The organism is Rouxiella aceris, assembly GCF_012933545.1.
Taxonomy (GTDB): domain Bacteria; phylum Pseudomonadota; class Gammaproteobacteria; order Enterobacterales; family Enterobacteriaceae; genus Rouxiella; species Rouxiella aceris.
The window spans coordinates 173,015-288,357 of record NZ_JAADJU010000001.1; the positions used below are offsets into that span (position 1 = coordinate 173,015).

General features: G+C 51.5%; 103 protein-coding genes, 1 tRNA gene, 1 other RNA gene and 6 pseudogenes (1 of these 111 cut by a window edge). 44 read left to right on the top strand and 67 right to left on the bottom strand.

The features are described from left to right. From GW590_RS00750 to GW590_RS00765, 4 genes are all read left to right on the top strand, one after another. Window positions 1-1,081 carry the 3' portion of a dihydroxyacetone kinase family protein gene (locus GW590_RS00750; protein WP_169401125.1) on the top strand. It extends 680 nt beyond the left edge of the window, so 1,081 of the gene's 1,761 nt are visible here — the last part of the coding sequence; the start codon falls outside the window, past its left edge; its stop codon occupies window positions 1,079-1,081. Further along, window positions 1,072-1,857 (top strand): triose-phosphate isomerase family protein, encoded by a 786-nt coding sequence (locus GW590_RS00755; RefSeq protein ID WP_169401126.1) that lies wholly within the window; start codon window positions 1,072-1,074, stop codon window positions 1,855-1,857. The genes GW590_RS00750 and GW590_RS00755 overlap by 10 nt, the downstream gene beginning before the upstream one ends. A gap of 124 nt (window positions 1,858-1,981) precedes the next feature. Next, a complete protein-coding gene (locus GW590_RS00760) occupies window positions 1,982-2,944 on the top strand; it encodes a sugar-binding transcriptional regulator (protein ID WP_169401127.1) in 963 nt (320 codons plus the stop codon). 244 nt (window positions 2,945-3,188) lie between these two features. Next, window positions 3,189-4,739 carry a methyl-accepting chemotaxis protein gene (locus GW590_RS00765; RefSeq protein ID WP_169401128.1) on the top strand — a complete coding sequence of 517 codons (1,551 nt, stop codon included), beginning with the start codon at window positions 3,189-3,191 and terminating at the stop codon, window positions 4,737-4,739. Between the two features lie 130 nt (window positions 4,740-4,869). Here GW590_RS00765 and GW590_RS00770 read toward each other — a convergent pair whose 3' ends face one another. Beyond that, window positions 4,870-5,463 carry a class I SAM-dependent methyltransferase gene (locus GW590_RS00770; RefSeq protein WP_169401129.1) on the bottom strand — a complete coding sequence of 198 codons (594 nt, stop codon included), beginning with the start codon at window positions 5,461-5,463 and terminating at the stop codon, window positions 4,870-4,872. An 84-nt stretch (window positions 5,464-5,547) separates the two neighbouring features. Between GW590_RS00770 and GW590_RS00775 the strand changes: the two genes are divergently transcribed. From GW590_RS00775 to GW590_RS00785, 3 genes are all read left to right on the top strand, one after another. Further along, entirely contained in the window at window positions 5,548-6,003 is a 456-nt protein-coding gene (locus GW590_RS00775) for a MarR family winged helix-turn-helix transcriptional regulator (protein WP_169401130.1), read from the top strand. Window positions 6,004-6,182: 179 nt separating this feature from the next. Then, window positions 6,183-6,659: a DUF2946 domain-containing protein gene (locus tag GW590_RS00780; protein WP_169401131.1), complete on the top strand. Its 477-nt coding sequence runs from the start codon at window positions 6,183-6,185 to the stop codon at window positions 6,657-6,659. 113 nt (window positions 6,660-6,772) lie between these two features. Further along, window positions 6,773-8,197: a PepSY-associated TM helix domain-containing protein gene (locus GW590_RS00785; protein ID WP_169401628.1), complete on the top strand. Its 1,425-nt coding sequence runs from the start codon at window positions 6,773-6,775 to the stop codon at window positions 8,195-8,197. Window positions 8,198-8,380: 183 nt separating this feature from the next. Here the strand turns inward: GW590_RS00785 and GW590_RS00790 are convergent, their stop codons facing one another. Next, window positions 8,381-9,046: an SDR family oxidoreductase gene (locus GW590_RS00790; RefSeq protein WP_169401132.1), complete on the bottom strand. Its 666-nt coding sequence runs from the start codon at window positions 9,044-9,046 to the stop codon at window positions 8,381-8,383. Between the two features lie 155 nt (window positions 9,047-9,201). On the opposite strand from GW590_RS00790, the gene GW590_RS00795 reads away from it, so the two are divergent. From GW590_RS00795 to GW590_RS00825, 7 genes are all read left to right on the top strand, one after another. Continuing rightward, complete coding sequence (locus GW590_RS00795) at window positions 9,202-10,128, top strand: LysR family transcriptional regulator (RefSeq protein WP_169401133.1); 927 nt, start codon at window positions 9,202-9,204, stop codon at window positions 10,126-10,128. Window positions 10,129-10,382: 254 nt separating this feature from the next. Beyond that, window positions 10,383-11,096 carry a hypothetical protein gene (locus GW590_RS00800; protein WP_169401134.1) on the top strand — a complete coding sequence of 238 codons (714 nt, stop codon included), beginning with the start codon at window positions 10,383-10,385 and terminating at the stop codon, window positions 11,094-11,096. Between the two features lie 189 nt (window positions 11,097-11,285). Then, window positions 11,286-11,765 carry an Hcp family type VI secretion system effector gene (locus GW590_RS00805; protein ID WP_169401135.1) on the top strand — a complete coding sequence of 160 codons (480 nt, stop codon included), beginning with the start codon at window positions 11,286-11,288 and terminating at the stop codon, window positions 11,763-11,765. A 634-nt stretch (window positions 11,766-12,399) separates the two neighbouring features. Then, window positions 12,400-13,023 (top strand): hypothetical protein, encoded by a 624-nt coding sequence (locus GW590_RS00810; RefSeq protein ID WP_169401136.1) that lies wholly within the window; start codon window positions 12,400-12,402, stop codon window positions 13,021-13,023. Next, the gene (locus GW590_RS00815; RefSeq protein WP_235955825.1) at window positions 13,020-13,514 is read left to right on the top strand and encodes a surface-adhesin E family protein; all 495 of its coding nucleotides are present in this window, start codon (window positions 13,020-13,022) and stop codon (window positions 13,512-13,514) included. Before GW590_RS00810 ends, GW590_RS00815 begins: the two co-directional genes overlap by 4 nt. 127 nt (window positions 13,515-13,641) lie before the next feature. Next, window positions 13,642-14,352 (top strand): YnfC family lipoprotein, encoded by a 711-nt coding sequence (locus GW590_RS00820; RefSeq protein ID WP_169401137.1) that lies wholly within the window; start codon window positions 13,642-13,644, stop codon window positions 14,350-14,352. 532 nt (window positions 14,353-14,884) lie between these two features. After that, complete coding sequence (locus GW590_RS00825; RefSeq protein ID WP_169401138.1) at window positions 14,885-15,766, top strand: hypothetical protein; 882 nt, start codon at window positions 14,885-14,887, stop codon at window positions 15,764-15,766. Window positions 15,767-15,985: 219 nt separating this feature from the next. Here the strand turns inward: GW590_RS00825 and GW590_RS00830 are convergent, their stop codons facing one another. Continuing rightward, complete coding sequence (locus GW590_RS00830; RefSeq protein WP_328803034.1) at window positions 15,986-16,387, bottom strand: nuclear transport factor 2 family protein; 402 nt, start codon at window positions 16,385-16,387, stop codon at window positions 15,986-15,988. 242 nt (window positions 16,388-16,629) lie between these two features. On the opposite strand from GW590_RS00830, the gene GW590_RS00835 reads away from it, so the two are divergent. Continuing rightward, window positions 16,630-17,274: a DNA-binding protein gene (locus GW590_RS00835; protein WP_169401140.1), complete on the top strand. Its 645-nt coding sequence runs from the start codon at window positions 16,630-16,632 to the stop codon at window positions 17,272-17,274. Window positions 17,275-17,713: 439 nt separating this feature from the next. Here the strand turns inward: GW590_RS00835 and GW590_RS00840 are convergent. The 12 genes from GW590_RS00840 to GW590_RS00895 form a co-directional block, all read right to left on the bottom strand. Next, window positions 17,714-17,787 (bottom strand) — tRNA-Gly (locus tag GW590_RS00840). 386 nt (window positions 17,788-18,173) lie between these two features. Continuing rightward, window positions 18,174-19,706 carry a lysine--tRNA ligase gene (lysS, locus tag GW590_RS00845; RefSeq protein ID WP_169401141.1) on the bottom strand — a complete coding sequence of 511 codons (1,533 nt, stop codon included), beginning with the start codon at window positions 19,704-19,706 and terminating at the stop codon, window positions 18,174-18,176. Window positions 19,707-19,715: 9 nt separating this feature from the next. Next, a protein-coding gene (gene prfB, locus GW590_RS00850) for a peptide chain release factor 2 (RefSeq protein WP_169401142.1) occupies window positions 19,716-20,814 on the bottom strand; the annotation gives its coding sequence in 2 pieces (ribosomal slippage) (window positions 19,716-20,738 and window positions 20,740-20,814; 1,098 coding nt in all). A gap of 204 nt (window positions 20,815-21,018) precedes the next feature. Beyond that, complete coding sequence (gene recJ / locus GW590_RS00855; RefSeq protein ID WP_169401143.1) at window positions 21,019-22,752, bottom strand: single-stranded-DNA-specific exonuclease RecJ; 1,734 nt, start codon at window positions 22,750-22,752, stop codon at window positions 21,019-21,021. A 127-nt stretch (window positions 22,753-22,879) separates the two neighbouring features. After that, window positions 22,880-23,611, bottom strand: coding sequence for a bifunctional protein-disulfide isomerase/oxidoreductase DsbC (dsbC, locus tag GW590_RS00860; protein ID WP_169401630.1), 732 nt, complete (start codon window positions 23,609-23,611; stop codon window positions 22,880-22,882). 25 nt (window positions 23,612-23,636) lie between these two features. Next, window positions 23,637-24,518, bottom strand: a complete 882-nt coding sequence (gene xerD, locus GW590_RS00865) for a site-specific tyrosine recombinase XerD (protein WP_169401631.1) — start codon at window positions 24,516-24,518, stop codon at window positions 23,637-23,639. 675 nt (window positions 24,519-25,193) lie between these two features. Next, window positions 25,194-25,388 (bottom strand): VOC family protein, encoded by a 195-nt coding sequence (locus GW590_RS24150; RefSeq protein ID WP_211186576.1) that lies wholly within the window; start codon window positions 25,386-25,388, stop codon window positions 25,194-25,196. Between the two features lie 53 nt (window positions 25,389-25,441). Then, window positions 25,442-26,770: a cytochrome c gene (locus GW590_RS00875; RefSeq protein WP_169401144.1), complete on the bottom strand. Its 1,329-nt coding sequence runs from the start codon at window positions 26,768-26,770 to the stop codon at window positions 25,442-25,444. A 3-nt stretch (window positions 26,771-26,773) separates the two neighbouring features. Further along, the gene (locus tag GW590_RS00880) at window positions 26,774-28,543 is read right to left on the bottom strand and encodes a GMC family oxidoreductase (RefSeq protein WP_169401145.1); all 1,770 of its coding nucleotides are present in this window, start codon (window positions 28,541-28,543) and stop codon (window positions 26,774-26,776) included. 15 nt (window positions 28,544-28,558) lie between these two features. Further along, on the bottom strand, window positions 28,559-29,287 hold the full coding sequence (locus GW590_RS00885; RefSeq protein ID WP_169401146.1) for a gluconate 2-dehydrogenase subunit 3 family protein: 729 nt from the start codon (window positions 29,285-29,287) through the stop codon (window positions 28,559-28,561). Window positions 29,288-29,575: 288 nt separating this feature from the next. Beyond that, window positions 29,576-30,598 carry a LacI family DNA-binding transcriptional regulator gene (locus GW590_RS00890; RefSeq protein ID WP_169401147.1) on the bottom strand — a complete coding sequence of 341 codons (1,023 nt, stop codon included), beginning with the start codon at window positions 30,596-30,598 and terminating at the stop codon, window positions 29,576-29,578. 346 nt (window positions 30,599-30,944) lie between these two features. Beyond that, window positions 30,945-31,121 (bottom strand): helix-turn-helix domain-containing protein, encoded by a 177-nt coding sequence (locus GW590_RS00895; protein WP_408014896.1) that lies wholly within the window; start codon window positions 31,119-31,121, stop codon window positions 30,945-30,947. 15 nt (window positions 31,122-31,136) lie between these two features. Here GW590_RS00895 and GW590_RS00900 point away from each other — a divergent pair. The 4 genes and pseudogenes from GW590_RS00900 to GW590_RS00920 form a co-directional block, all read left to right on the top strand. Next, a pseudogene (locus GW590_RS00900) lies at window positions 31,137-31,864 on the top strand (MFS transporter); the annotation flags it as partial. A gap of 224 nt (window positions 31,865-32,088) precedes the next feature. Beyond that, window positions 32,089-32,289 (top strand): hypothetical protein, encoded by a 201-nt coding sequence (locus GW590_RS00905; protein ID WP_169401148.1) that lies wholly within the window; start codon window positions 32,089-32,091, stop codon window positions 32,287-32,289. A 2,131-nt stretch (window positions 32,290-34,420) separates the two neighbouring features. After that, window positions 34,421-35,859 (top strand): annotated as a pseudogene (locus GW590_RS00915) (IS1182 family transposase). A 238-nt stretch (window positions 35,860-36,097) separates the two neighbouring features. After that, window positions 36,098-36,705, top strand: a pseudogene (locus GW590_RS00920) (tyrosine-type recombinase/integrase). Window positions 36,706-36,799: 94 nt separating this feature from the next. On the opposite strand, the gene GW590_RS00925 reads toward GW590_RS00920, so the two are convergent. Then, complete coding sequence (locus GW590_RS00925; RefSeq protein ID WP_211186577.1) at window positions 36,800-37,273, bottom strand: GNAT family N-acetyltransferase; 474 nt, start codon at window positions 37,271-37,273, stop codon at window positions 36,800-36,802. Between the two features lie 251 nt (window positions 37,274-37,524). Here GW590_RS00925 and GW590_RS00930 point away from each other — a divergent pair, with 251 nt between their 5' ends. The 3 genes from GW590_RS00930 to GW590_RS00940 all read left to right on the top strand — a co-directional run bounded on the left by GW590_RS00930 (window position 37,525) and on the right by GW590_RS00940 (window position 39,599). Further along, the gene (locus GW590_RS00930) at window positions 37,525-38,190 is read left to right on the top strand and encodes an SDR family NAD(P)-dependent oxidoreductase (RefSeq protein ID WP_328803035.1); all 666 of its coding nucleotides are present in this window, start codon (window positions 37,525-37,527) and stop codon (window positions 38,188-38,190) included. A 201-nt stretch (window positions 38,191-38,391) separates the two neighbouring features. After that, the gene (locus tag GW590_RS00935) at window positions 38,392-39,030 is read left to right on the top strand and encodes a dTMP kinase (protein ID WP_169401632.1); all 639 of its coding nucleotides are present in this window, start codon (window positions 38,392-38,394) and stop codon (window positions 39,028-39,030) included. An 86-nt stretch (window positions 39,031-39,116) separates the two neighbouring features. Further along, on the top strand, window positions 39,117-39,599 hold the full coding sequence (locus tag GW590_RS00940) for a glutathione peroxidase (protein WP_169401151.1): 483 nt from the start codon (window positions 39,117-39,119) through the stop codon (window positions 39,597-39,599). A 206-nt stretch (window positions 39,600-39,805) separates the two neighbouring features. Here the strand turns inward: GW590_RS00940 and GW590_RS00945 are convergent, their stop codons facing one another. Beyond that, on the bottom strand, window positions 39,806-40,009 hold the full coding sequence (locus GW590_RS00945; RefSeq protein ID WP_211186578.1) for a hypothetical protein: 204 nt from the start codon (window positions 40,007-40,009) through the stop codon (window positions 39,806-39,808). A 62-nt stretch (window positions 40,010-40,071) separates the two neighbouring features. Next, complete coding sequence (locus GW590_RS00950; RefSeq protein WP_408014903.1) at window positions 40,072-40,329, bottom strand: glutathione binding-like protein; 258 nt, start codon at window positions 40,327-40,329, stop codon at window positions 40,072-40,074. Window positions 40,330-40,343: 14 nt separating this feature from the next. On the opposite strand from GW590_RS00950, the pseudogene GW590_RS24495 reads away from it, so the two are divergent. From GW590_RS24495 to GW590_RS00965, 4 genes and pseudogenes are all read left to right on the top strand, one after another. Continuing rightward, window positions 40,344-40,448 (top strand): annotated as a pseudogene (locus GW590_RS24495) (LysR family transcriptional regulator); the annotation flags it as partial. A 39-nt stretch (window positions 40,449-40,487) separates the two neighbouring features. Next, window positions 40,488-41,153, top strand: a complete 666-nt coding sequence (locus GW590_RS00955; protein WP_328803036.1) for a substrate binding domain-containing protein — start codon at window positions 40,488-40,490, stop codon at window positions 41,151-41,153. Between the two features lie 123 nt (window positions 41,154-41,276). Further along, window positions 41,277-42,044: an enoyl-CoA hydratase/isomerase family protein gene (locus tag GW590_RS00960; RefSeq protein WP_169401153.1), complete on the top strand. Its 768-nt coding sequence runs from the start codon at window positions 41,277-41,279 to the stop codon at window positions 42,042-42,044. Between the two features lie 97 nt (window positions 42,045-42,141). After that, window positions 42,142-43,263, top strand: a complete 1,122-nt coding sequence (locus tag GW590_RS00965; protein WP_169401154.1) for an alkene reductase — start codon at window positions 42,142-42,144, stop codon at window positions 43,261-43,263. 232 nt (window positions 43,264-43,495) lie between these two features. Here the strand turns inward: GW590_RS00965 and GW590_RS00970 are convergent, their stop codons facing one another. The 3 genes from GW590_RS00970 to GW590_RS00980 form a co-directional block, all read right to left on the bottom strand. Further along, window positions 43,496-43,744 carry a hypothetical protein gene (locus GW590_RS00970; protein ID WP_169401155.1) on the bottom strand — a complete coding sequence of 83 codons (249 nt, stop codon included), beginning with the start codon at window positions 43,742-43,744 and terminating at the stop codon, window positions 43,496-43,498. 271 nt (window positions 43,745-44,015) lie between these two features. Further along, window positions 44,016-44,732: a YnfC family lipoprotein gene (locus GW590_RS00975; RefSeq protein WP_169401156.1), complete on the bottom strand. Its 717-nt coding sequence runs from the start codon at window positions 44,730-44,732 to the stop codon at window positions 44,016-44,018. Window positions 44,733-45,021: 289 nt separating this feature from the next. Beyond that, the gene (locus tag GW590_RS00980) at window positions 45,022-45,594 is read right to left on the bottom strand and encodes a GNAT family N-acetyltransferase (protein WP_235955826.1); all 573 of its coding nucleotides are present in this window, start codon (window positions 45,592-45,594) and stop codon (window positions 45,022-45,024) included. 354 nt (window positions 45,595-45,948) lie between these two features. Here GW590_RS00980 and GW590_RS00985 point away from each other — a divergent pair, with 354 nt between their 5' ends. Together GW590_RS00985 and fldB are read left to right on the top strand one after the other, a co-directional pair. After that, window positions 45,949-46,392: a hypothetical protein gene (locus GW590_RS00985; protein ID WP_169401157.1), complete on the top strand. Its 444-nt coding sequence runs from the start codon at window positions 45,949-45,951 to the stop codon at window positions 46,390-46,392. 531 nt (window positions 46,393-46,923) lie between these two features. Next, window positions 46,924-47,442, top strand: a complete 519-nt coding sequence (fldB, locus tag GW590_RS00990) for a flavodoxin FldB (RefSeq protein ID WP_169401158.1) — start codon at window positions 46,924-46,926, stop codon at window positions 47,440-47,442. 40 nt (window positions 47,443-47,482) lie between these two features. Here fldB and GW590_RS00995 read toward each other — a convergent pair whose 3' ends face one another. Both GW590_RS00995 and sdhE read right to left on the bottom strand, forming a co-directional pair. Beyond that, window positions 47,483-47,944 (bottom strand): protein YgfX, encoded by a 462-nt coding sequence (locus GW590_RS00995; RefSeq protein WP_169401159.1) that lies wholly within the window; start codon window positions 47,942-47,944, stop codon window positions 47,483-47,485. Next, window positions 47,925-48,191 carry an FAD assembly factor SdhE gene (sdhE, locus tag GW590_RS01000; protein WP_169401635.1) on the bottom strand — a complete coding sequence of 89 codons (267 nt, stop codon included), beginning with the start codon at window positions 48,189-48,191 and terminating at the stop codon, window positions 47,925-47,927. Before sdhE ends, GW590_RS00995 begins: the two co-directional genes overlap by 20 nt. A 364-nt stretch (window positions 48,192-48,555) precedes the next feature. Here sdhE and ygfZ point away from each other — a divergent pair, with 364 nt between their 5' ends. Next, the gene (ygfZ, locus tag GW590_RS01005) at window positions 48,556-49,548 is read left to right on the top strand and encodes a tRNA-modifying protein YgfZ (RefSeq protein WP_169401160.1); all 993 of its coding nucleotides are present in this window, start codon (window positions 48,556-48,558) and stop codon (window positions 49,546-49,548) included. Between the two features lie 60 nt (window positions 49,549-49,608). On the opposite strand, the gene trhA is transcribed toward ygfZ, so the two are convergent. Next, on the bottom strand, window positions 49,609-50,253 hold the full coding sequence (trhA, locus tag GW590_RS01010; RefSeq protein WP_169401161.1) for a PAQR family membrane homeostasis protein TrhA: 645 nt from the start codon (window positions 50,251-50,253) through the stop codon (window positions 49,609-49,611). A gap of 360 nt (window positions 50,254-50,613) precedes the next feature. On the opposite strand from trhA, the gene GW590_RS01015 reads away from it, so the two are divergent. After that, a complete protein-coding gene (locus GW590_RS01015) occupies window positions 50,614-51,222 on the top strand; it encodes an HD domain-containing protein (protein ID WP_169401162.1) in 609 nt (202 codons plus the stop codon). A 61-nt stretch (window positions 51,223-51,283) separates the two neighbouring features. On the opposite strand, the gene GW590_RS01020 is transcribed toward GW590_RS01015, so the two are convergent. From GW590_RS01020 to GW590_RS01100, 17 genes are all read right to left on the bottom strand, one after another. Beyond that, window positions 51,284-52,591, bottom strand: a complete 1,308-nt coding sequence (locus GW590_RS01020; RefSeq protein WP_169401163.1) for an ABC transporter substrate-binding protein — start codon at window positions 52,589-52,591, stop codon at window positions 51,284-51,286. Continuing rightward, the gene (locus tag GW590_RS01025) at window positions 52,584-53,678 is read right to left on the bottom strand and encodes an ABC transporter ATP-binding protein (RefSeq protein ID WP_169401164.1); all 1,095 of its coding nucleotides are present in this window, start codon (window positions 53,676-53,678) and stop codon (window positions 52,584-52,586) included. Before GW590_RS01025 ends, GW590_RS01020 begins: the two co-directional genes overlap by 8 nt. Beyond that, complete coding sequence (locus GW590_RS01030) at window positions 53,678-54,505, bottom strand: phosphodiesterase (protein WP_169401165.1); 828 nt, start codon at window positions 54,503-54,505, stop codon at window positions 53,678-53,680. The genes GW590_RS01025 and GW590_RS01030 overlap by 1 nt, the downstream gene beginning before the upstream one ends. A gap of 9 nt (window positions 54,506-54,514) precedes the next feature. Next, the gene (locus GW590_RS01035) at window positions 54,515-55,408 is read right to left on the bottom strand and encodes a carbohydrate ABC transporter permease (RefSeq protein WP_169401166.1); all 894 of its coding nucleotides are present in this window, start codon (window positions 55,406-55,408) and stop codon (window positions 54,515-54,517) included. Continuing rightward, window positions 55,398-56,270, bottom strand: coding sequence for a carbohydrate ABC transporter permease (locus tag GW590_RS01040; RefSeq protein ID WP_169401167.1), 873 nt, complete (start codon window positions 56,268-56,270; stop codon window positions 55,398-55,400). Before GW590_RS01040 ends, GW590_RS01035 begins: the two co-directional genes overlap by 11 nt. Window positions 56,271-56,381: 111 nt before the next feature. Next, window positions 56,382-57,347 (bottom strand): ribokinase, encoded by a 966-nt coding sequence (locus GW590_RS01045; protein ID WP_169401168.1) that lies wholly within the window; start codon window positions 57,345-57,347, stop codon window positions 56,382-56,384. Next, window positions 57,344-58,291: an allose kinase gene (gene alsK / locus GW590_RS01050; protein ID WP_169401169.1), complete on the bottom strand. Its 948-nt coding sequence runs from the start codon at window positions 58,289-58,291 to the stop codon at window positions 57,344-57,346. Before alsK ends, GW590_RS01045 begins: the two co-directional genes overlap by 4 nt. Window positions 58,292-58,306: 15 nt before the next feature. Continuing rightward, window positions 58,307-58,987 carry a D-allulose 6-phosphate 3-epimerase gene (gene alsE / locus GW590_RS01055; RefSeq protein ID WP_169401170.1) on the bottom strand — a complete coding sequence of 227 codons (681 nt, stop codon included), beginning with the start codon at window positions 58,985-58,987 and terminating at the stop codon, window positions 58,307-58,309. An 88-nt stretch (window positions 58,988-59,075) separates the two neighbouring features. Then, window positions 59,076-60,158 carry an ABC transporter permease gene (locus tag GW590_RS01060; protein ID WP_408014897.1) on the bottom strand — a complete coding sequence of 361 codons (1,083 nt, stop codon included), beginning with the start codon at window positions 60,156-60,158 and terminating at the stop codon, window positions 59,076-59,078. 18 nt (window positions 60,159-60,176) lie between these two features. After that, complete coding sequence (locus tag GW590_RS01065) at window positions 60,177-61,166, bottom strand: ABC transporter permease (RefSeq protein WP_169401171.1); 990 nt, start codon at window positions 61,164-61,166, stop codon at window positions 60,177-60,179. Beyond that, window positions 61,159-62,703, bottom strand: a complete 1,545-nt coding sequence (locus GW590_RS01070) for a sugar ABC transporter ATP-binding protein (RefSeq protein ID WP_169401172.1) — start codon at window positions 62,701-62,703, stop codon at window positions 61,159-61,161. Before GW590_RS01070 ends, GW590_RS01065 begins: the two co-directional genes overlap by 8 nt. Before the next feature lie 2 nt (window positions 62,704-62,705). Further along, the gene (locus tag GW590_RS01075) at window positions 62,706-63,689 is read right to left on the bottom strand and encodes a substrate-binding domain-containing protein (RefSeq protein ID WP_169401173.1); all 984 of its coding nucleotides are present in this window, start codon (window positions 63,687-63,689) and stop codon (window positions 62,706-62,708) included. Window positions 63,690-63,779: 90 nt separating this feature from the next. After that, window positions 63,780-64,631: a DeoR/GlpR family DNA-binding transcription regulator gene (locus GW590_RS01080; RefSeq protein WP_169401174.1), complete on the bottom strand. Its 852-nt coding sequence runs from the start codon at window positions 64,629-64,631 to the stop codon at window positions 63,780-63,782. A 352-nt stretch (window positions 64,632-64,983) separates the two neighbouring features. After that, entirely contained in the window at window positions 64,984-66,303 is a 1,320-nt protein-coding gene (locus tag GW590_RS01085) for an MFS transporter (RefSeq protein ID WP_169401175.1), read from the bottom strand. After that, the gene (locus tag GW590_RS01090; protein ID WP_169401176.1) at window positions 66,300-66,956 is read right to left on the bottom strand and encodes a DUF4286 family protein; all 657 of its coding nucleotides are present in this window, start codon (window positions 66,954-66,956) and stop codon (window positions 66,300-66,302) included. The genes GW590_RS01085 and GW590_RS01090 overlap by 4 nt, the downstream gene beginning before the upstream one ends. A gap of 46 nt (window positions 66,957-67,002) precedes the next feature. After that, the gene (locus GW590_RS01095; protein WP_169401177.1) at window positions 67,003-68,376 is read right to left on the bottom strand and encodes an amidase; all 1,374 of its coding nucleotides are present in this window, start codon (window positions 68,374-68,376) and stop codon (window positions 67,003-67,005) included. 25 nt (window positions 68,377-68,401) lie between these two features. Next, on the bottom strand, window positions 68,402-69,100 hold the full coding sequence (locus GW590_RS01100) for a DUF2848 domain-containing protein (protein WP_169401178.1): 699 nt from the start codon (window positions 69,098-69,100) through the stop codon (window positions 68,402-68,404). 135 nt (window positions 69,101-69,235) lie between these two features. Here GW590_RS01100 and GW590_RS01105 point away from each other — a divergent pair, with 135 nt between their 5' ends. Further along, window positions 69,236-69,913 carry a GntR family transcriptional regulator gene (locus tag GW590_RS01105; RefSeq protein ID WP_169401179.1) on the top strand — a complete coding sequence of 226 codons (678 nt, stop codon included), beginning with the start codon at window positions 69,236-69,238 and terminating at the stop codon, window positions 69,911-69,913. 7 nt (window positions 69,914-69,920) lie between these two features. Here GW590_RS01105 and GW590_RS24240 read toward each other — a convergent pair. Next, window positions 69,921-69,992 (bottom strand): annotated as a pseudogene (locus tag GW590_RS24240) (hypothetical protein); the annotation flags it as partial. Window positions 69,993-70,172: 180 nt separating this feature from the next. Here GW590_RS24240 and GW590_RS01110 point away from each other — a divergent pair. Beyond that, entirely contained in the window at window positions 70,173-70,778 is a 606-nt protein-coding gene (locus GW590_RS01110) for a chorismate mutase (RefSeq protein WP_235955827.1), read from the top strand. A 72-nt stretch (window positions 70,779-70,850) separates the two neighbouring features. Here the strand turns inward: GW590_RS01110 and gcvP are convergent, their stop codons facing one another. The 7 genes from gcvP to GW590_RS01145 all read right to left on the bottom strand — a co-directional run bounded on the left by gcvP (window position 70,851) and on the right by GW590_RS01145 (window position 80,316). Beyond that, on the bottom strand, window positions 70,851-73,724 hold the full coding sequence (gene gcvP, locus GW590_RS01115) for an aminomethyl-transferring glycine dehydrogenase (protein WP_169401180.1): 2,874 nt from the start codon (window positions 73,722-73,724) through the stop codon (window positions 70,851-70,853). 210 nt (window positions 73,725-73,934) lie between these two features. After that, window positions 73,935-74,321: a glycine cleavage system protein GcvH gene (gcvH, locus tag GW590_RS01120; RefSeq protein WP_169401181.1), complete on the bottom strand. Its 387-nt coding sequence runs from the start codon at window positions 74,319-74,321 to the stop codon at window positions 73,935-73,937. A 97-nt stretch (window positions 74,322-74,418) separates the two neighbouring features. Beyond that, window positions 74,419-75,513, bottom strand: a complete 1,095-nt coding sequence (gene gcvT, locus GW590_RS01125; protein ID WP_169401182.1) for a glycine cleavage system aminomethyltransferase GcvT — start codon at window positions 75,511-75,513, stop codon at window positions 74,419-74,421. A gap of 343 nt (window positions 75,514-75,856) precedes the next feature. Continuing rightward, complete coding sequence (gene ubiI, locus GW590_RS01130) at window positions 75,857-77,080, bottom strand: FAD-dependent 2-octaprenylphenol hydroxylase (RefSeq protein WP_169401183.1); 1,224 nt, start codon at window positions 77,078-77,080, stop codon at window positions 75,857-75,859. A gap of 54 nt (window positions 77,081-77,134) precedes the next feature. Then, the gene (gene ubiH, locus GW590_RS01135; protein ID WP_169401184.1) at window positions 77,135-78,313 is read right to left on the bottom strand and encodes a 2-octaprenyl-6-methoxyphenyl hydroxylase; all 1,179 of its coding nucleotides are present in this window, start codon (window positions 78,311-78,313) and stop codon (window positions 77,135-77,137) included. A 4-nt stretch (window positions 78,314-78,317) separates the two neighbouring features. Next, window positions 78,318-79,631: a Xaa-Pro aminopeptidase gene (gene pepP, locus GW590_RS01140; protein ID WP_169401638.1), complete on the bottom strand. Its 1,314-nt coding sequence runs from the start codon at window positions 79,629-79,631 to the stop codon at window positions 78,318-78,320. 112 nt (window positions 79,632-79,743) lie between these two features. Beyond that, window positions 79,744-80,316 carry a YecA/YgfB family protein gene (locus tag GW590_RS01145; RefSeq protein ID WP_169401185.1) on the bottom strand — a complete coding sequence of 191 codons (573 nt, stop codon included), beginning with the start codon at window positions 80,314-80,316 and terminating at the stop codon, window positions 79,744-79,746. Between the two features lie 407 nt (window positions 80,317-80,723). Between GW590_RS01145 and zapA the strand changes: the two genes are divergently transcribed. From zapA to GW590_RS01160, 3 genes are all read left to right on the top strand, one after another. Continuing rightward, window positions 80,724-81,053 carry a cell division protein ZapA gene (gene zapA, locus GW590_RS01150; RefSeq protein ID WP_169401186.1) on the top strand — a complete coding sequence of 110 codons (330 nt, stop codon included), beginning with the start codon at window positions 80,724-80,726 and terminating at the stop codon, window positions 81,051-81,053. Window positions 81,054-81,112: 59 nt separating this feature from the next. Then, window positions 81,113-81,295, top strand: a non-coding RNA gene (ssrS, locus tag GW590_RS01155) — 6S RNA. A gap of 72 nt (window positions 81,296-81,367) precedes the next feature. After that, a complete protein-coding gene (locus GW590_RS01160) occupies window positions 81,368-81,964 on the top strand; it encodes a 5-formyltetrahydrofolate cyclo-ligase (protein ID WP_169401187.1) in 597 nt (198 codons plus the stop codon). Between the two features lie 26 nt (window positions 81,965-81,990). Here GW590_RS01160 and GW590_RS01165 read toward each other — a convergent pair whose 3' ends face one another. From GW590_RS01165 to rpiA, 3 genes are all read right to left on the bottom strand, one after another. After that, window positions 81,991-83,457: a hypothetical protein gene (locus GW590_RS01165; RefSeq protein WP_169401188.1), complete on the bottom strand. Its 1,467-nt coding sequence runs from the start codon at window positions 83,455-83,457 to the stop codon at window positions 81,991-81,993. Window positions 83,458-83,617: 160 nt separating this feature from the next. Next, window positions 83,618-84,856: a phosphoglycerate dehydrogenase gene (gene serA / locus GW590_RS01170; RefSeq protein ID WP_169401189.1), complete on the bottom strand. Its 1,239-nt coding sequence runs from the start codon at window positions 84,854-84,856 to the stop codon at window positions 83,618-83,620. 467 nt (window positions 84,857-85,323) lie between these two features. Then, a complete protein-coding gene (rpiA, locus tag GW590_RS01175) occupies window positions 85,324-85,983 on the bottom strand; it encodes a ribose-5-phosphate isomerase RpiA (protein ID WP_169401190.1) in 660 nt (219 codons plus the stop codon). Window positions 85,984-86,152: 169 nt separating this feature from the next. Between rpiA and GW590_RS01180 the strand changes: the two genes are divergently transcribed. After that, window positions 86,153-87,055 (top strand): LysR family transcriptional regulator ArgP, encoded by a 903-nt coding sequence (locus GW590_RS01180; protein ID WP_169401191.1) that lies wholly within the window; start codon window positions 86,153-86,155, stop codon window positions 87,053-87,055. Between the two features lie 30 nt (window positions 87,056-87,085). On the opposite strand, the gene GW590_RS01185 is transcribed toward GW590_RS01180, so the two are convergent. From GW590_RS01185 to speA, 12 genes are all read right to left on the bottom strand, one after another. After that, window positions 87,086-87,808 carry an oxidative stress defense protein gene (locus GW590_RS01185; RefSeq protein WP_169401192.1) on the bottom strand — a complete coding sequence of 241 codons (723 nt, stop codon included), beginning with the start codon at window positions 87,806-87,808 and terminating at the stop codon, window positions 87,086-87,088. Between the two features lie 271 nt (window positions 87,809-88,079). Further along, window positions 88,080-88,697 carry an arginine exporter ArgO gene (gene argO, locus GW590_RS01190; protein ID WP_169401193.1) on the bottom strand — a complete coding sequence of 206 codons (618 nt, stop codon included), beginning with the start codon at window positions 88,695-88,697 and terminating at the stop codon, window positions 88,080-88,082. Window positions 88,698-89,015: 318 nt separating this feature from the next. After that, window positions 89,016-89,900, bottom strand: coding sequence for a small-conductance mechanosensitive channel MscS (gene mscS, locus GW590_RS01195; protein WP_169401194.1), 885 nt, complete (start codon window positions 89,898-89,900; stop codon window positions 89,016-89,018). 126 nt (window positions 89,901-90,026) lie between these two features. Beyond that, window positions 90,027-93,146, bottom strand: a complete 3,120-nt coding sequence (locus GW590_RS01200; protein WP_169401195.1) for a beta-galactosidase — start codon at window positions 93,144-93,146, stop codon at window positions 90,027-90,029. 131 nt (window positions 93,147-93,277) lie between these two features. Continuing rightward, entirely contained in the window at window positions 93,278-94,363 is a 1,086-nt protein-coding gene (locus GW590_RS01205; RefSeq protein WP_169401196.1) for a LacI family DNA-binding transcriptional regulator, read from the bottom strand. Between the two features lie 184 nt (window positions 94,364-94,547). Beyond that, window positions 94,548-95,627, bottom strand: coding sequence for a class II fructose-bisphosphate aldolase (gene fbaA / locus GW590_RS01210; RefSeq protein ID WP_169401197.1), 1,080 nt, complete (start codon window positions 95,625-95,627; stop codon window positions 94,548-94,550). Between the two features lie 144 nt (window positions 95,628-95,771). Beyond that, the gene (gene pgk, locus GW590_RS01215; RefSeq protein WP_169401198.1) at window positions 95,772-96,935 is read right to left on the bottom strand and encodes a phosphoglycerate kinase; all 1,164 of its coding nucleotides are present in this window, start codon (window positions 96,933-96,935) and stop codon (window positions 95,772-95,774) included. A gap of 69 nt (window positions 96,936-97,004) precedes the next feature. Then, window positions 97,005-98,021 (bottom strand): erythrose-4-phosphate dehydrogenase, encoded by a 1,017-nt coding sequence (gene epd / locus GW590_RS01220; RefSeq protein WP_169401199.1) that lies wholly within the window; start codon window positions 98,019-98,021, stop codon window positions 97,005-97,007. A 536-nt stretch (window positions 98,022-98,557) separates the two neighbouring features. Further along, window positions 98,558-98,755, bottom strand: a complete 198-nt coding sequence (locus GW590_RS01225; RefSeq protein WP_169401200.1) for a hypothetical protein — start codon at window positions 98,753-98,755, stop codon at window positions 98,558-98,560. Window positions 98,756-100,296: 1,541 nt separating this feature from the next. Next, on the bottom strand, window positions 100,297-102,288 hold the full coding sequence (gene tkt, locus GW590_RS01230) for a transketolase (protein WP_169401201.1): 1,992 nt from the start codon (window positions 102,286-102,288) through the stop codon (window positions 100,297-100,299). 453 nt (window positions 102,289-102,741) lie between these two features. Next, entirely contained in the window at window positions 102,742-103,668 is a 927-nt protein-coding gene (speB, locus tag GW590_RS01235; RefSeq protein ID WP_169401202.1) for an agmatinase, read from the bottom strand. A gap of 216 nt (window positions 103,669-103,884) precedes the next feature. Continuing rightward, a complete protein-coding gene (gene speA, locus GW590_RS01240) occupies window positions 103,885-105,864 on the bottom strand; it encodes a biosynthetic arginine decarboxylase (RefSeq protein WP_169401203.1) in 1,980 nt (659 codons plus the stop codon). 982 nt (window positions 105,865-106,846) lie between these two features. Here speA and metK point away from each other — a divergent pair. The 8 genes from metK (at window position 106,847) to ruvX (ending at window position 114,419) form a co-directional block, all read left to right on the top strand. Further along, window positions 106,847-108,001, top strand: a complete 1,155-nt coding sequence (metK, locus tag GW590_RS01245; RefSeq protein WP_169401204.1) for a methionine adenosyltransferase — start codon at window positions 106,847-106,849, stop codon at window positions 107,999-108,001. Between the two features lie 361 nt (window positions 108,002-108,362). Next, entirely contained in the window at window positions 108,363-109,760 is a 1,398-nt protein-coding gene (locus GW590_RS01250) for a sugar porter family MFS transporter (RefSeq protein ID WP_169401205.1), read from the top strand. 428 nt (window positions 109,761-110,188) lie between these two features. Next, complete coding sequence (locus tag GW590_RS01255; protein ID WP_169401206.1) at window positions 110,189-110,701, top strand: SprT family zinc-dependent metalloprotease; 513 nt, start codon at window positions 110,189-110,191, stop codon at window positions 110,699-110,701. 91 nt (window positions 110,702-110,792) lie between these two features. Further along, window positions 110,793-111,509, top strand: coding sequence for a deoxyribonuclease I (gene endA, locus GW590_RS01260; RefSeq protein WP_169401207.1), 717 nt, complete (start codon window positions 110,793-110,795; stop codon window positions 111,507-111,509). 74 nt (window positions 111,510-111,583) lie between these two features. Further along, window positions 111,584-112,315 (top strand): 16S rRNA (uracil(1498)-N(3))-methyltransferase, encoded by a 732-nt coding sequence (rsmE, locus tag GW590_RS01265; RefSeq protein WP_169401208.1) that lies wholly within the window; start codon window positions 111,584-111,586, stop codon window positions 112,313-112,315. 23 nt (window positions 112,316-112,338) lie between these two features. Further along, window positions 112,339-113,292 carry a glutathione synthase gene (gshB, locus tag GW590_RS01270; RefSeq protein WP_169401209.1) on the top strand — a complete coding sequence of 318 codons (954 nt, stop codon included), beginning with the start codon at window positions 112,339-112,341 and terminating at the stop codon, window positions 113,290-113,292. A 132-nt stretch (window positions 113,293-113,424) separates the two neighbouring features. Continuing rightward, a complete protein-coding gene (locus GW590_RS01275) occupies window positions 113,425-113,988 on the top strand; it encodes a YqgE/AlgH family protein (RefSeq protein WP_169401210.1) in 564 nt (187 codons plus the stop codon). Further along, entirely contained in the window at window positions 113,988-114,419 is a 432-nt protein-coding gene (gene ruvX, locus GW590_RS01280; RefSeq protein WP_169401211.1) for a Holliday junction resolvase RuvX, read from the top strand. The genes GW590_RS01275 and ruvX overlap by 1 nt, the downstream gene beginning before the upstream one ends. A 26-nt stretch (window positions 114,420-114,445) precedes the next feature. Here the strand turns inward: ruvX and GW590_RS01285 are convergent. The 3 genes and pseudogenes from GW590_RS01285 to GW590_RS01295 form a co-directional block, all read right to left on the bottom strand. Then, window positions 114,446-114,622, bottom strand: a pseudogene (locus GW590_RS01285) (type IV pili twitching motility protein PilT); the annotation flags it as partial. Window positions 114,623-114,642: 20 nt separating this feature from the next. Beyond that, window positions 114,643-115,002: a helix-turn-helix domain-containing protein gene (locus GW590_RS01290; protein WP_169401212.1), complete on the bottom strand. Its 360-nt coding sequence runs from the start codon at window positions 115,000-115,002 to the stop codon at window positions 114,643-114,645. A 21-nt stretch (window positions 115,003-115,023) separates the two neighbouring features. Continuing rightward, entirely contained in the window at window positions 115,024-115,308 is a 285-nt protein-coding gene (locus GW590_RS01295) for a type II toxin-antitoxin system HigB family toxin (protein ID WP_169401213.1), read from the bottom strand. Between the last annotated feature and the right edge of the window lie 35 nt (window positions 115,309-115,343).

Genomic DNA, 115,343 nt, shown 5'->3' on the forward strand with positions numbered 1-115,343 from the left:
CCTCTCCTCCAACGCACTGGCGCAAATGCTAACCCGCAGTCTGCTGGCTGAATGTCCCGATGGCGTAACCCGCCCGGAAGGCGCACGGCTGGGGGTGATTATCAACGGGCTTGGTGCGGTGAAATATGAAGAACTGTTTGTTTTCTGGCATGACGTTGAGCAGCAACTAAGCGCGGCTGGCGTGGTGATTGCCGATATTAACATCGGTGAGTTTGTCACCAGCTTTAATATGGCCGGCATGTCGATGACGCTGGTGTGGTTTGACGATGAACTTGAGGCGTTATGGCAAGCTCCTGCCAGTACGCCTGCCTTTAGTCGCGGCTCGCTGTTACCGCAAGAGCCGCTGGATGCCGTCCAGCTTGAACAAAGCAGTGTCATACCTATTGCCCAGGGCAGCGCCGAATCGCAAAAGGCGGCAGTAAAAGTGATGGCAATGGTTGACGCGCTGGCGCAGACGGTGATCGCCCATGCCGAAGAACTGGGCCAGATAGATGCTATCGCCGGTGATGGCGACCACGGTATCGGTATGGAGCGCGGAGTGATTGCGGCACAGCTGGCGGCAAAACATGCGCTACAACAGGGCGGCGGTGTGGGTACCTTGCTGCAATGTGCCGCCGATGCCTGGGCTGATGAAGGCGGCGGCACTTCGGGAGCCATCTGGGGGGTGATCCTCAATACGCTGGGAACGGCGTTAGGCAATAACGAAAAACCCAATGCAGCAAGCGTGGCACAGGCGGTGACTCAAGCCAATGCTGGCGTAATGCATTTTGGTAAAGCCAAACCGGGAGATAAAACGCTGGTCGATGTTCTGCTGCCCTTTAGCCAGGCACTGTGCGCCGCCGCCGATAAGGGTTTATCTCTGTCGCAGGCGTGGCACAAAGCCAGCGACGTCGCCCAAAAGAGTGCGCAAGAGACTGCGCAACTGTTACCGAAAATTGGCCGTGCTCGTCCGCTGGCAGAACGCAGCCTGGGTACGCCTGATGCCGGAGCAGTTTCAATGGCGATGATTATCTCGGCGGTGGCTGACTGCATGCCCGTCGGCATTGATCAGGGATCCCCGCGGGAGAAAGTATGTCCATAAATGTGGTGATTGGCGTCAGCCATAAAACCTATTTGGGATATGGCCAGACCCGAGCCTGGTGCCAGCAGGTGGCGGAAATAGTGCAGCCGTTGCCGCAGACGCTGACGGCCAATCTGCAGCTGTTTACCTTTCCCGCCATGCCTGCGTTGTCGGTTGCCTTGCAATGTTTTGCCAAAACTCCGATGGCGACGGGGGCGCAGAATGTTTGCGCCGCCGACAGCGGCCCCTGGACCGGCGAGAGCAGTGCCAGCATGTTGTATGAGATGGGGTGTCAATACGTCGAAATCGGCCATGCCGAACGCCGCCGCTACTTTGGCGAAAACGTTGAGACCATTAATCAAAAGCTGGACCGGGCATTGGCCTCGGGTTTGACGCCGGTCATCTGTATTGGCGAAGATCGCCAAATGTCCGCGGAGCAAGCCACCACCTTTGCCATTGCCCAGGTTGATGAACTGCTGGCCCATCGGGATAAACAATCCCTGCCTGCGGCGATATTTGCCTGGGAACCGCAGTGGGCGATTGGTGCCCCGCAACCGGCCAGTGACGATTACATACGACATATTTGCCGTAAATTACGCGCCTATTTGCACGGTGATTATGGCAAACAGTTGCAGGTTATTTACGGCGGTAGCGCCGGTCCAGGCCTGCTCAGTCGCCTGTGGCCGGATGTCGATGGGCTGTTTTTGGGACGCTTTGCACATCAACCCCAGGCGATGGCCGCTATTATTGCCGAAGCACAGCAGATAGTAAGCGCTCACCAGGGTAACTCGTTCTAAACAGACCCACGAGGCGGTCTATCCGCCCCGTGGGCTTACCCGCCTGTGGCAGAAATATTTCTGATATACTTTATGCAAATGTTCACCTCCTAAACATTATCTACCCTGGAGATATGGCAGCTGAATGGATAAATCTAATGCGTCCCGAGAATATGAGCTACTGACCGAGATTGCCGTCGCCTATTATTGTGATGAGATAACTCAGGAAGAGATCGCCAACAAGTTTGGCTTTTCCCGTATCAAAATTGGACGTCTGCTGAAACGGGCGAAAGAGGAAGGTATCGTCGAGATTAATGTGCGCTACCATCCGGTATTCAGCACCAAACTCGAAGAACAGTTAAAGGAGCGTTTCCCTATTAGCCGTGCGCTGATTGCCCTCGATCACACTGATGAGGACGAACAACGCCGACAGGTTGCCACGCTGGTTTCGGGATATCTCAATAATATTCTTAAAGATAATGTGGTGGTCGCCGTCGGTCAGGGACGCAATGTGGCAGCGGTTGCTGAAACATCGGGGACCATCCAGGTCAGAGATTGCCGCTTTATTTGCGGTATCGGCGGCACCCACCGCCCCGGCGATGTGATCAATGCCGACCATATCAGTCGTCTGCTGGCGAGAAAATTCGGCGGCAGCAGCGAATCCTTATATGCCCCGGCGTATGTGGAAAATATGCAGCTTAAAGAGCTGTTGCTGAAAAATGGCACTATTAAAGAAACCCTCGATCGCGCCCGCAAGGCCGATGTCGCCCTGGTCGGTATTGGCGATATGAACGAAGATAGCTATATGGTGAAACTGGGCTGGTTTACCCCCCAGGAAATCAGCGATGCCAGCCTGAATCAGGGCGTAATTGGCGATATTGCGGGTTATGATTTTTTTAATGCCCGCGGTGAACACGTCAATACGGTAATGGATAATCGCGTTATTGGACTGAGCGTAGAAGAGCTGCGGCAAATCCCCTGTGTTATTGCTATTGCCACAGAAAATACCAAAGCGATGGCCATTATGGGCGCACTGCGTACCGGCGCTATCGACATTATCGCCACCAGTGCCAGAAATATCCGCACCATTCTCAGTATGAGCCAGTAATCAACGCCGTTGCCAGCCCGCCTGGCGGTCAGCCCCCAGATTAAGGGGGTTGACCGACGGCATGGTTTGGCCGACTGCACCTCCGACAGTTTATTTCCCACCTTATTTTCCAACCTCAATCAAAACAGTAAATCTGTGCTTTACCGCACAATTGAAACATTTAGATGCATTTTATTGGTCAACATTTCGCTTGCTCGCGCCGTTAGTAAAGCCACTACTAAATGAAAGGACTTAAGGGACTGGCATGAGAAACATAGGTTTTATGGGTAGATTACGTATTGCGTTAGCAATGGCATTGGCGGGATTGCTGGTATTGGGAACCTGGTCAGTATTTGAAAGCCGAAGCGTAATGCTTAAGGAAAGGGAAGACGGCGTCAAAAATATAGTACAGGCAGCGCAGTCTATCGTTGATGACTATGCCAGCAAAGCCAATAAAGGACTGATGCCGCAGGCACAGGCGCAGGAAGAAGCGCTGGCCAAACTGAAAGCGATGAAATACGGCAAAGATGGCTATATGTTTATTTTTAATAGCGATCTGACACTACTGATGATCGGTAATCCCTCGCTGACCAAGCTGGAAAACCATAGCGTTAAAGATCGTGCCGACGCTAATGGGCTGCTCTACTATCAGGAATTTTTAAAGGCTGGCAACGCGGGCGGCGGCCTGGTGCATTATGTCGGCACCCTGCCGGACACCGGCCAGAATGCCGATAAAGTCAGCTACGTCAGCCACTATCAAGCCTGGAACTGGTATATCTGTTCCGGCGTATTTCTTAATGACGTGCAGAGTGCATTCTACCAAAACCTGCTGAGTTACTTCTCGGTGATCCTGCTGATTAGCCTGGCGGTGTCTGCAGTGATGTTAATCACCATGCGGGCAACACAGCGCAGTCTGGGCGGCGATCCGGAATATGCCAAAACCGTGATTGAACAGATTGCCGAAGGTAATTTAAATACCGATATTACTCTGCGTAACGGTGATAGCCACAGCCTGTTGTCAACCATGGCCAAAATGCAGCAGCGTCTGGCAGAAATTGTTGGCGAGGTGCGCCAGGGTGCGGACCAGATGCAGATGGCTTCGCAGGAGATCTCCCAGGGTAACGATGATCTGGCGCGTCGTACCGAAGAGCAGGCGTCATCGCTGCAAGAAACGGCAGCCAGCATGGAACAGTTGACCTCGACGGTCAAACTCAATGCCGAAAACGCCAAACAGGCGCGCGACCTGGCAACAGGGTCACGGGCACTGTCGCTGAAGAACAAAGAGACTGTCGATAACACCGTCGCCAGCATGCAGGGGATCAATGAGCAGGTGGATAAAATGGGTGACATTATCTCCACCATCGAAAAAATTGCTTTCCAGACCAATATCCTGGCACTGAACGCCGCCGTTGAAGCCGCCAGAGCCGGCGAGCAGGGTCGCGGTTTTGCCGTCGTCGCCGCAGAAGTCGGTCAACTGGCAAAAAGCAGCGCCAGCGCGGCAAAAGAGATCAAACTGCTAATCACTGAGTCCACCGAACGGATCACCAATGGCAGCAATATGGTAACTCAGGTTGGTGAATCGATGCAGGGGATGCTGACCTCTATCGCCAATGTCACCGAGCTGATCTCGGAAATCTCCAACGCCTCACACGAACAGAGCGAAGGGATAAATCAGGTAAATATCGCCGTCACGCAAATGGATCAGGTCACTCAGCAAAATGCCTCGCTGGTTGAGCAAGGGGCAGTGGCGGCATCGTCACTAAACGATCAGGCACGAGAACTGCAGCAAGTGGTATCGATATTTAAACTGGCATAATGCTCTAAGACTGCCCTGCGCGCCGCAACTGCAAAACAGGTGGCGGCGTCGGGGTAACTTAGCCAGTATTACAAATCCAGGGAGGTCGCAAGCTCTGGCCATCAGGCTCGCATACCGTGATATTTTCCCGTCAAGTTACTTTGCCGCTTCGCTCTATTTTTATCAGTCTGTACCAATGTGAAGAGGCAAAACGCCGACGTTTTTTCACTGAGCTAACAAGTGTGAAATAGGGGCTAAAAACCGCATTTATCGCATCCGGGGTCATTGGCAAGTCGCTGGGCGGCGTATCCATCGCCCACAGCAGGTGAATGCCACCAGGGCGCAATAGTCGAGCGACCTCCCGGGCATAGTTTCTTTGCCCCGGCAGATCAAGACAGTGAAAACAACCGATATCAAATGACGCATCAAACGGCCCCTGAAGATGATCAAGACAGGTCACATCCCCAACCTGAAATTGAGGCGCGGTATAACCGTGACGCATTCGGCGCTGGGCTTTCTCTATTGCCACGGATGAAAAATCCACGGCAGTAATCTTTACCCCTTGTTTAGCTGCGTAGTCGGCAAAGCGGCCAACGCCGCATCCCAGTTCCAGCATGGATTGCGAGCCCGTCTCGGCAATAAAGTTTTTTAGCTGTTGCGGAATACGGACATCCGACCATACCCAGTGTTTGATCGACGAACGGTAAACCAGATTGAAGTCTGAACTTTTATTTGGCGCTGTCATCTGTCCTCCTTTAATTATCCAGATTGATAAAATTTATAGGCCGCTACTTGTACATAGCATGCTATATATTGTATATAGCATGCTATGAAAAATAAAGCGACGACGCAATGGGCACCAGATACCCTGTCAACCTTCTGGATAAACCAGGCATCTCGCCTGTTGATGAAACATTTTGAGCAGCGCTTGCGACCTCTCGACTTTGGTATGGCCTACCTGCCAGTGGTTATCGCATTGGACGAGCAAGGCGAGTTACTGCAAAAACAGCTCGCCGAATACGCCAATGTCGAGCAACCCACCATGGCTTCTTTATTGGTACGTATGGAGCGTGACGGGTTAGTCGTGCGGCGACCTCACCCTGAGGACCGGCGGGCAAGTTATATCTCCCTGACCAGCAAAGCAAAAAATCATCTGCCGCGGGTAAAAGAACAACTTTCTGAGGTGGTTGAGCAAGCCAGCCAGGGGATAAGCGCGCAGGAACACGACCAGCTAATTTCTTTGTTGGGCCGAATTATCAATAATCTTGATATAAAGAATGGTTGAGGGCTCGTTCGCCACGGCTGACATTAAGACCCCTTCAAGAATCCCCTGATTCGTCTGGTCACGACCAGCATCAGAACCAGATCATCTTAGATACAAGTTTAACTTCCCGTTCACTTACATCGGCATAGCAGGGTAAACTGGTGGCTTGTTCGTCATCCACCAGAGTGATATCCAACACGATGAGAAAGTCACGCCACCAACAGCAACGGCTTACCGCCTGTACCGCGATCCTTGCGGTGCTATTGCTGTTCCTGGCGCCAGTGGTGTCAAAATCGCTGATGACCCATCAAGGGATGATAAGCACAAGCTCTGCCGCTGTGGTTAGTGTTTCGACGCCCGAGATTAATGACCCGGCGATGGAACAGATGGCCAATATGGCCGATATGCACCATATGCCCCCTGCGGCAACGCCTGCCTTCCCCGGCGAGCAAGACCATCATTCGATGACCATGGGCGACGATAGCGCCTGTGGTTATTGCGAACTGCTTATCCACGTCCCGCTGATGCTGTGGCTATTTGTGCCGCTGCTTTGGCTGATAATGCTTGTCGCTCGGATCCTTCGCTCGCCGCCAGTCCTTTCTCCCTTGATACCGCGTTGGTCTTTTCGTCGACGCCCCAGAGGCCCACCCCGCCCACCGTTTTTCTTCGTTTCCTGAACATGGGTAAATCTGCCCGCATTGCTGCGAGCGGCTTGCCTGCGCATATATTTTGAAAAACGAGAAAAGCCATGGCTTCTTTAACAACACCAATATCGTCGCCACGCGGCGCGATGCTTAATCTAGTCAGACGACTGCATTTTTATATCGGTCTGTTCATCGCTCCTTTTATCTTCGTTGCCGCACTAACCGGGACTCTGTACGTATTAACCCCGCAGATAGAAAATATCCTTTATCAAGATGCTCTGTTTACCCAGCCACAAGGGCAGGCAAAACCGTTGGCCGAACAAATTGCCGTCGCCCGTCATCATACAGGGCCAGAAACAAAAATTTACGCCGTGCGGCCAGCTCCCGGAGCAACGGATACCACGCGGGTGCAATTTGTCAGTGCAGATCTCGCGGCTTCTGAATCGCGCTCTGTATTTGTTGATCCTTACACTTTGGCCATCAAGGGAGATATGGTGGTATATGGCACCTCTGGGGTGCTGCCGCTGCGTACCTGGTTGGATAAATTGCACAGTAGCCTGCTGCTGGGTGATATGGGACGTAACTACAGCGAGCTCGCGGCATCCTGGCTATGGGTGGCCGCGCTGGGTGGGGTAGCGCTGTGGCTAAGTTCGCGTCCCCGTCGCAAAGCGAAAAGAATTACCGGACGCTTCGCCGTCAGCCGGCATTGGCATATCACGCTCGGCATACTTTTGTTGGCTGGGTTACTGTTCTTCTCGGCAACCGGCTTGACCTGGTCACAATGGGCCGGAGGCAATATCGATGCCATGCGTGCCAACCTCGGCTGGATGACGCCACAGGTCCATACCAACCTGCATAAGACGCCAGCAACACCAAGCGATCCTCACGCCGGGCATCACAACACCGCGATGGTCGGCATGGCGATGCCAGATATGGATATGGCAACCAACGCAACGCAGTCGCCCCCGTCGGTAAATGCAGCCAATGGTGACTGGGACAAAGTTCTGAGCGCCGCACGGACTGCCGGGATCGGTGCCGCCAGGGTAGAATTGCGCCAACCAAAAGGAGAAGGCAGAGCCTGGACAGTAACCGAAGTCGATCGCAGCTGGCCCACTCATGTTGACGCCGTGGCGGTGGATCCGCAGAATTTTGCCGTTACCGATCATATCTGGTTCGATAAATTCCCGTTGATCGCCAAACTCACCCGCTGGGGCATTGATGCCCATATGGGCATCTTATTCGGCCTGGCCAACCAGCTGATCCTTGCCGCATTTGGCATCGGCCTATGTCTGATGATTGCGCTGGGATATCGGATGTGGTGGCTACGTCGTCCGACAGCGGGACAGGCTAACCCGGTGCAAACCTTATTGACTACCTGGCTGGCGCTTTCACTTTCGGCACGCCTCGCAACCCTGCTGGTGGCAATGGCGCTGGGTTACTGCCTGCCGGTGATGGGCGCAAGCTTGCTGGCATTTGTATTGGTTGATCTCTTACGCTGGAGAGGCCAAGGCCGCAGCAACCAAGGTGCACGAAACCAACTGGCATCCATCTCTCCCGGTACTAAAAAATAGCACCAAAGAGCTTGTTAACGTGAGAGAAAAAGGTGGGAGAATTGACCCGTAATCTCCCACCTTTTGACATGATGAACTTCAAAAAATCTGAAAACACCTATACGGCAGTGAACAGACAAATTCTCAGGTCAGTGTATATCGGCGAATAAACGCATCGGTTTCTGGTACTGAGAACATATCGCCTTAGACCGCGATAGTGCCGCCTCCATCAACCGTAACGGTAGAGCCGGTAGCAAACGGATTGGTTGCCACAAACAAGATAGCAGCCGCAATATCTTCCGGCTGACCAACGCGCCGCGCAGGAAGCCGGGCCGCCACTTTGTCAAACATGGCCTGACGGTCGTCGGTGTTCATCGCCGAATAGAGCGGGGTATCCACCAGGCCCGGAGAGACGGTGTTAACGCGTACCGGCGCTTTTTCAAGTGCCAATCCGCGAGCCAGCGCCTCAAGCGCCGCGTTTATCGCCCCTTGTAACACAGAGGAGGGACTTGGACGCTGCGACAAAAAGCCGGACACCAGGGTCAGAGAGCCGCCCGCATTAATCTGTACGGCTTTCGCTATGCGATAAGCACCGAAAAATTTGCTGTTCATGGCTGCCTGGGCGTCGTGAATCGTCAGTCCTGCCACAGTTCCGGTGCGCGTCTGTGCTGCGGCTATAACTACGTGATCAAAGGATCCTGCATCGGCAAACCATGCGGCAACGGAGGCATCGTCGGTAAAATCCAGCGCCTGCCGAGATGGACGAACCACGTCAGCCCCCAAGGCGGCAAAGGCCTCAGCCGCCGCCCCGCCGATACCACCAGATGCACCAATCACCAGTACACGCGCATGACTCAAGTCAGTTTTCATAGGGTTACTCCTCAGTTTTATTTGCCAGATCACGCCGAGACTCCACTTTTTAAGCGGTTGAAACTCGCCCATATCCTAATAAAATGCAGCGTAGCATTTTCCAAATTGAAGATAATGCAGCATGATGAAGAATGACTATCAACTGAGAATTGATAATGCTGGATGACCTGAATGAGCTAAAAGTGTTCGAGCGCATTGCGGCACGGGGATCAATGACCACCGCTGCACGAGAGCTGGGGCTGAGCCTGGCGGTGGTCAGCAAGAGGCTGGCAACGCTTGAAAAAAGGGTTGGTCTGCGGCTGGTGAACCGAACTACGCGTAGCCTGCATCTGACAGAGGAAGGAAACAGGCTGCTTGCGGATATTAATGTGGCACTCGAAGCACTAAAACACGGCGAGGAAAAGCTTCTCTCGCGGCGCAATGAGCCGACAGGTCATCTGCGGGTTACCTCCCCGGTCTCCTTTGGTCAGCGTTACGTTGTGCCGGTTCTTGCCCAACTTGCTGCCGACTATGCGCAATTGTCGGTGGCGCTTTCACTCAGCGACAGGCTGGTTGACGTTACGGGCGGCGAGGTAGATGTTGCTATTCGCATCGGCACTGGCCTGGCGAATCAGGATGCGGTTGTACGTAAGCTTGCTGACAATACGCGTATTGTTGTGGCCTCCCCTGACTACCTGCGTCGACGAGGAGTGCCAGAAATACCGCAAGACCTGACTCACCACGAACTGCTGCGTTATGGCGATGATATCGCGCCATGGCGACTTTACGGAACGCGCAACAGACAAGAGTCCGTGACTGCTTCGGCCCGTTTGCGGGCTGACAGCGGCGATGCCGTTCACACATGGTGCCTGTCAGGCTGTGGCATTATGCTAAGGTCGGAAGTTGATGTATCCGTCGATTTGGCTACCGGCAGGCTAAGGCATATTTTACCAGAGTGGAACGGAGGACATCTTCCTGTAGTGGCATTGTTACCGTCACGCCTAAGCCATCTGCCGCTAAAAACGCGCGTATTTACCGATATGCTGGCGGCAAAACTTAATCAACTGCGCACTATGCCCTCTGCGTCTAACAGGCAGGAATAATATTGGGGGATTATGGTGTTAAGGGAGATTTGGCGCGGATGAAGGGAACGATGATGTCTAAATAAGACAATGATAATATTTATATTATGTTTAACTGGTGGCTCTTTATAATATTTTTTAAGTAAGTAAAGAACCACACCAGGTATTACATGACATTTCACTATATTAATGTGATATAGATCATTATCAATATTAGACTTTAGCATTGAAAAACATTATTATTTTTATTTTGAAAAGCGACAGGAGTGTCCACCATGCAGGCATCGGATTATTTAAGGATGAAACTACAGAGTGATCGGCAACTTTCCATCTATACCCAACATGGCTTTAGCTCATTTGCACAAGCAACAAAAAACATCGTGTCTGATATTTATTCTGGAATTGAAAGGGCCAGTTGGTATACATCTTGCTTAATACCTCGATATGGTGATATTTGTAGTGAGTTAGTAACGGAAGAAAAAAGAATGTCACTTTCTATAGCATCTGTATTCAAGCATCATGATGTGATTCTGCATATGTTTGTGTTGTATTTTGAAATGCTTGAAAAAGATAGCAAGGATGGAAATAAAAATGGTAGTGTTCAAGGATTAGTTAAAGGCATCGCCGGTCATGCAGCTAAAACTGCTGTAGGTAGATCGACACGCAATGCAATTGCTTATGCATTATCTAAAGCTCTATCTGGATCAGAGATTGTTTCTAAAGTTGTTGCTGAAAGAATTGCTGGCAAATCACCTTATGTGGTATTTGCCCTACAAGTTTTTGGTATAGATCAAAAAGCAGCATTAGCTGCTAGAAAATTGAAGGTTTTAGAACCCCGATATTTTTCGATATTGTATACGGCACAACTAGAAATGTTGTATTACTTTATTGAACCAATACTAGAAGAAATTTTCAAAAAAGTAAAAATGAAAGCCTATAGTAGATTGGATGAGCTGTATGAGGAAGTAAGGGAGAAATTTAATGTTTAAGAGTTTAATATCACTATTTTTCTCTGACTTTCTCTTTCCTGTTGTTATCATTGGAAGTTGGTGCATTTGTGTGCTTTTTATTCCTTCTTATGGCGTTCTGTGTGGTTTTATATCTACCATTTTATGGATTATAGTTTTTATTAAATTTACATCAAGATTTGATAAATACAAATAATACAAGGAGTTTCAATGTCTAATCCTGCTTATTTATGGCTCACTGATGAAAATAACTCCCCTATCGTTGGAAGTTCTCTTGTTAGTGGTCGAGTTGGTGCTATCGAATTAAAATCTTTTACACACAATATAAGTATCCCAGCCGATAATCAGACTGGAAGGCTCACAGGAACGCGTGTGCACAGCCCTATATTATTTCAAAAAGAATTTGATAGAGTAACCCCGTTCCTTTATAAAGCTCTTAGTCAAGGAGCCACACTGAAATCAGCAACAATCAAGATGTATCAGATTATTGAAGCTGGCATAGAACAAGAATATTTCAATATCATTTTAGGTAATGTAAAAATTACATCTATTACTCCAGATCTTTACGCAGGTTCAATGACTGGAACACATCTGGAATCGATTATGCTGCGTTATGAGTCAATCACATGGAAACATGTGGATGGGAATATTCAATATACTGATGAATGGAACCATAGAGCTACCTACTAACATAGTTGGTCCAGTAGATACTGTATTTTAATCCCATATACGGTAGAGCAGCAGGAAAGCAAGCTTCCTACTACTCTACCGAGTAATCGAGGATTCAATCGTCTGATAACTTGCTGATTTATTTTAGTAAGTCAGAAGCTTTGGGAGGGTGAAGGGAACAGCTGTAAACAGCTAACATATTGATAATTATAAAATAAACAATTTTACCTTAATTTTATACACACATTCCTATACATAATTTCTCGATCTACATTTCGTAGATAACTTTGCTCTAAAGCAGTAACGTCTCTTGCTAACATTAAAGATGGGCGGCTAACCTACAATAAAATTGCCTATTTTAGTCGTGACTTGATCTGATTGCCTACCTTAGTACGGCACGATCAAGTGTAGGGCTGACGTTACCTGTCTGTTGAAGCATCGAGGTCAGTTATGAGCGGGGTGCGGACATAGTCGCCCAACGATTAAAGCTGGCGTGTCATAGCCATCATTCTACAAACTGAATGGTGTCAGTGATAACGGGGAGCAAGTCACCGGCTGTCAGGCTGTTTTTTAACGTGCCTGATAATATAAAGCGTAAAGTTTCATCGCAGCGCGCCGATAAGAATAGCGCTTTTTTTTATTATAAGGATATTACATGCGTAACATTATCTGTACCATTGGTCTCATATTGGGAATGACAGGGGTAACATTACCTGTTTACGCCAATACGTTGACGCAAAGCCTGACACATTGCGACACAACATTTTTCAGTGAGATTTATCATCAGCGAACCACACTCAGCCACGTAGCACCTTTAACGGTTGACCAGCGATTTCACGCCTGGTTCACAGCGCCGGTTGACGGTAATGGCACCGTCTGGTTTGCCCAACCTCTCCATGAATTAAATCTGACGCTATCGGGATATTTTCTGCAAACTAGCAACCTTAATGAAATCAATTATGGTAAGTACTATTACTGGGGGCTGATTTTCAAAGAATCACCTGAAGAGGTCATGTCCAAGCTTGATCATTTAACCTGGAACAAGGCCGGAGATGATTACATCTCGCAGGCGATGATTAAAGCAGATCCAAACAGTGCCTGGGAAAAAAATGCGCAAGCGGTGTCGGGGATTGCTCCGGCAAAAGATAGCACCGAAAAGCTGTTAATGCTCAGCAAAGGCAAAGAAGGGACATTATTGCTCTGTTCAGTTCAGGGAAATGTAAAACCTGACATGCTCGCGACCTTACGGCCTGATTTAACCGACGGGGTAGCGAAATGAAAAAACTGACATGGCTGGCATTATTTATGCTAGCAGGCTGTACAGGGACCAGTAAATCAGTGCCGCATACGCCTGCCAAAGCACAGGCTGGTTTAATAAAAATTCTCGAAAATAAAGAAGTGACTTCATATGTCGATTTAAGGGTGATTTCAACTTACCAGGGTAACAGCCACCTGCGCCGGTTTTATTTCATCAATAACTATGCTGAGCAGACACTAATTATAAAAAATCCACCAGTCTACATTGCCAGTTCCCGGGCAATCTATGTGATTAACTGCGAAAAAAACCAGCGTGCCGTTATGGGGCGTACACGGTTTTCCAAACCGTTCGCGGAAGGAGATCTCATACAAACTCAGCTGGATGTGGGACAATGGGAAACCTTCCCGAAAGATTCTCTTATTGGGATAATGGCTGAAAGAATGTGCAGTATCCCAGTTGAAAAACTCAAACCAGAGCCGGCGAAAGAGAACCGCAAGCCGCTACTGGATTAATTAGTATTAACTCGAACCTGACAGTTCACTGTGAAGCAGATGGCCTGTTTTGATGTCCACAACGAATTTGATAAATTGAGTTCCTCATCATCTTAGATGAGCATTCAGATTAATAAAGGAATGACTAATGAAAGCAAGTTTGCTCTTAAGTCTGTTATTTTTTGTAATGTCATCTAATGCCGCTGCATTTACTCAATTCAAACCGGCGGTCTTAAATGCTGCTCTTTTATTCGATCATGATGCAACTACCGGGAACGTAAAACATAGCCTCCAGTGGATCCGAGATGTTTACGGTACACTTAAGGTCATGACAGAAGTTAGGTATGATCGCAACGGATGCTTTACTGATATTAACATGGTTGATAAGGCCCTCGACCGAGAGTTCCATTTGGTAAATAAAGATGGTGTACTGACTTCTTTCAAAGGTCAGCATATTAATGGGAAAATAAATGAACGCTGCGAAATAACCGAGCTTGAGAATGAAAAGGGTAAATATATGCTCAGTTATAATGTTCGTGGTTTACTTGAAACAATCGTGGACAGAGACTCGGGCGAAGTTGTAGAGCGATATGAATATGACAATCGTCAATTCCCTGTACGCATAATAAACTACAAAAACAAAGAAGATGAGCGCATTTTTTACCCATCTGGAAGCGCGCAATTTCTTGACTTAGAGATAGTATCAAAAAGAGAGGAGTTAACTAGTCGGGTGAAGGAGAGCTGTGCTTACACAGCTGATGGTAATGCAGATAAATGCTCGCTGATAACCTCCACTAATGACAACTATCACGGCTCACTCCCCATCTGGATTTCTAATCACGAAACGGAATATTTCTGAATTTATTAAAAATGGCTGAGCCAACACAATATTATCAATGTCGGCCGCTGGCACACAGAAGAAATTCATGCTCGACAAGATCCGTAGTGAGCGAGGAGCGTACCTTCTTGTACAAAGCATGTCGGCAGATTACAGTGAAGCCATTGATTGAGAAGTGAGTCAAACCAGACAAGCAGCCAATGAAGCAAAAACTTCGCCAACGTAACCAAGCCTGGCTCTCCAGACAATTGCAACGTGCACAAAAAGAAGGAATACCGTTAAGTTTTTTATTAACTTTTCTTCAATAGGCGCAGCTGCATGTAATAGTGAGAGCCTTAAACGAGGTGGTTGTCTCAAGCAGGACTGTAATCGCGCATTGTTTCATCCGGGTTAGGGATAAGTGCTGATTGTTGGGCCCAAAGGCACAGTTAACTGTGTCACTACATGCAGATGAAGCGATCCCTGAGTTCAACCGAGCCATAGAAAAAGCCCTTTTCCTGGCAAGCTAAATGGCTCGTTCAGATAATTGATCTGTTCCTGAGGACAACAAATAGTGCCATTCAATAATAAAAACCTGTTCATTACTCTCTTATCCCTCTGCACATTCCAGACTTATGCAGCACAATGCTCTGAGGAAACCTACGATAAAAACAAACTAAACAACTTCATCCTCCTGAGCCAGCAGACAAGAACAGAAATCCCCAAATCGGTTGAAATCACTATTGATAGCCCTGATGGGTATCTCCGCGCATCGGTTCAAAGCAACTTCAGTCAATGCGGTGAGCTAATTGGCCGCAGTATAAAAGAGGTCAAAACCTCAACAGGTCCGAAAAATGGTTTTACGGCTACCAATGAAATTAAACTGAACAGAACGGAATTTGGCTGGCGCATCCAGTTGGATGCAAACGGGATCATAGCCGATAACAACAGTCAGAAGACCACACAGCTATATCGGCAGACTCTAGAGGGAATGTACTGGCTTAACAATAAAGGAGTTATCAGCCACGCGGTTAATCGTTCGATTATCGCGGCCACAAAAGCAGGAGATAAAGACAAAACCACAGTTGGCACAATAGACTACATTTTCAATTCGTCAGGGTTGCTGGCAAGAGCGGTAAACAAAGGAAGTTTGGCGATAGATAACAATACGATTGTATACAGCTATGATGGCAATGATCGCCTGATCAAAACCCAGTCCCCCTCAACCATAGAAGAGTATGCCTATGATAATGAGGGCCGTGAGCTGTCCCTGAGCAAGACCCAGATGTTTTTCACCATCGAAAAAAACCTGACCACGTGCGAGGAGTGGAACTCGCATGGAGAATGCACACGCGCCAATATGGATATATTGATCGTCCCAGCCGATCGGACAGATAAACAATATGTGGACAAACATAATGCCGTGATGACGGCGAAATACGAATACTGGAACTGACCATTTCACCTGTCATATGGGCAGCCAAAATGGTATTGGAACTGAAACTGGATCCCTTATCTCATCCCGATTCTGAGCTGCCCCCCGGTACAGCTTGGCACGGAGCGGACAAGCTAACAGAACTGATGGTCTGCTGAGAGCGTGAAGCTGACATTGGCTTTTCATGCCAATAGGAGATACCCACGGGCTGGTGCTTTTTTTAGCGTGTCATTGCCAAACTTATACCGCACCCGCCTCTGGTGTTCCCTGATGGAAAGCCAGCTCCCATTGCCCCCTGTCAGAATACACCCAGCAAGAAGAACGTAGGGATGCTCGGCTGCCGTCCGAATTAAACGTCTTGTAGTGCAGAATAGCGCAGTACTCTCCCATGCTGAGCAGCCGGAAATCACTGCTAAGAATGATCGTTGGACTTAATTCGCCAGCCAGAGAGGCTATCGTCTCCGCGCGGTCAACTATTACACCTGACCGTGTAATTTCCCGAAATTCGGGATGCAATATCTGTTCAAGCCATTTCCGATCATTCCGCCGGGCACCGTGAAGACTGCATTCAAGTGCTTTCAATTTTTCCAAGAGCATTTTTCTCACCCTAATTGAACCCTGACAGTTGAATGAATTTATCATAACAGCCAAGGCTAATCTTTAATGCCCCCGAGAGGTAACCTCCGCTTTTGGCACAGGAATACCAAAGGGCCGCGAAGAGCGAACATCCATAATTGTGTGCATGCTGACATCACGGTGTATGAATCGACCGGGAGCAGGTCAAAGCCTTACGCCTTGCTCGGCCATCTATTGTTTGAAAAACACCCTGAATTTGACCATTCCTAGAAAATGGAATTTTTATAATCGTCAAATGGAGGTGCATAATGACTAAACACACCACAGCAGAAAGAGAAATCAATACATCAGCTAAGCTGAATGAGTCCCAGTTGATCCTTCTGAAGAGGATTAACAACCTCGCTATTTCCCTGATGCCTGAATTTGAAGACAAAAACCAGGCTATGAATGCTATCACGCTGGATGACGGTTCGCTGATGCAATTGCTCTACACCGTTCAACTCGAACAGAAGACTCGCGTCAATGACTATGAACTGCGTAAAGTGCGCCGTCGTCGCGAAAGTCTGGAAAGATTTTATCGTGAGCTTCAGGAGTTGGGCGGTACGCTAAAGGTGAACGACGTGGCCGATATCCTTGGCATCACCCGCCAGGCGATCAACATTCGCGTTAAGAAGAATAAGCTTTTAGCATTCAAGCAGAACGGTGATTTTATTTTCCCGAAATTTCAACTCACTGATAATGGGCTAATTCCCGGCTTTGAAGACGTGATGGCGGCATTCGAAGAGGATACCCATCCAATGTTGTGGTTGAGTGTGCTGAAATCACCGATAGAGGTTAATAGCGAAGGCCTGCAAAAGACGCCGATTCAAATCATGCAGGACGGTGCTAAAAAGAGTGAACTTAGTCTGGCCATCCGTGCTGCTAAACAGTTTGGAAATCATGTAGCCAGTTAACTGGTTTAAAAAGAGGGGCCAGCCCGCCCCTCTTGGGTTTACATTGGTTCTGGCGTAATTTCGAATCCAAGCAACTCTTTGAACATCTCTTCACCTGAGATCGTTCCTTTGTGCCACCCCATAGGGAACATCAGTATTGATAGGTTTGAAAATCTGAAACAACGCCGAGGGTTTTACCGAAAGGAGGACCATACAGATCCTTATCAGGAGAATTAGAAATGATAACTTCACTGGATATTGTATTTTTAGTGAAGAGAGTTTGAGTTCGGGCTCAATGTAGCCGAGCTGGCCCTGTATGCCGTCGGTGTTAATTCTTTGCGCCATAAATTTCAGCTATATTGCCCGCAGCAATGTTGGACATATGAGGGCAAAAAGTCAGTATTACTTATTGAATTTATTGTTTTTTGTGGATGACTACGGAAGGTCTGGGAAGTACTTTTGGAGCGGGTGAAGGGAATCGAACCCTCGTATAGAGCTTGGGAAGCTCTCGTTCTACCATTGAACTACACCCGCTGAGGTGTGAGTTGCATTATAGCGAGTTATCACCGTTGAGCAAGGACTGCATAACAACAAGCGTTTAATTTTTAGGCAGTTAGCTATTGCCGCTGCGTGCAGTAACAGTCGGGTGCTATTTTATTTACCGCCGTTACCCGCCGGTGACATCAAATGGCTATTTATGTCACCTTGGCGCTCTTTCCTGATAACTATCACTTTGTAGTGATGCGTTTTTTAACACCCACTTTATTTTGCGCTTAAACGACAAAATGCAGGCAGAAAAACTGGAGAGGCGTTGCCCGTAATAAACACATAGCGGTAGCGGAACACAGGAAGAGAGGATAAGGGAGCGAATCGGGGTAAAAAAACTCCCTCCCCGGATTGCGAGGAGGGAGTGTCGTCGGTTATTTCTGTGGGCGCATGGCCGGGAACAGAATAACGTCGCGGATGGTGTGGCTGTTGGTAAACAGCATCACCATACGGTCGATACCAATGCCGAGACCGGCGGTTGGTGGCAGACCGTGTTCCAGCGCGGTAACGTAGTCTTCGTCGTAGAACATGGCTTCGTCATCACCGGCATCTTTGGCGGCAACCTGATCGGCAAAACGCTGCGCCTGATCTTCTGCGTCGTTCAACTCGGAGAAGCCGTTACCAATTTCACGTCCGCCGATAAAGAATTCGAAGCGATCGGTTACTTCCGGATTTTCGTCATTGCGGCGCGCCAGCGGAGAAACTTCTGCCGGGTATTCGGTAATAAAGGTTGGCTGGATCAGCTGGCTTTCTGCGGTTTCTTCAAAGATTTCGCAGACTACGCGGCCCAGGCCCCAGCTCTTCTCAATCTTGATACCCAGAGATTCGGCAATAGCGGTCGCTTTTGCCATATCGGCCAGATCGGCGACATTGGTTTCCGGACGGTATTTGCAGATCGCTTCGATCATCGTCAACTTGGCAAACGGTTTGCCAAAGTCAAAGGTCTGGTCGCCGTACTGCACAACGCTGCTGCCGAGAACAGTTTCGGTCAGGGTGCGGAACAGGGATTCGGTCAGCACGATCAGATCGCGGTAATCCGCATACGCCATATAGAGTTCCATCATGGTGAACTCTGGGTTATGACGCGGGGAAACACCTTCGTTACGGAAGTTGCGGTTGATCTCGAACACGCGTTCAAAGCCGCCAACCACCAGGCGTTTCAAATACAGTTCCGGTGCGATACGCAGATACATATCGATATCCAGCGCATTATGGTGAGTGATAAACGGACGGGCAGAAGCGCCGCCAGGGATCACTTGCATCATCGGGGTTTCAACTTCCATAAAACCCTGATCGACCATAAAGCTGCGGATACCCGCCATGATCTGTGAACGAATTTTAAAGGTATGACGAGATTCGTCATTGGCGATCAGGTCCAGGTAACGCTGGCGATAACGGGTTTCCTGATCGGCCAGGCCGTGGAACTTGTCGGGCAACGGACGCAGTGCTTTGGTCAGCAGGCGCAGTTCAGTACAGTGGACAGAGAGTTCGCCGGTCTTGGTTTTAAACAGTTTACCGCGAGCGCCGAGAATATCCCCCAGATCCCACTTTTTAAACTCTTCGTTGTACTGGCCTTCTGGCAGGTCGTCACGGGAAACGTACAGCTGAATGCGGCCACCCACATCCTGCAAAGTCACAAAGGATGCTTTACCCATAATACGGCGGGTCATCATACGACCAGCAACGGTCACTTCGATGTTTAACGCTTCCAGCTCTTCGTTTTCTTTGTCGCCATATTCCGCGTGCAGCGCATCTGAAATGCTATCACGACGAAAATCGTTCGGGAAAGCGATGCCTTTTTCACGCAAAAGGGCCAGCTTTTCACGGCGCGATTTCAGCTCGTTGTTTAGTTCTTGTGCGTTTTCTGCGCCCTGTGGCTGCTGCCCAGTTGGTTGTTGCTCAGACATTTCGGTTCCTTATAACCCGGCTTTCAAACTTGCTTCGATGAATTTATCCAGGTCGCCATCTAATACGGCCTGAGTATTTCTGGTTTCAACACCTGTGCGTAAATCTTTGATACGCGAGTCGTCCAGCACGTAAGAACGGATCTGGCTACCCCAACCGATATCGGATTTACTGTCTTCCAACTGTTGTTTATCAGCATTTTTCTTTTGCATCTCATACTCATAAAGCTTGGCTCGTAGCTGCTTCATGGCCTGATCTTTGTTCTTATGCTGTGAACGGTCGTTCTGACACTGCACCACAATGTTGGTTGGCAGGTGGGTAATACGTACCGCAGATTCGGTTTTGTTTACGTGCTGACCACCGGCACCGGAGGCGCGGTAAACGTCGATACGCAGGTCCGCAGGGTTGATCTCGATATCAATATCGTCATCCACTTCCGGATAAACAAAGACGGAACTGAACGAGGTGTGACGACGGCCGCCGGAGTCAAACGGGCTTTTACGCACCAGGCGATGCACGCCGGTTTCGGTACGCAGCCAGCCAAAAGCGTAGTCGCCGCTGATTTTGATGGTTGCGGATTTGGTCCCCGCCACATCGCCATCGGACTCTTCGATTATTTCGGTGGCAAAGCCTTTGGATTCTGCCCAGCGCAGATACATACGCAGCAACATGCTGGCCCAGTCCTGCGCCTCGGTGCCGCCGGAGCCTGCCTGAATATCCAGATAGCAGTTGGCGCTGTCATATTCGCCGGAGAACATGCGACGGAATTCAAGCTGATCCAGCTTACCCATCAGCGTATCCAGCTCGGCCACGGCTTCGTTGAAGGTTTCTTCGTCGTCGGCTTCGATCGCCAGTTCCAGCAGACCGGTAACATCTTCACGGCCCTGGGCCAACTGGTCGATGGTATCGACGATGGCTTCCAGCGCGGAGCGCTCTTTACCCAGCGCCTGAGCGCGTTCAGGTTCATTCCATACGTCGGGCTGTTCCAGCTCGGCGTTGACTTCTTCTAGACGTTCTTTCTTGGCATCATAGTCAAAGATACCCCCTAAGAACCGCAGCCCTTTCGGTCAGGTCCAGAATTCGGTTTTTTACCGGATTAATTTCAAACATGGTTTTTTCGCGTCTTACGTTGAGTCGGATCTGGCACAGCGCCATTCGAACCGCTGATTCTAACGGAATTAGCGGTCGGTTTATACCCTTCTTGCCGCAAAATAGCGTGGGGTGGCGCTGCCTGAGTGACGCCGCGCGGCAGGGTTATGCCACGCAGCGCGTAAATCTACTGACCCCGGCCGGGTTGCTGGTCCCCGTGGTGAGTTAGCGCGGCCATAAATGCTGGATCATCAGTTGCACATTGCGGTTACCGCGATACTCGTTAATATCAAGTTTATAGGCCAACTGCACCTCGCGCACACTGCTGTCCGGCCACAGCGTGGGATCGATATTAAAGGCAATACCATCGAGCAGGGGACCACCGCCCATCGGCTCGATCATCACTTTTAAATGACGATCTTTTAATAGCTTCTGTTGCAGAATGCGGAAAGTGCCATCAAAAACCGGCTCGGGAAATGCCTGTCCCCAGGGGCCGCCGTCGCGCAGCAGCTCGGCGGTTTCCAGCGTCATTTGTTGAGCAGAAAGCTCGCCGTCCGACCAGACAATGCCCTCCAGATAGGCCGGATCCAGCCATTCGCCCACCAGCTCGGCAAAGCAGTCGCGGAATTGGTCAAACTTGTCGGCTTCCAGCGTCAGTCCGGCAGCCATGGCGTGTCCGCCAAACTTGAGCATCAGCCCCGGATTGAGCGTATCGAGACGCTCAAGGGCGTCACGCAGATGCAAACCATTAATGGAGCGGCCAGATCCTTTCAGGATCCCCTCGCCCGCTGGAGCAAAGGCGATCACCGGGCGGTTAAAACGCTCTTTTAGCCGTGAGGCCAGGATGCCTACTACGCCCTGATGCCATTCGGGATGATACATCGCCAACCCAAACGGCAGCGCTTCGCTGCTGGTCTCCAGTTTTTCGCACAGCGCCAGCGCTTCTACCTGCATACCCTGCTCTATTTCGCGGCGAGTGAGGTTTAGCGCATCGAGATCGCTGGCCAGCGCGCGCGCCTGCGCCATATCCTCAGTCAGCAATAGCGCTACACCAATGGACATATCATCAAGACGCCCGGCGGCGTTAAGCCGTGGCCCCAGGGCAAAACCGAGATCGCTGGCGGTCAGTTGGCGGGCATCGCGCGCCGCCACTTCCAGCAAGGCGCGCACGCCAGGGCGGCATTTACCGGCGCGAATGCGGTTAAGTCCCTGATAGACCAGAATGCGGTTATTGGCATCCAAGGGTACCACATCGGCAACGGTGCCCAGCGCCACCAGATCCAGCCATTCGGCCAGGTTGGGGATCGCCAGTCCGCGCTGCTCAAACCAGCCGCTGTCACGCAGTTGCCCGCGCAGCGCCAGCATCAGATAAAAGGCTACACCGACGCCCGCCAAAGATTTAGAGGCAAAGGTACAACCGCGCAGATTGGGATTGATAATGGCATCGGCGGCGGGCAGGGTTTCACCGGGCAGATGGTGATCGGTAACCAGCACCTGGATCCCCAACTGATGAGCCAGATCGACACCGGCATGGGACGAAATGCCGTTATCAACGGTGAGGATCAGCTGTGCGCCGCGCGCCGCAGCTTGCTGAACCACTTCCGGACTTAGGCCATAGCCGTCTTCAAAGCGGTTGGGCACCAGATATTTGACGCTGTCACAACCCATACTGCGCAGCGACAAAATGGCCAACGCGGTACTGGTGGCGCCATCGGCATCAAAGTCCCCCACTACCATAATTTGCAGGCGTTCGGCCAGCGCGGTTTGTAGCAGCGCCACCGCCTGCTCCATACCATCAAGCTGTTTGTAGTCGAGCAGACCACGCACGCTGCGCTCAAGTTCCTCACTCTGTTTCACGCCACGCATGGCGTAAAGACGGCGAAGCAAAGGGGAGAGTTCCGCAGGTAACGCGGCGCCTTCGTCCACTTCGCGGCGACGAAGCTGGGTCTTAAATGTCACGAATTTCAACCACCCGTTAGTTTTTACCCGCTGGTGTGCAGAATGCCGAAGCCGGTCGCCCTGGCGTATCCTGAAAACTAGCGGGTTGCGAGACGGCCCGTTTTTTGGCGGACCGTCGAAGTCTATTTTAAGGTTTGGCCGCACCGCTGGCAGGCAGTTGGGCATCAAGCATGGCGGCCATATCCTTCGGCGGCTGATAGCCGGAAACCAGCGTCCCGTCTTCGAGCACCACCGCCGGTGTGCCGGTTACGCCAAACTGTTGTCCCAGCATAAAATGCGCGGCAATATCGGTTTTACACATGGCCGGGGATTTTACCGCAGCAATATCATCACCGCGCATTGCCGCATCCAGCGCTTTTTTACGATCGGCGCTGCACCAGATAGACTGCATGTCTTTTTCTGGCTGCGAGTCCAGCCCGGCGCGCGGGAAAGCCAGATAACGCACGGTAATACCGAGGTCGTTATACTCTTTGATCTGCTGATGCAGTTTATGGCAGTAGCCGCAGGTGATATCGGTAAACACCGTCACCACATGCTTCTCTTTCGCCGCTTTGTAAATAATCATCTCATTTTGCAGGGCATTGAGTTTCGCCAGCAAGGGCTGATTGCTGAGGTTGACCGGCTTGTCGCCGCTGACATCGAACATTGGGCCCTGCAACACATATTTGCCATCGTCACTGACATACAGCACACCGTGCGGCGTAAGCACCGACTTTAAACCGGCGATTGGCGCAGCCTGTATTTCCGGGTTACTCAGGCCGATTTTTTTGAGCGTGCTACGCAGCGCGGCATCATCGGCATGGGCCAGGTTAGACAGGCCGAACGTCATCAGGGCAATGGCGACTATGTTTTTCTTCATCATGACTTCCTTTGTTACCCTCGGTTCAGGCACGAGGGTGATGTTGTTGATGTAGCTGCTTTAATCGCTCCGTTGCTACATGCGTATAAATTTGGGTAGTGGACAGATCGCTGTGACCTAAAAGCATCTGTACGACACGTAGATCTGCGCCATGGTTCAGCAGATGGGTGGCAAAAGCGTGGCGTAAAACGTGTGGCGACAGCCTGTTGGCATCAATGCCGGCAAGGATCGCATAATGTTTAATGCGATGCCAGAACGTCTGGCGCGTCATCTGCTGACTGCGATTGCTGGGAAAAACAATATCCAGCGACTGACCGTTAAGCAGCCAGGGCCGACCGTGCTCGAGATAGTTCTCCAGCCAGTAAACCGCTTCTTCGCCCAGCGGTACCAGGCGCTCTTTATCACCTTTACCAATTACCCGCACCACTCCCTGCCGCAGGCTTATATCGCTTAACGTCAGCCCCACCAGCTCGGAAACACGCAGGCCGGTGGCATACAACAGCTCAAGCATCGCTTTATCGCGTAACTCGAGAGGAATGTCGGTGCTGGGTGCCGCCAACAGCGACTCCACCTGCGCCTCGCTAAGGTCTTTCGGCAGACGCTGGGGTAATTTGGGTGATGAAAGTAAAGCGGTAGGATCGTCTTCACGCAGCGATTCACGGTTCATATACTGAAACAACCGGCGCATGGCGCTAAGCAGGCGGGCAGAACTGGTGGCCTTGTAACCCCCTTCTACCCGTTCCGCCAGAAAGGATTGCAGGTCAATGGCCTGTACCCGCATAAGATCTGTCTGGTGATGGTCAAGCCACGCCAGCAAAGATTTCAGGTCCATACGATAAGAAGCCAGCGTATTTTCGGCGAGGTTTCTTTCCAGCCACATGGCATCAAGAAACTGTTCCACCAACATCTGTCCATCGTCTGGTTTAGGCACATTGACTCCTTTAGCCTGTCTACAGGCTTTGACTATCGGTAACGGCAACCCCCTGGCATTATGCCTTAAGCGGGTACAATCCTGGTACATTCATTGGCTTCTGGCCGGGTCATTGTAGCGGCAGCTTTATGTACGGCGGGTATATCAGGTTACGGCAATAAGCGTGAAGATTGGTCTATTTCATGGGGGTTTAAAAAAGTATTTATAAAGTCGAAGAGTAGCCCGCACAAAGAAATTGAAGGGGAAGTTCTTACATGCCACGCAATGTCTACCCAGTTACAAACAGTTATTTTGTACAAGTGCGAACGCGCAAGTAATTTCAACATACACAAATTTCAGTTTTAAAAAATGCCAGCCCATCACCCGCAGACCGCGCCACGCCTGGCTTAACCTTATTTTTTAGGCAAGACAGCTTGATCGTCCGAATTCACAGCCAAAATCCGGCTCAGAGTTTGATGATATCGTTACATGCTATAAATTATAGCGCTGACTATTTAGAGCCTTATACCTCGAAGAGAATTTATGACAAGGCGCTGATATTACCGATAGTGCGACTGGAAGGATTTGTACTTCACTTTAGCAGCCCTAAAGTTTGGCGTTAATGTCCGCTCTGTGCCAGGAGCGGATATGGCCAACACCACGGTTTGTTAATCAACTGGGAGTAGGTAAGTCTGATATGGTCCAGGAAAACAGACCCGGCAGCGACTTGGGGATTAATCGAATCTGCTTTGCCGGGGGCACGATGCGGTACAACACGGTGGCATCCAGCGTATCAATGAAAAATTGTTCTGCTTCCGTCAGGCTTGAGACGGTCACACCAATATGTTCAATTCCTCTGATAATCATGATGTTCTCCTGATTAATCAGGAGCAAGCATCACGCCGCCCCTGATATGTTCATTACTTCGACGTTGTACTGAGTTTATCCGCCGCGCCGGTCAGTTTTCGCATATGGCTGACCTGATCTGCCGTCACCTCACTTCCCTGATTTCCCCAGCTATTACGCACATAAGTGAGGATTTCAGCTATCTGCCGGTCATTCATTTTCCACGCAAATGACGGCATTCCGGCCGCAGTCTGGCGTTCTTCGGTATGCGGCGCGCGGGCACCATTCAGCATGGCGTTGATCATGTTGGTCGGATCGTTTTGCATGGCGTTGTTACCCGCAAAAGCAGGCACCATGCCGGTGATGCCTTCGCCTTTCACGCCGTGACAGGCCGAGCAGTTCACTTCATACGTCAGCGCGCCATGTTCTTTGCTGGCGGCGTCCATGGTAAATGCCTGCGGTGCCGGTTTGCTGGAGGACGGCAGCATTTTGAGATACGCCGCGACGGCCTGTGCATCTCTGTCGCTGAAGTACTGCGTGGAATGCTCGACCGCTTCAGCCATCGGACCTGCCGCAACACTTTTTCCGTCGGAGCCGGTTTTCAGGTATTGCGCAATGTCGTCGCTGCTCCAGTCACCTATGCCGGTATGTGGATCCTGCGAGATATCCGGCGCATACCACGCACCGAGGCTACCGCCCTGTAAATAACCGCCGCTGACTTCACCACCCAGCACGTTACGTGCGGTATGGCAGACGCTGCAGTGCGCCGGGCCATCGACGATGTATTTGCCTCGGTTAATCATGTCCATATTGGCGTTTGCGGCGTTTTTGGCCGTGTCTGGTGTGAAACCGCTGTTATCGAAGAACAGGAAATTCCAGCCGAGCATGGCAAAACGGATGTTATAAGGGAACGACATGCCGCCGTTTTCATCCACCTTATGTTTCACCGGTTTCATCGTGGACATGTACGCCCAGAGATCGTGCATATCGGCATCGCTCATCTTCGCATAGGCAGTGTAAGGCATTGCCGGATAGAGGAAGCCGTGGTCGCCGCGCCCCTGACGAACAGCGTTGAAGAAGTCGCGCTCAGTCATGTTACCGATACCGGTTTCGCGATCTGGCGTAATGTTCGACGTCTGCAACTCGCCGAAAGGCGTACTGATTTTGTACCCGCCCGCAAAGCTCGATTCATGGCAGGCCGCGCAGTCACCGAGACGCATGGCGTATTCGCCGCGTTTAATCGCTGCGCTGTCGGTGCTGTGGAAATCCGCCAGCCGGGTCGTGTCATCCGCGACCTGAGATCGTGAGCTGTCCATGACTTCCCACAGATGACCAAAGGCGACGATCCCAGCGACAACGGCCAGCGCCGCCACGCTGTAAGCAATTTTCTTTTTTGTACTCATGATTTATGCCTTCACCAGAGGAGCCGGATTTTTGATGTAAGTCTGGTGGATCGCCTGAGCGGCACGAATTGCCAATGCGCCAACGGTGATCGTCGGGTTGTAACCGCCATTGTTAGGGAAGGCGGAAGCGCCGACCACAAAGACGTTATGCACATCCCAGCTTTGCAGATAGGTATTCAACGCTGACGTGGTCGGATCCGCGCCCATCACTGCGCCACCGATAGTGTGCGAGCTGTCCTGCTGATACGGGTTCCAGCTTTTATCGGTCTGGTTTTCGGAAGTGACATATTTACCCCCGGTTTCCAGCATGATTTTTTTAGCATGATCAATGATATATCTCGACATGTTGACGTCGTTTTTATTCCAGTCGAAGGTGAGGCGTAACAACGGTTGTCCGTGACGGTCTTTATAAACCGGATCCAGATCGAGATAGGCTTCACGTACCGGCATTGAGGTGCCCTGACAGAAAATGGTGGCTGCGGTCTGGTAATCGCGCGCGTATCCGGCTTTCCACTCACTGCCCCAGCGTTTCGTGCCCGGACGCAACGCATCCATATGCTGGATAGGACGGCCATCGGTGGAGAATCCCATGATCCCGGCACCGCCGATGAAATCGAGATTGCTGTGATCAAAGTTATCGCCGTTGAAGTCGTCAATCTGCACCGCCAGCGCGCCGCCGCCGATAAACGGGTTCATCCGTTCGCCGTCAAAGAAGCCCGTGACGGTCGCGCAGGTCTGATAGCTATAGTTGCGTCCGACCGTGCCGTGGCCTGTTTTCGGGTCGTATGGTTCACCGATTTTCGAGAGCAGCATCATGCGCACGTTATCCATCTGGTAAGCGGTGATGCACACCACGTCCGCAGGCTGGAAACCTTCAACGCCTTCTTTGGTGATGAAACGTACGCCTTTAGCGGTCTTGCCATCGTCGTGTTTGACCACCTGTAAAACTTCGGTATCGGTCAGAACGGAAAAGTTCGGGCGCCGCATCAGTGCGGGCAAAATACAGGCCTGCGGCGAAGATTTGGAGAAGTTGCCACAACCGTGGAAATCACAGAAACCACAATAGGTGCAAGGCCCCATGGTGACGCCAAGCGGATTGACGTACGCCTGCGAGATATTACCGGCCGGGATAGTGAACGGGTGATAGCCCATTTTTTCCGTGGTCTCGCGGTATTTACGCATCCAGTGCGTGTCTTTTAACGGCGGCGTCGGGTAATCGCGCGAACGCGGTCCTTCGAAAATATTGCCGCCTTTCTGCGGCTGACCGTTTAGGTTTCCGGCGATACCGGAAGTACCCGCGATGCGCTCAAAACGATCGTAATACGGCTGCATTTCGTCGTAAGTAATGCCCCAGTCTTGCACCTGTAAGCCTTTGAGCTTCTCTGCGCCGTAGCGTTCACGCGTCTGGCTCGCTGCCTGGAAATCCCATGGCAGGAAGCGCCATGACATTCCGGCCCAGTGCGTACCGGCCCCGCCGACATTCCAGCCATACTGAAAGGCAGACCAGTTACGCACCGGTGCGGCGTCCTGACTACTGTTGTTACGGAAAGTGGTGGTTTCCACACTCATCGGCTGCAGGATCTGACGACGGGTGTGCCAGCGCAATTCATCCGGATCGACTGCCACCGGGAAATCCGTGGACGTATCGCGCCATGCACCGCGTTCAATGGCAACAACGTTCAGTCCGGCGCGGGTCAGTTCTTCTGCCATGACGGAACCCGCCCAGCCTAATCCGACGATCACCACGTCGGTTTTATTTCTTATTTCTGACATCTTGTTGCTCCGCAATTAATCGTTCGGGATCAGGCTGACGGGAATTAATTTTAAATCTTCACCGCGACGGTCAATATATTGACGGTAGTCATAACGGGCGCCAGGGAAGCCAATCATTTTCCAGCCGGCCATGGTTTTATTTCCGCCATAGAGCGGGTCGGATAAATAACCTTCACGAACGTTTTGCAGCATTAATTCAAAAAATGCCTGACTATTGACATCCGCACCGAGATTAATTTTCCCGGCTTCCATATCAGTCAGAAATGCGTCGATCTGATCAGCATTTAGGCTAAAAAAGGAGGCGTGGTGGTGAGTCTGCGACCAGGCTTCGAGGGCTTTCAGTCCGGTCATATAGCGCTCACGCGGAGAGGAAAGAAATTGCGGGCTGCCCATCAGTTTCTCTTCATTCTCCGGACGCAGCGGGCCGACCAGATACAGCGCGGATCCTGCACCGTAGTCGCCTGCGAGCTGGCTGTCGATGAATTCTATGCAGCCTTCTTCACTGGCGGAAGGACCGTGATCGTCGGCGGGGATCAGCCGGTCAAAAATAGCCGCCAGATTTTTGCGGTCGGTCTCGTTGGTTAATACCTGATAGCCGCCTTGCAGGGCAGGGACGGGCAACACATCTTTTGTCAGCTGTGTTTCCAGCGGGACATTGTGCATTTCTTTCGCACTCAGTTTGGGTACCACGGTTAGGGTGGCGACCAGTGAACTCAGTGAAAAGAGCGCTTCTCTTCGGTTCATGAATATATCCTTCAATAGCACGACATTTTATTAACTGTTTTATAACCGCTTATTTCAGGCAAGCGGATCCCTGCGGAGCGGCAACAGAAAACCGATCCTGTTAAAAAACATGATTAAGCTAATGATTTATCACCAGAGGATAAATATTAAGGAAGGAAACCCTGAGAGGTGTTTCCCCGGTATTTTATTTTAAGAATGAATAAATAGTTCAAATGCACAATTATGTTTTATTGTTATCACTGTTCCGGTCAGATTTTAGTATCCTGATCCGAAACAGCGTTCGTTCTGTTACTTCTTCAGGTGTGACTGCCTGATAATCAGTTCCCCATGACGCCAGTCGCCATCGGGATCCGGATTATCATCAATCAGCCGGTTCAGCGCTTCGGCGATCAGTTTTTCCCTTGGCTGACGGTACGATGTCAGCTGCCAGACCGGTGAACTGGCCTCGTCAATATCGTCAAAGCCGATGACGCCCATACTGTGCCGCTGATCCCGCGCAATCAGCGCTTCGAGCACGCCAATGGCCAGAATATCGTTCTCACAAAACATCGCGTCAATACGCTCTCCGCGGGGCGTTGCCTGCCAGTACCCGGTGATCTGTTGATACGCTGCGTTGCGATCATAATGCCCGGCGACCATCATGACATTCATCGTCGCGCCTTTTGCCTCCAGCCCGTCACGAAACCCTTCCATACGCAGCAGGTGGTTAGAGCCGACATCCGGTCCTTTCATGTAGCCAAACCGCTGATAACCCTGCGCGAGAAACAGCTCTGCGATCTCGCGACCGGCTTGATAACCATCAATATTCACAATATCGACACCGCGCTGCTCCTCACTGTTACGACAAACCTGCACTAACGGGATGTGATGCATGGCGTGAGCGACATCGTAAAGCTGGGTGGTCAGCACGTTACCTAAAAACAAAATGCCATCAACCTGAAGCTGATCGGCCATCGTAATCACGGCCTGATAATTTTCGCCCTCGGTGATGTTGAGCAGCAACGTCATATAACCGCGAGTTTGTAATGCTTTTGTTACCGTATCGAGAACCATCATCGAATGCGGGTTTTTCAGCTCATCAATGGCAACGCCAATGATGTGTGTGCTTTTCTTGGTCAGACTGCGTGCCAGCAGGTTAGGGCGATAACCGAGCATTTCCGCGGCCGCCAGCACTTTTTTTTGCGCTTTGTCGGAGACTGATGCGCCGGGAGTAAACGCCCGCGACACCGTCCATTTCGACACGCCCGCCAGTTCGGCGACATCGCTGGCCGTGGCTTTCGAAGGTTTTGGCGCTTTGGTTTCTTTCGTCATTAGCCTGATTTTAGTGTCAGAGATACAGATCTGATATTGAACGTTAAACACCGACGAAAAGAAACTCCTCTCATTGCATATTCCCGCAGTTAAGTACGATAAAAAAAGTCCATACAAAAGCAATGTTGTGATTATGTTAATTTTTGCACCCGAGTGCAAACGGTTTTTGCACTCGGGTGCAAAAATTATAATAACGACTAAGAAATAGAGCAGTTGATGAGAAGCCGGTCAGAAGCGGAAATTAAGGAAATTGCGATTCGTTGAGTGGTGACAAGCCGTTTCCGCTCCGTTTTTAATGTTGAGTGCGGCCTCCTACAGCGACTCCCGCAAATGATAAAGATAACATTCACTCATTGACTGTATTAACGCCTATCGCGGGTCGCTGACGCATAGCGCCTAGCGGATATCCATTGATGCGCTTAAAAGCTCTGCTAAACGCTGCCTGTGAGGCATAGCCGAGGCGAAGAGCAACGGTGTCAATTGAGATTTTATCGTGGATAATCCAGTGACTTGCGATGCGCATTCGCACCTCCCTTGCATAGCGCTGGGAGGATTCTGGAGTATGGTTGCTGCCGTCGCTATGCGGCTGGTCCCTGCTAAAAGTGTCCCGCGTGCTCTTTCCATTATTTTTAGCGGTATTGCTGTCAGTACCGTAGTTTCGATCCCTCTGGGGAGCTATTTAGGTGGGCTTTATGGCTGGTGTAGTGCGTTTCTCGCTGCAAGTTTAGTCGGCATGCTGACACTGCTCTTCCAGCTATTTACCCTTCCTGGTATGGCTCTGCGTAAAATGATGATAACGGCATCTGTCATGGATTTACTCCGCCGCCCCGGTATTGCGATGGGAATGACGGGATGTGTGATTGCCCATACTGGCCAGTATGCACTGTTTACCTATATTCGTCCGGCTCTTGAAAATATTGCCCAACTTGATGTGGATCGTTTGTCTTTAATACTACTCGGATTTGGCATCGCTAATTTTATCGGTAAGCTGATTGCTGGATGGCTAATGGAGAGAAGCCTACGTCTTATCCTGATACTAATGCCAACGCTTGTCGGTTTAGCGGCATTAAGCATGATTTTGCTGCCACTAGAGGAAAAAGGATTGATGTTGTTCATCGCGTTGTAGAGGATGGCATTTGGGGGCGTACCCGTTGCTGGTCAAACTGGGTAGCGCGTTCCGTTCCCGATCAGGCTAAAACCGCTGGTTGCATAATGCTTTTTGCCACGCTCATTATTGGACTAAAGGTGAGGGTCGCGCTGACCTGAAAAAAAGTCGCGATATTTCCTACGTTTTTCCGCTCAATTTGTTACAGACCCTCAGCGCCACGCCCCCCCTTCCGCTCAGTGCCAGATATAGTCATTCGAACCTTGAGGGTTACACTTTTAAGTGATTCAGGGTATGCGCTTACTGGTTACGAATATTGTTTTATAAGGCTGAACTTCTTAGGCATGTACATGCCAGAGCATAGTTAGATAATTTGAGGTGAGTAATGGACGCCGTATCAGTTGACGAAAAAAAGACTGAATTATCTATAGATAACAATGAGTTGTTAATTCTCTATTCAGCGTTGAATGAAGTTTGCAATGGTATTTCTGTACCTGAATTTGAAACTAGAATCGGGGCGTCAAAAGAAGCCGCCTTTACGTTGTTAAATGATTTAGGGCGAATTTTAGATAAAGTCAGACTCTAGACAACTACTTCGTCAGCATGGGAATGAATGCCATCATTCCGCTCTTCGCTCATAGCGGACCTGACAGCCAACTGGACAGGCCGCTCTGTGCCAGATTTGGACCTTGCGCGGCAGGCAAGGGTTTGACGCACAAACGGTTTATCAGGACGACCACCTTTAAACCCGACTTCTACCAGCGTGTCAGGTGGGGGAAACTGGAACATCCCGGATTAGCGCCTGCGTCAAGCAGTTGTAAATCAACGGCACAATACGGCCAGAACAAATAGGTAATGAAACTGTTCCACCAGCATCTGTCCATCGTCTGGTTTAGGCACCTTGACGCCTTTATCCTGTCTACAGGTTTTGACTCTTGGTGTCGGTAACAGCCTGCCATTTTGCCTTAATTAGGCTCAATTCTGGTACACTCAACGGCATTCATTGGCTTCTACCCGGGTCATTGTAGCGGCAGCTTCATGTACGGCGGGTAGATCAGGTTACGGCAATAAGCATGAAAATTGGTCTATTTCATGGGGGTTTAAAAAAGTACCTATAAATCAATTAATTACCCACTAATGATTAGGCGATAAAGTGGCGACAGATATATCCTTAACCAGTCTGATGAAGGGTCACTATAATTAGGTCAACCACCTACATTCTATCAGCACTTAGCCTTGCGATGGTATCTCTGCCTGCGACTGCGACAAACATTGGAAAATGACTAATGATGAAATTTTCAACAGTTTTATAAAGTCGAAGAGTAGCCCACACAAAGAAAATTGAAGGGGAAGTTCTTACATGCCACGCAATGTCTACCAAGTTACAAATAGTTACTTTGTACAAGTGCGAACCGCGCAAGTAATTTCAACATACACAAATTTCAGTTTTAAAAAATGCCAGCCCATCACCCGCAGACCCCGCCACGCCTGGCCTAACCTTATTTTTTAGGCAAGACAGCTTGATCGTCCGAATTCACAGCCAAAATCCGGCTCAGAGTTTGATGATATCGTTACATGCTATAAATTATAGCGCTGACTATTTAGAGCCTTATACCTCGAAGAGAATTTATGACAAGGCGCTGATATTACCGATAGTGCGACTGGAAGGATTTGTACTTCACTTTAGCAGCCCTAAAGTTTGGCGTTAATGTCCGCTCTGTGCCAAAAGCGGAAGTCACGAACAGTAAAGTGCGTTAATCAAAGGGGCGCAGGTCAGTGAGATGGGTTGGCAAACCGGTCAGCGAATTCACCCACGAAGCATCTGAGCTGCTAGTCTAAGATATTTCATGTAAAAGCCCAGCGCTCGCCCACTGTAAAACCCAACACTCAGACCGGATGCAATCGCCAAGATTGTTAGTTGCATAAGAGATAGACTATGAGGATTAGCCATCGCCTCGGAGTATCCTAGATAATAACGCACCGCAAAATATAACAAAAAAACAATCAATACAGAAATTGTACTAGGTATGTTAATTGTATTAACTTTAGTTCCCAGACTTACAGCCGCTTTTTGAGTAAATTTGAATATTATGAGTGCGCTTATTATAAAGGACGACAACCAATATACTGACATAGTTAATGGTAGCGGATGGTGCCATATCGACCATAAAGAAAGGCTCAGGAAGATACAAGGTAACAAAATAAAGCTATGAATATCAACGTCCCTACGGCGGCGGGCTTTAAAACAGTAATATAGCGTGACAAAGAAAACGACAAATACCCAAGTAGGGGTATTCTCCAACGTTATCAACATAATAGGTCCATTTTAAGATTAAATACAGGGCTAAGGGAAATAGTATTCTCCAAAATTAAATAAATACAAGGTCATTTGAATGAATTTGGCTATAAAATGAATTTGGCTATAAGTAGATAAAACGGTCATCAAGGCTTGAAACCGTCATTCGTGCCTTCCCTGGTATTCTGCAACAATTCGATCCCCAGTCATTCATTATGACCTGCTCCCCATTGCTCAAGACGCCTCGATGTAAGTATACATTCCGAACTTCCGCTGTTCGCTCAGGCTGTGTGAAAACACCTGATCACTTTTTGGTCTAAGCGATGGCTGCATATGATCAACCATTCTTTATAAACCCATGCAACATACTTACTTTTCTATTAAAATTATAAACATACAAGTAAATACTGTGGGTACCGACATGGCCAATCACATTCAAGGACATGGCAGGCATCAGGTGACATTGCTCCCTGATGCACTGGATGATTTTGTCACTGAAGATAACCCCGTCAGAGTGGTTGATATATTTGTAGATGGGTTACAGCTTGATTTGATTCTCTTGGTTTCAGAAGAATTGATGCAAAACGAACCGGACGGCACGGATATCACCCTGCCACCCTACTGAAGCTGTACATTTACGGATATCAAAACCGAATTCAGTCCTCCCACAGACTGGAAAAAGAGGCCCATCGGAACGTTGAACTGATGTGGTTACTTGAACGATTAACGCCTGACTTTAAAACCATTGCAGATTTCAGAAAAGATAACGGTGAAGGTATCAGGAATGCCTGTCGGGCCTTTATTGGCCTGTGCCGGCAAATGCAAATGTTCACTGATGTCGTTGTTGCCATTGACGGCAGCAAATTCAAAGCAGTAAACAGCAAACCCAACAACTTCACATCCCAGAAAGCCAAAGACCATATTGAGCGCGTTGAGCAAAGTATTACTTTTTATTTAAACAAGCTGGATGAAGCCGACAAGAATACTGAGCCCGATGCAAACACAAAGTTAACAGCCACTAAACTGGCCTGGCTAAAAAAGCGTTTACGTGAGCTTCAGGAGATCCAACAAGCAATCGCACAACAGCCAGATAAACAACTCTCTTTAACCGACCCTGACTCCCGGTTGATGAAAACAAATAATATGAACCGGCAAGTTTGCTACAACGTTCAGACAGCTGTGGATACGAAGAACCATTTGATTGTTGCGCATGAAGTCACCAACACAACAGATAATGGGCAACTTGGTTCAGTAGCAACACTGGCTCAGAAAGCTGTTGGCCGGAAGGACATAACAGTACTTGCCGACAAAGGGTATTACAGTCGCAGCGATATTAAAACAGTTCTGGATAGCGGAGCCGTGGCGTTGGTGCCAAAGGGAGATACCTCTGGTGCTGAACGTAAGGGGCTCTATAACCGCTCAATGTTCAGATATAACAGGGAAAAAGATGTTTATGTATGCCCAATGGGCAATGAGCTTCAGAATCGATTTACCTCAATAGAGGACGGACTGGAGCAACAGTTGTACTTTAACAATATTGCCTGTCGCGATTGCAGCCAGCGTTCCAGGTGCACGACATCAAAACGCGATCCAAGACGTATACGGCGCTGGGTTCATGAAGCTGAAATGGAAGAAATGCATGCCCGGCTTGAGGCATTTCCTCAAGCGGTAGTCATGCGAAAGCAAACGGTAGAACATCCGTTTGGGACAATTAAAATGTTGATGGGTGCAACACACTTCCTGATGCGGAAATTTAAAAATGTCAGTACAGAAATCAGCCTTCATATATTGGCTTATAACCTGAAAAGGATGCTATCAATATGGGGTACTGAAGGATTGATAATTCAACTGCAGGAATAATACGGCTAACGGTTCCAGCCATTTTACCCTCCAGTAACAACAAATATCAGGTTCTTCCCCGCTTTAAAAACTCCTGAGTCACCCGAAAAAAACACAGATTACTTCGTCAACTTAAACGACTTTATTAAAACACAGATGAGAAATATTGTTTGGTTACTTGAAGCTATGAGTTTTCACACAGCCTGCGCTCTTGAAGGACAACCATACTCAAATCTCCCACATTGCAGGAGATTTGAGCATGAACACGTTACCGTGGAACAAAGACCGTATCATCGGCCAAAAAAGACCGCTTCAGATATCTCATATCTGGGGGATCCGAATCAGGCTTGAACTGGAAGGTAAAACGCGCGATCTGGCCCTGTTCAACATGGCTTTGGACAGTAAGCTACGGGGCTGTGATCTGGTTAAACTAAAAGTATCAGATGTTGCATATGGCAGTTCAGTTTCAAGCAGAGCAACGGTGTTGCAACAGAAGACCGGCAACCCCGTCCAGTTTGAGTTAACTAAAGGGACAAGGGAAGCCGTTGCGGCACTGATAAAGCTGGGTAATTTGCACAATAAAGACTATCTGTTCCAATCCCGGGTCGGTTCTTGCTAACACATTTCAACCCGGCAATACAACCGTATTTTTCATGGATGGGTAGCTAAGCTTGGCCTCGAAGATTCGCTGTACACCACAGCACACATTCCATGAGAAGAACAAAACCTTACCTGATATACAAGAAGACCAAGAATCTCAGGGTGATCCAACTTCTGTTGGGTCATAAGAAACTGGAAAGCACAGTCCGTTATCTGGGCATTGAAGTCGATGATGCCTTAGAAATCTCTGAATCGATCGAAGTCTAAGGTTCTCAGGGCTGCAACAGCAGCCCTGTGCAAGAAGCAGCCCTTGCAAAAACAGGCGTAAATAAGTCAACCGGGAGCGGAAGGTGAGTGTTTGTCAGCCCGGTTTATTCCCATGGATATAAATATCAGGCCGGGTAATGGTCCATGCATAGTTTTCGCGATTTACGGGCTCATACCCAAGCTTTTCATAAAGCCAGGGAGCTGTTGTTGTGAACAACATTATTCTGCGAAGCTTTTCAAACACAGGGTGAAGGTGTATGCATTCCATCACCCATCTTCCAAGCCCTTCTCCCTGATATTCTTCAAGCACATAGACATCGCAAAGGTAGGCGAATGTCGCATAGTCCGTTATCAGACGAGCGAAACCTATCTGGATTTCATTATGATAAACGCCAAAGTTAAGGCTGTTTTCTATTGATGCAGAGACAATATCCAGTTCAATACCTTTAGCCCAGGTAGACCTGGTCAGATACCGGTGTATAGCCTGCACATCCAATTTTTCTGTGTCTGTGCTTACCAGGTACATATCCTTTTGCCATTCATGTTTCTCTGAAATGTTCACTTTCATTCCTGCCCGGAAAATTTAGGGAAATCTCACCTTATCATCCGATGGAAAAATTGTACTGCCAGAATCGATCGGGGCAGGGCATCCATTAATGTCACTTCCACATGATTAAACAGATGACGACTACGGTTATCTTTCGTAAGGTAAATGCCGATTCAAAGGTTCAAAGGGGCGTAATGATGGGAAGATTTCACGGTAAACGTGTACTTATCACGGGTGGCACCAGCGGCATTGGGCTGGCAGGTGCGCTGTGAATTGTGAAAGAGGGAGGACAGGTTGCCATCACGGGACTGAGTGATGAACGTCTGGCCCAAACCTGCACGCTGCTGCCGGACACCACGCTGATCCTGAAAAGTGATGCGGCAAGTGAAGCTGATATTGATGCGCTCGCCACCGCAGTCAGCGGCTGGGGGCAGCTCGACGGATTGTGGCTGAATGCGGGTTACGCAGAAATTGGTGCACCGGAATCCGTTACGGCCGACGCCTTTAACCGCATGATGAATGCCAATGTACGCGGGCCGATGTTGCAGCTTGCGTCACTTTCCAACATGTTGAACCCAGGTGCATCCGTGTTGGTCACCGCATCGTCTTCGGTCTATGAAGGTGCGCCCATGAAGAGCTTATATGGTGCAACCAAAGGTGCCGTGGTTGCCATGGTAAAAAGCTGGGCTGCCGCACTTGCCGCGCGCGACATTCGCGCCAATACGCTGGTGCCAGGACCTGTCGAGACGAATTTCAGGCACTTCATGTCCGAAGAGTCACGGCAAAAGTTTGAAGATTTTGTGGTAAGTCAGGTGCCTCTCGGGCGAGCTGGTACCGCTGATGAAGCTGCCGCCGTCGCACTTTTTCTGCTCTCAGATGATGCGTCCTATGTAACCGGAAGCCAGTATGCGGTGGACGGCGGGCTGGTTCACTATTGATGTGAAAAACCAATTTAAATCATTAACTTACTAAATCATCTGATCATCAATTCATTTACCCGTTTTGGGTAGGTGGATCATGCTGACGCGACAGACAGCGGCTGCGAACGACAGGGTGGTCGGCTGTTACTAAGAAGGTTATAAGATGCTTTTGCCACAGTTGAGTGTTAAGCAAACCCTATGTCAAACGTCATTTCAACAATGAGTCGTCCGCTGTTTATATCTCTGGACGGGCCCAAGGGAGTCGGCAAAACCACACTGCTGGAGGCCATGACGAAAGTGCTCAGGGCAGATAACAAGAAGGTGATCCGACTTAGCGAGAAAAAAAGCGATCCTTACAGGGGGGAAACAATGGCCCTCGTGAACAGGCTCGCCAGACATCCCACCCTGGAATTGGAACGGGAAGTTTGTGAGCGCTTTGCTGATAGCCGTGCCTGGATTTCCGAGCATGTGCTGCCAAAACAGCCACCGGACAGCATTATCTTAATGGATCGCTGGTACCCGTCGGAAGCCGCGTTTCGCCGGAAGGTTCCATTTGCAGAGATCTTACAGCTTAATATTGAACGAAACGTGCGAACGCCAGACCTGCATATCGGGGTGGTTACTGCGCCTGACATTTCATGGGCCAGGGCCGCGGCCAGAGCGCGTGGGCTAAGCAGTACTGTCATTCATAAGCTGGAAGTGCATGTCGCTTGTAGCAGGGCGTTCGAGCGAGAAGTTGCAGCTCAGGGCTGGGTGTTATGCCGTAATGAAGGAATCATCGAAGACGCAACGGCGCAGGTTATTTCTGAGATCTACAAAGTGCTTAAATGCCCGGCAGGCATCGGTTTTGCGGGCTGAGCTTCTGTCGCATGTTGCCTGTTATTACAGCAACTTATTCCGTCACTCTCTGTTCGACTTTGCACATCTTCTCTGAGGAGCCCGACATGACCACCTTTCATCAACTCACCGCCACCAGTCTGAGTGGGCAGTTCATTTCTATGGCCGACTATGCGGGTAAGCTGGTTCTGGTGGTGAATACCGCCAGCCATTGTGGCTTCACGCCGCAATACGCAGGCCTTGAATCGCTCTACAAGAAGTTCGCTCCCCAGGGGCTGGTGGTGCTTGGTTTCCCCTGTAACCAGTTCGGTAATCAGGAACCCGGCGGTGCCGACGACATCGCGCAGACTTGCCACATCAATTATGGTGTGAGCTTCCCGATATTCGAAAAAGTGGAGGTCAACGGCCCGGCTACGCACCCGGTGTTTCGTTTCCTAAAAGACGAATTGCCCGGTGTGCTGGGTGGGCGGATCAAGTGGAACTTCACTAAGTTCCTGATCGGGCGCGACGGCAAACCCCTCAGACGTTTTTCACCGATCACTACGCCGGAGAAAATGGAAGCCGTCATTCTTGCTGCACTTGAAACCTAAACGTTCGTGTAATTCGAATCTCCACATTCAGACAGCTTCTGACAAACTGATTATATCCGGATGCGGTAACGACCGCTTTTAGCCCTAAGCTGCCCATTCATATAAGCATGGCTGCGTTGTGCCAGATATAGTCATTCGAACCCTGAGAGTTATACTTTTAAGTGATTCAGGGTATGCGCTTATTGGTTACGAATATTGTGCCAGAATCATGTGGGATGTCCCTGAGAGTCATTAAGCGTGAACAGCGGGGCCTTGTCTCCCGCTTTCAAGGCGCGAGCAGCGGCACCTGACTCAATCAGTTCGTTAGTGGCACGGTGCACTATTTCAATCACCGCCGGAGGAACGTTATAGGGCGGTTTTCCTGCTTCAAAGTCGATCTTAAAGGCGTCAAGCCTGGCTTGGAGTGTCATTTTGGTGTCCTGAATATAAAAACGGTTAACCCTATTTTGCTCACGTTGCGAAACTCAAAGGCTTAACGTGGGGCGAGTGCGTCGACACGTTCAATGGCGTGTTGTACGGCTGGGCGAGCCGCCATTTCATCAAACCAGCGTGCGACATTGGGCGCCTTTTCCAGGCTTACCCCGGCAAACTCCCGGCGCCACAGCCAGCCGAAGTGGGCGATATCGGCAATGGAAAATGCCTCTCCGGCGACAAACTCATGATTGGCAAGAATCTTATCCAGCATTTTTACCGTACGGGCGGCTTCTGACGAAAAACGCTGGATAGCCAGAGGCTGCGGCCAGACAGCTCAACATCGGTCAACCTGCCGTGTCGAAAATCGTGGCTCAGCTCGAAGCCCGCCTGCAAACCAGTTTGTTGACCCGTTCAACTCACGGCCTGACGCCGACCGAGGCAGGCCAACGATTTTACGAAAGGGCACGGGCCGCCCTGCAGGAAGCCGAAGAGACTGATCTTGCGGCCAGAGGCGCAGGAAAAGGGCTTTCCGGAAAATTGCGTATTTCAGCCGCAACAACCTTTGCCCGGTTGCATGTCATACCTCGGCTTCCACGCTTTCTTGAGCAACATCCCGAACTGGATGTGGATGTCATTCTTGACGATCGGGTGATTGACCTGATTGCCGAAGGTATTGACGTTTCGCTGAGGATGGGAAATTTGTCTGACTCTACTGCCGTGGCCCGCAAGTTGGCGACCAGCCCCCGCTCCGTTATCGCCACGCCGGGCTATCTCGCCAAAAAAGGGGAGCCCCGAACCCCGGCCGAGCTGGCAGAACATGAAGCTATCCTTTATAACCCCCAGCCCAGCCTCTGGTCATTCACCCGTGAGGGAGCGGTTATTTCCATAGCAGTAAGCGGCCGCATTCGTGTCAGTGCCGCCGAAGGGCAACGTGCAGCCGTGCTCAGTTATATGGGATTGTGCATTGCTTCCGACTGGATGTTTGCCGAGGAGTTGGAAAGTGGAGCGGTCAGAAAAGTGCTGACGGCGTGGCAACTGCCACCTATCGATCTATGGGCCGTGTTTCCTAATGGTCGCCTGGCTAGCGCCAAGGCACGGCAGTTCGCAGGGTTTGTTGAAACCGTCATGGCGGAAAAGTAGCTTGAGACATTCCATTCTGGAATAGCTGTTATCTAATCACGAGGCGATCCCATATTATTGGGAATGGAATATTGTTGTTTCACGGCCAGCCACTCCGGACTGGTAACAACAAGGATCGCCACCATGTCAACGTTTGAAACTTATCGTAATGCCTTTTCCAATGCCCGCCTGACTCGCAAAGCCAATGGCGTACTCGAAGTCAGATTCCACACCGACGGTGACAAACTGGTTTTTGATGGCCATACCCATGAACAGTTCGTTGCCTTGTTTCACGCAATCGGCGAAGACCGTGAAAACCGCGCGGTGATCCTGACCGGTTCGGGCGATGCCTTTATGGACGCCATCAGCCCAGAAGGATTCGATTTCTTTAGCCCACTTGGTTTCGACAAAATCTTGCGTGAGGGCAGAAAGGTGCTCAGCAACATTCTGGATATCGAAGTTCCGATGATCACCGCACTAAATGGCCCGGTGCTGCTTCACAGCGAATACGCCTTGCTGACCGATATTGTACTAGCTACGCCAGAAACGGTTTTCCAGGATAAACCACATTTCGAATTCGGGATTGTTCCCGGTGATGGTGTACACATTTTGTGGCCAGAGGTCATCGGCTCGATCCGTGGTCGCTACTTCCTGCTTACCCGCCAGGTGCTTGATGCTCAGACTGCGAAAGACTGGGGCGTGGTGAACGAAATTGTCCCCGCAGACAGCCTGCTTTCCCGCGCCCATGAAATTGCCGACGGCATTGCCGCCCTTCCGCCGCTGACCTCGCGTTATACCCGCATTGCGCTGACTCAACGTCTGAAACGCCTGTTGGAAGAGGGCATTGGTTATGGTCTGGCCCTTGAGGGAATAAGCGCAGCACAGGTTGCGCATACCCTGGCTCAACAATAAACCTGTCTAAAAACAATTTAAAAAATTGAACTCACTGATGACGATAAGGAGGAGCTCCCTGTAGAAAAGGGCTCCTGCTCATTGCGAGGGGAATATTATGAAAGCGTTACTGTCACCCGTTATAGCAGGAAAATTACAGCTGGATCATCGCGTCGTGATGGCGCCCACTACGCGTATGCGAACCGCGCAGGGCGGCGTCCCAGGCGAATTGATGATTGAATACTATCGCCAGCGGGCAAGTCAGGGCGGACTGCTTATTGCCGAAGCAACGGCAGTGTCCCCCTTTGCCAATGCTTATGAAGATGCACCGGGTATCTTTACTGACGATCAACAGGCGGGCTGGCAGCGGTTGGTGGAGGCCGTGCATGCTCTCGGCAGTCAAATCGTACTTCAGCTTTGGCATCCGGGTCGCCAGTCGCTGCCTGAATTGTCAGCAGGTCGCCAGCCCATAGCCCCTTCGGCACTGATCGCCAGAGACACCTATGGCGTGGTTAAAAATCATCAGGGCGCTTATGAAGGCAAGCTTTTTCCCGAGCCACGCGCATTGGAAAAGAGTGAGATAAAGGGTCTTATGGAGGAGTTACGTCAGGCTGCCCTTCGTGCCAGGGCCGCTGGATTTGATGGTGTAGAGTTGCATGCAGCCAATGGCTATTTACCTGAACAGTTTCTATTGGATGGCAGCAACCAGCGCACCGATAATTATGGTGGCAGTCTTGAAAACCGGGCGCGTTTTTTGCTGGAATCTGTAGAAATCTTGAATGAAGTTTGGGGCAAGGGGCGCGTTGCAGTACGTATTTCGCCAAGTGGTATCTATGGTGATATGCATGATAGTCATCCTACGGCGACTTTCCGCTATCTGGTCGAGCAGTTAAACCCGTTAGGGCTTGCCTATCTGCATATTATCGAACCCCGCATCGTCGGTCCGGAAGACAGAGAGACCGGCCATTATTCCGAGCCGGTCGCAAGCCGTGATTTGCGTGCTTTTTATCAGGGGACCCTTATTGCGGCAGGAGGTTTTAAGCCAGATGACGCAGAAAGTATGCTGCAAAAAGGTGATGCTGATTTGATTGCCTTTGGCCGCCTTTTCACCTCAAACCCTGACCTGCCGGAGCGTATTCGTCACGCGTTTCCGCTGGCCACGTACAACCGCGACACGTTCTTTGGCGGAGACGCGCGAGGTTACAGTGATTATCCGGCCTATGTATCTGACGGCGTTTAAATGGTCGGTTGAATTACATTTGTTGCGCAAGCATTAATATCTGGGACGTTGACAGATTTTTTATGATCCGGTGCCTCACAAGGAGGCCGGATCATTTACCGCTGCTGGAAGACCAAAACCTGTTACGACGAAGCGAAATATTTGCTGGCACTAGAAGCGCGAAAATCTCCCTTGTTGATGCCGTAAAAAGCTTGTCGAATGTCTCAGGGCGTGAAGCGGACATTAGGAGCATTTATTCTCTTACCTTCGCCAAGATTGCTCTGAACAGTTCGATGGTCTTCCAGATGTCATCTTGTGTATCTCCATCCCAATCAGGAACTGTGGCCAACTCAGCTTTGAGCTGCTTTATGAGGATATGTGCATCTGCAACTTCATCATTTCGACATTTTGATGCAATACGAGGTATCGCTGTCGAAGGGAGATTGGATTGAGGCGAAGGGTTGGTATATTCGGCGGCAATGAGTTTTTGTAGTTTACGCATATTATCAATATACCCGGAGGAGTGATTAGAATAACCGATGTTATGCTACAGGGTAATTCTTCCTGCAAAAGGAAGCCAAGGAAATAGCCGCCCTCCTTAATATTCTGCTACTCGCTCAATGCAGACCAGCCTATAGCCTGGTGATGATTACGCTATATCAAGAATTTATTCCTTGATTAATTACTGGAGGGCAATTATATCATTTTCACTTCTGGTCTGTTGTCTTCCATCGGAAAAAGGCTGGCTTCCGACGGAAGAGTGAACGTTGCGCTTAATAAAATTCTACTTTTGTGCTCACCGTCATTTCTGTTGGTTTCGAAGGCGGTGAATCGGTCTTCTGCACCGTCAGTTGGCATAGCTTCGGTACAAGCTGTTCTGAGTATTCACAGGAATTTGTGGCGATGAATCCACCTGAGTTACCCGAGGAATTTGTTATCTTATAGTCCAGAGGCCGCTCATGACTATCTGCATAGGTAACTTCGTTTTTTGAAAGTACTTTATCTTCAAATAGAAATACTGAACGAACAAAATTTGATTCTTTATCATAAAAATGTTCAGATACTTTACTTCCTAAAAAGAATGTATCCTTTATCATCCCATTAGAATTTAGTGTATATTCCATCTTGTCACCATTATCGTTTACTGTATGAAGGTTGCAGTCCTTAGACAATTCTATGGAAAACGGCTTCCCATTTTTTTGCCCCTCAAGAACACTACCCTTTAATTTCAGCTCAAGGGAGTAGCCCTCAGTCGGCCTATTAATAGTTAAATTCTCAACGCAAAAACCATTATCAAAATTAAGCTTGATCTCTTGAATTTCCTTTCCATTAGCTACAACATGTTCATCTAGTGATTTTATTGGGCCTTTTACGGGATTGAAATCAAGTATGGTTGACAAGTTATATAGTATAGGAATGTAATTATTATTTGCATTTGCTATTCCAGAGAAGCACAAAGCACCAACCAGGATTGCAAGCACTTTACTCATTTTGCCCTCTTATTTATTTTATGCTTTAATCATCAAAGCATTACAGCATGGTAATAAGCAATATTCAACTCGGATTCAGAGGCCGCTATGGAAGATAAATTACTGGAAATGAATTTTTTGAGATTATCTCGCTCAGTGGCTCATATTGAGTTAAATCGCTACAGAGTTGATAGCCAACTTCCGCTGCTCGCTCATAGCTGCCCTTGATCCTTCAGCGGACAGGTCAGGGTCAGCAGCGCACATTAAAATGATCAAGGAATCTTTGTTCCGGGGTCAGTTTTAGTAACCACTACAGTTTTTTGCTCATAAAGACGGTCGTTCCACCTTTGAACGGTTCACGTCTATCGATTTCATATCCGAGCGCCGCATATAATGCGATGTTCGCCTCGAACGCCTCGTTCGTCTGCAGGCGAATTTCCCCAAGCTCCGCTTGAGCTGCCTTACTTTCAACATGCGCCAGCAATGTACGGCCGATTCCGATTCCTTGCCGGTGGGGATGTACCGCAACATTTTCGATCCAAAGATGATCGGCCTGGAGCCATATTTCGATCAGGCCGACCACTTCCCCTGCGACAATGGCGAGGTCAATGTCATGCTCACGGATGGCCTTATTAAAATCGGCCGTCATCGGAGTCGGTTCACGACCAATGACCGGAATCCATTTGGAATAGGCCGCGCGCACTATCTCACGCAACAATTCCGCTTCATTTTCTTCCGCTCGGCGGACCGAAAGGGCGACGTCATGCGATTTGCTAATATAAACTCCTTGAAGCTCGGCTACCACTAACATGTGCAACATAGCAGGCTTTGCAGTTTTTCGACGAATTAACACCAGATTGGCACCACCAGTTTGACGTTGCAACTGCCAGATTACTGACACTGGATAAAATAACCAAAGTGTACAGTTGGGGGAGAAATGAGGTAAGAAGGCGTGCTAGCGGCCTAGCTTTTAGGATTGACTCGATAGTTGGGATCTCCCCGTTGAACTCACAGCTCATAGCGGACCTTCAGTTCAGTTAACTCGTCTGCTGCGTGCCAACAGCGGAAGTTGTTACAGCAGTTTGTCTTGGTCATTTGGGGCGGTTCAAGGTTTTACTATCCCCTCGCTCTGTTTAACATGGGCACCTGTAAACATGTTGTAATGTCCTGAAACGTTACTCTTAATATGTAGTTATATTCATGAATTCAGATAGGGCAACGCGCTTAGAGAGGAAAAATGGATAAATATGCGGAACGACTTACAGGATTTATGCGGGCTGTAGGCTGTATGAATGATGCGGCAAACCGCATATCAGACTATTTTGTGATTAAACTTGAGGAAAGTGACAGCATGCTGACGTCTTTGGCGATGTATCACTCATCCATCACAGATAAGTTTCCGTCCGCATACTGGCACCCACAACTTAAAGCATGCTCTCAAAAAATATTTATGGAGACATTAGCTTTATGGTTCTTTGAGCATGAGGAAATGCAATTTCTGCCTTCCTCACTCAAGCAGAACCTCCTCGCCAATTTTACAGATGCTCTCAATGAAATGACCGGTATTGCAGAGTTCTTTACTCTTATCACCAGCCCACCAGTGTGGTATGGCTCCCTGCACGAAGAGTTTGTCATTGAAGCACAATATGGCAGATACCTCGTTCATTTCAGTATCCACTGACTCCTTTGTCACAAACCAAAGTCAGCAAAGTGAATTGCGACTGTTTCAGTAGCCACTCTTGTGGGAACAAAAGTGCCAACTTCCGCTCCTCGCTCATAGCGGACCTGACAGCCAACTGGACAAGCCGCTCGGTGCCATATTTGGACCTTGCGCGGCAGGCAAGGGTTTGACGCACAAACGGTTTATCAGGACGGCCACCGTTAAACCCGACTTCTACCAGCGTGTCAGGTGGGGGAAACGGGAACATCCCGGATTAGCGCCTGCGTCAAGCAGTTGTAAATCAACGGCACAATACGGCCAGAACAAATAGGTAATGAAACTGTTCCACCAGCATCTGTCCATCGTCTGGTTTAGGCACCATGACGCCTTTATCCTGTCTACAGGTTTTGACTCTTGGTGTCGGTAACAGCCTGCCATTTTGCCTTAATTAGGCACAATTCTGGTACACTCAACGGCATTCATTGGCTTCTACCCGGGTCATTGTAGCGGCAGCTTCATGTACGGCGGGTAGATCAGGTTACGGCAATAAGCATGAAGATTGGTCTTTTCTACGGTTCAAGCACCTGTTACACCGAGATGGCGGCTGAAAAAATCCGCGATATCCTGGGCGAAGACTTGGTGGACTTGCACAATTTAAAGGATGTTGACCCTTCCAAAATGGAAGATTACGACATTTTGATCCTCGGTATTCCTACCTGGGATTTTGGTGAAATTCAGGAAGACTGGGAAGCCGTTTGGCAACAGCTTGGCACACTGGATTTACGCGGAAAAATTGTTGCCATGTACGGCATGGGCGACCAGTTGGGCTACGGCGAATGGTTTCTCGATGCCCTGGGTATGCTCTACGATCGACTATTGCCCCTTGGCGTGCAGTTTATTGGCTTTTGGCCCACCGAGGGCTTTGAGTTTACCAGTCCCAAGCCGCTCAGCCCTGACGGCAAGCATTTTGTCGGACTGGCGCTGGATGAAGTCAATCAATACGAACTCAGTGAAGAACGTCTGCAACAGTGGTGCGAGCAAATCCTGCTGGAAATGGACACCCTGCTTTAAGGTCAGTGCCGCATTGCCGGCATAACGCCCACCCGCACATCTACAGCGGGTGGTGACGATCTTTTAAACTGTTACTTTTGCTGATCAGCAAAATCTGCCGCAGATGCCGCCACTCTTCCTTGCTCATACTGTCTGATGCCAGCCACAGCTTCAGTCTTTTGCTGCCAAGAAAACGACGCCAGCCGCGGTTGTCGCGCTCACGTTTTAGCGATAACAAAATACCGCAGTCGATCATCCATACCGGCTGTTTGATTTGCCATTCGCGCTTGCGCCACAGCAAACGATCCTGCTCCAGCAAACTGATTTCACCGTGACGCGCACTGATCCGCCGCTGACTTCTGATCGCCTGAAACACCACCAGCGTCAGCAGCAGTAACCAGATACCCCAGGCTGCGGACGACCAGGGCGTCAGCAGGATCAATAAAATCAGAATGCCATGCACTGCCAGCGAGAAGAGCTGGCTGCGCCATGACACTCTTAGATCACATTGCCACAGGGCCACGGTTTTTATTTCGCGTCTGGATAAGATGGATGATGTGCTGCAACGCCTGATCATCCGGCTTGCCGTGGTTCATCAACCAGTTAAACAGATCGGGATCGTCGCACTCGAGCAAGCGGGCGAAATGCTGCTTTTCGTCGTGGCTCAGGGTGTCGTATTCATATTCAAAAAACGGCATGATGGAAATGTCGAGTTCTCTCATGCCGCGACGGCAGGCCCAGTGGATGCGTGCTTTGTTGTTTATATCCATAGTGCTGATATCCATATTGAGGCTCTCTCTCAGACCGACCTGGGGGACAGGCCCGTCAACCGTAAAAATACCGATGGGTTTATTTTAAACACTCATGGCGGATTCTAGCAGCCCAACGACCTCAGGCGTAACTATTCAGCACGCCGATGACACATGATGTTCAATTTTGGGCAATATGCCGCAAAATGATCAGAAGTTATCGCCATGATTCAGCCATCCTTGCGCGACAAACCGAAAAGCGCAGCAATAAGTGTTTGCAAAGTGGTGTAGCTCTTTTACCATGCATCTATCAGCTCATGTACACCCAAAACGTCTGGCGAGCCAGCTTCACCTGCGTGGGTATATCTTTTGATCAGGACATATCATGGCTTACAAATATCCGTTTCCGCCGCAAAAACCTTCAGCTTCCAGCCACCTGCCACTGACTGTAATGTCACTGGAAGACTGGGCCATGGTCACTCTCACCGGTGCCGACACCCTGAAATATTTGCAGGGTCAGGTGACCGCAGACGTTGAAAAACTCGCCCCCGAGCAGCACGTGCTCTGCGCCCACTGTGATGCCAAAGGCAAAATGTGGAGCAATATGCGTCTGTTTAAACGCGGTGATGGCATGGCGTTTATCGAGCGCCGCAACCTGCGTGACAACCAGCTTGCCGAAATGAAAAAATACGCCGTATTTTCCAAAGTGACCTTTACGGCAGACGATGATGTCGTGCTGCTTGGCGTCGCCGGTTTTCAAGCCAGCGCCGCACTCAAGGGGCTGTTTACCAGCCTGCCCGATGCCACCAGCCCGGTGGTGCAGCAAGACGAAAGCACGCTGCTGTATCTGTCGCTGCCCGCAGAGCGCTACCTGATTGTCACCAGCCCGGAAAAAGCCAAACAACTGGTCGAAGAACTGGGCGAACAGGCGCAATTGAACGACAGCCAGCAGTGGCTGGCGTTGGATATTGAAGCCGGTTTACCGGTGATCGACAGCGTCAACAGCGTACAGTTTATTCCTCAGGCCACCAATATTCAGGCGCTAGACGGCATCAGCTTTAGCAAAGGCTGCTATGCGGGACAGGAAATGGTGGCGCGAGCCAAATATCGCGGGGCCAATAAGCGCGCACTGTTCTGGCTGGCGGGTAATGCGGCCAAAGTCCCGGCAGCGGGCGATGACCTTGAACTCCAGCTGGGAGAGAACTGGCGTCGTACCGGCAACGTGCTGGCGGCAATTCAGCTGGCAGATGGCACAGTGTGGGTGCAGGCGGTGTTAAATAACGATCTCGCCGCTGACAGTCTGCTGCGCGTGCGCGACGATGCCGGCAGCGCATTGCAGATCCAGCCTTTGCCTTATTCGCTGGTCGAAGAGAAATAATTGGCAGTTCCCCGGGATGCGGCATCTGCCCTATCCCGGGGTTAACTTCAAAACGGGGGATCAAACGTAGTAATAGATAGCCATAAAGTGGCAGAAACAGCCACCGAGCACAAAACCGTGCCAAATGGCGTGGCCAAAGCGGATACGTTCAGAAGCATAAAAAATCACCCCCAGCGTATAGATTACGCCCCCCGTCGCCAGCAGGACAATGCCGCCAGTAGAAAGCTTCATCGCCAGTTGATAAATCACAATCAGCGATAACCAGCCCATGGTCAGATAAGTGATTAGCGACAGCACCTCAAAACGGTGGGCAAAAGCCAGTTTAAAAATTACGCCAAACAGCGCCAGTCCCCAAATCACCGCCATCAGCCCTTGCGCCAGCGGCGAATTTAGCCCCACCAGCAGGAAAGGCGTGTAGGTACCGGCAATCAATAAATAGATGGCGCAGTGATCAAGCTTTTTCAGCCAGTATTTCGCCTTCTCATGGGGAATGGCATGGTAAAGGGTGGAGGCGAGAAACAGCAAAATCATGCTGCCGCCATACAGGCTATAACTGGTGATCGCCAAGGTGCCAGCATTGGCTTCTACCGCCTGAACAAGCAGTAAAACCAGCCCGACTATGCCCATAATCAGGCCAAAACCATGGCTCAGGCTATTGGCGATTTCTTCCGCCCAGGGATAGGCCGGTGGTGATACGTTATCCATATATTGCGTCCCTCAATAGTAGATAAAAATGGGTAAAAGTTTGCAAGATGCGTTACTCGGCGTTGCGGCGCGCCATATCGGCTTCGCTCAATAAACAAGCAGTCATACTGTATGTGAGAATAGTTCCAGTGTACAGCTGTAAGCCTAAACTTAATATCTCATCCGTCGATTTTGAGATTGCACCTGTTTTTATCTTGCAGGCCGCAACCTCAAGCGGCACGCTTTAGATCCTTGTGCTTCATTTTTTGTTAAAACATGCATTTTTATCGCCGAAGCTTTATCGTATTCACTGCAATGCATCCAAGATGCAGGGTTAAAGGATTTTTCTGAAACAGCCGTCTATATGACTAAGGTTTAATTATGTCCCTAGCCTCCCCGGCACTTAATTTCGGCCCGATGACCGAAGTTTTTCAATTTCTGATGGAAATCGACAAATTGAAAAGCGTGCAACGCCGTACCAAAGTATTAGGTACTCAGCGCCAGGAAAACTCGGCGGAGCACAGCTGGCATTTTGCCGTTGCGGCCATGAGCCTGGCGCCTTTCGCTGGTCAGGACGTCGATATGCAGAAGGTGATCCGTTTGGCACTGCTGCACGATATCGTCGAAATCGATACCGGTGACGTTCTGGTCTATGACCTCGCCGCCCGCGAAGCCGTTCAATCCAAAGAGATGGCGGCAGCCAAACGCCTGTTTGGCATTCTGCCGGCCCCGCTGGATAGTCAGTTTCTCGATCTGTGGAATGAATACGAAGCAGGCGAAACGCCAGAAGCGCGCTTTGCATTAGTGATTGACCGCATTTTGCCGGTTGTGATGAATCTCAATAATCACGGACAGAGCTGGGTAGAAAACAATATTCGCCTGGAGCAGGTGATTTCTCGTAACGCCTTTATCAGCGAAGTGAATCCGCTACTGTGGGAACATTTGCTGGTGCATCTTAATCACGCCCACGAGCAGGGCTGGCTGAAATAATCTGTCGGCATAAACAGCAAGACTCCCCGACTGTCACCAGCCAGGGAGCCTTGTGGCGTTATCAGTGCGGGGTACTGAGTGCAGTTTGTTCGTTATAAGGCTTCATCAGCAGGTCGGCCTGTTTCTGCGCTTCTGCCGCTGCCGCCTCTGGCGTCAGTTTGCCATCGTTCATCAACGCACCCAGCTGGTTTTCCATCGCCTGACGTACCGCCACAGTTTCATAAGTGGCGTACCAGGGCATGGCAAACTTCAGTTGGTCCAGCGCAATGGCAGCTCGTGGATCCCTGGCGATATACTCCTTCATCTCCGGCGTGTCATACGCGGCAATACGCGGTGAGAAGTAACCGGTGAAACGGCTCCAGCTACCGTTAACTTTTGGACTGACCAGATATTGCAGGAAGGTGTAAGCCGCTTTTTTCTGATCGTCAGAAATCCCTTTAAAGCTCACCAGACTGGCACCACCAATGGTTACCGCATTGCGTATTTCTTTTGGCATCATCGCCACACCCAACTCAAAGTCTTTGGTGTTTTCACGCATAAAGCCCAGCGCGCCGGTGCTGAGCATCGCCATCCCCAGCTTGCCGGAGAAAAATGCCGCGCTGATCTGTTTGGAGTTAAGCACGCCCGCAGGCATGACTTTGTCACGATAAACCAGATTTTGCCAAAAACGCAGGGCGCCGACGGTGGAGGGCTGGTTGTAATAGACTTCGCCCGGATAATCGGCGTTGTAATAGTTGCCGCCGTTGGCGCGGGTCAAAGCCGAGAGGATCCAGCCGCCGTAGTCATCATTGCTCGACGGCAGCATCACGCCCCACTGCCCTTTGGCGCTATCGGTCAGCTTTTTGGCGTCGGCCAGTAATTCGCTCCAGTCAACCGGCGGGTGGTCGATCCCGGCCTGTTTAAACATATCCTTGTTGTAGTAAAGGATCGGCGTGGAGTTATGGAAAGGAATGGCGTAGGTCACGCCGTTAAGCTGGGCATTCTGCCGCATGGCTGGCCAGAAATTCTCGCTAAGAAAAGGGGTAGCTTTTTGGTTGCCATACTGGAACAGCTCATCCATTGGCAGAATTTCATTTTTAATCGCCAGATCGGCGGTAAAGTTGGCCGACATAATTACCAGCGCCGGAGGCTCGCCGGACTTGGCCGCCGCTTCGGCCTTTACTTTGGTGGTGTCATAGTTGCCGGTAAAAATCCCGCGAACTTCCACCTCACTCTGCGACTGATTAAACTCTTTGATCACCCGGGTCATTTCCGTGGTCAGCTTGCCGTCGACCGGAGCCGGGAACATAAAATCGATATTTTGTTTTGCCGCTACGGCACCTGCCGTCATCATGGTGACCGCTAAGGTGAGCGTCTGAATATTACGCATACTGCATCTCCCGGAGTAAATTCTGCTGGTGTTGGCCTGAGAAAAAGTGAAGGTCTTGCAAAGAAAAACGTAAATTAACCTGTTGATTGGCGTGCGGTGCGGCACCACGGTTCTTACGCAGGTAACGCAAGGGCCCGAGAGATGACTGGGCATGGTTAAGATACTCAGCCCCCAATAACTCGCAGTAGGTCAGGGAGGCGGCAAGCCGCAGGCTGGCCTCGCTTTCGTCGCTGACCTGGTCGCTAATATGCTCCGGTCGGATCCCCAGATAGACCTCGGTCAACTGCCGGGCATGTTCAGTGTCCGGCAAGGCAATGCGCTGACCGTCGATCTGCAACACGCCTTGCGCACAGGGCAGTTTGAAAATATTCATCGCTGGTGTGCCGATAAATCCGGCGACAAACAGATTGGCCGGATGGGCATACAGGGTTTGCGGCGCGCCAACCTGTTGCAGATCGCCTTTATTAAGCACCGCAATGCGATCGGCCATGGTCATGGCTTCCATCTGATCGTGGGTCACATAGACGGTGCTGGTTTTTAGCTGTTGATGCAGGGTCATAATGCCGTCGCGCACTTCGGTACGCAGCCGCGCATCGAGATTGGACAGCGGTTCATCCATTAAAAACAGTTTCGGATCACGCACAATGGCGCGGGCCATCGCCACCCGCTGGCGTTGACCGCCGGAAAGCTTGCCCGGTTTACGCTTAAGCAGTTCCCCCAGTTGCAATAAATCCGCCACCCTGGCCACCCGCGCTTGGTGCTGCGCTTTGGGTTCGTTGCGCATACGCATGCCAAAGGTAATATTCTGTTCCACGGTCATATGGGGAAACAGCGCGTAGTTTTGGAAGATCATCGAAAAATTGCGTTGGCGCGGCTCAAGGTCGGTAATATCTTCTCCCGCCTGCAAAATCCGCCCGCTGCTCACCTGCTCTAAACCGGCCAACAGGCGCAACAGCGTACTTTTGCCGCAGCCAGAAGGACCGACCAGCACCAAAAATTCACCGGCGGCAATCTCCAGCGACAGGTCATTCACTGCCATGCTGCCTTCAAACTCTTTGCTGACGTTTTCCAGACGGATACTCGACATTATTTTTCATCCACCGGGCAGCTGATATTGGCATCGTAAAGATAGGGACCGGCATAGGGAGCAAGGGAATGCAGATAGCTGACCAGCCCGGTATTGGCGATCAGACGATGCATCAGGCAGGCGGCAGGTTCCAGATTGTAATAGGGGGCCGGATTTTCGTGGAAATAAGGCACCTGGTGTACGGTTCCCGGAATAGTAGTGATAATCGCCTGACGATACTGGGTAAAGATCAACCGATGGGTGTGGCCGCAAAATACGCGGCACAGCGCCGGAAAACGGTCGATCAGCGCCAGCAGACGATCGCCATTTTCACAGGCAATGCTGTCCATCTGCGCCGAGCCCAGCTTTATGGGTGGATGGTGCATAAAGACCGCCGTCGGCTTGTCACCGCCCTGCTCCAGCTGCGTCTCCAGCCATAACAGGGTCTCTTCTGTCAGCCAGCCTTTCGATTCACCCGCCAAGCTGCTGTCGATAAACAGCAGGCGCATGGCAAAGTCGTCTACCGCATAGTGCATATTCTGCGCATCGCTGCCCAACTGCGGACACAGCGGCGACATCGCCGCCAAAAACTGCGCTTTGTCATCATGATTACCGGGAATGATATACAGCGGATAGCGCAGATTACCGAGAACCTGGCGGGCGACCTGATACTCCGCCGCCAGACCACAGTTGACGATATCGCCGGTGATCACCACCGCATCCGGGCGCTCTTCCAGCGCGTTCAGTTGACTGATCACCTCGGCATTGCAGGCGTTAACATCAATAAAATCATACAGTTTCCGGCCGTGACTGCGAAAGTGCATATCGGAAATTTGAGCTAAATACATGGTAACCCCTTACTTGATGCCTGAAAAACCGAAGCTTTTAAGGAACTGTTTTTGAAAAAGAATAAAGGCCAGCATCAGCGGCAGACAGACCATCAAGGTACCGGCGGTGATTAATCCCCATTGCCCGCCGGACTCGGCACCCATGGCAAAAGAGACCAAGCCGACGGTCAATACCTGCTTGTCCGGATCGTTAAGCACCATCAGTGGCCATAAATATTCGTTCCAGTGGTAGGTAATACTGACGGTGGCAAAGGCGAGGATCGCTGGCCATGACATTGGGATCAGCACGCGAAACACCACCTGCCACCAGCGACAACCTTCCATCAGCGCCGCCTCTTCAATTTCACGCGGGATACTTAAAAACGCCTGCCGCATCAGGAACACGCCAAATGCCGAGGCAAAGTAGGGCATCATGGTGCCGGTCAGGGTATTTAACAGACCGATCTGTTTCAGGATCATCATGTTAGGCACCATCATGATCACCGGCATAATCATCAGTTGGATCAGCAGCAGATAGAACAGCGTCTGTTTGCCGCGAAACTGGTGATAGGCAAAGACATAACCGGCGGTGATAATGGTCACCAGTTGCACCAGAAAAGTACCAAAAGCAAAAAACAGCGTATTGGCATACAGCCGCAGCCAGTCGGCGCTCTGCCAGGCCTGGCGGAAGTTATCCAGAGTCAGCGGAAAACGCGGCAGCATGGAGGCCATGTTCGGCGAAAAACTGCTTTCGCTAAACGCCGAGGAGAGCATCCAGATAAAGGGTGACAGCCAGAGTAACGCCGCGCAGCACAGCAGCACCGGCAGCGTCAGCCGTGAACTGCGCCGTAACAGCAGCGAGCTGCCGACGCGACGACTAACCCGCCGGGTGATTAAGGGTTGAGGGGAGGTTTCAGCGCTCATGATGGGCTCCTCTTTCCAGTACGCGTAGATTGAGCATCGAGAAGACAAACAGCAGCAGCAGCGTGATAAAGGTGGCGGCCGAGGCTTTGCCTAAATCGTGGGTGTCATTCGCCAGGCTTTGGATGTAATAGAGTAAAACCGTGGAGGCATTATTGGGTCCGCCCTGGGTCATCACCGGCACATGGTCAATTTGGGTAATGGCATAGATCAGCGCAATGGTGATCACAAAACTCAGCGTGGGACGCAGCAACGGCAGGGTGATATAAAAAAATACCTGCGTACGCGAAGCGCCCTCCATCAAGGCGGCTTCCCGCGCCGAGGTGGGGATTGATTGCAGTCCGGCAAGAAAGAACAGCATGTAATATCCGGCAAATTTCCAGACGCCAATCACGCTAAGGGCAATCAACGCACTCTGACTCATACCAAGATAGTTGTTGTTCATCGGTCCAAAAAATTTGGCCAGATAGTAGTCCAGCAAGCCCATTCCCGGCATAAAAATAAACAGCCACAGCGTGGCAGCACTGACCAGCGGAATAATCATCGGGAAGAAGAACGCCGTACGCAGCCAGCGATTGAGCGAGGTGTTTTCCCATAGCGCCACCGCCAGCAGCAGCGCCAGCACAATGCCGGGGATCACCGTCATCAGGATATAGGCCAGATTATTGAGCAGCGCGCGCCAAAACACGCTGTCGGTAAACAGGCGCTGATAATTTTGCAGACCGACAAAAGGCGGAGCATTGCTGGCCATGCGGCTATCAAACAGGCTGTCGATGGCCGAGCGCAGCAACGGAAAATAGGTAAAGGCAAACAGAAAGATCAGAGTCGGTAATAACACGATATAAGGGAATAACTTGTGTCGCATCGCCATTTTCCCGCAGGTCCTAACAGGATGCTTACCCTAATCTTTCTCTATTTCATTCAAATGTCAGTTATGTGATGATTTATTAGCCAATTGTTACTGAACAATCCTCGGCTATTGTCCGACCTGAGGTAACAAGGCTGTCGTTTCCAGGGTGGCAGAGGCCTGACGTGCCAGTGCTTCGGCATAGTCTGGCATTGACGCTGCGGCCCCGGCTCTCTCGACACACACTGAAGCGTAGGCCGATGCAAAGCTTGCAGCATCAGCCAGAGGCACACCGCTGGCCAACTGCGCTGCCAGTGAGCCGTTAAAGGCATCTCCCGCGCCGGTGGTGTCTTTTGGCACCGCGGCAAAGGCGGCAATCCACTGCGCCTGCCCGGCCACCGACAGCAAGGCTCCCTGGGTGCCGAGAGTAATAATCAATGCCTGGATCCCTTTGCCATGCAGCACCTGTGCCGCCTGTTGCGCCGAGGCCATATCCTGCACCTGGATACCGGTCAGCAGGCTGCACTCGGTGGCATTGGGGGTTAGCAGATCCACCTTGGCCAACAGGGCGTCAGAGACCGGCTGGAACGGTGCCGGATTTAAAATAATGTAGGTCTGCGCCTCTTTGGCAATGGCAATGACTTTTTCTATTGCCGGCAGATTGTTCTCCAACTGAGTCAGCAAGATATCGGCGGCAGCAATTGCCGGTCGGCACTGCTCAATCTCTTCGAGGGTAAAGGTCAGATTTGCGCCCGGATCCACGGCAATCATATTTTCAGCATCGGCACCGGCGACGTAAATCAGCGCATTGCCGGTGGGGTGATCGGCCGTTGAAAACAGTGTCACGGCATCAAAGCCAACACTGTCGAGATGGCGGCGGGCGAAGGTACCAAAATCATCGCGGCCCACCTTGCCGATATAGTGTACCCGCGCCCCGGCGCGCAGTGCGGCAACCGCCTGGTTGGCCCCTTTACCGCCCGCCCCCATCATACTGTTATGGGCGATCAGCGATTCTCCCGGCTGTGGAAAACGCGACATACCGGCGACAATATCCAGGTTAAACGAGCCTACAACGCAAACCTTGCCTTTTTTCATGCCTTTCTCCTTACTGGCATTTCCATGCCCGAACCCTGTGGTTGTGTACGTTGATAATCCCGCTGTGCTGCCAGGCATGCGCCTCGACAGCCGGTTTCATCGGTTACGCCGCTTTGCACAATCTGCAAACCGTTTGCCGGTTGCGGTCCGCGTAAATGTTGGCGGATTTGCTGTTCCAGCCGTGTCAGAGGGAAACCGCGCATCATCAGCACCCCGCCCCCCAACAGCAGATACTGTGGATCCAGAATATTCACTTCGCTGGCAATGGTGCGCCCGAGGCGATCAACAAACTCGACTAAATCCGCATGCTCGCCATGCAGTACAAAGAGATCGGCAAAGGCGGTTTCGGCGGCGTGTTGCCGCTTCCAGCCCGTCAGCCAGTTGCCGGAAGTCAGGGTCTCGACACAACCGGTCTTGCCGCAGGGGCACAGCGCCGGATTACCGGCCAGAGGAATATGCCCCAGCTCACCGGCAGCACCATGGGCACCATGATAGAAATCCTGATTAAGCCATAAACTGTTACCCAGGCCAGTGCCGAGATAGATCCCCACTGCCACGTCAGGCAAATGCGCCAGCCGCGTCAGATCCCACCACATCAGATGATTGACGTCTTTATCCATTACCACCGGCAGTCCCAGCGCGGCAGACAGCATCTGGGCGACAGGTCGATCGTCAAGCGCCGGGATAAAAGGCAACGACAGCACCCTTTGCCGATCGCGCGAGAGGATCCCCGGCAGGCCGAGCATCACGCGCACTACCTGCGATCCTTTGCTGCTCGCAGCCAGATAATTAGCGATCAACTGCTGTAAGCCGCTTAGCGGATCGTTCAATCCAGCCCAGGACGGCGTCGTCACTTTCTGATAGCCATAAAATTTTTGCTGACTATCCATCAACATCAAGCGGGTATTAGTGCCACCAATATCTACGCCGAGAAAATACTGCATACGGCTCTCCTGCCATTAGGCTGCCTGACGTGCCTGACGCATCTGATCGAGCATTTTGTCCCAGGCCTTATCCAGATCGTTATCCAGATTAAACAGACCAGAGGTGCCCACAATTAACACTTCGGCTCCCGCGCCCATTAACTGCTCATAGGTGCGTGCGTTACAGGATCCATCAATTTCAATCAGGTAGTGATAGCCCTGTTGCTGCTTCAGATCGCGCAGTTGGCTAACCTTGTGCAACATCTCGGGAATAAACGGCTGGCCGGCATAGCCAGGATCGACGGTCATAATGGTGATCTTGTCGAGCAGGTGGATATAGTGCTGAATATATTCCACCGGGGTGGCCGGATTGAGCACCACGCCAACTTTTTTACCAAAGGAACGGATCAGATTAATCACCCGGAAGGCATCACGGTTGATGGTTTCGGCGTGCGGACAAATAAAGTCGGCACCGGCGTTGGCGATGGCGGCAATAAAGTCGGTGGGGTTTTCCACCATCATATGCACGTCCAGCACCAGCGGGGTATGCGGGCGGATCTGTTCAATAAAAAACGGCGACAGGGTAATGTTTTTTACGTAGTGACCATCCATGATATCAATATGCAACATATCGGCACGGCGATTAAGCACCGAGAGCTGCTCTTTAATATCAAACAGACTCATGCACATTAATGAAGGCGAGATTTTATATTCCATGGCATTTTCCTAAGGGGCCGCAAAGGCCGATATTCAAGAGTAATGTCGATCGCAAGTCGTCAATAAACCGACGGCGTGGATCCATAAGTCATTGCTGCGCGGCGCGCGCTCTGGCCGCACTGCGACGGCTGGCACGACGCTGTACATAGCGCGTACGAAAGAACTTCACCGCCAATACCACAATCAATACCGCGCCCCACATCGCCAGACTAAAATGCGGGCTGACATTAAGCAGATTCAGGCCGGTGGCGATCACCTGTAAGACAATCAACGCCAGCACCACGCCGCTGACCTTGCCAAAACCGCCGTAGGGGTCGGTACCGCCGAGAATAATGGCCAGCACCGTCAGCAGCAGGTATGAATCGCCGTAGCCCATACGCGCCGAGTTAAAACGCGCCATCATGATCAAACCGGCGATCACGCACAGCATGCTCGACAACACATAGATGGCGATCAGTACGCGATGCGTATTCACCCCGCTAAAATGGGTGGCGTTAATATTGCTGCCACTCATATAGATGTATTTGCCCAGACGGGTGCGTTCGAGCAGCACCGAAATCAGCACCGCGGTAAGTAAAAAAACCATCAGCGGTACCGGAATACCCAGCAAGGTTTCAGCACCGATAAAGCGCACAATATCCGGCATACCGCTAAGGGCCGCCCCGCGTGACAGATAGATACCCACACCGTTAACCATGGTCATGGTGGCCAGTGTTACCAGGATCGGGTGAGCGCCGATATAGGCCACCAGCGCCCCGGTCAGGATACCGATCGCCACTGCCAGGATCATCGCCCCCACCAGCGCCAGAGTCAGCCAGGCGGCCTGCATCCACAGACCGGCATCCGGTGGCAGATAAGTCATAAATACCCAGGCCATCAGCAGGCTGGTCAGATTGGCAGTGGCGATAATGCACAAATTCAGGCCACCACTGAGGATGGGGATGAACATTGCCAGCGTCAGCAGCCCCAGTTCCGGCAGTTGGAAGGCGACACTCATAAAGGTGGCATCGCTAAAAAAGCGGCCCGGCATGGCGAAGCTAAAACCGATCACCACCACCAGCAGCAGTAACGTCAGTCCCATATTGGTTCCATCAAGCTTGAACCTGGGCAGATGCCGTTCAGTCGTCTCGGCTTTGGGTTTCATCATCAGACTCTTGGATTTGGCAAACATAGCTGCATTCCTCTGGCATCAGGCAAAGCCGACATCGGTTTCTTTGCGTTTTTTGTAATGCGTAATGGTGATAGCCACCACAATCACGCCGCCAATCACCACGTTCATAAAGTAGTTGGAGACGCCAATCAGGTTGAGGCCATTTTTCAGTATGCCAATCAGGAACACCCCCATCAGCGTGCCCACTACGCTACCTTTGCCACCATTGAGACTGGCACCACCCAGCACCGCTGCAGCCAGAACATCAAGTTCGCCGCCAACCAGCGCATTAGGTACTACTTCCCCCACGCGATAGACCTGGACCAGGCCACCAATGGCCGCCATGGCCCCCAGATAGCCGTAGGCAAACAAGTGCAACAGCCCAACGCGGATACCGATGCGGCGTGCAGATTCCTGATCGCCGCCAACGGCAAACAACTGACGGCCAAGATGGGTTTTATTGAGTAATATCCAAGTGAAAGCGGCGACCACCAGCATCACGACCAGCGGCAAACCAATCTGGTAGTGAGCGCCAGCCACGCTAAAGGGTAAGACTTTCAGCGGGGTGACCAGCCAGTCGGGCAGATCATAAAGACTGGTGCCTTTGGTCAACCACATCAGCATGCCAAACAGCAGCGATTGCATACTGATTGTGACGATGATCGAGACAATGCGCAGGCAGTAGATCAGCACCGCGTTGATCATGCCAAGCGTAGTACCTATGGCGACCGCCAACAAAATACTGCCCAGCGGATTGCTCATGCCGTAGCTAATGGCCAGGGTGGCAATCAGGTACTGCACCACCGAGGCCACGGCAGCAAAGGAGATATCAATACCGCCGGTCACCAGCACCACAAACAGTCCCAGCGCAAAAATTCCGCTCACCGCGTAGCTTTCGCTGAGATCGAGTAAATTCCGCAGCGTTAAAAACTGGTTGCTGAGCAACGAGAAAATCACCATCAGCGCCACCAGCACCCAGGCCAGATAGCCTTCGTTACTGGACGGACGCAACCGATTCAGATTAAGCATTTACCGCCTCCGCAAGCTGTTGCTGGGTGATCCCTGCAGGGATATATTCGCCAACCACGGTGCCGTCACTAAAGTGCAGTACCCGGTCGCAGTTGAAATAGACTTCCGGCACCTCGTCGGAGATCAACAGAATGGCGATCCCTTCTTGCGCCAGTTGATGGATCAACTGATAAATACTGGCTTTGGCACCGACGTCGACGCCGACAGTGGGGGAATCAAGGATCAGGATCTTCGGTTGTGTCAGTACCCATTTGGCCAACACGATCTTCTGCTGGTTACCGCCAGACAAGGTCGAGATCGCCTGATCGGGATCGGCAACTTTCACCCCCAATTTATCGATCCACTGGTAGACGATTTTGTTTTTGCGGTACTCATCGATCAGATGAAAACGGCTGCGCAGTTGATCCATAATAGCCAGCACGGTGTTGTCGCCCACCGACTGCTGTTGCACCAGCCCCAGCGTTAGCCGGTCTTCAGAGACATAACCGATCCCCGATTTGATCGCGTCCTCATGACCGCGAAAGCGCACCGGCTTACTGTCGAGATAGATCTTTCCGCTATCGGGTTTGGTCATACCAAACAGACTCAGCGCCAGCTCGGTGCGTCCGGAGCCGAGCAGGCCACATAGCCCGAGCACTTCTCCCTGATAGAGTTTCAGGCTGACGTCGTGATATTGGTCAGCGCGGCTGAGCTTATCCAGCTCGAGCATAATGCGTTCGCTATGCTGATTGGCGGCCTTGCGCGCGTAGTTCAGCGTCAGGCCGGTCATCAGCTCGGTCAAACGTTCACTGCTGACTTCCGCCGCCGGAAAGGTGCCCACTTTTTGACCATCACGGATCACCGTGACGCTGTCGGAGATTTCCAGCACTTCATCCAGGCGATGGCTGACAAACACCACGCTGATACCTTTTTCTTTCAGATAATGCACGGTGCGCAGCAGTTGGTTGACTTCGGTACGGGTTAGCGAAGCCGTCGGCTCATCCATAATCACCAGGCGAGCGTCGGCCACCAGCGCACGGCAAATCGCCACCTGCTGACGCTGGGCAATGGGCAGCGCGGCGACTTTGCTGTCGAGATCGAGGCTAAAGTTCAGCTCATCCAGAATACGTCGGGCGGTCTGATGCAGACGCCCCGGACGATACCAGCCAAACAGACCGTGCAGGTTATGTTCAAAAGCAATATTCTCCGCCACCGTCAGATTGGGAAACAGCGACAGATCCTGATAGATCACCTGAATGCCAAAGCTGCGCGCCTGTTCCGGTGACAATCGGCTGAAAGTCTGATCGCCAAGGGAGATGCGACAACCGTTATCAGGCTGGTAAACCCCCGAGATCACCTTGATCAGCGTGCTTTTGCCACAACCGTTAGTTCCTGCCAGGCAGTGCACTTCCCCCGGCATCAGGCGCAGAGAAATATTGTTCAGCGCACGCTGGCCGCCAAAGGTGACCGACAGATCCTGAACGTCAATTAACGGACGGTCATTGCCTGTGCCTGCAATCACTGTCGGCTGTTGTTGGATAATCTCGGAGATCGCCATAATTACAGCCCCATTTTGACCAGTTTTGGCAGGTTGTCTTTGTCGAGACTTTCAGTACGGTTGCCGAGAATGGTGCGCGTGGTGTCGTTAACCTTCACTTTGCCCATCCCCTCGATATCCATGCCGTCGGTGATCTTCTCGCCTTTCGCCATCATGCCGGCGATACGCACAAAGATTTCCCCGGCAACCATCGGATTCCAGATATAGCCGCCGTTGATGGCACCACTTTTCACCAGCGAAGCGCCCTGACCCGGACTAAATGGCCCAAAGACGCAGATATCTCCGGCTTTGCCGCGGTTGAGCACCGCACGGCCCGCGCCGATCGGCCCTTGTGAACCAATGGCTAAAATGCCTTTCAGATCGGGATATTTCGACATCAGGTCGTTGGTGGTGCGAATGGTGTCATCCAGCGATTCGGCGACACCAAAGCGGTCACCGACTTCGTGCATATTCGGATAGTGTTCCTGCTGATATTTGACAGCGGCATCGGCCCATTTTTTATGCACCGGCACCGTCAGACTGCCGACGTAAATCGCATAGCTGCCGGTCTCTTTCATGCATTTTGCCAGCGCAACCATATGGTTGATGCCATGCTGTTCCGCATCGACCATTTCAAAGTCCCAGTCAGCGTATTTCTGGTCCGGGGACTCATGGGTGATCACCTTGATCCCGGCGTCATGGGCGCGTTTCAGGACCGGCTCCAGCACTTTGGCATCGTTGGGCACCACGCCGATAATATCGACTTTCTGTGCAATCAAGTCTTCAATAGCGCGTACCTGCAACGCCGGATCGGCACCGGTTGGTCCTACCTGCCAGGCATCAATGCCCTCTTTTGCCGCTTCATTTTTGATGCCGACTTCCATCGCGTTAAACCAGGGGTTCCCCCCGACCTTGACCACAACGCCCATGCGGATTTTGTCGGCGGCGTGGGCCGACAGAGATAACATTGCCGTGGCGAACAGGCAGGCAAGGACAGATTTTTTCATGTTTTTTACTCCACAAAATGTCAATTATTTGCCGCAGTCAGTAGCTCGCCACGGCTGTTGTTGTAATGACCAGGTAGGTATAACGTACAGTCAAGATGTTGAAAACGGGTCGCCCCGCTGGGTCTTAAGGCTGACTTGCTTGTGTTTGACCGGGGCAACTTCAATCACGTTAACGTTGCTCCAGGCCAGTTCCTGACGGAATTCTTCATCTTCCAGAGTGTCGGTGATCAGCGTGTCAATCTCCCGGTAGTGGCAGATACGGGCAAACGAACGGCGACCAAACTTGCTGGAGTCGGCCAGCAGGATCTTGTGTTCCGACGACAACAGCATTTGCTGCTTGAGCCGCGCATGGTGTTCGTTACTTTCTCGGATCCCCCCTTCGTGACTGATGCCATGGCAGGAGAAAAACAGTTTGTTAATCACAAACTCGGTTAACAGCTTCTCGGCCAGCACACCGATAAAGTCTTCATATTTGGCTGAATACTCGCCCCCCAGCCCGATGGTTTTCACATTGGCCTTGGCGGCCAAGGTCTGGATGATATGCAGCGAGTTGGTCAATACCACCAGTTGGATATCCGGTAACTGTCGAGCCAAAAACCAACTGGTGGAACTGCTGTCCAGCAGCAGGCAGTCGCCGGGATTGATCAGCGCCAGCGCCCTTTTGGCGATTCGGGTTTTCTGATCGGGTGCCTGGTTACTGCGATCGCGAAATGACTCCCCTTGTTCAATTGCCGGTACATAATGCTTTTCAATTTCATGCTGATTAACAAACACCGCCCCGCCATGGCTGCGTAATAACAGGCCGCGCTTTTCCAGCAGCGTCAAATCACGCCGCGCCGTTTCCAGCGAGATCTGGCAAAGTTCTGCAACTTCCTGGACCAACACCCGACCACGCTGGCTAAGGACCTCGGTAATAAAGCGGTGACGTTCAACTGGCAGCATTTTTTTCCCCTTCGCGATAGTTAATAAGATACGCAAGCGCGTAAAACTGGAATGCGCGTTGCCTCAAAGCGGGTGGAGCCGTGTTTGTGCTGCGCGCGCGATGTGATAGTTGTCAAAAAAAAACAGCAAAAGGTGAAATGTTAAATTTTAGATATGCGGTGCTGCCTGCATTAAATCGCGTTGGTGATTGCAAGCTGTCATCGGGGATATAGCAAACGGTCACAATTCCTCGTCAAAATAAATGACCGAATATGACCGTTTATGTGGAAATGCCCGTATGCAGGCAACAGGCAAAAAAAACGACAGATAAACTGTCGCTTTGCGGAAGGCCTGGTAAGGGAGAGCAGCGTGCTTACAGGGGCTTGTTGGCGGTTTCCCGGGCGGAAAATACTGCCAGCAGCGTAATCAACAGCGCCAACGTCACATAGCCCGATACCGCCAGGGTACTGCCGTACTCCTTAAATAAAGAGGTAATAATTAACGGAGCAAAGCCGCCACCGACAATACCGGATAAGGTATAGGCCAGAGAAGAACCCGCATAACGTATACGCGTTGGAAATTGCTCGGTGACAAAGGCAGCCTGCGGACCATACATGGCCGCATGCACCTGTAATCCGCCGATAACCGCCAGACAAATCAGCACCGGATGTGCGCTGTCGAGCAGCATAAAAAACACAAAGGACCAGATAATTGCCATCAGCGCCCCCAGCATATACACCGGCCGACGACCAAACTTATCGGATAACGCCCCAAACAGGGGGACAGTGATGGCATTGCCTAAAGCACCGAGCATGGTGGCAGTCAGCGCCAGCGGACGTGGTAAATGCAGTACCGTCGTCACATAGGTCAGAGTGAACACCACTACCAGCGCATAAAGAACATCGGAGCCAATACGCGCACCACCGGCGATCAGCAAAGGACGCAGATGTTGGCTAAATACCTCTTTGATCGGCGTGTGGGTGGTGTTTTTGTTTTGCTCGAGCTTTAAAAACGCCGGGGTTTCCCCAACGCCGCGACGCAGCCACAGGCCAAAGATCACCAGCAACAGACTCATCAAAAAGGGAATGCGCCAGCCCCATTGCTGAAAATCATCAGCCGATAAAAAGAGGGTGATCAGCGTAATCAACCCGGTGCCAATCAAGGTGCCACAGGATGGGCCCACCTGGGCGAAAGAGGCGTTGCGACCACGCTGTTCGGGTTTGCCATGCTCCATGGATAACAATACCGCACCGGCCCATTCGCCGCCGAGAGCAATCCCCTGAATAAAACGCAGGCTGACCAGCAGCAGCGGACTCCAGATCCCCCAACTGGCATAACCCGGTAATAAGCCCATAAGTGCGGTAGTGACGCCCATCATCACTAGCGTGGTCACCAGGACAAACTTGCGCCCGAGGACATCCCCCAGATGACCAAAGATCATGCCACCAATAGGACGTGAAACATAACCGACCGCATACGTTGAAAATGCCAGGATGGTACCAACCAGCGGATCAAATGAAGGAAAAAACACATGGTTAAAAATCAGCGCCGCCATAAGGTTGTACACCGTAAAGTCGTACCACTCCAGCGCCGTACCTATTGAACTGGCCGCTGCCAGACGTCCGGTTTTTGGCCGCTTACGTTGTTCCTCTACGGACAAAACCTGGGAGTTATCAGTTGAAGACAGACTCATGATGCCACCTCCTGTGCGCTAAGTTGCCAACCCAGAACATACTGCAACACCTCAGACAACGGATAATCCAATGCCTGGCAAGCTTGTGCTGCAAGTTGCAGAGAAGCGCTGGCGCTGCTGCTTTCAATCAGCATCATCGGCAGAAGCTGACGGTTTTCCGGGGACTCTTTCGGCAAGGGGGTACTCAGCGCCACGTCAGGCAATAACAGGCTGGAGCGCACAAATCCGGGTTGAGCAAACAGCGTTCCACCCAGCTCGCTGATATCTGTCGCCAGACTGGCTGATAGCCCGTTGGCCGGGAAAGTAATAATGGCCAGATGGCTGCCCGTGCCGTGACCTACCACGGCGTTGATGCTACAGACACGACGCATTGGCGACTGCATTTTTTGCAGATTGGCCACCGACCAGGCGGTCTGGCGGGTAAAAGCGGCGTGATAGGCTTCTGAAGTAAAACTTTCCAGCGACGTGGTTTTATACAAACCGAGGTATTTGCGTCCGCCCTGTAAAGACTGATAACGCGTACCACTGAGAAAACCGGCAATACGTACGCGTTCTTCAACGTGTTCACGATCGTACCATTGATTAAAATCCGCTTCGTCCTGCGCGGCAACGTCGGTGGCGACAAAAAGCATGCCTTGGTGAGAAGTGATCATTGTCCTGGTCCTGTGATTATAAAAAGTTGGCAACGAGATGGCGTAATTACGCCGGATTTGCTACGGACGATTGCAGGCAACGCTCAATCTGCAATGCCCAGCTCATCAATTCAGCGTCTTGCATCGGCAGCGCGGCGACCATCAGGCCCACTGGCGCATGACCCTCTGCCTGGCAAGGTAATGACACCGCACAGCCGTCGAGAAAGTTGATTACCGAAGGATTACGCAATACGGCACCATTGATGCGGAAATAGGTTTCGTCACTGGCCTCCAGCTCGGCAATCGATGGCGCGATAATGGGCACCGTCGGCATCAGCAGCGCATCGAACGGCGCTATGCTGGCGCTGACCCGTCGTTGCCAGTCGGCACGCAGCTGCAGCAACTGTTGGCGATCGTCTTCACCCAGCGGCTCACCGCGACGAATGCGCGAAACCACGCGCGGGTCGTACTCATTTGCACGTTCGGCAATCAGCGACTGATGCCATGCCCATGATTCCAGTGCAGTAAAACCACCATTGGCGTTTATCTCCGCCAGTTCGGCAAATTCATCACAAGGAAGGGTGGAAATTCGGGCACCAGCCTGCGTCAAGCGTTCAATCGCGCTGGCAAAGGCTTCCGCAACCTGATGATCGAGGCCATTCAGCACCAGCGTTTGTGGAATGGCAAAATGGGCCTCGGCCAAATTTTTCGCCGTCAAGGTTAGCGGCATATCGGCAATGGCTGCATCCAACGCTACGCAACTGGCAACATCCCCCGCAATGGTGCCCACTGAATCGAGTGAGGCGGAGAGGGGCAACACCCCGGCCATCGGCATCCGCCGGGCGGTGGGTTTAAAACCGGTAAGGCCACAGAATGCTGCCGGAATACGCACCGATCCGCCGGTATCACTGCCAACCGCGCCCAGACACATGGCATCGGCGATCGCCACCGCCGCACCGGAAGAGGATCCACCAGGAATGCGACGCGTCTGACGATCCCAGGGGTTGGCTGGCGTGCCGTAATGGGGATTAATACCCAGTCCCGAATAGGCAAACTCGGTCATATTGGTTTTACCGACAATAACCGCCCCCGCTTGTAGCAAACGGCTGACCACCTCCGCGTGTGCCGCAGCGGCGGGCGAATCAGCCAACACCCGTGAGCCGCCGGTGGTCACCTGGCCTGCAACATCAAAAAGATCTTTGACCGACACCGGAATACCGTCGATGGCAGAAAGGGGTTGCCCGGCGGCCCAACGCTGGCTGGAGGCGACAGCCTGCTCCCCTGCCCACTGCGCATAAATCTGCGTAAAGGCCAGCTGGCCTTCGCCGCCGCTGGCGGTAATGTTGGCCAGCACCTCGGCGGTGAGTTGTTCCGCCGTCACACGCCCCTGTGCGAGTTGTTCAACAGCCTGCTGTAGACTGAGAGAGAGCTGAAAATTCATAATGTGACTCCGTGATGAGGCCGGATTAACAGACAACCGGCAGTTCGACACTTTGATAGGCATGGACGATCGTCCGTCCCAAATGTTCATCCACCAGTTCCATGCGAAACTCCGCTGCAGGACGGATGCCACCTATGGCCGCCACGGTGCCGCAGGTCATGCCCATACCTTCCACCGGTTCGGCATTCCCGCCCAGATAACGACTGAGTAGATCTTCCGGCTTACGCAGGCTCGACAAAGATCCTTGCTGATAAAGGCGGTATTCCCCCTGCTCTTTGATCCAGGCGCGCAAAATCAGGCGATCCCAGTGCGAGATCACCTCACTCATCCGCCAGGCGGTGGTCGCCACGGGCTTTACGCAAACCTGTTTGGATAGTGCGACACTGTGTGATTCCAACTGACGATCGGTATGATCCGAGGCCAGCGAGAGATACATCTCACCTTGGTGAGTAAAGATAAAAACTTCGGCTTCACCGGAGGTTTCGGTTCCCACTACCTCAATTTTTTTATTCTGGGTCAGTTGATTGGCAGCAACGCGATAAAACAGCGGCACTGCACTTGGGCGGGGCACGCCCAGGGCTTCAAGTTCACTGATATGGTGCATGATGGCGTCGGCATCACGACCTGCCCAACCAGCAATCACCAATTGATTAATTTCGACCGCAAGCGTGGTGACGTCAGGGTTGGCAGGTAAAAATGCAGGTAGAGTAAAGGTCAGTTTCATCGCGATGGGTCTCCTCCTAGAGACATACTTTAAAAATACAGTGAAATTTCACTACAACTTCATTCATTAAATAAGCGATTTTCGTGCCATGTTTTTGTGTAGAATGTCTAAAAATCTTCTCGGCAGGAGAAAGGTGTGAAATCTGTTGACGCAGAAAATCTGGAAACAGCAGCAGCCAGCGAAACGCAGTTATCGTTAAATGAGCAGGCATATCGCCGCTTTAAGCAGGCATTGGTGACCCTGAGCTATAAGCCGGGGGAGTATTTGAATACCGCACAGGTAATGAATGATTTATCGCTGGGGCGTACGCCAATTAATCAGGCGATCCACCGGCTGGCCAATGAAGGGTTATTGCAAATTATCCCGCGTAAGGGGGTAATGGTTTCGCCGCTATCGATCGACGATGCACTGGAGTTGATCGAAGTCCGCCTGGCCAATGAGTTATTGTGCATCCGGCTGGCCAGCCAGCGCGTCTCGACAACGGATATTGCGGAACTTAACGCCATCAACCAACGGATTGCCGTCGCCTGCCAATTACGCGATCGTAACCAGATGATGTCGCTGGATTATCAGTTCCACCAATTGCTGGCGCAAATTGCCGGCAACAGTATATTAATGGATATCCTTAGCGTGCTGCACGCGCAAGCACAGCGCTTTTGGGCCAGTTCATTGTCCAAAGAGGGTCATATGCAGGAAGTGATCGGTGAGCATCAGGCCATTATTAATGCGCTCGCCGCGCAGGATGCCTCAGCGGCAGCCCATGCCGCCGAAATGCATATTTTATCTTTTCGTCATGCACTACTGCGCGGCTAACGACAAGTTATTTCCCCCCCGCCAGATCGATAAAACTGCCGGTGACATAAGAGGCTGCGTCGGACAGCAGCCATGCTATCCAGAGCAATATCTCGGCTGCCGCCGGTCACTAATAGCACTTTAGTCACAATAGTAAATCATGATTAAACCTGATGGTGATCCCGTTAAAACGGGGCCGTTTTACTCTGCCATTTTTGGCGATACTTAGTATGATGATCGGCGAAATTCGGCAAAAACGCTTAATTTAAAGGAATAATTCATGATGAATATGACCGGCTCGGCATTTTCACTGCACCTCCGCCAACGGGGCTCACTGCTCGCCAAAACCGCGATCGGCTCGCTGCTAATCGCCGCCATTGGTGTCAGTACGCTTCCTTTGACCGCCCAGGCTTCGGAAAATAGTAGTCTACCGGGGTTAATTAACCAACGCCTCTCCTATATGAAAGACGTGGCCAGCAGCAAGGCGTTAAACCATCAACCGATTGAAGTGCTCGATCAGGAAGCCAAAGTGTTGGCAGATACGCTGAAAGTGGCCGAGGGAGCAGGCATCGATCCCGTCTCGATCAAACCCTTTATTGTCGCGCAGATGAGTGCCGCCAAAGCGATCCAGTATCGCTATCGCGCCGACTGGCTGGCAACGCCGGAAACCCATTGGCAGCCGCGACCGCTTAATCAGATCCGCAGCGATATCGCCGCTTTATCCAGCCAAATCATTCAGCGTCTGGCGGTCGAATTAAAAGCCAACGGCAAGATTTCCCCTGATAACGAGGCGGAATTTAGCGCCCAACTGCAACAAAAAAACCTCAGCGAAGCCGATAAAATCCAACTGTTTACGACATTAAAGCAGGTGCATTTAAAGAAATAGGCAGGATTTTGTTCATGCGGCAATAACAAGAGAGGGGAAATTCTGGCCTTGCGGCCAGAATTTTAGCAACAATTACTGATAGTCGCCGATCGGTACACAAGAGCAGAACAGATTACGGTCGCCGTAAACATCATCAAGGCGTTTCACCGTCGGCCAGTATTTGTTTTCACTGCCCGCCGGGAATACCGCCAGCTCACGGCTGTAGGCATGATGCCACTCGCTGACCAGCTCTGCCTGGGTATGCGGTGCATTAACCAGCGGGTTATCCTCTAAGGTCCACTTCCCGCTGGCGACGTTGTCGATTTCACCACGGATGGCCAGCAAGGCATCAATAAAGCGGTCGAGTTCGACTTTGCTTTCCGATTCTGTCGGCTCAATCATCAGGGTGCCCGCCACCGGGAACGACATGGTCGGCGCATGGAAGCCGTAGTCGATCAGACGTTTGGCAATATCCATTTCGCTAATGCCGGTAACTTCTTTCAGCGGACGAATATCAAGAATACATTCGTGAGCAACACGGCCATCGCGACCGGTATACAGCACCGGAAAAGCCTCTTTCAGGCGCGTGGCAATGTAGTTGGCGTTAAGGATCGCGACCTGACTTGCCTGCTTCAGCCCCTCGGCACCCATCATGCGGATATACATCCAGCTGATTGGCAATATAGAAGCGCTGCCGAACGGTGCCGCAGATACCGCGCCGTTTTGCGTCAACACGCCATCAATCTGTACGACGCTATGACCCGGAACAAAAGGTGCCAAATGGGCTTTAACGCCAATTGGACCCATACCTGGACCGCCACCGCCGTGCGGGATACAGAAGGTTTTATGCAGGTTAAGGTGCGACACATCCGCGCCGATATAGCCCGGCGTAGTGATGCCCACCTGGGCATTCATATTGGCTCCGTCGAGATAAACCTGACCACCGTATTGATGAACAATCTGGCAGACTTCACGGATGGTTTCTTCATAAACGCCGTGCGTCGACGGATAGGTCACCATAATACAAGAGAGTTCATCACCAGCCTGCGCCGCTTTCTCACGCAGATCGCTGAGGTCGATATTGCCCTGTTTGTCACAGGCCACCACCACCACCGACATGCTGGCCATATGCGCCGATGCCGGGTTGGTGCCGTGAGCGGAACTTGGGATCAGACAGATATGACGGCTGCTCTGGTTGCGGCTTTCATGATAGCGACGAATTGCCAGCAGACCGGCATATTCCCCCTGAGCACCAGAGTTCGGCTGCATACAGACTGCATCGTAGCCGGTCAACTGCACCAGCCACTGTGACAACTGACCAATCATCTGCTGATAGCCGCTGGCCTGCTCGACCGGGCAGAACGGGTGCAGTTCGGCAAACTCTGGCCAGGTGATCGGGATCATCTCGGCCGCCGCATTCAATTTCATGGTGCAGGAACCCAGTGGGATCATCGCCTGATTCAGCGCCAGATCCTTTTTCTCCAGACGATGCATATAGCGCATCATTTCGGTTTCACTGTGGTATTGGTTAAATACCGGGTGAGTCAGGATCGGATCCTGACGCAGTGACGCCGCCGGAATAGACTGATTGTCGGTGCTGGCAACCAGGTCCAGTTGCTCGATATCCAGACCATGGTCGTCGCCAAGCAGCACGGCAAACAGCACCTGCACATCTTCACGCGAGGTGGCTTCGTCGAGGGTAATGCCCACGGCGTTATGAATATCGGTACGCAGGTTCAGGCCAAAGCTCTGCGCGCGTTCCAGCACTGCCGCTTTATCCTGCACGTCGACCGTCAGCGTATCAAACCAGCTGTTGTGGCGCAGCGTCAGGCCGCCTTTCTTCAGGCCAGCGGCCAGAATATCGGTCAGACGATGGATACGGCTGGCAATGCGTTTCAGACCTTCAGGTCCGTGGAACACGGCGTACAGGCTGGCAATATTGGCCAGCAATACCTGCGAGGTACAAATATTGGAGTTGGCTTTTTCGCGACGGATATGTTGTTCACGGGTTTGCATCGCCATACGCAGCGCGGTGTTGCCTGCAGCATCGCGGGAAACGCCGATAATGCGCCCCGGCATTGAGCGTTTAAACTCATCACGGCAGGCAAAGAAGGCGGCATGTGGACCACCGTAGCCCATTGGCACACCAAAGCGTTGCGCCGAACCAAAGACCACGTCTGCACCCTGCTTGCCCGGTGCGGTCAGCAGCACCAGTGCCATAATATCTGCTGCTACGCTGGTAATAATTTTACGGTTTTTCAGTTCGGCAAACAGCGCACTGTAGTCATGAACTTCGCCAGTGGTACCCACCAGTTGCAGCAGAACACCAAAGATGCCGTCAAGTTCCAGCACTTTTTCTGCTTTATCGACGATGATATCAAAACCAAAGGTTTCGGCACGGGTGCGCACTACGTCAAGGGTCTGCGGATGCACGTCGTCAGCAACAAAGAAGCGATTGGCATCTTTCAGTTTGCTGGCGCGTTTCGCCAGCGCCATGGCTTCGGCGGCGGCGGTGGCTTCGTCGAGCAGGGATGCTGACGCCAGATCCAGCCCGGTCAGGTCGAGGGTCAGTTGCTGGAAATTCAGCAGCGCTTCAAGACGGCCCTGGGAGACTTCGGGTTGATACGGGGTATAAGCGGTGTACCAGCCGGGGTTTTCCAGCATATTGCGCAGGATCACCGGCGGCGTCAGCACCGCGCTGTAGCCCATACCAATATAAGATTTATAACGCTGGTTTTGACTGGCAATGGCTTTCAGCTCAGCCAACGCCTGATGTTCGGTTACCGCATCGCCTACCGCAGGGGGACCAGGTAACTGGATATCCACCGGAACAATTTGCTGGATCAAGGCGTTTAGCGAACTGGCGCCAACGGTGGCCAACATCTGCTGCTGCTGAAGGGAGGAAGGACCGATATGGCGACCGATAAAGGCTTCGCTGTGTTCAAGTTGGCTGAGAGTCTGAGTCATGTGCTAGGCATTCCTGAAATCTTGCATGGAGGTACTGGGACAAAAACGCTTGCCCCGTAACCATTACGAGGCGTTCAATCTCGACCCGACGTGATTGGCGCGACAACCAGGCGGCAGTCGCTCATCCAGGGAGCTGACTCAAGATCGTTCCCGGGATGAACCGACGTAACCCGCGCAGTTATCGCCGCAAAGACGACGGGCACAAAATACTTAGTCTTCCAGCGTGGCTTCGTAACCTGCCGCATCGAGCAAATTATCAAGTTCGGCTTCGTCAGAGGCTTTAATCTGGTACAGGAAACCTTCGGCGTAAGGGGCGCTGTTAACCAGTTCCGGAGAGGCTTCCAGTTCGCTGTTAACCGCAACAATTTCGCCGCTGATTGGCGAGTAGATATCTGACGCCGCTTTTACAGATTCCGCTACGGCGCAATCTTCGCCGGCATCAACAATGCGGCCCACTTCGGGCAGGTCGATAAAGACCATATCACCCAGTAATTCCTGCGCGTGTTCAGTAATGCCTACGCTATAAATACCGTTGCCTTCTGCACGCACCCATTCATGAGAGGTGGCGTATTTTAGTTCTGCTGGAACGTTGCTCATAACTATTCTCCTGAAAGAGGTTTATTAATGCTTAATATCGAAAAAATAAATCAAAGCGATAACCGTCGGCCAGAACGGTCTGGCAGACTAAAATCCATTACACCAGGCTTTTGCCATTACGCACAAAACCCGGTTTGGTGACACGCACCGGCATTTCACGATTACGAATTTGCACAATCGCCTGTTCACCAATCCCAGCCGGAACACGGGCCAGTGCAATGCTGCACCCCAGCGTTGGCGAGAAAGAACCGCTGGTGATAATACCTTCCTGCAGATTGCCTCTGGCATCGGTAAAACGCACTGGCAATTCATTACGTAATACACCTTTTTCGGTCATGATCAAACCGACCAACTGCTCGGTGCCGTGTTCACGCTGGCTCTCCAGCGCATCGCGGCCAATAAAACGACGATCTTCCGGCTGCCAGGCAATGGTCCAGCCCATATTCGCCGCCAGCGGCGAAATGCTTTCGTCCATTTCCTGACCATAGAGATTCATGCCCGCTTCCAGACGCAGCGTATCGCGTGCGCCCAGTCCGGCAGGCTTGACGCCGGCTGCCAGCAGTTTTTGCCAGAAATCCGCCGCGTCGTCCTGTGGCAGGGCAATTTCATAGCCTGCTTCACCGGTGTAGCCAGTGGTGGCGATAAACAGCGAACCGGCCTGCACGCCAAAGAACGGCTTCATGCCGCTAACGGCCTGTTTTTGCTCGGCTGTAAACAGCGTCTGCGCTCTTTCTTGCGCCTGCGGACCCTGCACGGCGATCAGCGCCAGGTCATCACGAACGGTCAGCTCAATGGCATAAGGTTTGGCATGTTCCGAGATCCACGCCAGATCTTTTTCACGGGTGGCGGAGTTGACCACCAGACGGAAATAGTCTTCGCTAAGGAAATAAACAATCAGATCATCGATCACGCCGCCGGAGGCATTCAGCATACCGGTGTACAGTGCCTTGCCCGGCTGAGTCAGTTTGGCGACATCGTTGGCCAATAGATAACGCAGGAATTCACGGGTGCGCGCACCGCGTAAATCGACGATGGTCATATGTGAAACGTCAAACATACCTGCATCCTGACGCACGATATGGTGTTCATCCAGCTGGGAGCCATAATGCAGCGGCATCATCCAACCGTGAAAATCGACCATACGAGCGCCACAGGCGACGTGTTGATCATATAACCGAGTCTGCTTTGTCATCTTATTCCCCATTCTTTTTCTTAAGCGACTTACCCTGCTCTCTGACGAAAACCGGTGCAAGAACTGTGCCGACGCAAACGATACCTTTGACTGAACGTTATCACCGAATCCCGCTGCTATCCATAAGTTAAAATATCAGTTGTCAGTGAATTGTCGGAAATTGAGAGAGGGTATGATTCAGAATTTTTGACTGGAAAGATGGGGTTTGTGACGCAAAATCTACAGATAAATTATAAATTCATCGATGTTATATAACGCAAGGACCGAATTTCGCACCCTTTACAATGGGCGAAACCCGGCCTGAGATTAGAAAATGTAATGGAAAATCTGGCATGAAATTAGATTATTTCAGCTGAAGCCTTTTGCTTTCCAGCCACTCGGGCAAATCATTAAGCCCCATCGCCTGCCGCACCAGTTGCGGTTTCACCCCTGGTAGCCGATCGGCCAGCGTTAAACCGATATCGCGCAGCAACTTCTTGGCCGGGTTATTACCGGCAAAAAGCTCGCGAAATCCCTGCATGCCTGCCAGCATTACCGCCGCACTGTGCTTACGCTTGCGTTCAAAGCGGCGCAAATACATATGCTGACCAAAATCTTTCCCTTCCCGTTGCAGACGCTTGATTTCAAAAGCCAACTCCGCCGCGTCCATAAAACCGAGATTGACGCCCTGCCCGGCCAATGGATGTACGGTATGCGCCGCATCACCAATCAGCGCCAGCCGCTGGGCTGCAAAGCTACGCGCATAGCGTCCGGTCAGTGGAAAACTCTGACGCTCGCTGACCACCTGGCAAACGCCAAGGCGCAGATCAAAGGTGCTGGCGAGGATCTTGTTAAACTCTTCATTATCCAACGCACACAGACGTTCGGCTTCGAGAGGAGATACTGACCAGACAATAGATGATAAATGCGCATCGGCCAGCGGTAAAAACGCCAGAATGCCGTCACCGTGAAATACCTGTCTTGCCACAGATTGGTGCGCTTCTTGCGTGCGGATCGTCGCCACCAGTGCATGATGACCATAATCCCAGAAGGTCAGCGGGATATCGGCATGTTGACGCAGCCAGGAATGGGCACCGTCGGCACCGACGACCAGCCGGGCGCTGAGCAGTCGCTGATCGTCGAGGGTAATAAAAGCTTCGTTCTCGCCCCAGGCAACATCTTTTAACTGCGCGGGGGCCAACAGGGTGATATCGCTTAACTGACTTGCCCGTTGCCACAGCGCACGCTGGATCACCTGATTTTCAATAATATGACCAAGATGGCTGAACCCGTACTCTTCGCTGTGAAAGGCAATTTTGCCAAAGCTGTCATGGTCCCACACTTCCATGCCCTGATAGGCATTGACGCGCTGGGCAATAATATCGTCCCATGCGCCAATATGCTGCAGCAGACGCTCACTGGCGGCATTGATCGCCGAAACACGAACCGCCGGGATAGTGGGCAGCGGCGCATCATTGGGTTGTCGATTTTCCAGCACGGCAATACGCAAACCGCTACCCTGCAGGCTACAGGCCAGCGCCAGTCCTACCATACCGCCACCGGCGATAACCACATCAAAAGATTGCATAATTTCGTTTATTCCTGTCATTTTCTGCGGTCAGGCTGAGCCTGCACCGGCGCGTTAGCGCTCAGTCCAGCCCAGGGTACGGCGGGTAAATGCATCTCGCAATGGCGGGATACTCTCCATGGCCATCAGGCCGAGATTGCGCCCCACCACCAGCGGTGCATAGCGGTTGGCAAAGATGCGCACCAGGCCATCGGTAATGCCGACGGTGGCACGCTGATCCGGCTGGCGACGCTGTTGATAACCACTCAGCACGCGGTAACTGCCAATATCTTTCCCCTGCTGCCAGGCCGCGGCCAGCGTCTCACCGAGGGTCATCACGTCGCGCAGTCCCAGGTTGAATCCCTGACCGGCGATAGGATGCAGGGTTTGCGCCGCGTTGCCCACCAGCGCCAGTCGGTGGCTGATATGAGCATTGGCGGTCAATAATTGCAGAGGATAGCTGTGTCGCGCGCCGATTTGCTGCAACTTGCCCAAGCGCCAGCCAAAGGCCTGCTGCAACTCGGCGAGAAATTGTTTATCGCTCCAGTCATTGACCTGTTGCTGTTTGTCCAGCGGATGACACCAGACCAGTGAGCTGCGCCCTTTCGACATCGGCAACAGCGCCAGCGGACCTTGCGGCGTAAAACGCTCAAAGGCACGGCCGCCGTGAGCTATGGCAGTGCTGACATTGGCAATGACTGCCACCTGCTGATAGGCGGCACGTTGCCAACTGATCTGACAAGCCTGAGCCAGCATCGACTGCGAACCGTCGGCGGCCACCAGCACACGCCCCTCCAGGGTTTCGCCATTATCCAGCGTAACACTGGCACTGTCAGCGCGACGATCCACGGCCACCACGCGGGCAGGACAATGCAGATAAACACCCGGTGCCCGGGATAATAAGCCAAACAGCCGTTGCCCCGCATCGTGCAGTTCAATCACCTGTCCCAACGCCGCAACGCCGTAATGCCTGGCGTCAAGATTCACCATGCCGGTATGGCCGCGATCGCTGACGTGAATATCGGTGATCGCTGTGGCGCAATCGGCCAGCGCCGACCAGACGCCAATCGCCGCCAACTGCTGGCAGGTGCCCTGCGCCAGGGCAATGGCACGGGCGTCAAAACCGGGATGCTGGCGATCCCCCGGGGTGGTTGCTTCCACCAGATGCACCGGCAGCCGTCCCTGGGTCAGCGAGGAGAGTGCCAACGCCAGCGTTGCCCCGGCCATGCCGCCGCCTACAATAATTACGCTCATCGGATTATCTTGCCGCCGCCATCAATGCTTCGATCTCATCGGCTTCTTTCACCACGTCGCCGGTAAGAATTTCAATACCGCTGGCGGTGATCAGAATGTCGTCTTCAATACGGATACCAATACCGCGATAGGCCGCCGGTACATCGGCATCCGGCGCAATATACAGACCCGGCTCGACGGTCAATACCATCCCCGGCTCCAGTGTGCGGCTGCGATCCACGTCGCCATAATGGCCAACGTCGTGTACGTCCATGCCCAGCCAGTGAGACAGGCCATGCATAAAGAACTGGCGGTGTGCCCGCTCGGCAATTAACTGGTCAACGTCGCCGGTCATCACGCCAATAGCCACCAGACCTTCAACCATTACCCGTACCGCTGCTTCGGTGGCTTCCTTGATGCTGCGCCCTGGGCCAAAAATGGCCAACGCCTTGTATTCAGAAGCCAGCACGATATCGTAAATCTGCCGCTGTGCCGGGGTAAATTTACCGCTGACCGGGAAAGTGCGGGTGATATCCCCAGCGTAGCCCTGATATTCACAACCGGCATCGATCAACACCAAATCACCGTCACGCAGCTGAGACTCGTTTTCGGTGTAATGCAGAATACAGCCGTTGTCACCGCTGCCGACAATGGTGTTATAAGAGGGATAACGCGCACCGTGACGATTAAACTCATGGTGGATCTCGCCTTCAAGCTGATACTCGAACATTCCGGCACGGCATTTTTCCATGGCACGGGTATGGGCCATGGCGGTGATTTCGCCAGCGCGACGCATAACGGCAATTTCCTGCGCCGATTTAATCAGGCGCATATCATGTAACCAAGGTCGCCAGTCGGTCACAGTGGCCGGTGCCGAAAGGTTTTGCCGAAAGCCGTTACGCAGGCGATCCATGGCGCCATCGACAATGCTGTCGGCATAGGCATAGTAGCCCTGGGCATGATAAATCACGTCCAGACCGTTAAGCAGCAGATGCAGCTGTTCATTAATATCATCAAACGGCAGTGCACGGTCGATACCCAGGCGTGCCGGAGCCGCATCCTGCCCCAGTCGACGACCAAACCATATCTCGGCAGTCAGATCGCGAACGCGGTTAAACAGCACGCTGTGGTGGTGATTATCATCGCTTTTAACCAACACCAACGCCGCTTCAGGTTCATTGAATCCGGTCAAATACCAGAAATCGCTGCTTTGACGGTAGGGATACTCGCTGTCTGCATTACGCGTGGCTTCCGGGGCGGCAAAAATAATCGCGGCGCTGCCCGGTGCCATTTTGGCTATAAGTGCCTGACGACGATCCTCATATTCCTGCCGAGTTATGGTCACTGTTGTCATCACCTGCTCCTGAAATCGAAGGTTATCCCCGTTAAATGCGCTAATGGAGAAAATTTAGGAATTTTCGGAAATTACAGAAATCCCGAGGTTGCGAAAATTAATGTATGGTCCGCAGATTTTCTGCCGCATTAGGTTTGCTATGGCCGAATTCGTTGTAGCAAAGGATCGCCGCCACGCGGACATACTCCACCACTTCTTCCAGCGACTGCGCCAGCACTTCCTGATCTTCGTCTTCTTCGTAACCCAGCTGGGCAATACTGCGCATATCATCAATGGCTTCGCCCACTTCGCCTTTCACTTTGGCCAGCTTGGGCTGCATCATGCCCAAACCGAGCAGAAAGTGGTTTACCCAGCCGCTAAGCGCATCGGCGCGGATAAATACGCTGGCGTCGTCATCGGGTAATAACATTTTAAATTCAAAGCTGTCGCCATCAAGGGTATCAGAAGTCACTTTGCGCAATTGCTGCAGCATATCGGCAAGCGTATGGCTAAATGCCAACCCCTCGTTGGTCAGGTCATGCACCAGCGTCAGCCAGCTGCCATCACGGTTGCCACCGCAAAGCAAGCCACTGATAATTCCGTGCATTTCGGCCGGGGTCAAGGCAACAGACTGCTGTTTCAGTGATTGATTCAGCAATTCATAATCAGGATAGGTATTCTCAATAGACATGCGTATTCGCCATCGTTGGCTGGATAAGTTCGTGTTATGCTACCACCAAGATCAGTCTCAGTACCAGTTAGCGAGACCCGTAATCTCCCTATTCGATATCAGGATAGAAGGAGTTCCGAGGAGTCGCGGGAGCCGCAGCCAGACCGCTGCAATGGCCAAAAACGGGTTTATACCCCAAATAATTCGAATTGCATCGCGGCGGCAACTGAACGGATCCCCGGGAACATAGCTAACTATGTAACTGGGGTGAGTGAAGTCAGCCAACAAAGATGCAGCCTGAAGTATGACGGGTATAATTCTTGTATATTGGTACTGGGGTATATATAGTTGCGCCCCTTTCGATCTCCTGCCCGTTGTGGCGGTGTTTTAATCGAAAGCAGGCCGAATTGATATGGCAGGAAGGTGGCATGTCGGCACAACCGGTAGATATACAAATTTTTGGTCGTTCTTTAAGAGTGAATTGTCCGCCAGAACAACAAGAAGCGTTGAACATGGCCGCCGAGGATCTTAATCAAAGGTTGCAAGATCTTAAAGTTCGCACTAGAGTCACCAATACAGAGCAACTGGTATTTATCGCGGCATTGAATGTGTGTCACGAACTTGCTCAAGAACGCTTGAAAACTCGCGATTATGCTTCCAATATGGAACAGCGTATTCGGATGTTGCAACAGACTATCGAGCAGGCACTGCTCGAGCAAGGGCGCATTAGTGAACGTGAAGGCGCTCCTTTCGAATAACTCAAGCTATTGATAAAAGACTGTTTCTGTGAGATAGTTAATCCATAGCAAGTGAAAAAATTTCTCTGAGATGTTTGCCAGCGGGCCCGTCCCCTGAGCCGATAATTAGTACCAACAGAATGTGATGATCCGCAATCGGTGCGCATGCTCGGTCCGCCGAGAAGCCTTAAGATTGTGACTGAACGTTCACCTTGAACCATGGGTTCAAGGGTTACAGCCTGCGGCGGCATCTCGGAGATTCCACTTTCTTCCCCGGCACTATTTTCTGTATCCTTTCTGTATCCAACCCTATTCGCTCGAGTCCAAAGGCAACTATGTCTTTTATTGCTCAACATGCCCAACTCAGACAAAGCATTCGTCATCAGGTTCGCCAGCGACGTAAACAGCTGACCGCGCAGCAACAGCATGACTTTGCCCTGCAGGCTGCCGAACGTATTGTCAGCCATCCCAAAGTGCGAGCCGCAAAAACCCTTTCAGTGTTTTTATCCTTTGACGGCGAGCTTGATACCACACCGCTGATCGCGCAACTGTGGCAAGCGGGCAAACAGCTGTGCCTGCCGGTACTACACCCTTTTAGTCCAGGTAATCTGCTGTTTTTGCGCTATCAACCCGATACCCCGCTGGTACGCAATCGGCTAAATATTCTCGAGCCACGGCTCGACGTGCGGGAAATTCTGCCGCTGTTCACGCTGGATATTATACTGACGCCGCTGGTGGCCTTTGACCAACAAGGACAGCGCCTGGGAATGGGCGGCGGGTTTTATGACCGTACGCTGCAACACTGGCAGCAAAGCGGGCCTTACCCGATGGGTATTGCCCATGATTGTCAGTTGGTCGAACACTTACCCAGTGAGGAGTGGGATATCCCGCTGCCGGAAATTCTGACACCGGGGAAAAGCTGGCATTGGTAGCCGGGATATAAATCCCGGCCTAAGCATTACTTTTCTATACGAACATCAAGATACTTATTCGCTGTCGATTTGCCTGTATCGGATATTGAGTCGAGCATAAGGAAGATCTGTAAATCCTCTATCCAAGCATAGGTATTATGCGAATATTTATTTTTCTCATCAAACCTTTCATCGCAGACCACTGATAGATAGTTCCCGCTGAAAGCCGTATTGATATTCGCAGCAGGTAACGCTGTATTACCGACCTCACATTGTGTTGACCCTTTGCTCATTGGTCGATTATTGACAGCCAAATCTTTAAGCATCAGTTGATAAGAAAAATGTTGGCCCGCGCTAAGGGGGAGTCGAAAATCGGTTTGTAATGACTGGACCACTGAAGGAGCGGTTGACAGACTGATAAAGGACTTCAGCTGGATCATATTATATAAATAAATACGCTGAGCCTGAAAACGCAAGATAGAGCTATAGGACTCCAGGACTCTCAGGCTACCATCTAAATTTCGATCAATGGTGATTTTTAGCGGATCCTTTTCGTGACCGCTAAGTTGCTCGATAAAGCTTATTCTTTTGAATTCCGGTCTTGCCATCGCAGGTTGCAGCAATACGTCAATTTGCTGAGCAAGGACTGGAGGTAATGGGTACTTTTGCAGAATATCCGGTTTGTTATCACCAAAGTCCGGATGAATAGCCCCCATCAACTTCGAAACTTTTTTATCCTTGTTAACCCACTCTCCCTGGTTTTTGAAAGTAGAGAAATCTTTTACTGCACACAGGGTCAGTAAATCATTATGCATAAAGCTACTTACTGGGGAAAATTGACGTTTAGCTTCAACTTTTGCATCGCTGATATAAAGTTCAGGACTAATATCAAAACCGGCAACCATAGCGTCTTGCTGTGTTTTGCAATTAAATATGTGGTCTTCAATTTTCAGCCCATAAGGTGCATCGTATGGCGGGTCGTAACTTATTTCTGCATAATCATACCCCAGTCGGGTGTAAAGTAAGTCTCCCTGCCGATAGCTATTATTGATATCTACATAGTTTTGATTGCCATGTTCATCTGGCCCTGCATATTTCACTAAATGCATCTCCGGCTTTTTGAACTGGCAGACCACTTTTAGCATTAGCTGATTGATTTTTTTGCTAACTTCAACATTAGGCACTGGGTTATAAGGCTCCGGCTTGGCATATATCTGCAGGGTGTTACCGTAAAAACGCATCGTCTTGCCGTTTTTTTCGATAAGATCCCAATACAGCGTATGCACAGTACCTATGTCACAATCAAATGCTTTCCAATTCTCAGTATGATTACCATTGTTATAATCTGTCCGGACCATATACATCACACGTTGGTCAAGTTTTACAATGGAGTTTTGGTCAGCTTCGGAGTTAGTTATCTTGAGCGGTGTTTTGTCTGATTTTACGGGGTTGTTCGGCGCTAATACTGCACAGCCGGAAAATAGCAATACCAGGGATAGCAGGACATATTTCATCAGTAAATTCCGTTTAATGAAGTCATTTTGCAGACGAGTATTCTTTAATAATCAAGAATGCTGAAAACAACTATCGGCAGCCTACCCATTTACTTTATAAAAAATAACTATAAAAAAAGGCGCTTCAAGCGCCTTTTTAGTTGTGATATCAGCCCATGACTTAGTAAAGCAAACGGGCACGGATGGTGCCTGGGATGCCTTTCATCAGTTGCAGTGCGGTTTCGACAGTTTCGGTATCGGCTTCAACGTCAATCACCACATAACCGACCTCAGAGCTGGTCTGCAAATACTGCGAGGCGATATTGATACCCTGCTCGGCAAAAATCTTGTTGATGCTGGTCAGCATACCTGGACGGTTTTCGTGGATATGCAGCAGACGGCTGGCTTTTTCGCTGTGCGTTGGCAGCGAGGCTTCCGGGAAGTTAACCGCAGACAGCGTGGAACCGTTATCGGAGTATTTCGCCAGTTTCCCGGCCACTTCCAGACCAATACCTTCCTGGGCTTCCATGGTGGAACCCCCAATATGCGGCGTCAACAGCACATTATCAAATTCACACAGCGGTGAATTGAAGGGTTCGCTGTTGGTGGCAGGTTCTTCCGGGAAGACGTCAATGGCGGCACCGGCCAGGTGCTTGCTGCGCAGCGCATCACACAGCGCCGGGATCTCGATGACCGTACCGCGAGAGGCGTTGATCAACAGCGAGCCAGGTTTCATCTGCGCCAGCTCGGCAGCACCGATCATATCTTTGGTGTTGGTGGTTTCCGGCACATGCAGGGTGACAACATCACTGGTGTTAAGCAATTCGCTCAGGCTGGCAATCTGCTGCGCATTACCCAGCGGCAGTTTGCTTTCAATATCGTAAAAGTACACTTTCATGCCCAGGCCTTCAGCCAGAATACCGAGCTGTGTACCGATATGACCATAGCCGATAATACCCAGACGCTTGCCACGGGCTTCAAAAGAGCCCACTGCCAGCTTGTTCCAGATACCGCGGTGCGCTTTGGCATTGGCCGCAGGGATACCGCGCATCATCAGCAGCATCTCGCCCAGGACCATTTCGGCAACGGAACGGGTATTGGAGAATGGCGCATTAAATACCGGAATACCGCGTTTGGTGGCAGAAGCCAGGCTAACCTGATTGGTGCCAATACAGAAACAACCGACGGCGATCAGTTTTTCAGCAGCGGCAAACACTTCTTCTGTCAGCTGAGTGCGGGATCGGATCCCGACAAAATGTGCATCACGGATCGACTCTTTCAGCGCTTCGGTATCCAGCGCCCCTTTGTGAAACTCGATATTGGTATAACCAGCGGCATGCAAGGTATCCACCGCGCTTTGGTGCACACCTTCAACCAGCAGAAACTTAATTTTGTCTTTTCCGAGTGATACTTTTGCCATTTCCCGACCCTACTCTTTATTCGTATCGGCAGTAACCCATACCGAAAGTTATTCATGCTGAATGCAGACTTCAGAAGTCACTGCTTTACGCAGCTCACAGTCAACATAACAAAATTTTTGCCATCGGCAATACAAACGATTGCCTGGCTGATAGCACAAGCCCTAGCAGCGTCGGTCTTTTTCAGAACTTCATGCTTGTAAAACAAGCCACGCTGGATAGAAACGTCAATACCGATTCATTATGTGAGATAAGTCACCAAATTGACCGATTTGAATAAAAGATGATTCAGAGGATAAATTATCATCTTCATAACATTGTGTTATGGCAACCAGAGCTCGCCTGTTGATGCCCGGCAAAGCGGCAGTGCCTGTGGTCAGGGCACCTCGCCGCTGTCTGGCCGGACAAAACGTCACCGGCAGCGCGTCGAGGCCCGTTTTTCAGGCAGATCTTCCGCTTATCACCCAGGCTATTTTTTAACGACTTTTACGCCGTCGGCAGAGCCCACCAGCGCAATATCGGCACCGCGATTGGCAAAGAGTCCAACGGTGACCACACCGGCAATCCCGTTGATCTTATTTTCCAGCGCGATGGCATCGATGATACTTAAATTGTGCACATCGAGGATCACGTTACCGTTATCGGTCAGCACATTCTGACGGTACTCCGGCAAACCGCCCAACTTGACCAGCTCACGGGCCACGTAAGAGCGCGCCATCGGGATCACTTCAACCGGCAGCGGAAACTTGCCGAGGATATCAACCTGCTTGGAGGCATCGACAATACAGATAAACTGACGGGCAATGGCAGAGATGATTTTTTCGCGGGTCAGGGCTGCACCACCGCCTTTGATCATTTGCATCTGGCCGTTGATTTCATCGGCACCGTCGACGTAAATATCCAGCGAATCCACTTCGTTGCAGTCAAAAACCTGGATCCCCAGACTCTTAAGCTTGGCGGTGGAAGCATCGGAGCTGGATACCGCGCCTTCAATCTGATGTTTAATCGAGCCCAGGGCATCGATAAAGTGCGCGGCGGTAGACCCCGTGCCTACCCCGACAATGGTGCCAGGTTTTACATATTCCAGCGCCGCCCAGCCAACCGCTTTTTTCAATTCATCCTGCGTCATGATTATTTTTCTCTATCGTTGGACAATATGTCACACAGTATAAGGCATCGGTCAGAGGATCGGCGAGAGCGAAAAGCAAGAAGATTTTGTGCGCCACAAATCGCCGGGAAGTGTGGCATAGTGTTGGCATACGTATTAAATCCCGAACAGGCAAAGGAATAGATTTGCGATGAAACGCCCAGACTATAGAACCTTGCAAGCGCTGGACGCTGTGATCCGTGAACGTGGTTTTGAACGCGCGGCACAAAAGCTGTGCATTACGCAATCCGCCGTGTCTCAACGTATTAAACAGTTGGAAAATTTATTTGGCCAACCTTTGCTGGTACGCACCGTTCCCCCGCGTCCTACCGAACAGGGGCAAAAGCTGCTGGCGCTGTTGCATCAGGTTGAACTGCTCGAAGAAGAGTGGCTGGGTAGCGATAATATCAATGACAGCAACGATACCCCACTGCTGCTGTCGCTGGCGGTCAACGCCGATAGTCTGGCAACCTGGCTGTTACCGGCACTGAAATCGGTGCTGGTGGATACCCCGATCCGTTTGAATTTGCAGGTTGAAGATGAAACCCGCACCCAGGAACGCCTGCGCCGTGGCGAAGTGGTGGGTGCAGTCAGTATTCAGCCCCAGCCACTGCCCAGCTGTCTGGTCGACCAACTCGGCGCCCTCGACTACCTGTTTGTTGCCTCAAAGCCCTTTGCCGAACGTTACTTCCCCAACGGCGTTACCCGCTCCGCACTGCTGAAAGCCCCGGCGGTCGCTTTTGACCACCTCGATGATATGCATCAGGCATTTTTACAGCAAAACTTTGATTTATCGCCGGGCAGCGTGCCTTGCCATATCGTCAACTCGTCAGAAGCCTTTGTGCAATTGGCGCGTCAGGGCACCACCTGCTGCATGATCCCGCATCTGCAAATTGAGAAAGAGTTGGAAAGCGGTGAGTTGATCGATTTAACGCCGGGTCTGTTCCAGCGTCGCATGCTGTTCTGGCATCGCTTTGCGCCAGAAAGCCGCATGATGCGCAAAGTAACTGATGCACTGCTGGCGCATGGTCGTCAGGTACTGCGTCAGGACTAGGCCGCGTCCAGGCAGACGCGGCCTGCACCATTACTTTTCGCTTAACCCGAAAACGACATCTACCTGATCGTCAAAGTGAATGCTCTGTTGCTCATAGGTTTGGGCAGCATCACTCTGTCCGCTGGCTTCGGCGGTTTTATACATCCTGGCTACCGGCATCGGCTGATAATTGGCGACATGATAGCGAATGCTGTATATCGGCCCGAGCTGAGTATGAAAGCCTTCTGCCAGCGATTTGGCCTGCTGGGTGGCATTTTCAATGGCTTTCTGACGGGCCTGATCGCGATAGGTCTCCGGATTGGCTACGCCCAACTCCACCGCACGGATCTCATTCAACCCGGCACTTAATGCCCCGTCCAACAGCTCATTGAGTTTATCCAGCTTACGCAACGTGACCTGAACCTGACGCACCGCACGATAGCCTTTTAACTGACTGCTGCCATCTTTGAGGTAGTTGTATTCCGGCTGAGTACGTAGATTGGCAGCATTAATATCTTTTTTATCAATACCGTTTTTTTGCAGATAGGCAAAATACTCTGCCACGCGCTGATCCACCTGCTTTTTCGCCTCTGCGGCATCTTTGGCAGAGACGTTGACTTCAATAGCCAGGGTGGCGATATCCGGTACCGCATCGACGCTGGCGGTACCCGAGGTGACGACATGCGGCCCCGCCGGAACTTCTTCAGCCTGAAGCGTAAAAGGTAACGTCCCTAATGCCAACATGGCAGTTATAGCCAATGCTTTCAATTTCACAGTGCCTCCCTTATTCATCTGGTTATATCCCTCACCTTTCACATGATGGCAGTATTTGCCGCCCTGAAATGCATAAGGTATATCGACTAACGATTATTGCTCCCTTATCTCAGCGCCCCGGCAAAGTCACAGCAGTTATCAGCGTGATCGCGCACAGGAAGCAGGTCAGTTATAGCATAGTCGTTTGCTGACAAAATTAAGATTAGTGACAAATCTGGTCAAAGGGCGTTCTGCGCCGCAGTAATAAGCGCAGAACCAAGCAGGCTGTCGGTTAAAAATGCAGGTTTTGCCGTGCCAACTGCAAAGCGATCCCCCACATCACCATCGCCACGACACCATTGATCACTCGCTGCGCCTTGACGGTATTTAGCCAGGGCGAGAGCAGCGCCGCCAGGATGGCCAGTCCAAAGAACCACAGCGTGGATGCCGTCACCGCCCCCAGGGCAAACCAGGTGCGCTCAGCGCTGGCCAGACGCCCTCCCAGACTGCCCAACACCACAAAGGTATCGAGGTAGACGTGAGGATTAAGCCAGGTCACAGCCATCATGCTGGCCACCAGACGCCAGCGGCTTTGCTTGTTGACCTGCGCCTGTAGCTGTTGCGGGGCCGCAGAGAGAGCCGCGCGCAAGGCGCCCCAGCCAAACCACAGCAGAAAGGCCACTCCGCCCCAGCTAACCAGAAACAGCAGCGTCGGTGAACGATCGAGCAATGCACTGCCGCCAAAAATCCCGGCGCAAATCAGCAGGATATCGCTGAGAGCGCATAAAGCGGCAATCATTAAATGATACTGGCGGCGGATCCCCTGTGACATCACAAAAGCATTTTGCGGGCCGATAGGCAAGATCATGGCGGCACTCAGTGCCAACCCTTGTAAGAAGGTTGCAAACATAGCAGAGACTGTCCTTATGGCGTGTTTTCCCGAAACAATGCCGCAAAGTGTAAAGCAGTCACGCTATTAGATAAAATTTAAACTTCTTATATATCATTAGTAAAATTAATAATGAAAACGCCCTGAAAACAGGGCGTTGCAGACTGCTGACAAAGTCCGTTATTAGGGAGAGTGCACCGTTGGGGTCGTAGCGGGCTTGCCCGCCGGAGCGCCCCTGGGTGTGCTATGCCCTGGTATCTCGATCATCAAGACGACTTGGTCATCAAACGCCAACGCCCTGAAAACAGGGCGTTGGTTTACTGTCAGCAATAATCGTACTTAGACCGTTGGTGTTGGCTCAGCCTCTTTCGCTGCCGCCTCGGCGTTGCGATAAAGATGCACATCCATTTGCGGGAACGGAATACCGATCTGGTGCTCATCCAGCGCTTCTTTGAACTTCTCCAGCAGATCCCAGTTAACTTCCTGTGAATCGCCATTACTGGTCCAGTAACGCACCACAAAGTTCAGGCTGGAGGCCGCCATCTCATTTAAACGTACCACCACGCCTTTTTCCTGCTGAATGCGGGTATCGGCAGCAACAATATCACCGAGAATTTTTTTCACCTGCGCGATATTGGCGTCATAGGCCACGCCGACAATAATATCGGTACGGCGATTAGGCTCGCGTGACGTGTTGATAATATTACCGGCAATAATCTTGCCGTTGGGCACCACAATAATCTTGTCATCAGGAGTACGCAGCGTGGTAGAGAAGATTTGCACCTGAGTAACGGTACCGGCTACGCCGCCCAAATCAACATATTCCCCGGCGCGGAACGGACGGAAGATCACCAACAGCACACCAGCAGCAAAGTTTGACAGCGAACCTTGCAAGGCCAAACCTACGGCTAAACCGGCGGCACCGATAACGGCAATCACCGAAGTGGTTTGCACGCCAATGCGCCCCAATACCGCAATCAGCGTAAAGGCGATAATAGCGTAACGCACCAGCGCGGAGAGAAAGTCGGATACCGTAAGATCGATGCCTCGCATGCGCATCACGCGGCTTACCGCACTCGACAGGATCCTGGCGACCAGCAGACCAATAATCAGAATAAAAATCGCCGCAACGATGTTTACCGCATACTGGATCAACAGATCCTGGTTTTTCACTAACCAATTCCCGGCATTGTTAATACTGCCCACAACATTCAAGTCATTCATTTTATCTACCCTGACAAGCAAATATGAAAGCCAACATTTGCGCCATGGTGCAGCGCAAATGCTATCTAAGCCTTTAAGAGTAACCAAGATTTGGCTTATGTGCCAATCAGCGTACCCTGTTACAGGTTACAACGACGCCGAAGGCTTATGTTGCCAGACCAACGAATAACGGTATTCACCAGCAGTAAGTAAAAAATCCGGACTAACGCTGGGACTCCAGGAATCATCACCGCCCACCCCCATACGGAACGCATCGATATTGAGCCAGGTACCGGCTTCTTCTCGCAGCAGATGACGATGGCTGGTTTCCATCAGTTGCCGCAGACTGTAGCGGCTGAGGCCAAAAGCAAAATGACCACGCCATTGCCAGTTGCCATAGTTCAACTCACGCGTACCGCCGCGAGAGCCGTTTTCTGACGGGAAAACATAAGGCGTATACAGTTGGCTCAGCGGCAAATGCCAGCGTGAGAACTGGGCGGCAAGCTGGCGGTCGGGATAGTTTTCGTGCGGCCCCAACCCCAGCCATTCCACCGAGGTCGATGTCTGCTGCAGACAACAGCTCAGGCCAATACGCGCCGGTGGCGGCAGAGAGTCGGCAACCTGCACGCAGACATCCAGCTGCATCTCCCCCTGTGCGGTAAAGCGATAGGTTTTGCGACTGATCAACGCCACCTTCTCCTGATAAACAAAGGCATGCCGGCTTTCAACGCACACGCCCTGCGGCGTGCTATAGGCCTGAAAATCCAGCAGGCGGGATGACAGCGCATACATACCGGCCTGTTTCCAACGCTCCACCCAGGCATTGGGATCAATTCGCGTCACTTCGCTGATCCCAATATCATTATCCAAAGGCGCACGGACAAATTGGTCACAAAGCGGCGTCAACAACTGCGGTTGATCGCCATGCCACCACTGTGTCAGTAGACCGCTGTGCCGATTAAACTGCCAGCGCTGATCGCCCTGGGCAATCTCGACGTCATCGGGCAAGCTTTGCAGCTGCGGCAGGCTGCCGGTTTTGTGAGCCACCGTCGGCAGCGAAAGCGCACGCGGCAGCGGCCACTGGCACCAGGCGCTGCGATGCCCAGGAGCAGACCACGGTGTCACCAGCGGTTGATAAACCTGCAGATTAAGCCATAACTCCCCGGCGCTGGTGATCGGCGGCCACTCGCCAAGCTCAATGCGCTGTTTCCCCAGCGGGGCAATATCCAGCCGTACTTCGCCAGAGGTAAGAGGCTCGCCGTCAATCTCCAGAAACCAGCTCAGGAACTCATTATCGCTGCGCCGGAACAGATACTCGCTATGCACTTCCACCACCAGCGGATGCTGGCTAATCAACTCAAAACGGAAAAACTGCTGCGCCCGCTGCGCCTCATACAGCGCCGGGTGCGGGGTGCGATCCTGAAACAGCAGACCATTCATGCAGAACTGGCGATCGTTGGGCTGATCGCCAAAATCACCGCCGTAGGCGGCATAGCTGCTGCCATCCTCCGCGGTACGAGTCAGACTTTGATCGACCCAGTCCCAGACAAATCCCCCCTGCAGGCGCGGATGATCGCGAAATGCCTGCCAGTAACGATCAAAACCGCCCAGGCTATTGCCCATGGCATGGGCATATTCACAGAGGATCAACGGACGGGTTTCATCAGGCAGACCGATCCATTTTTTGATCGACCATTTAGGGACCGCCGGGAACGGTTGATCCTGATCGACGCGGGCATACATCGGGCAGATAATATCCGTGGCGGCGGTGTCGGCACCGCCGCCTTCATACTGCACCGGACGACCGGGATCGGCCGATTTTATCCAGCTGTAGAGGGCATCATGGGTGGATCCATGTCCCGACTCATTACCCAGCGACCAGATAATAATGCAGGGATGATTGCGATCGCGCTGCACCATGCGCGTCACCCGCTCGCTAAAGGCGTTAAACCAGCGCGGATCGTCCGACAGGCGATTCATCGGCTGCATACCGTGGGTTTCGATATTGGCTTCATCCACCACATACAGGCCGTAGTAGTCGCAAAGCTTGTACCACAGGGGATGGTTCGGATAGTGGGAACAGCGCACGGCATTAAAGTTATGCTGCTTCATCAGCAAAATATCTTGTCGCATGCTGGCCTCATCAATCGCCTGCCCCTTTTCGGGATGATGCTCATGGCGATTGGTGCCACGGATCAGCAACGGTTGGCCGTTGAGCTTGAGCAAGCCCTGACTGATGGTGACCTCACGAAATCCGACGTCGAAGGCTTCGGCCTCCAGCAGACGATAATCCGCATCGCGCAGCGCAATCACCGCCCGATAAAGGTGTGGCTGTTCCGCACTCCATAGCAGGGGTTCAGCCAGCGGCAGGCATAGTGTTACCTTGTCGTAATAGGCCCCACGCTCATCGATAATCTCACTGCCAATCGTCTGCCGGGCGGCAGCGACCTGCTGCTCCCCATGCCACAGTTGCACCTCTACCTGCCATTGGCTGGCCAACTCGGGGGAGATCGCCAGGGTAAGCCTGGCTTCCAGTTCGCCGCGGGTAAAATCGGCATACAGATGGGTGGATAGCTGCACGTCGGTCAATTGCTGCGTGGGCTTATTCAGCAGGCTGACATCGCGAAAAATGCCGCTCATGCGCCACATATCCTGGTCTTCAAGATAACTGCCGTCTGACCAGCGCAAGACCATCACTGCCAGACGATTATTGCCCGCCTGCAGCACATGGCTCAGATCAAACTCCGCCGGCAAACGGCTATCTTGCGAATAGCCAATCCACTGACCGTTACACCACAGGTGAAAAGCAGAGTTGACGCCGTCAAAGATAATGCGCGTCTGCCCCTGCTGATACCAGTCAGCGGTCAGCTCGAATGTGAGCGAGTAACATCCAGTGGGATTTTCCTGCGGTACATAAGGTGGATTAACAGTAAATGGATACTGAACGTTGGTATAGATCGGCGCATCATAGCCCGCCAGCTGCCAGTTGGCGGGAACCGCGATATCAGCGGCGCTGGCCAAATCAGCGGTGAGCCACGTCTCTGGTACCGCTTCGGGACGGGTAAAGTAGCTAAATTTCCAGCTGCCATTCAGACTTAGGCGCTGCGATGAGGGGTAATCAGTGCGGGCTTCCTCAATATCACGCCAGCTATAAAAAGGCGGATGAGCGGGCAGACGGTTGATCTGTGTACACTGCGGATTTTCCCAGTCGCGTCGTGCCAGCACTAAAGCCAACGAATCGGCCGCCGCTGATAAATGACCTTGCATTGTTATCCCCTCAAAAATGTTATGCGCTCACATTAATGCTTTTAAAATGGAGCGAGACAATATTGAAGTAAAGGATTGCCAACAGATAAAGCGACAGCGGTCACAGTTTTAGCTAATAATTTTCGCCAACTTTACTGCTGCTGCAGTTGGCGGGCAATACGTATCAGCTCCTGCGCCAGCGTCTGCGCAGAGGGCAGCGCTTCCCCCGGTGCAGCAGTAGTTTGACGCTGGATCAATGTGGTATTGAGCAACAAGGAGTCGGGATAACTGGCAGGATTTTTCTGCAGCATCTGCACCAGCCGATTAACGCTTTCCCGTCCGCTGAGCTGGAAATCCTGCCGAATAGTGGTCAGTGGCGGCTGAAAATAGGCACTGTCTTGCGTATCGTCATAACCCACCACCGACAGCTGCTGCGGCACCGCCACGCCGCTGGCATGTGCCGCCCGCAATACGCCAAGCGCCATCTGATCGTTGGCCACCAGAATGGCAGTAGGCAGCTTTGGCTGGTTAAGCATGGTCAGTGCACACTGATAGCCGGAAGCGGCGCTCCAGTCCCCCTCCATCACCCGCAGCGGCGTCAACTGATGCGCGGCTAACTCATGCAACCACCCCTGATAGCGCAGGCGCGCAGACACCGAGGTCTCAGGACCGGTAAGTAACGCTATCTGGCGATGACCAAGCGCCAGCAAATGCGCCACGCCCTGCCTGGCACCGGTATCAGGATCGAACAGAATGCTGAACAGGCTGGCCTGGGGATCGACATCAAGAAATAGCACCGGCAAGTCACCGCAGTATTGCGTTATCGCCTGGGCATCGGTGGTTTCCAGCGGAACGTTAATCAGAATACCGTCGACCCGTTGCGCAATCAGCTCGTTAACCGCAGCGCGACAGGATTGCAGCTGCAAATCCTCCACCATGGAGATCACCACGTGATACCCCAGTTGGTGAGCGCGGCTCTTGATGGCCGAAGCCCACTGCGAAGGCGCATGCAGCGCCAGATCGGTACTGGCCAACCCGAGGGTAAAACTCTGTTTACCCGCCAACTGCTGCGCCACACGGTTGGGCACATAGTTCAGCTCGCTCATTGCCGCTTCAACTTTGCGTCGCGTTTTCTCGGCGACCTGTTCTGCCTGATTCAACACACGGGAGACCGTCTGATAGGAAACCCCGGCGTGGCGGGCAACATCATCAAGCGTCACGGATTTTGGCTTGTTCAACGGCAATGATCCTGGCTGAGAAATAAGAAGCAGTGAAAGAATAATAACAGATTTCTTATTCCGCCAAGTAGGCGCAGGTCGTGTAGCGAGTTAAGTGTTGAAGATTTAACGCGTTGCTGACAGGTGAAAAACGCATAAAAAAAGGGGCCATCAGGCCCCTTGATAACAATAAATTCAGTCTTGATTACAGACGGTCAACAGCATTCAGTTCTTTGAAAGCCTGTTCCAGACGCGCCACCATGGAAGCCTGAGCAGAGCGCAGCCATACACGTGGATCGTAGAATTTCTTGTTAGGCTTGTCTGCGCCTTCTGGGTTACCCAGTTGGCCTTGCAGGTAAGCTTCGTTTTTCTTGTAGAACTGCAGAATACCGTCCCAGTTTGCCCACTGAGTATCGGTATCGATGTTCATTTTAATAACACCATAGCCCACAGATTCTTTGATTTCGGCAGCAGATGAACCTGAACCACCGTGGAACACGAAGTTCAACGAGTTGGTTGGCAGGTTGTGTTTCTTGCTGACGTAATCCTGAGAGTCACGCAGGATAGTTGGGGTCAGTTTAACGTTACCTGGTTTGTATACGCCGTGAACGTTACCGAAAGAAGCCGCGATAGTGAAACGTGGGCTGATAGCATTCAGTTTTTCGTAAGCGTAATCAACGTCTTGTGGCTGAGTGTACAGGGCAGATGCGTCCATATGGCTGTTATCAACGCCGTCTTCTTCACCGCCGGTACAACCCAGTTCAATTTCCAGGGTCATATTCATTTTGGCCATACGCGCCAAATATTTGCTACAGATAGCGATGTTTTCTTCCAAAGACTCTTCTGACAGGTCGATCATATGAGAAGAGAACAGTGGTTTACCGGTGGCGGCAAAGTGTTTTTCACCCGCGTCCAACAGACCGTCGATCCATGGCAGCAGTTTTTTGGCGCAGTGGTCGGTGTGCAGAATAACTGGCACGCCGTAGTGTTCTGCCATCTGATGAACATGATGTGCACCAGAGATAGCACCGAGGATAGCGGCACCCTGTGCAACGTCAGTTTTCAGGCCTTTACCGGCGATAAATGCTGCACCACCGTTAGAGAACTGAACGATAACCGGAGAACGTACTTTCGCAGCAGCTTCCAGAACGGCGTTGATTGAATCAGTACCGACGCAGTTAACTGCTGGCAGCGCAAAGCTATTTTCTTTAGCAATGGCGAATACTTTCTGAACGTCATCGCCTGTGATGACACCCGGTTTTACGAAATCAAAAATTTTAGACATGTTACGTTGTCCTGTTCCGTTGGCGGTAGATGGAGTGAATTCGGTTTACCATTTCGCCTGAGCCCACCACGATGCCCGTGTTGCGAAATAGCGTGAGCAGATGGTGGCTACCTTGCGGTATGGCCTCTCATCTGCTCAGAGTCATTACTTCTTGGCACGCTCTTCCAGCATCACAACTGCTGGCAACTGTTTCCCTTCAACGAACTCGAGGAATGCACCGCCGCCAGTAGAGATATAGGAAATTTTATCAGCAATACCGAACAGATCGATTGCTGCTAAAGTGTCGCCGCCGCCAGCGATAGAGAATGCATCGCTATCAGCAATGGCCTGCGCCACAATTTCGGTTCCTTTACGGAAATTCGGGAACTCGAACACGCCAACCGGACCATTCCACAGAATGGTTTTGGCGTTTTTCAGGATTTCGGCCAGACGATATGCAGACTCGTCGCCCAGATCCAGAATTTGTTCTTCGTCTTTGATGTCATTGACGGATTTCAGAGTAGCTGCTGCAGTTTCAGAGAACTCGGTGGCAACACGCACGTCAGTCGGGACCGGGATATCACAGGTTTCCAGCAGTTTCTTGGCAGTATCTACCAGGTCAGCTTCGTACAGTGATTTACCGACGTTATGGCCTTGAGCGGCAACGAAGGTGTTGGCAATACCACCACCAACAATCAGCTGGTCAGCAATTTTAGACAGAGAATCCAGCACGGTCAGTTTGGTAGACACTTTAGAGCCACCAACGATAGCTACCATCGGACGAGCCGGGTTACCCAGTGCTTTACCCAGTGCTTCCAGTTCTGCTGACAGCAGTGGACCGGCACAAGCGATAGGAGCAAATTTGCCTACGCCGTGAGTAGAAGCCTGCGCACGGTGTGCGGTACCGAAAGCATCCATAACAAACACGTCGCACAGGGCGGCATATTTTTTGGACAGCGCTTCGTCATCTTTCTTTTCGCCTTTGTTAAAGCGAACGTTTTCCAGCACAACCAACTCACCTTCGGCAACATCAACGCCATCAAGGTAATCTTTTGCCAGACGAACTTTAGAGCCCAGTTTGTCTTTCAGGTAGTTGACTACCGGCAGCAGAGAAAACTCTTCGTTATATTCGCCTTCAGTCGGGCGACCCAGATGGGAGGTAACCATAACGCGCGCACCTTGTTTCAGGGCGGTTTCAATGGTTGGTAATGAAGCACGGATACGTGCGTCAGAGGTAACTTTACCCTCTTTAACCGGCACGTTAAGATCCGCACGGATCAATACACGCTTACCTGCTAAATCCAGATCGCTCATCTTAATTACAGACATGGTGAATCCTCTCGTTGATTCTCTTTAAAGTTGCTTGAGGGCAGACCAACCGTTGGTTGATTTACCTTGCTAGAAACCGCTTGCGGACATTGCCAATGTGGTATCAAGCATCCTGTTGGCAAAGCCCCACTCATTATCACACCAGACCAGCGTCTTAATCAGGTGTTGCCCACTGACCCGCGTTTGCGTGCCATCGACAATGGCGCTGTGCGGGTCATGGTTAAAATCAGTTGAAACTAATGGTAGTTCGGTATAGTCAACAATACCACGAAAAGCACCATTCGATGCCTTTTGCAGCAGTTGGTTAACCTGCGTCACGTTAACGTTGCCGCTAACAAAAACGCTTAAATCAATGGCCGTGACGTTAATGGTCGGCACGCGCACCGAGATCGCCTCAAAGCGATCGCAAAACTTGGGCATGATACGGCTAATGCCCGCTGCCAGCTTGGTATCAACCGGAATAATAGACTGGCTGGCAGCGCGGGTACGACGCAGATCCGGGTGATAGGCGTCAATCACTGGCTGGTCATGCATCGCAGAATGAATAGTGGTTACGGTGCCGGACTCAATCTCGAAGGCGTCATCCAGCAGCTTAATAATAGGAATAATACAGTTGGTAGTACAAGAGGCGTTGGAAACAATGCGATGCTGGCGCTGCAGCAATTGATGGTTTACGCCGTAGACCACGGTAGCATCAAGGTCGGCACCACCGGGGTGGGCAAACAGGATTTTTTTGGCGCCCGCAGCAAGCTGTGCTTCGCCATCGGCGCGGCTACCGTAGACGCCGGTACAATCGAGCACCACATCAACGCTTAATTCGCCCCAGGGTAACAGGCTGGCATCCCGTTGATGCAACAGGCGGATGCTATCGTCGCCAACGTAAAGCACTTCGGCTTCCTGACGCACATCCCAGGAGAAGCGGCCATGGCTGGAGTCGTATTTCAACAAGTGCGCCATCCCTTCCGGGCTGGCCAGCTCATTGATTGCCACGACGCTGATTTCTGCACGGCGACCGGATTCGTATAATGCGCGCAATACGCTACGGCCAATGCGACCAAAGCCATTAATTGCGATACGTATTGGCATACTTCTCCCTGTTACACGGTTGTTACCTAATTATGATAACCCTATAGTAATGCAGTGCGCCTTTGCGGTGAATCACCCTTGCCGCCAAATAAGGGGAAAATGGCAATCAAACCGCGAACCAACTTAAACACGTTTGCGTCTGGCCTGCGACGTTCGCCAAAATAACCACAACTGAAACGGTTCAGCCGAGCATAAACCAAACTTGATACAAAGGAAATATTTCGCCGTATTTTGGTTCATTTCCTTTGTTGTTTGCTGAAAAAACCAGCAACCGGCAAGGAGTGATTTACCTTTTGGCCGAGATATTTGCCGAGCTGCGGCTTTTTCGACAAGAAAAATGGCCTTATCGACGTCGGTTTGATCGGCGAGGTTATTGTAGTGGAACCACTATTTGGGGGGATTGACCTGCGTCATAAGCTTTTATTTTTGTTTAAGGACAACTTCAACTTCAAGGTCAACTGCATTCGCTGCGCTCACTGGGCGGCGGCCCAGAGCGCCTCTATCACTTAAGTGGCAATTTTTACTTAAAAGTCAATTTACTCCGAGCAAAAGGTTTCGGTTTTAACTGCAAATTTGCTTTTAACTTCAAGGTCAACGTCAACTGCATTCGCTACGCTCACTGGGCGGCGGCCCAGACCGCCCAAAGGAGGCGAAGGCGCGCCTCCTTTGGAATCCTGCGCCTTGTCCAAATTGAACAGTGTCGTGCCCTCGGTTTGAGTTCTTTCCAGTGACATCTGCGTGTGGCCTAAACCACGCCGCTTCGCGGTCCCTTCACTCGGTCGCGAGCCAAAAGCGTCTCGCTCCACGTCGCTCAGCGTAGGTTTTGAATCGGCCAGGAAACATTTAAAGCAAAACCGGCAACATCGAAGGTCAACTGCGAAAGACAAAAAGACAAAAAGACAAAAAGACAAAAAGACAAAAAATCTTTGTCTGAAACGGCACGGTGTAGATAGTTTGCTGGCACATTCAGAGACGGCGCCGCGCGAAGCGGAGGGAGACGTTTTTGGCTCCCGACCGAGCAAGGGGACTGCGCAGCAGCGCGGCTCGTGCCACGCTCGGAGTCACTGAAACATAGCTGGTAATAGGCAGCAGACGCATCAACAACACCAAAAGGCCCAGGATTGTTAAGGAGCGGGCCAGCGCTCCTTAACTCGGTTCAGCACATAAGCTTTTATTTTTGTTTAAGGACAACGTCAACTTCAAGGTCAAGGGCATTCGCTGCGCTCACTGGGCAGCGGCCCAGACCGCCCAAAGGAGGCGAAGGCGCGCCTCCTTTGGAATCCTGCGCCTTGTCCAAATTGATAAGTGTCGTGCCCTCGGTTGTAGTTCTTTCCAGTGACTTCTGAGTGTGGCCTAAACCACGCCGCTGCGCGGTCCCTTCACTCGGTCGCGAGCCAAAAGCGTCTCGCTCCACGTCGCTCAGCGTAGGTTTTGAATCGGCCAGGAAACATTTACGGCAAAACCGGCAACATTAAAGGTCAAAGGCGAAAGATAAAAAGATAAAAAGATAAAAAGTTTGCCGCTGAAACGGCACGGTGTGCATAGTTGGCTGGCACATTCAGAGACGGCGCCGCGCGAAGCGGAGGGAGACGTTTTTGGCTCCCGACCGAGCAAGGGGACTGCGCAGCAGCGCGGCTCGTGCCACGCTGGGAGTGACTGAAACATAGCCGGTAATAGGCAGCAGACGAATAAACAACACCAAAAGGCCCAGGATTGTTAAGGAGCGGGCCAGCGCTCCTTAACTCGGTTCAGCACAGCAGGTTAAGTGGCCACCGCAATTATAAAACCGAAACAACTCCTCATAGCCAATTGACTTTTAAGCCAACAAATTGTCATTTAAGCCAAACCGACACGGTTTACATAGCTAGTTGGCACATTCAGAGACGGCGCCGCGCGAAGTGGAGGGAGACGTTTTTGGCTCCCGACCGAGCAAGGGGACTGCGCAGCAGCGCGGCTCGTGCCACGCTGGGGGTAACTGAAACATAGCCGGTAATAGGCAGCAGACGAATCAAAGACACCAAAAGGCCCAGGATTGTTAAGGAGCGGGCCAGCGCTCCTTAACTCGGTTCGGCACAGCGGGTTAAGTTGCCACTGCTATTATAAAACCGAAACAGCTCCTCTAAAGCCAATTGGTTTTAAAATGAGAAATTGCCTTTTAAGCCCAAAATTGACATTTAAGCAAAAAAAACGACTCCGATTTTCACCAGAGTCGCTTGCTTGCCATACGCCCCAGCCAGCAGTCTTTAAAAGCACCCGGCTGTTGCTTTAACAGCTATTACAACAGTGATTGCGCCTTCGCCACCACATTCTCTACCGTAAACCCGAACTCTTTAAACAGCAGCTCTGCCGGTGCCGACTCACCAAAGGTGGTCATCCCGACAATCGCACCGTTCAGGCCAACGTATTTGTACCAGTAATCCGCGATACCCGCTTCCACGGCCACACGCGCGCTGACCGCTTTTGGCAACACAGATTCACGGTAAGCCGCATCCTGCTTGTCAAAGGCGTCGGTACAAGGCATAGAAACTACGCGCACTTTGGTGCCCGCGGCGCTCAGCTTGTCTGCCGCTTCCACGGTGATACCCACTTCGGAACCGGTGGCAATCAGGATAACTTCTGGTGTGCCGTCACAGTCCTTCAGCACATAACCCCCGCGCGCCACGTTGGCCAACTGCTCGGCGGTACGCGGTTGCTGGGTCAGGTTCTGACGAGAGAAAATCAGCGTTACCGGGCCATCGTTACGCTCGATGGCATATTTCCAGGCTATCGCAGACTCAACCTGGTCTGCCGGACGCCAGGTGCTCATATTTGGCGTTACGCGCAGGCTGGCGATTTGTTCTACCGGCTGGTGCGTCGGGCCGTCTTCTCCCAGACCGATAGAGTCATGGGTGTAGACAAATACGTTGCGGATTTTCATCAGCGCCGCCATACGTACGGCGTTGCGGGCATATTCCACAAACATCAGGAAGGTCGCAGAGTACGGCAGGAAGCCACCGTGCAGCGCAATACCGTTGGTGATGGCGGTCATGCCGAATTCGCGCACGCCGTAGTGAATATAGTTGCCTGCCGCATCGTCGCCGAGAGATTTTGAGCCAGACCACATGGTCAGGTTGCTCGGTGCCAGGTCAGCGGAGCCGCCCAGGAATTCCGGCAACAGTTTACCAAAGGCTTCCAGCGCATTTTGTGATGCTTTACGGCTGGCGATATTGGCCGGTTTGGCCTGCAGCTCTTCAATGATTTTCTGTGACTGTGCCTGCCAGTCAGCGGGCAGTTCACCGTTAATGCGACGGCTAAATTCTGCCGCCAGCTCTGGATGAGCTTTGGCATAGGCAGCAAACTTGTCGTTCCACGCCTGCTCTTTCGCCTTACCGGCTTCTTTGGCATCCCACTGCGCGTAAATGTCCTGCGGGATCTCAAAGGCGGCATATTTCCAGCCAAGGGCTTCGCGAGTGGCGGCCACTTCGGCAGCACCCAGTGCAGCACCGTGCGCTTCGTGAGAACCGGCTTTGTTCGGTGAACCGAAACCAATCACGGTTTTGCACATCAGCAGTGACGGTTTGTCAGTAACGCTGCGCGCTTCTTCAATCGCCGCTTTGATGGCATCCGGGTTGTGACCGTCGACGCCGCGCACCACGTGCCAGCCGTAGGCTTCAAAACGTGAAGCGGTATCGTCGGTAAACCAGCCTTCGACATGACCGTCGATAGAAATACCGTTGTCGTCATAAAACGCGGTCAGTTTGCCCAGCTTCATGGTGCCTGCCAGTGAGCAGACTTCATGGGAAATGCCTTCCATCATGCAGCCGTCACCCATAAAGGCGTAGGTGTGATGGTCAACCACATCATGGCCCGGGCGGTTAAACTGCGCGGCCAGCGTGCGTTCGGCAATAGCCATACCCACGGCATTGGCGATACCCTGACCCAGCGGGCCGGTGGTGGTTTCCACACCTGGGGTATAACCATATTCCGGGTGACCCGGAGTCTTGGAGTGCAACTGACGGAAATTTGCCAGCTCGCCAATCGGCAGATCGTAGCCTGTGAGATGCAACAGGCTATAAATCAGCATGGAACCGTGGCCATTTGACAGCACAAAGCGGTCACGATCGGCCCACTGCGGGTTGGTCGGATTATGGTTAAGGTAATCACGCCACAGGACTTCGGCAATATCAGCCATGCCCATAGGGGCACCAGGGTGGCCGGAATTCGCTTTCTGCACGGCATCCATGCTGAGGGCGCGGATCGCGTTCGCAAGCTCTTTACGAGAGGACATGTTCTACTCCAGGTCGGATTAAAAAAGCGGTCGAGAAACTCATTTTCTCAGACTACGTATTAAAACGGCAATCGCTATTACTGCACGTGACGCAGGTCACGAAGCGCATTTTTAAGGTACAGCGTTTTTAGTTATCTCAACTATATCGTCACCGTTGATAAAAACCAATCGTGATGCACGGCTTATAAGGAGATGTTGTTTGTCGGCGGGAGTTATAAAAATAACGAAAACAAAAGGAAACAAAAAAAACAGACCCGCATTGCGGGCCTGTGAGTTTGATGACCAAGTCGTCTTAATGATCGAGATACCCGGGCATAGCACACCTAGGGGCGCTCCGGCGGGCAAGCCCGCTACGACCCCAACGGTGCACTCTCCCTAATAACGGACTTGGTCAGCCGTCTGACCGGCCCGCATTGCGGGCCGGTCTGGCAGAGCATTTTAGGCAGACGCGGTTTACGCGCCCTTTTTATCCGCCTGGACGTACAGCATTTCCAGCGCCAGGGTAGCGGCGGCCAGCGCGGTGATCTCAGACTGATCGTAAGCCGGAGCGACTTCCACAATATCCATGCCGACAATATCCAGATCGAGATTTTTCAGACCGCGTACCAGTTTCAGCGCACGGTCGGTAGTCAGGCCACCAATCACCGGAGTACCGGTACCAGGGGCATGAGCAGGATCCAGACAGTCAATATCAAAGCTCAGATATACCGGCAGATCGCCAACAATCTGCTTCACCTGCGCCAGAATATCGTCAACGGTGCGATCGTTAATCTGCGCCGCATCCAGTACGGTAAAGCCGAGATTTTTGTCAAACTCGGTACGGATGCCAATCTGCACCGAATTCTCAGCGGAGATCAGGCCTTCTTTCGGCGCATGATAGAACATGGTGCCGTGATCGAACTTGCTGCCGTTGGAGTAGGTATCGGTATGGGCATCAAAGTGGATCAGCGCCATTTTGCCAAATTTTCTGGCGTGGGCACGCAGCAGCGGCAGAGTCACAAAATGGTCGCCGCCAAAGGAGAGCATGCGTTTACCGGCCGCCAGCAGCTTATCGGCATGTTCTTCTACATTATTAACCAGGCTCTGGGCATCGCCAAAATCAAACACCACGTCGCCGCAGTCAACAATCTTCAGACGATCGCGCAGATCGAAATCCCACGGCCAACGCTGGCCTTCCCATGCCAGATTAACCGAAACCTGGCGTATAGCCCCCGGGCCAAGGCGTGCCCCGGAACGGCCAGAAGTAGCCATATCAAAAGGAATACCGGTGATCACCCAGTCGGCATCGCTGTCGTAGGGCTGGAAATTCAATGGCAGACGCAGAAAACCAAACGCATTGGAAACCAATGAGTTATCAAATTTATGACCCAAAGTGCTCATAACTAATCCTCTTTTAACCCGCGTGTTTCAAGCCGATAAAAACACGCAGGAATGAATTATAGATGAAAAAAAATCCCTTCCGCGTCGTTAGCCCGACGAGAAAGGGATTGATCACTGCCAGTCAGCAGTTTGCCGCAGCGTAAATCTGCCACGGCGAGCGATGGTGAATTATCGCCAGAATCAGGCGGTTGTTCAAGCCTCACTCAAGGATGGCAATCACTCATCTTCTAAATAAGTGTAGCCATACAGCCCGCTCTCAAACTCTTCGACAAACTGCGCCTGCAGATCGGCATCGAGATCGGTTTCCTTTACCTGATCGCGGAAGCGCGACAGCAGCACATTAGGGTCCAGCTGCACATACTCGAGCATATCGGCCACGGTATCGCCTTCATCAGACTGCTGCACTTCAATGCTGCCGTCAGGGAAGACAAAGACATCCACTGCCGCGGTATCGCCGAACAGGTTATGCATATTGCCGAGAATTTCCTGGTAGGCACCGACCATAAAGAAGCCCAGCGCCGGAGGATTTTCCGGGTCATATGGCGGCATTGGCATGGTAGTCGCCACGCCGTCACCGTCGACATAGTGATCGATAATGCCATCGGAGTCACAGGTGATATCCAGCAGCACCGCGCGGCCTTCCGGCGGTTTGTCCAGACCTTCCAGCGGCAGCACCGGGAACAGCTGATCGATACCCCAGGCATCCGGCATCGACTGAAACAGCGAGAAGTTGACATACAGCTTGTCGGCCATCCGCTCTTGCAGCTCATCGATAATTGGACGGTGTGCGCGGTTGCTGGGATCAAGCTGCTTCTGGATCATATTACAGATATTCAGATACAGCTCTTCGGCCCAGGCGCGCTGAGTCAGATCGAGAATGCCGTGGGCATATTGCGTATGCACATCGTGCAAATCCATCTGGCAATCGTGCAGCCACTCGCGCAGCGAACGACGGTTTTCCGGATCGTGCAGTTCGTTCCAGGTATCCCACATGCTGCACAGCACGCGCGGTGCCTCGTCATCAGGGGCAACAGGTTCGCTGTATTCGTTACGCTCAACGCCGATAACATTGGAAACCAGCACCGTGTGGTGAGCGGTAACCGCACGTCCCGATTCGGTGATCACCGTCGGATGCGGCAGATTGTGCTCATTACAGGCATCGCCAATGCCCCAGATCACGTTGTTGGCATATTCGTTCAGGCCATAGTTTACTGAACAATCGGACTGCGAACGGGTGCCCTCGTAATCGACGCCCAAACCACCGCCGACATCGAAGCATTGGATATTGACGCCAAGCTTATGCAGTTCAACGTAGAAACGCGCGGATTCACGCACACCGGTGGCAATATCACGGATATTTGCCAGTTGGGAACCGAGATGGAAGTGCAGTAACTGCAGGCTTTCCAGACGGCCTGCTTCACGCAGCATCTCAACCAGTTGCAGCACCTGTGCCGCCGCCAGACCAAATTTCGACTTTTCGCCGCCGCTGGATTGCCATTTGCCGGAACCCTGTGAGGACAGACGGGCACGGACACCCAGACGCGGGATGACGTTCAGACGTTCGGCTTCTTCCAGCACCAGTTTAATCTCGGTAATTTTTTCAATCACCAGATAAACCTTGTGACCGAGCTTTTCACCGATCAACGCCAGACGAATATATTCACGGTCTTTATAGCCGTTACAGACGATCACCGAGCGGGTCATACCGGCATGTGCCAGCACCGCCATCAGCTCGGCTTTCGAGCCGGCTTCCAGCCCCAGAGGTTCGCCCGACTCCACCAGGGACTCAATCACCCGGCGATGCTGGTTAACCTTGATCGGATAGACCAGGAAATAATCACCCTCGTAGCCAAAAGATTCACGCGCCCGTTTAAAGGCAGCGTTAATCGAGCGCAGACGGTGTTGTAAAATCTGTGGGAAACAGAACAGCGCCGGCAGACGTTGACCGTCCTGCTCGCGCATATCTTTTACCAGCTGTGCCAGATCGACACGGGCTTCAGGCACGTCAGGATCGGGGCAGACGCTGATATGGCCCAGTTCATTGACGTCATAATAGTTATTGCCCCAATAGGCAACGTTGTAAGTACGCAGCATTTTGCTGGCATCACGGTCGTTCACGGCAACCTCCTGCATGGAGCGTAAAGAAACACTTTCGCCCGCATGTGACGGACGGTGGGACTGCATGTCATCAGACATAGTTAATACCCTTTTCTACACTGACAGCATGGCCAGCCACTATCGCAGTAACAACAAGTGAGAACAACCCGCAGAGGGAGGAGAAACACGGCGCACAGGCCGGTTGCTCAACCTGGTTAACTGGTTGATCACTTATATAATTGTAAATCACGTTGTCGGACTCCGTGAAACGAGTCAGGAGAAACCATAGGCATCGTGCCCCAATGGTTGCAGGCTACATCAATTTTATCGGGGGGATGGCGCTTAGCCGGCCCGTGAATCTTGAGTAGCGCCCAGATGTCGGTAGGCGACCTGTCTCACTGCGGTTAACAGCGATAAATCAGGTGTTGTACTGACCAACTGTTTATAACATCGGATAGATGACAGAAATTTTTCACAATGGTGGGACGCAGAAAATAAACGCCTCTGCTGGGGATGCTGTTGAAATGTAACAAGCGGTAAAAAGTGGGTCATTAAACTAACCACCTCCACAGGTGCCGCGCAAAGCTTGCGGGCAACCAGCCATCAGGCCATAAACAGAACAGTAATTACTGGAATACGCTGTGTTATTCGCCCTATGTTGAAAAATGGCAGCGCGACGCGTTTATACCGATAACCCTGTAAAAATGCAAAATGAAAATCGCCTAAAAGCTGTTTCCAACCGTGAATATCACGTAAATCCGGCATTATAAGAATAAGTACGCAGTAAAAAAGCGCTGGCAATCACCTCGAAATGTGTCCTAAAATAGCCGTCTAGATGTTAATCCATCTATATCCCAAATTATTGATGTTGCAGGAAGGCGATAAGTAAATATGTCCCTCATGGGCTAACATAAGATGGTTACTGAGTTGAGTGAACATCACTTGCGCGACTGTCGCTTAAAGTAAGGCGGATATACTCTGACGAACCGTCAAACGGCTCAGGATGGGCTTCGAATCTGTCCTTTTTTTCAAGCTGCTATGCAGCAGTCTCTAACCCGTCGTATGAAAGGTAAAGAAGATAATGGCTAAACACCTCTTTACGTCCGAATCTGTTTCAGAAGGACATCCAGACAAAATCGCAGACCAAATCTCTGATGCCGTTCTCGACGCGATTTTAGAACAAGATCCAAAAGCGCGCGTAGCGTGCGAGACCTACGTTAAAACCGGTATGGTTTTAGTGGGTGGCGAAGTGACCACCAGCGCCTGGGTAGATATCGAAGAAATCACGCGCAAAACCGTGCGCGAAATTGGTTACGTCAATTCGGAAATGGGCTTCGACGCCAATTCCTGCGCCGTATTGAGCGCCATTGGCAAACAGTCTCCTGATATCAATCAGGGTGTTGACCGCAGCGATCCGCTGGAACAAGGTGCCGGTGACCAGGGTCTGATGTTTGGTTATGCCACCAACGAAACCGAAGTGCTGATGCCTGCTCCCATCACCTATGCTCACCGTCTGGTGCAGCAACAGGCGACAGTGCGTAAATCCGGCGTTCTGCCCTGGCTACGTCCAGATGCCAAAAGCCAGATCACCTTCCAGTATGACAACGGTAAAATCGTCGGTATCGACGCGGTGGTACTCTCCACTCAGCACTCTGATGATGTCAGCCTGAAAGATCTGCAAGAAGCGGTGATGGAAGAGATCATCAAGCCGGTGCTGCCACCTGAATGGCTGAATTCTTCTACCAAATACCACATCAACCCGACCGGCCGTTTTGTTATCGGTGGGCCAATGGGTGACTGCGGTCTGACCGGACGTAAAATCATCGTCGATACTTACGGCGGTATGGCACGTCACGGCGGCGGTGCTTTCTCTGGTAAAGATCCCTCAAAAGTCGACCGTTCTGCAGCTTACGCAGCACGCTATGTAGCAAAAAACATCGTTGCTGCCGGCCTGGCCGACCGCTGTGAGATCCAGGTTTCCTACGCTATCGGCGTGGCTGAACCGACATCCATCATGGTGGAAACCTTCGGTACCGAGAAAATCTCCACCGAACAGCTAACGCTGCTGGTGCGCGAGTTCTTTGACCTGCGCCCTTACGGTCTGATTCAGATGCTGGACCTGCTGCACCCAATCTACAAAGAGACTGCGGCTTATGGTCACTTTGGTCGCGAACATTTCCCTTGGGAAAAAACCGACAAAGCCGCACAGCTGCGCGAAGCTGCTGGCCTGAAATAAGTTTTTCAACTTACTTCCCCATCAACCCTGCCCTTTGCGGCAGGGTTTTTTTTTGCAGTTTATTCCTAAAAATGCAGCAACATGAAAGCGATTACAAACAATAATCCTTTACAAATTAGCAAATTAAAATTACGCAGATTTACACCATAACAAAAATTGATTGATTTGAATCAAGCTATCGACTAAAACTCATCAACGCTAACCCGCGCTCCCAGGCACTATTCTGCAAAAGCTCGCCAGTTCTCATTCATCAAAACTGCAATATGTGTAAGCGATTACAACGATGTGATCTGGCGCACTTTTCAACGGTGCAAGGGCAATTAGCATATGAGGCTAAGCAATATTGTCATTTGGAGGCAGGATGAGTAACTCAACGTCATATAAGGCAGGGAAGCGCTCTAACAAGAGTGTCACTTTTTTTGTCTGTTTTCTCGCCGCACTGGCCGGTCTGCTGTTCGGCCTGGATATCGGTGTTATCGCAGGTGCACTTCCGTTTATCAGTCATGATTTCCAGATCACCAGCCACCAGCAAGAGTGGGTGGTCAGTTCAATGATGTTTGGTGCCGCCGTGGGTGCCGTCGGCAGTGGCTGGATGAACTTCCGCATTGGCCGTAAATACAGCCTGATGATTGGTGCGGTGCTGTTTGTTGTCGGTTCACTGTGCTCCGCCTTTGCCCCTGATACGCAGATCCTGCTTATCGCCCGGGTACTGCTCGGCCTGGCGGTGGGTATTGCTTCTTATACCGCGCCGGTTTATCTGTCCGAGATTGCCCCGGAAAAAATTCGCGGCAGTATGATTTCCATGTATCAGCTGATGATCACCATCGGTATTCTGGCGGCCTATCTGTCTGATACCGGCTTTAGCTATAGCGGTTCGTGGCGCTGGATGCTGGGCGTTATCACCATCCCAGCGCTGTTACTGTTGGTCGGGGTATTCTTCCTGCCAGACAGCCCACGCTGGTTAGCCGCCCGCGGCAATGATGACAAGGCCCGTCGCGTACTGGAAAAGCTGCGTGATTCCAGCGAACAGGCGCGTAATGAACTTAATGAAATCCGCGAAAGCCTGAAAATCAAACAGAGCGGCTGGGGGTTATTTACCAATAATAAAAACTTCCGTCGTGCGGTTTACCTCGGCATTCTGTTGCAGGTGATGCAGCAGTTCACCGGTATGAACGTCATTATGTATTACGCACCAAAAATCTTTGGTCTGGCCGGGTTTGCCAGCACCTCAGAACAGATGTGGGGTACAGTGATCGTTGGGCTGGTTAACGTGCTGGCGACCTTTATTGCCATTGGTCTGGTTGACCGTTGGGGCCGCAAACCTACGCTGAAACTGGGCTTCCTGGTCATGGCGATTGGTATGGGTGTGCTCGGTACCATGATGCATATCGGCGTAGAATCCACCGTGGCGAAATACTTCTCCATTGCCATGTTGCTGATGTTTATCATTGGTTTTGCCATGAGTGCCGGTCCGCTGATTTGGGTACTGTGTTCAGAGATCCAGCCGTTGAAAGGCCGTGATTTTGGTATCACCGTTTCCACAGCCACCAACTGGATTGCCAATATGATCGTCGGTGCCACCTTCCTGACCATGCTCGACAGTCTGGGCAACGCCAATACCTTCTGGGTTTATGCCGGGCTGAACGTGGTGTTTATCTTTATTACTATCGCGCTGATCCCGGAAACCAAAAACGTTTCTCTGGAACATATCGAGCGTAATTTGATGAACGGCAAGGCACTGAAGAATATCGGCGAATAACGCGGTGTTCGTTTAAGATCTTCCTGACCCGCCGCAAGGCGGGTGAGTTTGATGACAAAGTCGTCTTGATGATCGAGATACCCGGGCATAGCACACCTAGGGGCGCTCCGGCGGGCAAGCCCGCTACGACCCCAACGGTGCACTCTCCCTAATAACGGACTTTGTCAGCAGTCTGACCCGCCGCAAGGCGGGTTTGTTATTTTTAGCCCGCAGGCTGGACGGGGTTGCAGCTATCCCTCAAATGAATCATCGGCTCCATGCGTTGCTGCAATATCCTGATAACCAAAATATCGAGATCGCGAATACGATAAAAAATCGCTATTGCCTGGGACGAAAAACCACTTTATTTCCGATAACTTACTGGTTCTTGTAACAGCTTGTCGCCATTTTTCTTGCACAGAGCTTGCCGTCAGATTTATGCTTATTTGATGAAAAACACTCGACTTCCCATTGCTCTGCAACAAAGCGTGATGCGCTGTATGCGGGAAAAACTTCAGCTCGCCAATCAGCAACTGGCAACCACCTATCCCGAGCCGGAGATCAACTATCAGCAACGCGGCACCAGCGCGGGTACCGCCTACCTGCAATACTGGCAAATACGCCTCAATGCGGTGCTATTGATCGAAAACCAGCAGGCGTTTATTGACCAGGTGGTGCCGCACGAGCTGGCCCATTTATTGGTCTATCGTCGCTTTGGCCGCGCCGCAGCGCCCCATGGCAAAGAGTGGCGCTGGATGATGGAGTCAGTATTGGGAGTATCCGCCAGCCGTACCCATCAGTTCACCCTCACCTCGGTACAGAGCAAAACCTACCCCTATCTTTGCCAATGCCGCGATCATCAGCTTACCGTGCGTCGCCATAATAAAGTGATGCGCAAGGAAGCCGAGTATCGCTGTAGTCACTGCGGCGAATTGTTACGCTTTAAAACCGGCCAAGGCTGACTCTGGCGGCAAAACATATCAGGGGTCTGATTGCGAAAGCAGAAAAGTTGCATTACCCTGCCTGCTTTTGGTTATCAGGCTGTTTTGGAATATGTCTCGCAAAATTTTGTGGTTGTTACCGGTTATTGCCATTACCTCGTTCAACGCCCTCAGTACGTCGTTTGATCCCATCAAAATTAATAACTTCAGTCAGGCCAAAGCCGCCGCAGTAAAGATTAATTATGATGCGCCCACCTTTTATTGCGGTTGCACAGTTAGCTGGCAAGGTAAAAAAGGCACCCCCGATCTGCAATCTTGTGGTTATCAGCCGCGCAAGAACGCGCAACGAGCGGCACGTATTGAATGGGAACACGTAGTGCCCGCCTGGCAGTTTGGCCACCAGCGTCAGTGCTGGCAAAATGGCGGCCGGAAAAATTGCGCCAAAGATGCCAGTTACCGCAAGATGGAGACCGATTTGCACAATTTGCAACCGGCCATTGGCGAAGTCAACGGCGACAGAAACAACTTTATGTACAGTCAATGGAATGGACCCGCAGAGCAATACGGGCGCTGTGAAATGAAAATAGACTTTAAAAATCAGTTGGCCGAGCCACCGGCACGGGCACGCGGTGCTATTGCCCGCACCTATTTTTATATGCGCGATCGCTACCAGTTAACGCTTTCGAGCCAGCAGACTCAGCTGTTTAACGCCTGGGATCGCCTCTATCCGGTCACGCCCTGGGAGTGCGAACGTGACAAGCGCATCGCCGCCGTACAAGGCAATCATAACAACTATGTTCAGCAGGCTTGCCAGCGGGGAAACAGCTAACCTACTATATCCAAAATAAATTGCGTAACATCCGTCCCCCGCTAATCTGACCTGAAGAAAGGACCACACCTGACATGCGAATTCCCCGCATTTATCATCCTGAGCCGCTGCACGCCAATAGCGAAATCCAGCTCAGTGAAGACGCTGCCAACCATGTCGGCCGCGTCCTGCGTATGCAACCGGGTCAGCAGATCCAGCTGTTTGACGGTTCCAACCAGATTTTTAACGCCAGCCTGGCTCGCGTTGATAAAAAAGGCGTCGCCGCACAGCTGGCTGAAGGTCAGTTGGCAAATAACGAGTCACCTTTAAATCTGCATCTCGGTCAGGTCATCTCTCGCGGCGAAAAAATGGAATTTACTATTCAAAAATCCATTGAGCTGGGGGTTAACACTATTACGCCACTGTTTTCCGAGCGCTGTGGGGTTAAACTGGACGGTGAACGACTGGCCAAAAAGTTGCAACAGTGGCAAAAAATCGCCATTGCCGCCTGCGAACAGTGCGGACGCAATCGTCTGCCGGAAATACGCGCCGCTATGCCGCTGGAACAGTGGTGCGCCGAAAAAGATAATAGTCTCAAGCTGAACCTTCACCCCCGTGCCAGCCACAGTATTAATACGCTGCCGCTGCCGGTAGAACATGTCCGCTTGTTAATCGGCCCGGAAGGCGGCCTTTCCGCCGAAGAAATTGCAATGACCACGGGCTATGGATTTACTGATATCCTGTTGGGACCGCGCGTTTTACGCACAGAAACTACCGCGCTCACCGCTATTACTGCCTTGCAGGTACGTTTTGGCGATCTGGGCTAGAAGCAGGCTCTAAAGGAGAGAAGATGATTAAGCTTGGCATCGTGATGGATCCTATTTCATCCATCAATATCAAGAAAGACACCAGCTTCGCCATGTTGCTGGAAGCTCAGCGCCGCGGCTATGAACTGCACTATATGGAGATGAACTCCCTCTATTTGCGCGGCGGAGAAGGCCGGGCCAATACCCGCAAGCTGGTGGTAAAACAGGATTATGCAGGCTGGTATCAGTTCGGCGACGAACAGGATATCGCGCTACAGGAGCTGGATGTGATCCTGATGCGTAAAGATCCACCGTTTGACACCGAATTTATCTACGCCACCTATATTCTGGAACGTGCAGAAGAACAAGGCACGCTGATCGTCAATAAACCGCAGAGCCTGCGCGACTGTAACGAAAAGCTTTTTACTGCCTGGTTCCCGGAACTTACCCCAGATACGCTGGTAACACGAAATGCCTCACAGCTTAAGGCATTCCACAAGCAATATACTGATGTGATCCTCAAGCCCCTCGACGGCATGGGTGGCGCTTCGATTTTCCGTCTGAAACCCGAAGATGCCAATGTCTCGGTCATTATCGAAACATTGACCGAACACGGTAGCCGCTACTGCATGGCACAAAATTATCTGCCCGCCATTAAAGAAGGCGATAAGCGCGTGTTGGTGATAGACGGCGAGCCAGTACCTTATTGCCTGGCGCGAATTCCAGCGCAGGGGGAAACGCGTGGCAACCTGGCAGCCGGTGGCCGCGGTGAAGCACGACCATTAAGCGAAAGTGACTGGGCGATCGCTCGCACCGTTGCTCCTACGCTGAAAGCAAAAGGGCTGATTTTTGTCGGCCTGGATATAATCGGCGATCGCCTGACCGAGATTAACGTCACCAGCCCCACCTGCGTACGTGAAATCGAAGCCGCATTCCCGGATATTTCCATTACCGGTATGCTGATGGATGCTATTGAAGCTCGTCTGGCAGCACGCTAAGCACAAACCCGCGATGTGAAAGCGGGATATATACCCAGGCAGTCAGGCAACTGGCTGCCGGTAACCTATTGAATAGCCATCGGGCTCTGCCGATGGCGGTTCTTGGAGCCACAGGCTAAGCACCCAAACAACATGAATTTACAGCATCACTTTCTTATTGCCATGCCCGGACTGGAAGAACCTTTGTTCAAACGTTCAGTTGTCTATGTCTGCGAACATAACGAAGACGGTGCCATGGGCCTGGTAATCAACAAACTGGTCGACGATTTCACCGTCAAAAACGTGTTAGATAAGCTGGATATCAATCCAACGCCACGCGACCCGGCGATTAACCTCGACCGCCCGGTATTTTCCGGTGGCCCGCTGGCCGACGATCGCGGATTTATTCTGCATACGCCGCGCAGTGGTTTTGGTTCCAGTATCCAGATCTCCGACCAGACGATGATCACCACCTCAAAAGACGTGCTGGAGACCCTCGGTACCCCGGACCAGCCCAAAGACGTGCTGGTTGCCCTGGGCTATGCTGCCTGGGAACAGGGGCAACTGGAAAAAGAGCTGTTAAATAACAGCTGGCTGACCATCGAAGCCAGCAGCGATATTATTTTCAGAACGCCGATTGCCGAACGCTGGCGCGAAGCGGCCAAAATGATCGGCATTGAAATTAGCCAACTGGCCACCCATGCGGGTCACGCATAATGGGCAATCGCACCTTGTTCGCCTTTGACTTTGGTACCAAGAGTATTGGCCTGGCCATTGGTCAGGAGGTAACGGGTACCGCCCGACCGCTGACCGCCTTCAAAGCACAGGACGGCACCCCCGACTGGCAGCAGATTGAAAAACTGCTAAAAGAGTGGCAACCGGATTTGGTGATCGTTGGCTTGCCGTTAAATATGGACGGTAGCGAACAGCCGCTGACGGCGCGCGCCAAAAAATTTGCCAACCGCCTGCATGGTCGCTTTGGCATCCAGGTAGAGCTGCATGACGAGCGTTTAAGCACCGTCGAAGCGCGGGCCGATCTGTTTGCCCGCGGCGGTTTTCGCGCGCTGGATAAAGGCAGCGTCGATGCCGCCTCGGCGGTGATTATTCTGGAAAGCTGGTTTGAAAATCAGTGGAATAAACCGGCATAAACCGCGTACGCCGCACACTTTTTGCCTCACGCCAGTAACTGATACCCGGCACTTATCCGCTGCGCCAGGCGTTGTGCAAAGGTCTGCATCCCGGACTTGCCGCCGGTTTGCAGGCTGTCGGGCAACTGATGGGTCTTGCCTTCGCGGATCACATTGCAAACCGCTGGCGTAGAGGTCAGCATTTCATAGATAGCCCAGCCGCCTACTGCGAATAAAGTTGTTACTATGCGCCAATAAGGCTTTCCAGCGGGATCCCATACTGACTATGCAAGCGGCGGATCATAGGCAAGGTCAGGTTGCGTTTTCCATTTAGGATCTCGTAAACACGATTTGTTTTGCCAATAGCATTTTCAAGATCTTTCACCGTTAACCCCTGTTGTTCCATACGAAATTTTATCGCCTCAATAGGGTCGGGAGGCGTGATGGGATGATATTTTTTTTCGTATGCTTCGATCAGCAAACACATCACCTCAAAAAAGTCCCCTTCTGGCGAATTAAGTTGCGGTTCATTATCAAAAAAGGGGGAAACTGCGTTAAGCGCCGCTTCATAATCCTGCTCGTTCCTGATGGGTTTAATCTGCATATATCACCTTAAATCAACAACTTAAGCCTCTATTTTATCGTACTCATTATGAGAGCCAATAAATTTAACGAATATAATCCCACGCAGGTAAGCAACAGCAACAATTAACCTGTAATCATTTCCTTTGATATTGAATACCACTCGCCTGTTTTTCAGAATACTGGCACTGCGGTATTGCTCCTTGATTTCTGCCGGGTTTCGCCAATCAGCTTTAGTGGCTTCATCTACCCAAGCTTTTAGCGGCTGTCGCGCATCGGGATGTATTGCCCAAAAATCCCGCAGTGTTCTTGTGGAGATAATTTTCATTGGTGATAGATTAGTCCCATTTTGGGATCAATGCA

Bases quoted from the DNA above. Each gene is read 5' to 3' on its own strand.
- GW590_RS01110 (WP_235955827.1), top strand. From the start codon at position 70,173: ATGATGAATATGACCGGCTCGGCATTTTCACTGCACCTCCGCCAACGG.
- GW590_RS00790 (WP_169401132.1), bottom strand. From the start codon at position 9,046: ATGAAAACTGACTTGAGTCATGCGCGTGTACTGGTGATTGGTGCATCT.
- xerD (WP_169401631.1), bottom strand. From the start codon at position 24,518: ATGTTGGTGGAACAGTTTCTTGATGCCATGTGGCTGGAAAGAAACCTC.
- GW590_RS00935 (WP_169401632.1), top strand. From the start codon at position 38,392: ATGAGTCGTCCGCTGTTTATATCTCTGGACGGGCCCAAGGGAGTCGGC.
- trhA (WP_169401161.1), bottom strand. From the start codon at position 50,253: ATGGATAACGTATCACCACCGGCCTATCCCTGGGCGGAAGAAATCGCC.
- speA (WP_169401203.1), bottom strand. From the start codon at position 105,864: ATGTCTGATGACATGCAGTCCCACCGTCCGTCACATGCGGGCGAAAGT.
- GW590_RS00830 (WP_328803034.1), bottom strand. From the start codon at position 16,387: ATGATAAATTCATTCAACTGTCAGGGTTCAATTAGGGTGAGAAAAATG.
- GW590_RS00940 (WP_169401151.1), top strand. From the start codon at position 39,117: ATGACCACCTTTCATCAACTCACCGCCACCAGTCTGAGTGGGCAGTTC.
- gshB (WP_169401209.1), top strand. From the start codon at position 112,339: ATGATTAAGCTTGGCATCGTGATGGATCCTATTTCATCCATCAATATC.
- GW590_RS01200 (WP_169401195.1), bottom strand. From the start codon at position 93,146: ATGCAAGGTCATTTATCAGCGGCGGCCGATTCGTTGGCTTTAGTGCTG.
- ubiH (WP_169401184.1), bottom strand. From the start codon at position 78,313: ATGAGCGTAATTATTGTAGGCGGCGGCATGGCCGGGGCAACGCTGGCG.
- GW590_RS00895 (WP_408014896.1), bottom strand. From the start codon at position 31,121: ATGCGCATCGCAAGTCACTGGATTATCCACGATAAAATCTCAATTGAC.
- GW590_RS01070 (WP_169401172.1), bottom strand. From the start codon at position 62,703: ATGGCGATCTCCGAGATTATCCAACAACAGCCGACAGTGATTGCAGGC.
- GW590_RS01225 (WP_169401200.1), bottom strand. From the start codon at position 98,755: ATGTCACTGGAAAGAACTCAAACCGAGGGCACGACACTGTTCAATTTG.
- sdhE (WP_169401635.1), bottom strand. From the start codon at position 48,191: ATGGATATAAACAACAAAGCACGCATCCACTGGGCCTGCCGTCGCGGC.
- GW590_RS01095 (WP_169401177.1), bottom strand. From the start codon at position 68,376: ATGAATTTTCAGCTCTCTCTCAGTCTACAGCAGGCTGTTGAACAACTC.
- GW590_RS01250 (WP_169401205.1), top strand. From the start codon at position 108,363: ATGAGTAACTCAACGTCATATAAGGCAGGGAAGCGCTCTAACAAGAGT.
- metK (WP_169401204.1), top strand. From the start codon at position 106,847: ATGGCTAAACACCTCTTTACGTCCGAATCTGTTTCAGAAGGACATCCA.
- GW590_RS01030 (WP_169401165.1), bottom strand. From the start codon at position 54,505: ATGTATTTAGCTCAAATTTCCGATATGCACTTTCGCAGTCACGGCCGG.
- GW590_RS01035 (WP_169401166.1), bottom strand. From the start codon at position 55,408: ATGAGCGCTGAAACCTCCCCTCAACCCTTAATCACCCGGCGGGTTAGT.
- ubiI (WP_169401183.1), bottom strand. From the start codon at position 77,080: ATGCAATCTTTTGATGTGGTTATCGCCGGTGGCGGTATGGTAGGACTG.
- GW590_RS01065 (WP_169401171.1), bottom strand. From the start codon at position 61,166: ATGCTTAATCTGAATCGGTTGCGTCCGTCCAGTAACGAAGGCTATCTG.
- zapA (WP_169401186.1), top strand. From the start codon at position 80,724: ATGTCGGCACAACCGGTAGATATACAAATTTTTGGTCGTTCTTTAAGA.
- GW590_RS00835 (WP_169401140.1), top strand. From the start codon at position 16,630: ATGACTAAACACACCACAGCAGAAAGAGAAATCAATACATCAGCTAAG.
- lysS (WP_169401141.1), bottom strand. From the start codon at position 19,706: ATGTCTGAGCAACAACCAACTGGGCAGCAGCCACAGGGCGCAGAAAAC.
- GW590_RS01060 (WP_408014897.1), bottom strand. From the start codon at position 60,158: ATGTTTGCCAAATCCAAGAGTCTGATGATGAAACCCAAAGCCGAGACG.
- GW590_RS01145 (WP_169401185.1), bottom strand. From the start codon at position 80,316: ATGTCTATTGAGAATACCTATCCTGATTATGAATTGCTGAATCAATCA.
- fbaA (WP_169401197.1), bottom strand. From the start codon at position 95,627: ATGTCTAAAATTTTTGATTTCGTAAAACCGGGTGTCATCACAGGCGAT.
- gcvT (WP_169401182.1), bottom strand. From the start codon at position 75,513: ATGACAAAGCAGACTCGGTTATATGATCAACACGTCGCCTGTGGCGCT.
- ygfZ (WP_169401160.1), top strand. From the start codon at position 48,556: ATGGCTTACAAATATCCGTTTCCGCCGCAAAAACCTTCAGCTTCCAGC.
- GW590_RS01080 (WP_169401174.1), bottom strand. From the start codon at position 64,631: ATGCTGCCAGTTGAACGTCACCGCTTTATTACCGAGGTCCTTAGCCAG.
- GW590_RS01025 (WP_169401164.1), bottom strand. From the start codon at position 53,678: ATGTCGAGTATCCGTCTGGAAAACGTCAGCAAAGAGTTTGAAGGCAGC.
- GW590_RS00760 (WP_169401127.1), top strand. From the start codon at position 1,982: ATGGATAAATCTAATGCGTCCCGAGAATATGAGCTACTGACCGAGATT.
- GW590_RS00880 (WP_169401145.1), bottom strand. From the start codon at position 28,543: ATGTCAGAAATAAGAAATAAAACCGACGTGGTGATCGTCGGATTAGGC.
- GW590_RS01295 (WP_169401213.1), bottom strand. From the start codon at position 115,308: ATGAAAATTATCTCCACAAGAACACTGCGGGATTTTTGGGCAATACAT.
- GW590_RS00905 (WP_169401148.1), top strand. From the start codon at position 32,089: ATGGACGCCGTATCAGTTGACGAAAAAAAGACTGAATTATCTATAGAT.
- GW590_RS00765 (WP_169401128.1), top strand. From the start codon at position 3,189: ATGAGAAACATAGGTTTTATGGGTAGATTACGTATTGCGTTAGCAATG.
- GW590_RS00925 (WP_211186577.1), bottom strand. From the start codon at position 37,273: ATGAAAGTGAACATTTCAGAGAAACATGAATGGCAAAAGGATATGTAC.
- alsK (WP_169401169.1), bottom strand. From the start codon at position 58,291: ATGCAGTATTTTCTCGGCGTAGATATTGGTGGCACTAATACCCGCTTG.
- fldB (WP_169401158.1), top strand. From the start codon at position 46,924: ATGAAGATTGGTCTTTTCTACGGTTCAAGCACCTGTTACACCGAGATG.
- GW590_RS00970 (WP_169401155.1), bottom strand. From the start codon at position 43,744: ATGCGTAAACTACAAAAACTCATTGCCGCCGAATATACCAACCCTTCG.
- tkt (WP_169401201.1), bottom strand. From the start codon at position 102,288: ATGTCCTCTCGTAAAGAGCTTGCGAACGCGATCCGCGCCCTCAGCATG.
- GW590_RS00805 (WP_169401135.1), top strand. From the start codon at position 11,286: ATGTCTAATCCTGCTTATTTATGGCTCACTGATGAAAATAACTCCCCT.
- GW590_RS00800 (WP_169401134.1), top strand. From the start codon at position 10,383: ATGCAGGCATCGGATTATTTAAGGATGAAACTACAGAGTGATCGGCAA.
- speB (WP_169401202.1), bottom strand. From the start codon at position 103,668: ATGAGCACTTTGGGTCATAAATTTGATAACTCATTGGTTTCCAATGCG.
- GW590_RS01100 (WP_169401178.1), bottom strand. From the start codon at position 69,100: ATGAAACTGACCTTTACTCTACCTGCATTTTTACCTGCCAACCCTGAC.
- gcvP (WP_169401180.1), bottom strand. From the start codon at position 73,724: ATGACTCAGACTCTCAGCCAACTTGAACACAGCGAAGCCTTTATCGGT.
- GW590_RS00975 (WP_169401156.1), bottom strand. From the start codon at position 44,732: ATGAGTAAAGTGCTTGCAATCCTGGTTGGTGCTTTGTGCTTCTCTGGA.
- GW590_RS00985 (WP_169401157.1), top strand. From the start codon at position 45,949: ATGGATAAATATGCGGAACGACTTACAGGATTTATGCGGGCTGTAGGC.
- argO (WP_169401193.1), bottom strand. From the start codon at position 88,697: ATGTTTGCAACCTTCTTACAAGGGTTGGCACTGAGTGCCGCCATGATC.
- endA (WP_169401207.1), top strand. From the start codon at position 110,793: ATGTCTCGCAAAATTTTGTGGTTGTTACCGGTTATTGCCATTACCTCG.
- GW590_RS00775 (WP_169401130.1), top strand. From the start codon at position 5,548: ATGAAAAATAAAGCGACGACGCAATGGGCACCAGATACCCTGTCAACC.
- GW590_RS00795 (WP_169401133.1), top strand. From the start codon at position 9,202: ATGCTGGATGACCTGAATGAGCTAAAAGTGTTCGAGCGCATTGCGGCA.
- GW590_RS00780 (WP_169401131.1), top strand. From the start codon at position 6,183: ATGAGAAAGTCACGCCACCAACAGCAACGGCTTACCGCCTGTACCGCG.
- GW590_RS00755 (WP_169401126.1), top strand. From the start codon at position 1,072: ATGTCCATAAATGTGGTGATTGGCGTCAGCCATAAAACCTATTTGGGA.
- gcvH (WP_169401181.1), bottom strand. From the start codon at position 74,321: ATGAGCAACGTTCCAGCAGAACTAAAATACGCCACCTCTCATGAATGG.
- GW590_RS00960 (WP_169401153.1), top strand. From the start codon at position 41,277: ATGTCAACGTTTGAAACTTATCGTAATGCCTTTTCCAATGCCCGCCTG.
- GW590_RS01015 (WP_169401162.1), top strand. From the start codon at position 50,614: ATGTCCCTAGCCTCCCCGGCACTTAATTTCGGCCCGATGACCGAAGTT.
- GW590_RS00885 (WP_169401146.1), bottom strand. From the start codon at position 29,287: ATGAACCGAAGAGAAGCGCTCTTTTCACTGAGTTCACTGGTCGCCACC.
- GW590_RS01020 (WP_169401163.1), bottom strand. From the start codon at position 52,591: ATGCGTAATATTCAGACGCTCACCTTAGCGGTCACCATGATGACGGCA.
- GW590_RS00785 (WP_169401628.1), top strand. From the start codon at position 6,773: ATGCTTAATCTAGTCAGACGACTGCATTTTTATATCGGTCTGTTCATC.
- GW590_RS00875 (WP_169401144.1), bottom strand. From the start codon at position 26,770: ATGAGTACAAAAAAGAAAATTGCTTACAGCGTGGCGGCGCTGGCCGTT.
- GW590_RS01040 (WP_169401167.1), bottom strand. From the start codon at position 56,270: ATGCGACACAAGTTATTCCCTTATATCGTGTTATTACCGACTCTGATC.
- GW590_RS01085 (WP_169401175.1), bottom strand. From the start codon at position 66,303: ATGAGTCTGTCTTCAACTGATAACTCCCAGGTTTTGTCCGTAGAGGAA.
- GW590_RS01045 (WP_169401168.1), bottom strand. From the start codon at position 57,347: ATGAAAAAAGGCAAGGTTTGCGTTGTAGGCTCGTTTAACCTGGATATT.
- GW590_RS01075 (WP_169401173.1), bottom strand. From the start codon at position 63,689: ATGAAAAAATCTGTCCTTGCCTGCCTGTTCGCCACGGCAATGTTATCT.
- GW590_RS01180 (WP_169401191.1), top strand. From the start codon at position 86,153: ATGAAACGCCCAGACTATAGAACCTTGCAAGCGCTGGACGCTGTGATC.
- GW590_RS01290 (WP_169401212.1), bottom strand. From the start codon at position 115,002: ATGCAGATTAAACCCATCAGGAACGAGCAGGATTATGAAGCGGCGCTT.
- dsbC (WP_169401630.1), bottom strand. From the start codon at position 23,611: ATGAAGAAAAACATAGTCGCCATTGCCCTGATGACGTTCGGCCTGTCT.
- serA (WP_169401189.1), bottom strand. From the start codon at position 84,856: ATGGCAAAAGTATCACTCGGAAAAGACAAAATTAAGTTTCTGCTGGTT.
- GW590_RS00945 (WP_211186578.1), bottom strand. From the start codon at position 40,009: ATGACACTCCAAGCCAGGCTTGACGCCTTTAAGATCGACTTTGAAGCA.
- epd (WP_169401199.1), bottom strand. From the start codon at position 98,021: ATGCCAATACGTATCGCAATTAATGGCTTTGGTCGCATTGGCCGTAGC.
- GW590_RS01090 (WP_169401176.1), bottom strand. From the start codon at position 66,956: ATGATCACTTCTCACCAAGGCATGCTTTTTGTCGCCACCGACGTTGCC.
- pgk (WP_169401198.1), bottom strand. From the start codon at position 96,935: ATGTCTGTAATTAAGATGAGCGATCTGGATTTAGCAGGTAAGCGTGTA.
- alsE (WP_169401170.1), bottom strand. From the start codon at position 58,987: ATGGAATATAAAATCTCGCCTTCATTAATGTGCATGAGTCTGTTTGAT.
- rpiA (WP_169401190.1), bottom strand. From the start codon at position 85,983: ATGACGCAGGATGAATTGAAAAAAGCGGTTGGCTGGGCGGCGCTGGAA.
- GW590_RS00965 (WP_169401154.1), top strand. From the start codon at position 42,142: ATGAAAGCGTTACTGTCACCCGTTATAGCAGGAAAATTACAGCTGGAT.
- GW590_RS01275 (WP_169401210.1), top strand. From the start codon at position 113,425: ATGAATTTACAGCATCACTTTCTTATTGCCATGCCCGGACTGGAAGAA.
- GW590_RS24150 (WP_211186576.1), bottom strand. From the start codon at position 25,388: ATGATTATCAGAGGAATTGAACATATTGGTGTGACCGTCTCAAGCCTG.
- GW590_RS00770 (WP_169401129.1), bottom strand. From the start codon at position 5,463: ATGACAGCGCCAAATAAAAGTTCAGACTTCAATCTGGTTTACCGTTCG.
- GW590_RS01255 (WP_169401206.1), top strand. From the start codon at position 110,189: ATGAAAAACACTCGACTTCCCATTGCTCTGCAACAAAGCGTGATGCGC.
- mscS (WP_169401194.1), bottom strand. From the start codon at position 89,900: ATGAATGACTTGAATGTTGTGGGCAGTATTAACAATGCCGGGAATTGG.
- GW590_RS00815 (WP_235955825.1), top strand. From the start codon at position 13,020: ATGAAAAAACTGACATGGCTGGCATTATTTATGCTAGCAGGCTGTACA.
- ruvX (WP_169401211.1), top strand. From the start codon at position 113,988: ATGGGCAATCGCACCTTGTTCGCCTTTGACTTTGGTACCAAGAGTATT.
- GW590_RS01160 (WP_169401187.1), top strand. From the start codon at position 81,368: ATGTCTTTTATTGCTCAACATGCCCAACTCAGACAAAGCATTCGTCAT.
- rsmE (WP_169401208.1), top strand. From the start codon at position 111,584: ATGCGAATTCCCCGCATTTATCATCCTGAGCCGCTGCACGCCAATAGC.
- GW590_RS00820 (WP_169401137.1), top strand. From the start codon at position 13,642: ATGAAAGCAAGTTTGCTCTTAAGTCTGTTATTTTTTGTAATGTCATCT.
- GW590_RS00890 (WP_169401147.1), bottom strand. From the start codon at position 30,598: ATGACGAAAGAAACCAAAGCGCCAAAACCTTCGAAAGCCACGGCCAGC.
- GW590_RS00810 (WP_169401136.1), top strand. From the start codon at position 12,400: ATGCGTAACATTATCTGTACCATTGGTCTCATATTGGGAATGACAGGG.
- GW590_RS01165 (WP_169401188.1), bottom strand. From the start codon at position 83,457: ATGAAATATGTCCTGCTATCCCTGGTATTGCTATTTTCCGGCTGTGCA.